Genomic DNA, 111,163 nt, shown 5'->3' with positions numbered 1-111,163 from the left:
TCCAGACACCGGCAAAGCCGGCACCGATGATCAGGATGTTCGATTTCATGGAAGTGCTCCGCAAGGTTGAAGAGGGCTTCGAGGGCGTTGGTGGTGCTGCTCGAATAACTACGACTCTATTGATCGTAGTTTGAATCGGCAAGTGTTTTTTTCTTACGGGTAGCGCTCGACGCACGCTTAAAGCCGGTTGAATGCCTGTGATTAAGGGCTTAAAAGGGGAAGGCAAGGGCTTGAAATGGCGACGGATGGCGCAGGGCAGCTTTGCGCTTAGCCGGTGATCAGCGTAATATTTGCGACGAAGTTGGTCGGAGATAGATATGTCGCTCTACAGTGCTGGCGTCGAATACGGCATCCATTGCCTGCTGTACCTCGTGGATGAACGAGGTGATACCCGTGAGTCCAGCGTGCGCGACCTGGCGGAGCTGCAGGGCGTGCCGCAGGAATACCTGGCCAAGGTCTTCACCAAGCTCGCCCGGGCCAAGCTGGTGGCGGCTACCGAAGGCGTGCGCGGCGGTTTTCGCCTGGCGCGGCCGTCGGACGAAATCACCGTGCTGGATATCGTCAACGCCATCGACGGGCCGAAGAAGATCTTCGATTGTCGCGAAATCCGCGAACGTTGCACCTTGTTCGAAGGTTCAGCGCCGGGTTGGGCGACCGAGGGCACCTGCGCGATACACGCGGTGATGCTGGGGGCGCAGAAGCGCATGGAAGAGGCGTTGGCGCAGCAGACCATCCTCGACCTGGCACGGCGGTTCGGGCGCAAGGCGCCGGCCGAGTTCGGGCAGCAGGTCAATGAGTGGATGTGCGAGCGGCGTGATGGCAAGGGGGCAGGGGACATCCCGGTCAGCCAGATCTGAATCTAACGCGTGCCCGCAAAAGGGCCGGGACAGGTCAACGCCCTTCATGCTGGCGACGATAAGCCCCAGGTTGCACCCCCATGGCCTTGGCAAACGCCCGGGTAAACGCCGCCACCGACTGGTACCCGGCCTGTACCCCCACCTGTTCCACGGTATTGCCCGCCTGCAGCAACCGGCAGGCATGGCGCATGCGCAGCGCCAGCAGCACCTGGCCCGGCGACTGCCCGGCCAGTTCATTGAAACGCTTGAAGAACGCCGAACGCGACAAGCCGGTGCAGGCTGCCATGCTTTCCAGCGTCCAGGCCTGGCCAGGCTGTTCGATCAATTGCTCCAGCAACCCGGCAAACGCCGGCTGGCGGGCGAGGGCGACCAGCCCGCCCAGCGATTGCCCGTCGTGTACCTGCTGGCGCAACACATAGAGAAACAGCAGGTGGGTCAGGCGCTCCAGCATCGTTTGCGAGGGCGAGCGCTGGCACTCCTCCAGAATCAACCCGAACAACGCCCGCGCCGCATGCCCGGCCGGCTCATCGGCACGCAGCACGATCAGGTCGGCCAGCCCCTCGACGATCAGTGACGACAACCCGGCGCGGAAGTCGAAGAACCCGCAGACCAGGCCCACTCCATCGCTCGCCGTGGCATCCAGCGCCTGCATCTGTCGGCGTGGCTGCTCGCAGGCTGCGATCGGGTCCTGGTCGCTGGACAGCCGATAACCCAGGTCGCGCAGCAGGAACACGGCATCGCCGGTTGCCAGGCGCACGGCCTCGGCCTGGCCATCGAGGTGCAGCCAGCAATGGCCCTGCACCACCAGGTGAAAGCTGGCGCGGCCCATGCCCTGGGTGCTGGCATGCCAGCCGCCGCAGTAGCGGCCGACATGGAACAGGCTGGCGTCGAGTTCGAGACTTTCTAATAACCAATCGACAAGATGGCTGGATGAAATCATCTAATGCAAACACTCAGGAGCAAGGAAAGGCGACTGATGAATATGGAGGGTAATTCTTATAACCAACAGACTGTAGCCACACCCATCAAAAGGAGACCACTCCATGACCTCGCGCATTACTCTACACACTCTGCAGAGCGCCCCGGAAGCGGCCCGCCCATTCCTCGAAAACGCCCAGAAGAACTCTGGCTTCATTCCCAACCTGCTCGGCGTGCTGGCTAATGCCCCGGCGGCGCTGGAAACCTACGTCACCGTTTCCGCCCTGAACGGCAAATCCGAGCTGACCCTGGCCGAGCGTGAAGTGGTACAACTGATTGCCGCGACCAAGCACGGTTGCGACTTCTGCGTCGCCGGCCATACCGCCGTGGCCCTGAACAAGGCCAAGCTGCCTGCTGAGGTGGTCGACGCCCTGCGTGCGCGTGGCGAACTGCCGGATGCCCGCTACGAGACCTTGGCCGAATTCGCCCGTGAAGTCATTGCAACCCGCGGCAACGTCGGCGACCCCACCTACCAGGCCTTCCGCGCAGCCGGTTTCACCGAGGGCAACGCCCTGGAGGTGATTCTTGGCGTGAGTCTCGCAACCCTGTGCAACTTTGCTAATGTGTTCGCCCAGACGCCGCTCAACGACGAGCTGAGCAAGTACCGCTGGCAGCCAACTGCGTAATTGACGCCTGGCGCTGGTGGCGCCTGCGATTTCAAAAGGAGTAGGGACATGCTTGATGCTGCATTTCGTCAATGGCTGGATGCCAATGCCGAGGCAATCGACCAGGGCCAATGCGACCCGCAGCTGGTGCTGGCGCACATCGCCGAATCGCAACTGCTGCGCGTCGGCGTCGCCCCGGCACTGGGTGGCAGCGGGGGCGCGGTCACCCATGCCGTCGAAGCCATCGCCGCCATCGCCAGCCGTTCACTGGCCGCCGCCTTCGTCTGCTGGGGCCAGCGAGCGTTCATCGAATACCTGCTGCAAAGTCCCAACCAGGCCTTGCGCGAGCGCTTGCTGCCCAGCCTGCTGACTGGAGAGCTGGCCGGTGCCACCGGTTTGTCCAACGCCATGAAGTTCCTCTCCGGGATCGAGGCCTTGCAGGTGCGTGGCCGCCCCGAGGCGGCGGGCTGGGCACTGGATGGCCGCCTGCACTGGGTGACCAACCTGCGCAAGAGCGGCTTCGTCGTGGCGGCGGCCATCGAGGACGACGCCGGCGGCTCGCCTTTCGTGGCGGCGATTCCCTCCGACAGCCAGGGCCTGGAGCGCTCCGATGACCTGGAGCTGATGGGCCTGCAATCGAGCAACACCGCGGCGCTGGCATTCCACCAGGTCGAGCTGGGGCGCGAGTGGCTGCTGCACGAAAACGCCCGCGAGTTCCTGCCCACGGTTCGCCCGGCGTTTCTCGCCTTGCAGTGCGGCATGGCCATCGGCCTGGCGCGGCGGTCGCTGCACGAAGTACACGAACACCTGCACGGGCGCCTGTCGTTCCTCGAAGAACACCGCCAGGTGCTCAAAGAGCGCCTGGAAAACACCGTGGCCGAGCTCAAGCAGGGCCTGCTCGAAGGGCGCTTCCAGGGCCAGCCAGCGGCGTTGTTCAAGCTGCGCATCACCCTTGCCGAAAGCGCTGCCGACGCTGTGCAGCTGGAGCTGCAGGCCAGCGGCGGCAAGGCGTACCTGGATGAGTTCGGTGCCGGCTTCGCCCGCCGCTGGCGCGAGTCGGCGTTCGTGCCGATCGTCACCCCAAGCCTGGTGCAACTGCGCGCCGAGCTGCATCGCCAGGCCGCCAGCGCATGAGCCAAGCGTTACTCGAAGCCCGCGAGATCAGCCTGGGCTACCCGCGCGAGGGCGGCTGGCAGGACGTGCTGGCACGCTTCGACCTGCAACTGGCGCCAGGGGAGGTGGTGACCATCCTCGGCCCCAGTGGCGTCGGCAAGTCCAGCCTGCTGCGGGTGCTGGCCGGCCTGCAGCAACCGCGCGGTGGCCGCGTGACCCTGCATGGCGAGCCGCTGCAAGGGCCGCACCCGCGCCTGGCAGTGGCCTTCCAGGACCCGAGCCTGCTGCCCTGGCTGAGCCTGGAAAAGAACGTTGCCTTCGGCCTGGACTTCGCTCGCCAGCCCAAGCTGGCCGCAGCCGAGCGCCGTGCGCGCATCGACCATGCCATCAGCGCGGTGGGCCTGGCCCATGCGCGCAACCAGTATCCGGCGCAGTTGTCCGGCGGCATGGCCCAGCGCACCGCGCTGGCCCGCTGCCTGGCGCGCCAGCCCGAAGTACTGCTGCTCGACGAGCCGTTCGGTGCCCTCGACGAAGTGACCCGCGCCGACATGCAGCAATTGCTGCTGCAACTGATCGCCACCCACAACACGGCGGCGGTGCTGATTACCCACGATATCGACGAAGCCCTGTTGTTGTCCGACCGGGTGCTGCTACTGGGCAACCACCCGGCGCACATCCTTGGCCAATGGCACATCGACCTGCCGCAACCGCGCACGCACCGGGTCGAAGAGCTGGGCGCACTGCGAATCGAGATCCTGAAAACCCTTCGGCGGGCAAGCCGCACGGCTGAACCTTCCCCTACCTCGTTGCCTTCGGAGCCTGCACATGTGCATGGATGACTGCTGTTCCGCCACTTCGCGTCGTGATTTCCTCAAGCTCAGCGCCATGCTCACCGCCGCCGGGGCCGTGCCGCTGCTGTCCAGCCTGCAGGCCCGCGCCGCCACCGAGCCCGACGCGCCGGTACGCATCGGCTACCTGCCGATCACCGACGCCACGCCGTTGCTGGTGGCGCACAACAACGGCCTGTTCGAGGCCGAAGGCATCAAGGCCGAGCGCCCGGTGCTGCTGCGCAGCTGGGCGCAGGTGATCGAGGCGTTCATCTCGGGCCAGGTCAACGTCATTCACCTGCTGTCGCCGATGACCGTGTGGGCCCGTTATGGCAGCAAGGTGCCGGCCAAGGTGGTGGCCTGGAACCATGTCGGCGGTTCCGGCCTGACCGTGGCGCCCGACATCACCGACATGAAGCAGCTGGGCGGCAAGACCGTGGCCATCCCGTTCTGGTACTCGATCCACAACGTGGTGCTGCAGCAGATGCTCAACGACAACGGCCTTACCCCAGTGTCGAAGCCCGCCAATGCCCAGCTGGCGGCCAACGAAGTCAACCTGCTGGTGCTGCCGCCGTCGGACATGCCGCCGGCCCTGGCCAGCAAGCGCATCGCCGGCTACATCGTCGCCGAACCGTTCAACGCCCTGGCCGAGAACCTCAAGGTCGGCCGCGTGCAGCGCTTTACCGGCGATGTCTGGCGCAACCACGCCTGCTGCGTGGTATTCATGCACGAGCATGACCTGAACAACCGCCCGGAATGGTCGCAGAAGGTGGTCAACGCCATCGTCAAGGCCCAGCAATGGACCCGCGACCACCGTGCCGAAGCGGCGGCGCTGCTGTCCAAGGCAGGCCCCAACAAGTACACCCCGCATGAGCCGGCAGTGCTGACCAAGGTGCTGGCCCCGGCGGCCGAAGACCGTGCCAGCTACATCGCCAGTGGTGCGATTCAGCATCAGCAGTGGGATGAAAAGCGCATCGACTTCCAGCCCTACCCATACCCCAGCTACACCGAGGAACTGGTCAAGCGCCTGAAGCACACCCTGATCGAGGGCGAAAGCGGCTTCCTCGCCAACCTGGACCCAGCGCAAACGGCCCGCGACCTGGTCGACGACCGCTTCGTGCGCAACGCCATTGCGGCAGTCGGTGGCCCTTCGGTGTTCGGCATCGCCGAGAACTTCCAGCGTAGCGAGGAGTTCGCGGTCTGATGCGCAAGCACGTCGTCCATGCCGGCCTGGGTTTGGCCGGCCTGCTGGGGTTGCTGTTGCTGTGGTGGCTGGGGGTGCGGTTGTTCGGCGAGGCCGACGGCCTGTCGGCGCGCTTCTCGCCCCAGGCGACTCTGGCCAGCCTGGTCGAGCTGCTCGGCCAGGGCGAGGTCTACGGGCATGTCTGGGTCAGCCTCAAGCGCATTCTGGTCGGCTTGCTGCTGGCGCTGCTGATTGGCGTGCCGCTGGGGCTGCTGGTCGGCAGCTACCGGCATCTGGAGGCGGCGACCACGCCAGCGTTCCAGTTCCTGCGGATGATCTCGCCACTGTCGTGGATGCCGGTGGTGGTGATGCTGATGGGTGTGGGCGACCAGCCGATCTACTTCCTGCTGGCCTTCGCCGCACTGTGGCCGATCCTGCTCAACACCGCCGCGGGCGTGCGCCAGCTCGACCCTCGCTGGCTGCAGCTGAGCCGCAGCCTTAGTGCCACGCGTTGGGAAACCTTGTGCAACGTGATCCTCCCAGGGGTGATCGGCCATGTACTGACCGGCGTGCGCCTGGCCATCGGCATCCTGTGGATCGTGCTGGTGCCGTGCGAGATGCTCGGGGTGAGTGCGGGGCTGGGGTATTTCATTCTCGATACCCGCGATCGCCTGGCGTACTCGGAGCTGATGGCGATGGTGCTACTGATCGGCGTGCTGGGGTTCATGCTCGATGCCCTGGCCCGCGGGCTGCATCGGCGTTGGGTGCATGCCTGACCGGTCACTGTTGCTTCTTCGCGGGCAAGCCCACTCCTACAGGACGGTGCGCACCTGTAGGAGCGGGCTTGCCCCGCGAAGAGGCCGCAGGATCAATGCACCGACTTGCGCTCCCGCACACAGGCCTTAGCCTGGGCGGTCAACTCATCCAGCCATTCATCGCGCTGCTGCTCGGCATCGAGCATGGCATCCTCACCCTGCTGATTGAGCAGGTAGGTGTGAATCTGCAGCACTTCGGCGGTCTGGTAGATCGGCTCAATGTCCAGCCGACCGATCAGCGCACCGCTGGCCTGGCCGGTGCTGCTCATCAACACCTGCGGCCCGCTGGCGGCGACCACCTGCATGCCCATGCTCTCGAACCAGGGCACCTGATGGGCAAAGGCATTCAGCTCGACGCTGGCATAGCGCGCCTGCGCATCACCCAGCAGGGCACGGGCAACGCCTTGGCGGCGGTGGTTGGGCGCCACGGCCAGAAACGCCAGGGCGCAGGCCTGGGGGTTGTCCTGGGCCGGCAAGGTCAGGGCGAAACCGAGCAACTGGTCCGGGGCTTCGGCATCCAGGGCCAGGGTCAGCTGCACGGCCAGACCGCGGGTGCCGTCCATGGCCTGCAGGTACTGGTGCACCTCCATGCCGACACCGTACTGGTACAGCGGATAGAGCGGGTTTTCGGCACGAATGGCGACGCTGCTCAGGTCGCCGACGTTGTGGATCACCAGCTCGCGGATCTGGTTCTGGAAGGATTCGGGCGGCACGCTGTCGAGGCGGCTCAGGATGAACATCGGTGGACGGGCTCCGGCTGCGGTTGGCTCACCCCGCGCCGGGTTGGCGCGGGGTGCACAGTCTAAACCCTTTTTAGCCGCGCATCGCGGCGAGCATCAGGTCGAGGTTCTGCACCGCCGCGCCCGAGGCCCCTTTGCCGAGGTTGTCGAACACCGCCGTCAGCACCACCTGGCCGTGCTCGGGGTTGGCGTACAGCGCCAGGCGCAGGTCGTTGCTGTCGTTCAGCGCCTCAGGGTCGAGCGGAGTGGCCGGACCCTGCTGGTGCAGGGGCATCACCTGCACATGGCGGGCGCCCTGGTAGTGCTGTTCCAGGCAAGCCTGCAACTGTTTCGCGTTGGGCTGGCCAGGCAACAGGCGCAGTTGCAGCGGGATGCTCAGGACGATGCCCTGGCGATAGGCCGCGTAACCCGGCAGGAACATCGGCCGTGCCGACAGGCCGGCGTGCAGCTGGATTTCCGGTACGTGTTTGTGCGCCAGTTCCAGGCCATACAGCTGCAAGGTCGGAGCATGTTCAGCGCCCGGCGCCTCGTGTCGCTCGACGGCTGCGCGGCCACCGCCGGAATAGCCAGAGATGGCATGGATGCTCAGCGGGTAGTCGGCGGGTAGCAGGCCGGCCTTGACCAGGGGGCGCAGCAGGGTAATGGCGCCAGTGGGGTAGCAGCCAGGGTTGCTCACACGCTTGGCCTGGGCGATACGCTCGGCCTGTTGGCCGTCCAGTTCTGGCAGGCCATAGACCCAGCCCGGTGTGGTGCGGTGCGCGGAGCTGGCGTCGATCACCCGCACGGCGGGGTTTTCGATGGCCGCCACGGCTTCGCGGGCGGCGTCGTCGGGCAGGCACAGCAAGGCGATGTCGGCGCTGTTGATGGCGTCGGCGCGGCGTTGCGGGTCCTTGCGCTCGGCTTCGGGCAGGGTCAGCAGGCGCAGGTCGGTGCGGCCTTGCAGGCGGGCGTGGATCTGCAGGCCGGTGGTGCCTTGGTCGCCGTCGATGAAGACAACTGGGGTATGCATGGTCGGGAGTCCGGTCAGGGGAGGGGATGGCCTATGCTCGCCTGTGGCCTTGCGAAAGAAAATTTGAATATCATGATGCTGACGTTCAGTTTTCATGAATCAAGGATCGCCGCCCATGCGCGAAATCAGCCTCGACCGCCTGCGCACCCTGGTGGTGATCGCCAATCTCGGTTCCTTTGCCGAAGCCGCCCGCCAGCTCAACCTGGCGCCACCCACCATCAGCCTGCACGTGGCCGAGCTGGAGGCGCGGGTCGGAGCGCCGCTGCTGACCCGCAACCGCAACCAGGTGCGCCCCACGACCATCGGTGAGACCTTGCTGGCACGTGCTCGTCGCTTGCTGGCCGATGCCGACCTGGCCCTTGACGAGGTGCGTCGTCAGGTCGAGGGGCTGACCGGGCGGGTGCGCCTGGGCGCCTCCACGGGGGCCATTGCCCATCTCCTGCCCAGGGCCCTCGAGCATTTGCGGGTGGCGCACCCGGGCATCGACGTGCAGGTTCAGGTGCTGACTTCCCAGGCTTCCTTGGCGCGTTTGCGCGAAGGCACCCTGGATATCGGCCTGGTGGCGCTGCCGCAGGTGGCCGGTAAGGGTGTCAGGCTCACGCCCTGGCGGCGTGACCCGATCCTGGCGTATGTGCCGGCCGACTGGCAGCCGCCCGCCAAGGTCACCCCCGCCTGGCTGGCGCAGCGTGCCTTGATCCTCAATGACAACAGCACCCAGTTGTCGCGGGTGACGGGTGAGTGGTTCGCGGCTGCAGGCTTGTATCCCGAGCCACGCATCGAGCTGAACTACAATGATGCAATCAAGAGCCTGGTGGGCGCCGGCTATGGTGCGACGCTGTTGCCGCAGGAGGGTGAGGCCGCCGAACTGGACCGGCGCATTGCGCGCCGGCCGCTGCGGCCTGGTTTGTGGCGCCAGTTGGGGATCGCCTGCCGGGAGGGGCAGGTAGAGCGGGCCACAGGGTTCGTGCTGGAGGCGCTGGAGCGCTTGCGCCAGTAGCGGTAGCAAGACTTGCGCGGTACCTGTGGCAGCCGCGCTTGCCGACGAAAGGGGCGCAGAGCGCCCCCAGGGTTCAGCCCCGCTCTCGCAGGCGAACCGCCGTCACGCTCTCGCCGCCGACCCCCCAGTTGTCCGTCGGCACTTCCTCGATCACCACGAAGGTACTGGCCGGTGGCTTGCCCAGCACCTGTTCAAGCAACTGCGTGGTGCCCTCGATCAGCTGGCGCTTGTGTTGCTGGGTCACCCCTTCATCGGTCACCCGGATATGGACGTAAGGCATGGCTGCTCGCTCCTCGGTTCAGTGCCAGGTGCCGGCGGTGCTACCACCGTCCACGGGCAGGATTAGCCGCTGACGAAGCGCGCATCGGTCAGGTAGGTGTCACCCCGGCGGCGGTGAGCCGCAGCGTGGCGCGCCTGGAGGAGCGCCTGGGCGTGCGGACCACGCGGCAGATGCGCCTGTCCGACGCCGGCCAGGCCTATTACCAGCAATGTCGACAGGCGCTCGGGCAGCTGGTCGAGGCGGAGCGTCAGGCGACTGGTGGCCAGGCCGTGCCCAGTGGCCGCCTGCGCATCAGCGCGCCCACCCCTTATGCGCATCACCGTCTGTTGCCGTTGCTACCGGCGTTCCGTCAACGCTATCCGCAGGTGCAGGTGGACGTGCATGTCAGCAATCGCAACGTCGACTTTGCCGAAGAGCCCTTCGACCTCGCTATCCGTGGCCGCGAGCCAGCCGATTCGCGGCTGGTGGCGCGGCGTCTGGAGGATGCCGAATTGGTGGTGGTGGCGACGCCGGGCTACCTGGCCCGCATGGGAGCGCCGCAGGTACCGCAGGAGCTGGCCGGGCATGAGTGCATCCAGTTCGAACTGGCCAGCAACGGCCGCCGTTCGCCCTGGCGTTTTCGCATCGAAGGCCGCGAGGTTGAAATGGATACCGAAGGTGGTTTCACCTGCCTGGGCGACTTTCTGGCGACCGCGACGCTGGTGCGTCATGGGGGTGGCCTGATGCAGGCCTACCGCTTCACCGTGCAGGATGCACTGGAAAGTGGCGAACTGGTCGAGGTACTGGGTGCATACGGCGGCACCTCGCGTCCCTTCATGCTGATCTATCCCCAGGCTCGGCACATGCCATTGCGGGTACGGGCCTTCATCGACTTCCTGTTTGCCGAAGGGGCACGACCACCGAGCTGAACCGACACAGGGGGCGATCGCCGACTATGCTTTCCGCTGCGTCGAGCCAAATGTCCCTCGACGATCATTCCGATTGCCCAGGAGAACGCTCCATGAAATCCATGAAATTCGTGCCTCTACTGGTGATTGCCTCTGTGTTGAGCTTTACCGCCCACGCAGACCCTAAAAGCAACTGCGCGGCCAAGATCAATGACCTGGAAAGTATCCATAAAGCCGATGGCCCGGGGCTGCATGGTGGCATGGCACACGACTACAAAGAGCACCTGAAAACAGCCAAGGACGCGCAGGCGAAGGGGGACTACACCCAATGCCAGGCCTCGGCTGACCAAGCCAAGACCATCTACAACAAGGCCCGCAACAAATAGTGTTACACGGCTGTACGGCTTCTTCGCGGCGATGCCCGTGAAGAGGCCGGTACAGGCAAACCCATCCAGGCTGCCAGCTTTCAGCCCCACGAAGTCCCCACCGGATCGAGCATCAGAACCAGCGGTCGTTCTTCTTCCGCCCACGGGTCAGCGCCGGCAGGATCAGCCCCGCCAGCAGGCCGGCGCCAGCAATGCTGCCGCCATACACCATGTAACGCATCATCACCTGCTTGTTCTCGTCGCCCAGGCGTGCCTGGGTATCGCGCAGGTTCGACTGGCTCTGGTCGAGCTGTTCGTTGAGCGCCTGGTTGCGGGCTTCCAGTTCATCGATCAGCTTCTTGCGCGAGTCGAGTGTTTCCTGCATGCCCTGTACGCGGTTCTTCCAGCTGTCATCAATGGTCTTGAGCTGCCCGGACAGCTCCGCCACCTGGGCGTCGAGCTGCGGCAGGCGCTCGTTCTGGCCCGGTACCGACTGCAGGTCGCTGGTGAGGATCCACACCAGGTCGCCATTTTGCCCACGCACCTGGCTGTAGTTGCCCTGGCTGCCGATCAGGGTGAGTTTCTGCCCGGACTTGAGCGTGCCGACGATGCGGTGGCCATCGGTCGGGCCACTGCGCACATAGGTGCTCAAACTGTCGCTGACCCAGCGCGCATCGCTGGCCGGCTCTTCGGCATGCGCGGGGATGGCAAGAGCCACCAGGGCGGCGAGCAGGCTGCCGCGCAGGGCAGGGAGGGCAAGGGAGGCTGGGCGGGATTCAGGCATGTTGGGTCTTCGCTGCAACAGGAAAAATAGGCCCGGTAACTCTAGATCAGCGACGGGGCCGGCGAACCGGTCGGTGAATTGACCGTCAGGGACAGACCGCATTTTTGTAGGCAGGTTCACTGCTGAATGTAGGAAATACCTACAGAATGTTGCAAATGCCGGGCTAGAGGCGCTGCGCGCCCATGACACGATTGTAATGCTGCGATCACCTTGGCGTTATCCGCCAGGCCCCACTCTCCGACTCCGCCGACTCAACAAAAAACGTCCCCAAGGAGCTTCGGATGATCCGAACCGCACCCCTGTCCCTGGCTGCATGCCTGGCGCTGTCTGGCGTCAGTGCAACGGCAAGCGCCGCTGAAGAAGCAGCCGAAGGTTTCATCGAGGGCAGCACGCTCAACGTGCTCAACCGCAACTTCTACTTCAACCGCGACAACCGCGACGGGCCCGCCCCGGTGCACAACGCTACCAAGCCGGCCAGCAACGGTTATTCCGAAGCCTGGGCGCACGCCATCATCGCCCGTTACCAATCCGGCTTCACCCAAGGCACGGTGGGTTTCGGTCTGGACGCCTTCGCCATGCTCGGTCTCAAGCTGGACACCGGCGGGGGGCGCAACGGCGGGCGCAGTTCGTTCGATGTGCTGCCGGTGGACCACGACGGCCAGGCGCGTGACGAGTACACCAAGCTTGGCGGTGCCGCCAAGGTGCGATTGTTCGATACCGTGCTCAAGGTGGGCGATGTGTTCCCGGCCAACCCGGTGGTGGCCGCGGGCGATTCGCGCCTGTTGCCGGAGAGCTTTCGCGGCGTGACCGTGGAGAACACCAGCCTCAAGGACTTGACCCTGCAGGCCGGCCGCTTGCACGCGATGAGCCAGCCGGTCTCCAGCGACATGCGCGAGAACTTCGTGACTTTCTACGGCGGCCCGGTGGACTCGCCCTGGATCGCCTACGGCGGTGGCGACTACGACCTCAACGAGCACATCAGCGTCAGCCTGTTCAGCAGCCGGCTCAAGGATGTGTGGAACCAGTACTACGCCGGTACCAGTGCCAGTTGGCCGCTCGGTGAAAACGTCGCACTGATCGGTGGCCTGAACTACTACAAGGCCGTCGATGAAGGCCAGCAGCGCCTGGGCGCGTTCGACAACGATATCTGGAGTGTGAAAGTCGGGGTGCGCTTCGGCGCGCATACCGTGGCGCTGAGCCACCAGCGCAACAACGGTGACGATGACTTCGACTACCTGCGCCAGTCCGATTCGATCTTCCTCGACAACTCGATCCAGTACAGCGACTTCAACTCGCCAAAGGAGCGCTCGTGGATGCTGCGCTATGACCTGGACATGGCGGCCTATGGGGTACCGGGGCTGTCGTTCATGACCCGTTACGCCAGAGGCTCCGACGCGGATTACTCGAACGCCAACGCCTTCTACATGCGCCGTGACGCGGACGGCAATCCGTTGACCGACCAGAAGCGCTGGGAGCGGGATGTCGAGGTCAAGTATGTGGTGCAGAGCGGCGCGGCCAAGGACCTGTCATTGCGCGTGCGCCAGGCGACCACTCGGGCCACGGCGTTCGAGTCGGACTTGGACGAAGTGCGGCTGATCGTCGAGTACCCGCTGTCGGTGTTGTGAATTCACCTTTGGAAGCGTTCAAGCTCCTTTGGTCAAGGTGGATGGTTTGGCGCCCCGGTCGGGGCGCCTTTTTTGATTTTTGCCCCATGCCCAACCTTGCTATCCTCGCCGGCACTCACCCCAGCGAGCCGAGCATGCCAAGACCGAAGAAGCACGACCTCACCACCGCAGACAGCAAGGCGGTGATCATCGATGCCGCGTTGCAGGTCATCCGCCAGGAAGGTGCCGGCTGCGCGACCTACCGGCGTATCGCCGCTGAGGCTGGCGTTTCGCCCGGCACCATGACCTACCACTTCGCCAACATCAACGAAATCGTCGCGGCGGCCTTCGTGAAAATGAGCAACGGCATTGCCGACCAGTACTTCCGCCAGCTCGGCGAGGCCCGTAATACGGCTCACGCCCGCGAGCTGGTCGCCGACCTGATCTGTGGTGACCTGTGGAAGGCCTCGGGGCAGATGTTGCTGATCTTCGAGTTGTACACCTTTGTTTCGCGCAATCCTGAGTACACCTACGTGATGGATGACTGGATGGCCCGGTCGCGTCAGGCCCTGCAGATTCACTTCGACGAGAAGACCGCGCGTGCGCTGGATGCGCTGATCGAAGGCTTCACCATCCACAATGCCCTGAGCAAGACCACGGTCAGCCGGGCCGACATACTGGCGTTGATCGAGGCGATTGCGTGAAGGCAGCGCTGCCATCGACAGCCGCAAGAGCAAGAGCGTATCCATGACTGGGTTGAGGTGGGTCATTCCAATGAGATGCCTTTTCCCCTATTGTCGAGCTTCCCATCCCAAACGATCGGCAGTCCCATGGAGAAAGTCATCGTCATCACTGGTGCCAGCCGTGGCATTGGTGCCGCCACCGCCCTGCAAGCCGCCCGCGAGGGTTACCGCATCTGCATCAACTACCACGCCGACGACCAGGCTGCCGAGAGCATCCTCGCCCAAGTCCGCGCCCTAGGCGCCGAAGCCATCACCGTGCGCGCCGACGCCAGTGTCGAAGACGAGGTGATCCAGCTGTTCCACCGCGTCGATCAGGAACTCGGCCCGGTGACCGCACTGGTCAACAACGCCGGCACCATCGGCCAGCAAAGCCGTGTCGAGGACATGTCCGAGTTCCGCCTGCTCAAGATGATGAAGACCAACGTCGTCGGCCCCATGCTCTGCGCCAAGCACGCGCTGCTGCGCATGGCCCGCCGCCACGGCGGGCAGGGCGGGGCGATCGTCAATGTGTCCTCGGTCGCGGCGCGCCTGGGGTCACCCAACGAGTACGTCGACTACGCCGCCTCCAAAGGCGCGCTGGATACCTTCACCATCGGCCTGGCCAAGGAAGTGGCGGGCGAGGGCGTGCGGGTCAACGGCGTGCGACCGGGGTACATCCATACCGGTTTTCATGCCCTGTCCGGCGACCCCGACCGCGTGAGCAAGCTCGAAGCCGGCCTGCCCATGGGCCGCGGGGGCCGTGCCGAGGAAGTGGCCGAGGCGATCCTCTGGCTGCTGTCGGACAAGGCCTCGTACTCCACTGGCAGCTTCATCGATCTGGGCGGCGGGCGCTGAAGGCTACCCGTCAGGGCAGCTCATCCGCCAGCAGCAGACGCACCCGTTCGGCCAGTGCCTCAAGCTCGAAAGGCTTGGTCAGCACGCTGGTGCCCTGCAGCAACTGGCCGTCGCTGAGCGCCGCACTTTCGTCGTAGCCGGTAATGAACAGCACTTTAAGGTCCGGGTACAGTTGCCGGCAACGCTCCGCCACCTGGCGGCCATTGGGGCCGTCAGGCAGGCCGATATCGCTCAGCAGCAGGTCCGGCTGTTCGCACTGCTGCAGGTGCGCCAGCGCGGCAGTGCCATTCTCGAAGGCCTCGACCTGGTAGCCCAGTTCTTCCAGCACCTCACCGAGCACCAGGCGTAGCGCTGTCTGGTCCTCCACCAGCACGATGCGTTGCCCGCCCGAACTGCCGGCCAACGCCTTATGCCCAGACGGGCGGGGGGCCACAACAGGTTGCTCGTGGTGGCGCGGCAGGTACAGCTCGACCCGCGTGCCCTCGCCGGGGGTGGAATGCAAGCGCAGTTGGCCGCCCGACTGGCGCACGAAACCGTAGGTCATCGATAACCCCAGTCCGGTGCCCTGGCCCATCGGCTTGGTGGAGAAGAACGGGTCGATGGCCCGGGCCGCCACGGCGGCGCTCATGCCACAACCGTTGTCGGCCACGCTCAGGCGCACATAGTCCCCGGCGGCCAGTTCGAGCGGGCGCGCCTGCTCGCTGTCGAGCGTGATGTTGTCGCCCTGGATATCGATGGTGCCGCCACCCGGCATCGCGTCGCGCGCGTTGATGCACAGGTTGAGCAGGGCGCTTTCCAGTTGCGGTGGGTCGATGAAGGTTGGCCACAGCCGTGCGACGAAGCGGCTGCGCAAGGTAATCGACGGGCCGATGCTGCGACGTATCAGCTCTTCTATGCCGTTGACCAGCGCCGAGACCTCGGTCGAGCACGGTTGCAGTGTCTGCTGGCGGGAGAAGGCCAGCAGCCGGTGCACCAGCGATGAAGCCCGTTGCGCCGAGCCGCTGGACAGTTCGAGCAGCGGTTCCAGCTCTGCGTAGCGCTGCTGGCCGAGGCGCTGTTGCATCAGCTCCTGAGCGTTGATGATGCCGCCCAGAAGGTTGTTGAAGTCGTGGGCGATGCCGCCGCTGAGCTGGCCCACGGCCTCCATCTTCTGCGCCTGGCGCAACGCCTGCTCGGCCTTGGCCAGGCGTTGCTGTTCCTGGACCCGCTCGGTGATGTCATAGGCGAACAGGTAGGCGCCTTGCACGCTGTCGTCGTGGTCGCGCAAGGCGTTGAAACGCAGTTCGTAATGGCGAGGCCCGAAAGCCCCGATCTCGATGAACTGTTCACCTGCCAGCGCCCGTTGCCACATCGGCATTATCAGCTCACGGTCTGCTGGGTGGCCTTCCACGAATGCTGGCATGTACTCACCGACTTCGGGGGTGCGGCCGTACAAGGCATGAAAGTCGTGCTTGGCCTGGCGGTTGACGGCGAGCCAACGCAGGTTCGTATCAATCACATGCACGTTGACCACGCTATGTTCGACCAGCTCAGCAAACAGGCGGCGCTCGGCCAAGGCTGCACTGACCCGCTGTTCAAGCTGTTCGTTGAGCTGCTGCAGGGCCTGCTCGGCCTTGCGCCGCTCGGTAACGTCCTTGAACAGCACCGCGACCTGGCGGCGCTCCGCCGGCTCCACGCGGAAGGTAGTCACCGCCAGCACATGGCCCGTGGCGACCAGCTCCTGTTCAAACTGTAGCGGCTCGCCAGTGCGCAATACCGCACCGTAGCGGGCGACCCAGTCGTTCGCCTCGTCGGGCACCATCTCGCGCAGCTTCTGCCCGACCACATTGGGGATGCCGGCGTGCTTGGCGTAGGCAGCGTTGGCGATGACATGCACGTAATCGCTGAGCGGGCCATGGGGGCCGTCGAAAAACTCGATGATGCAGAAGCCTTCGTCCATGGTGTCGAACAGAAATCGATAGATGTTCTGGTCCTGATCGGCGTGTTGCAGCAGCTGGGTCTCCAGCTGCGCGTTACGCTGACGCAGGGTTTCGATTTCCTGACGCAGGGCGAGCAGGTCGCGGTGGGGCATGGCGACGTCCGACAGAAATGAAGGGTCAGACTTTACCTGCCCGCACGGCGAGCGCATAGCGCGCTACAGCGGCAATCGGCGGTTTTCCAGCAACTGGGCGACGTGCTGATTGAGGGCTGCCAGTTCGAACGGTTTGTACAACACGGCGCAATGCCTGTCAGGGCTGACGTCGACCCGGTTGCTGGCATAGCCGGTGATGTACAGCACCGCGACGCTGCCGGGGCGCTTCTGGCAGGCGGCTGCTACCTGGTAGCCATCGATGCCGCCCGGAAGACCGATATCGGTGATCAGTAGGTCTGGGTGCAAGCCTGCCTGCAGGGCCTCCAGTGCCCCGCGGCCATCGCTGAAGGCATGCACACGGTGCCCTTGTTCCTCGAGTACCTCGCAGATCAGCAGCCGCAGGATGTCCTGGTCTTCCACCAGCATGACTACCTGAGGCGCTGCGCGGGACTGTTGGCTTGGCGTCTGTGGTTGCGCGCACGCGTGCTCGACAGCGTCGCAGGAGGTCCGTGGCAAGTAGAGGTGGATGCAGGCCCCTTGCCCCGGTTCGCTGGCGATGCGCAACTGCCCACCGGACTGGCGCACGAAACCATACACGATCGACAGCCCAAGTCCTGAGCCCTGGCCCAATGGTTTGGTGGTGAAAAAGGGTTCGCATGCCCTTTGCAGCACATCGGCCGGCATGCCGATGCCGTTGTCGCAGACACTGAGGTGCAGGTAGGCGCCGCTGGTAAGGTCCAGCGCGCGTGCCTGCAGCTCATCGAGTTGGGCGTTCTCACTGGCGATACGCAATGTCCCCCCCAGTGGCATGGCGTCGCGGGCATTGATGCACAGGTTGAGCAGTGCGCTTTCCAGTTGGTGCGGATCGATCTGCACCAGCCACTGGCCGCTCTGGGTCTGGTCGATGAAGGTGATGCGCGCATCGAGCGAACTGGCGATCAGCTCGCCCATGCCGGCCACCAGCTGCTGCACGTCCACCGCCTGGGGCACCAGCGTCTGCTGACGCGAGAAGGCCAGCAGGCGCTGCACCAGCGCAGCGGCCCGTTGGGCATTGTGCCGTGCGACGCCCAGCAACCGGGCGGTGTCGTGGTGGCGCTGTTCGGCCTGGCGTTGCTCGGCCATTTCCAGGGCGCCGAAGATGCTGCCGAGCAGGTTGTTGAAGTCGTGGGCGATACCGCCGGTCAACTGGCCGACCGCTTCCATCTTCTGCGATTGGCGCAGGGCCTCTTCGATCTTGCGCACGCGCTCCTGCTCGGCGACCCGTTCGCTGATGTCGTAGGCGAACAGGTAACCGCCCTGGATCCGCTGCTGGGCGTCGCGCAATGTGTTGTAGCTGATTTCGTAATGGCGCAGGGCGTCGGGCGGGCCAAGGGCGATGGTGCCGGTGAACGCTTCGCCGGCCAGCACGCGCGGCCATACCGGCTCCAGCCATTTCACGATGTCGGGCTGGTTGGCAATGAACTGCGGAACGTAGTCACCCACCTGCGGCACGAAGCCACGCAGGCGCTTGAAGGACTCCTGCGCGGTGCGGTTGATCGCCAGCAGACGGAAGTTGCGATCTGCCGCGAACACGTTGGCCTGGCTGTGGTCGACCAGTTCGCCGAGCAGCTTGCTGTTGGCCTGGGCCCGGTCGATGCGTTCCTGCAATTGTTGTGTGGAAGGCGTCGAGTCGTCAGGCAGCATGGGGGCGATCCGGCGGGTGGGTCGCCCAACTATAGCCGCACTTTTTCGGGCCTTCCTTCAGAACGAGCGAATGATGCGCCCCAGGGTTTCCATGGCGCGTTCGGCGGCGTCGTTCCACGGTGTGCCGTAGTTCAGGCGAATGCAGTTGCCGAAGCGCCGGGTCGGCGAAAAGATCGGCCCCGGTGCGATGCTGATGCCTTGGGCGAGGGCCATGTGGAACAGTTTCAGGGCGTCCATCTGCTCGGGCAGTTCCAGCCACAGGAAGTAGCCGCCGGAGGGCTGGCTGACGCGGGTCTGCGCCGGGAAATGGCGGGCGATGGCTGCCAGCATGTTGGCCTGCTGACCCTCCAGGGCGTAGCGCAGCTTGCGCAGGTGGCGGTCGTAGCCGCCGTGCTGCAGGTAGTCGGCAATGGCCGCCTGGGCCGGCATCGAGGCACACAGCGAGGTCATCAGTTTCAGCCGCTCGATCTTCTGCGCGAAGCGCCCGGCGGCCACCCAGCCGATGCGGTATCCCGGTGCCAGGCTCTTGGCGAACGAGCCGCAGTGCATCACCAGCCCTTGGGTGTCGAAGGCCTTGGCCGGTTTCGGCGCCTGTTGCGAGTAGTACAGCTCGGCGTAGACATCGTCCTCGATCAACGGCACCTGGTGGCGGCGCAGCAGCTCGACCAGGGCCTGTTTCTTCGCTTCGGGCATGCTCGCGCCCACAGGGTTCTGGAAGTTGGTCATGCACCACACGGCCTTGACCGGGTGCTTGTCCAGGGTCTGGGCCAGCACCGCCAGGTCCATGCCCTCGCGCGGGTGCACCGGGATCTCCACGGCCTTGAGCTTGAGCCGCTCCAGCACCTGCAGGCAGGCATAGAAGGCCGGCGCTTCGATGGCCACCAGATCGCCGGGTTCGGTAACCGCCTGCAGGCACAGGTTCAGGGCTTCCAGCGCGCCATTGGTGATCAGCAGCTCTTCCATCGGCAGCATCAGCCCACCGACCATGTAGCGCAGAGCGATCTGCCGGCGCAGTTGCGGGTTGCCCGGTGACAGGTCGGTGACCACCATGCGCGGGTCCATGGCCCGGCTGGCACTGGCCAGCGAGCGCGACAGGCGCTGTAGCGGAAACAGTTCAGGGCTGGGGAAGGCCGAACCGAACGGCACGGTGCTCGGGTCCTTGATCGAGTCGAGGATGGAAAACACCAGGCCGCTGACGTCCACCTCGGTCGATTCGCTCAGTGGCTCCAGCGCCTGGGGTTCGCTGAACTGGCGGGGGGCGTGGGCGTTGACGAAGTAGCCCGAGCGCGGCCGTGCGCGGATCAGCCCGCGGCGTTCGAGCAGGTAGTAGGCCTGGAATACCGTGGATGGGCTGACACCGTGGGTCTGGCTGGCATAGCGTACCGAAGGCACGCGCTGGCCTGGGCCGAGCACCCCGGAGCGGATCAGTTCGGCAATGTCGTCGGCGAAGCGTTCGTAGCGTTTCATGGGGGCTCGGCGGGCAAGGTGAACAAGCAGTGTAAGGGATCAGCGGTTCAGTGGCGCCACGAAGCGGCTGCGGGCCACGCTGCGCACGGCGGGCTGGTCGCTGTCGCGGATTTCGAAGGCCAGCTCCTGTGAGCTGCTGGCCGGTCGCTCGGCCAGCAGCGCCACCGACACCGGTAGCTCGCTCATTTCGCCGGCCGGGATGCTGAAGTCGGTGGTTCCGTGCAGTTCAAAGCCCTCGGCATCGAGCAGGCGCAGGTGGTAACGCTGGGGCTGCGCGGTCTTGTTGATGACTTTGAGCAGGTAGATGTTCTCGATCTGGCCCTGGGCGTTCTCGCGGAACAGGCCGCGGTCCTTGATCACGTCCAGCGACACCATCGGGCGCAACTGCAGGGCCATCACCAGGGCGCCGATCATCAGCACCAGGGCAGCGACGTAGCCCAGCAGGCGCGGGCGCAGCCAGTGGGTGGTGCCGCCTTGCAGGCTGTGTTCGGACTTGTAGCCAATCAGGCCGCGGGGGTAACCCATCTTGTCCATGACGTTGTCGCAGGCATCGATACAGGCGGCGCAACCGATGCAGGCCATCTGCAGGCCGTCGCGGATATCGATGCCGGTCGGGCAGACCTGCACGCACAGGGTGCAGTCGATGCAGTCACCCAGGCTCTGGGCGCGGGCGTCACTGCCTTTCTTGCGCGGGCCGCGGGATTCGCCACGGCGTGGGTCGTAGGCCACGGCCAGGGTGTCCTTGTCGAACATCACGCTCTGGAAGCGCGCATACGGGCACATGTGCAGGCACACCGCCTCGCGCAGCAATCCGGCATTGATATAGGTGGCCGCGGTGAAGAACAGCACCCAGAACAGTGCCACGCCGCCCAGCTGCAGGCTGAACAGTTCATGGGCCAGCGGGCGGATCGGCGTGAAGTAGCCGACGAAGGTCAGACCGGTGAGTACGCCGATGGCCAGCCACAGGCTGTGCTTGAGCGTGCGCCGGGCCAGCTTGTTCAGGCTCCACGGTGCGGCGGCAAGCTTGATGCGCTGGTTGCGGTCGCCTTCGGTGACCTTCTCGCACCACATGAACAGCCAGGTCCAGGTGCTTTGCGGGCAGCTGTAGCCGCACCACACCCGGCCAGCGTAGACGGTGATGGCGAACAGGCCGAAGGCACAGATGATCAGCAGCGCCGAGAGCAGGATGAAGTCCTGCGGCCAGAAGGTGGCGCCGAAGATGTGAAACTTGCTGTCGGCCAAGTCCCACAGCACGGCCTGGCGACCGTTCCAGTCGAGCCAGGCGGTGCCGAAGAACAGCACGAAAAGCGCGCCAGCGAAGGCAATTCGCAGCGAGCGGTACAGGCCGCTGAAGCTGCGGGTGTGGATGCCATGGCTGGCAATCTGGATGGCATGGATTCTGTCGGTCATGGCGTCGGTGCTCTTACGGCCTCGATCAGGCACGAGCACTATGGCCCCCGAACTGTTTTCAGCACAGGCTCAGGTTGGTCGATAAAAACCGTATCAGATTGCCGCCAAATGTTGCCGATGGCTTAGATAACGGAGCCTGGCGTGCTGGCCTTCAGGTGTCTGCGACTATCTACCGCACCGATCACTGTCAGCGCGTCGGCTTCGGCTTCGGTGATCGGGAAGCGCTCGCCGGCGAGGATGGCTACTGACATGTGCAGCTGTTCGTCGGTGATGATCTCGACTTCCTGGCCTTTGCCTTCGATGCGCAGTTTGTCGCCGATGAGGGTGCAGCGTTGGGTGCTTTCTTCGATCTCGATGGGCATGGTCGGGTCCTCCGGGGGCGGTTACAGGTTGTGACCGCGGATGGTGGATGGTTGCTGCATCGGAGTGCCGGGAGGGCACTTTGCGTGTAGTGCAGGGGTCAACTCTCTTAGGCGCCTGTGCTGGCCCTTTCGCGGGACAAGCCCGCTCCTACAGGCTTCGTGCAAGGGCTGCTCTTTGCGGAAAACTGTAGGAGCGGGCTTGTCCCGCGAAGAGGCCAGTGCAGGCAATGCACCACTGCAACCTGGTACCCGAGAGATGGAATTCATCTGGCAAACCATCCAGGCCGAGTTCGCCGACATCACCGATGAGCGCGAGGTCGTGCGGATTCTCGTGCGCCTGCTGATGGCCGCCGTGCTCGGCGCCGTACTGGGCTTTGAACGCGAACACAAAGGCAAGTCTGCAGGTGTGCGCACGCACATGCTGGTATCGCTGGGCGCGGCACTGTTCGTGCTGGCGCCGAGCATGGCCGGTGCCGATGAGCAGGCCTTGAGCCGGGTGATCCAAGGTATCGTCGCCGGCATCGGTTTTCTCGGGGCGGGCACGATTCTCAAGGGCAACGGCCAGGACACCAGCCACGTCAAAGGCCTGACTACCGCTGCGGGGCTGTGGATGACGGCGGCAATCGGTACTGCTGCGGGCATGGGGCGAGAGGCCACGGCGCTGATCAGCACGGTGCTGGCGCTGTTGGTATTGGGCACGATGCCGCTGCTGGTGGAGAAGGTCGAGGGGCAGGATGAAGAGAAGCAAAAAGAGGAGGAGGGCAGGAAGCACTGAGGGGAGCCGAAGCTCCCCTCATAAGCGTTGTTGCCTGCTCTTTTCTTATTATTGAGGCCGGCCTTTTGTTGTTTTTGTAGGCTAGCCTGGGTGTCACGTGCGACCCCCAACCGGGGTCAAGAGCAAACGTATTTTTTTGAGCGCTGACCTACTTTCATCCTGTGGATCCGAGCCTGACTGCCGCTACCTTCAGGTAGTTTTATTGTTCTGTGTCAGTCCGCGGGGCGAACCCCTGAAAAGCCTGTCGACTCCAAAAAAATCTGCTTGCTGCGCCTCTGCCGTGTTGTTCTTGTTATGTCAGAGCCGTTACATGTTGTTTTTATTGGTTATCGCGTTTTTCTTGTTGTTGTACCAAACATATAGCAGGTGCCGTGCCAACTTTTGAAAATCCTTTAAAATCAATGCTTTGTGTGAAATCGGCATAATCGAGCGACCTGAAAATCTGTCGATTTGTTTCCCTGTTACCCGATTTTTTGCTGAAAACTGTGGGGGCGGTAACACTCACCCACACTCATGTGACACCTGCATGAAACTCATTGTGCGCTGCGCGCACGTGCCACCCGCGAGCCGTTGGCCCGGCCCAGCACAGCGCTGATGCGCTGCCCGGCGGCGATCAGCCGGTCGAGGTCGATACCGGTCTCGATACCCAGCCCCTGCAGCAGGTACAGCACATCCTCGGTGGCGATGTTGCCGGTAGCGCCCTTGGCATAAGGGCAGCCACCCAGGCCGGCGACCGAGCTGTCGAACACGCTGATGCCTTCGAGCAGGCTGGCATACACGTTGGCCAGGGCTTGGCCATAGGTATCGTGGAAGTGACCGGCCAGTTGCGCGCGGGGCACCACGGCCGACACCACCTCGAACAGCCGACGGGTGTCACCGGCCGTGCCGGTGCCGATGGTGTCACCCAGCGATACCTCGTAGCAGCCCATCGCGTGCAGGGCCCTGGCCACCGGTGCTACCTGCTCGGCACTGACCTTGCCTTCATAGGGGCAACCCAGCACACAGGACACGTAACCGCGCACCCGCACGCCATGGCTGCGCGCGGCCTCCATGATCGGTTCGAAGCGCTGCAGGCTTTCGCTGATCGAGCAGTTGATGTTGCGCTGGGAGAAGGCCTCGGAAGCGGCGGCGAACACTGCCACTTCCTTCACCCCCGCTGCCAGGGCGTCCTCGAAACCGCGCAGGTTGGGGGCCAGGGCGGCATAGGTAACACCGGCTCGCTGGTGGATGCCGGCGAACACCTCGGCGGAGCCCGCCATCTGCGGCACCCATTTGGGCGAAACGAAGCTGCCGACCTCGATGTAGCTCAGCCCGGCGTCGGTCAGGTCGTCAACCAGGCGCACCTTGTCGGCGACGCTGATGGGCTGGGCTTCGTTCTGCAGGCCGTCACGGGGGCCGACTTCGACCAGGCGGACTGTTGCGGGCATGGGCATGGTGGGGTTCCTGTCAGCGTTTGTCGTTGTTGTTCAGAGTGGCAGCCAGGGCCTGTTCGCAGCGCTCCTGGGCGGTGTCCAGCTCAAGCTGCATCTGGTGGATGTCGAGCATCTGCTGTTCAAGCTGGGCGCGACGCTCGGCGATCTTCGCCAGCATGCTGTGCAGCTGCTTGAGGTTGCCGCTGCTGGGGTCGTACAGCTCGATCAGCTCACGGCATTCGGCCAGCGAGAAGCCGATGCGCTTGCCGCGCAGGATGAGCTTCAGGCTGACCTTGTCACGGGCCGAATAGATGCGCTCCAGCCCACGCCGCTCGGGGCTCAGCAGGCCCTGCTCCTCATAGAAGCGGATGGCGCGGGTGGTGATGTCCAGTTCGCGGGAGAGGTCGGAGATGCTGTAGGTCTGGCTGCTCATGCTCGGGCTCGGCGTGGGGTATGCCAGTATCCTGAGGGCAGGTTGACGTTTACGTCAAGCGGATCAGTCCGGCTGCACCGCACGCCGGTAGCCATTGGGCGTCTGCCCGCTCAGGCGCTTGAAGAAGCGGGCGAAGTAGGTCGGGTCGCTGAAGCCCAGGCTGTCCGACAGCTGGCCGATGCTCATGCGCGTATAGATGAGGTTGCGCCGTGCCTCCAGCAGCAGGCGCTGGTGGATGACCTGCAACGCGGTCTGCCCGCTCAGCGCCCGGCACAGCTGGTTGAGCTGCAGGCTGGGGATGTTCAGACGCGCAGCGAAGTCCTCGACCGAGAGGTGTTCGCGGTAATGCGCCTCGACCAGCCGCAGGTACTGGCCGAGCAGCTGCCGGTCACGCTCGTCGCGGGTGCGCGGGGCCTGCCCCAGTTGCTGGCGGCGGCTGATCCACACCATCAGCGCGGTCACCAGCGCTTCGAGCATGGCCGCCCGTGCAGGAGCGTTGCCCTGGTATTCCTGCTGCAAGGTTTCGATCAGGCCGCGCAGTTGGATGCGGTCCTTGCCCAGCAGGTAACACGCCGCTTTCGCCAGCACTCCCAGCGGCGCGCCAAGGCGCTGCTCCAGGTCGGCCACCAGCGCGGTGCCGAAGGTCAGCACATTGCCCTGGATATCGGCGCTGAAGCGAAAGCCGTGCACGGTCAGGGGGGGCACCACCTGTATCGCAGCCTCGAGGATGGTGCTGCGCACGCCTTCGATTTCCACCTGGGCCTTGCCGCGCTGCACATACAGCAGCTGGAACAGCTCGGCGTGCTGGTGCGGCTTGATCTCCCAGTGGTGCAGGCGGCTGCGTGCCGGGATCGACTCGCAATGCAGCAGGTCGGTGCCGGGCCAGTGCTGGTTTTCGCCATACAACTGGAACAGCGGAACGCCGGGGAGGGTGGATCTCATGTCGTGATCGCCTGTCCGTTAATCGAACGTTTTTTGTAAAAGTGCATTTTTTGCATCGGATAACACACTTATTTGGCGGTTACAGCCAGTAAAAATGCAAGGGTTCACCCTCTTGATGAGATAAAAACAATGAACACTCAGGTTGCAATCATTGGTGCCGGTCCGTCCGGCCTGCTGCTCGGCCAGTTGCTGCACAAGGCCGGTATCGACACCGTCATCCTCGAACGCCAGACCCCCGAATACGTACTCGCCCGCATTCGCGCCGGGGTGCTCGAGCAAGGCACCGTCGACCTGTTGCGCGAAGCCGGCGTCGCCGAGCGCATGGACCGTGAAGGGCTGGTGCACGAGGGTGTCGAACTGCTGGTTGCAGGCCGTCGCCAACGCCTGGACCTGAAGGGCCTTACCGGCGGCAAGACGGTGATGGTCTACGGCCAGACCGAAGTCACCCGCGACCTGATGCAGGCCCGCGAAGCCAGCGGCGCGCCGATCATCTACTCCGCCAGCAACGTGCAGCCGCACGAACTCAAGGGCGAACGGCCCTACGTGACCTTTGACAAGGACGGCCAGACCCACCGCCTGGACTGCGACTACATCGCCGGCTGCGATGGCTTCCACGGCGTATCGCGCAAGAGCATCCCCGATGGCGTGCTCAAGGAGTACGAGCGGGTCTACCCGTTCGGCTGGCTGGGCATGCTGTCCGATACCCCGCCGGTGAACCACGAACTGATCTACGCCCACCACGAACGGGGTTTCTCACTGTGCAGCCAGCGCTCGCAGACGCGCAGCCGCTATTACCTGCAGGTGCCGCTGGAAGAGCGGGTGGAAGACTGGTCCGACGAGCGCTTCTGGAACGAGCTCAAGGCGCGCCTGCCCGCAGACGTGGCGCAGCAGCTGGTCACCGGGCCCGCGCTGGAAAAGAGCATCGCGCCACTGCGCAGCCTGGTGGTCGAGCCGATGCAGTACGGCCACCTGTTCCTGGTCGGTGATGCCGCGCACATCGTCCCGCCAACGGGCGCCAAGGGCCTGAACCTGGCGGCTTCCGACGTCAACTACCTGTACCGGATCCTGGTCAAGGTGTACCGCGAGGGGCGTACCGACCTGCTGGAGCAGTATTCGCCGCTGGCCCTGCGTCGGGTCTGGAAGGGCGAGCGCTTCAGCTGGTTCATGACCCAGCTGTTGCATGACTTCGGCGAGCACAAGGATGCCTGGGACCAGAAGATGCAAGAGGCCGACCGCGAGTACTTCCTGACCTCGAAGGCCGGGCTGGTGAACATCGCCGAGAACTATGTGGGGTTGCCGTACGAAGAGGTGGCCTGATCCGACATTTGGTGCAAGGCGCAATCCCTGTGGGAGCGGGTTTACCCGCGAATGCGGCGGTGAATCCACTACAGGATTCGCGGGTGAACCCACTCCCACAGGTACTGTGCAGGCCTCAGTGGCTGAGCAGCTGTACCATTTCCTGATACCCCCGCTGGCGCGCATGCGCCAGCGCGGTCACCCCGTCCTTGTCGGCAATCTGCCGATCCGCCCCCGCTGCCAGCAGGCGCCGGACGATCTCCACATGGCGCGGCCCACCATCGCCGAGGATCACCGCTTCGAGCAGCGCGGTCCAGTGCAGGCGGTTCAGGTGATTCACGTCCACCCCCGCATCGATCAGCATCTGCACGGTGTCCACATGCCCGCGCTCGGCCGCCGGAATCAGCGCGGTGCCGCCGTAGCGGTTAGTGCTCTTGAGGTCGGCACCATGGCTCAGCGTCAGCTTCAGGATTTCATTCAAGCCACGCGCCCCGGCATACAGGTACGGGCTGTCGTTGATGTTGTCCTTGGCGTTCACATCCGCACCGGCCTCGATCAGTGCTTCCGCTGCTGCAACCTGGTTCTCATGGGTGGCCACCAGCAAGGCAGTGCGCCCCTGGCCATCGCGGCTGTCCAGGCCTGCGCCTTGCTTTAGCAGCTGTTGCAGGTAGGTGACGTCATTGTGTGCGGCGGCATTGTGCAACTGCTTGTCCATGGCGGTGGTCTCGCCGTGGGCTGCAAGGCTGGTACCAAGGGCGAGGACCAGGACGGCAAGGGTTAAACGCATGGCGAGGGCTCCTGAATGACTTGCCCGTATCCTAGAGAAGTCCTACCGGCTTGGAGATAGAAATGCGCATGACCCATAGTGAACGGCTCAATAGTTAAAGACGGGATGCACGACGATGAGGGTTTTCACTACGCTGATCACCACCTTGTGCCTGGCAACGGCCAGTGGCGTTGTCTGGGCCGACCAGGTGCTGCCCACGCCACCGGAGCTGGAGTCCGGCTACCGCAGTGGCCTGCAGCCGGTGCACGCCAGCCGGCACATGGTGGCGGCCGCCAACCCGCTGGCCAGCGAGGCCGGGCGGACGATGTTGCGTGCCGGTGGCAGCGCCATCGATGCGGCGATCGCCATGCAGATGGTGCTGACCTTGGTCGAGCCGCAATCCAGTGGCATTGGAGGCGGCGCGTTCATTCTGTACTGGGATGGTCAGCGCGTGCAGACCTTCGACGGCCGTGAAACCGCACCGGCAGGGGTGACGGAAGCATTGTTCCTGCAAGCGGATGGTTCGCCCATGCCGTTTCGCGCAGCGCAGATCGGCGGGCGCTCGGTGGGGGTGCCAGGCGTGTTGCGGGCGCTGAAACTGGCCCATGATCAGCACGGCAAACTGCCGTGGAAGGACTTGTTCGCGCCGGCCATCGCCCTGGCGCGCAACGGTTTTGCGGTTTCCGAACGGCTGCACACGTTGGTGGCCGGTGACCCCTTCATTGCCAGCTCGCCGGCCATGGCGAAGTACTTTCTGGATGACCGGGGCAAACCGCTGGCCGTCGGCACTATCCTGCGCAATCCGGCGCTTGCGCAGACCTTCGAGCGCATTGCAGAGCAGGGCGTCGATGCTTTCTACAGGGGTGAGATTGCCCAAGCCATGGTGGCTGAAGTGCGTCAACACGCCAATGCCGGGCAGTTGTCGCTCGAAGATTTGCAGGGTTACCAGGCCAAGGAGCGCGAACCGGTCTGCGGCCCGTACAAGGCCTGGACCATTTGCGGCATGCCGCCGCCGTCGTCCGGTGGGGTGACCGTGTTGCAGACCCTGGGCATTCTCGACGCCTTGAAGCGCAGCTCGGCGAAGCGTGACCTGGCCGACCTGCCGCCGCGCCAGGTGACCTCCGTGGCGGGGCTCGAACCCGCGCCGCAGGCCGTGCACCTGGTAGCCGAAGCCGAGCGCCTGGCCTACGCCGACCGCGCCCAGTACCTGGCCGACAGCGACTACGTGCCGGTGCCGGTCAAGTCGTTGCTCGACCCGGCCTACCTTGCCGAGCGCGCCAAGCGGGTCGGCGAGTACAGCATGAAGCACGCCCGCCCGGGCACCCCGCAGGATGCCAACCTGGCCCTGGCGCCCGACCGCTCGCCGCTGCGGATTTCCACCTCGCACCTGTCTGCCGTCGATGACAGTGGCCAGGCCCTGTCCATGACCACGTCGGTGGAATCGGCATTCGGTTCGCACCTGATGGTCGGCGGCTTTTTGCTGAACAACCACCTGACAGACTTTTCCTTCCTGCCTGCGGAAAACGGCAAGCCGGTGGCCAACCGGGTGCAGCCCGGCAAGCGGCCGTTGTCGGCGATGGCGCCAACCCTGGTGTTCTCGCGCGCCTCGGGCGAGCTGGTGGCGAGCCTCGGCTCCCCAGGCGGCTCGCAGATCATCGGCTACGTGAACAAGGCGTTGATCGGCCTGCTGGACTGGCATCTCGACCCGCAACAGGCGGCCAACCTGCCCAATTTCGGCAGCCGTAACGCCGGGACCGAAGTGGAAGCCGGTCTGGCCAGCCCAGCGCTGATCCGCCAGCTGGCCGCGTGGGGCCACGAGGTCACGCCGATGACCATGACCAGCGGCACGCAGATCATCCAGCGCACTGCCGAGGGTTGGGCCGGTGGCGCCGACCCGCGGCGCGAGGGGGTAGCGCTCGGCGACTAGCGCGTTGCCGGGCCTGGAGTGACGTGGTAGAAGTCAGTCTTGTCATTCAGTAGATGAATACCAAGATGTCCATCAGCGTTAAATCGAATAGAGCCCTGTTCGACCTCGACCTGTTGCGCGCCATCGTCGTGGTGGCCGATTGCGGCAGCTTCACCACGGCCGCCGCGCGCCTGCACTCGACCCAGTCGACCATCAGCCAGAAGGTGCGCCGCCTCGAAGACATGGTCGGCCATCGCCTTCTGGTACGCGGCAACCGCGACGTATTGCCGACCGACGCCGGCCAGACCTTGCTCGGTTATGCCCGGCACATGCTGGCGCTGAATGACCAGATGCTCGAAGCCCTGGCCGGGGCCATGGTCGGGGTCACCGTGCGCCTGGGCGTGCCTGAGGATTTCGTCGGCGGGCGCACCACCAATGCGCTGTCGGCGTTCAGCCGCCTGCACCCGCAGGTCAAGTTGGAAGTCACCAGTGGCCTGTGCCGCGACCTCAGCCAGGCCTACGACAACGGCGAGCTCGACCTGGTGCTGCTCAAGCAGCGGCGCAACAGCCGCGAAGGTGTGGCGTGCTGGCCCGAGCGCCTGCAGTGGATCGACAGTGCGCGCCTGCCGGCGTTCGAGCTCGACCCGATTCCGCTGGTGACCTTCCCGCCACGGGGGCTGTACCGCGAAGACATGATCAGTGCCATCGAAGGCATGGGCCGGCGCTGGCGCATCAGCTTCACCAGTTCCAGCCTCAGTGGCATCCAGGCGGCGGTGGCCGACGGCATGGGCATCAGCCTGCTGCCACCGCGGGCGGCGACCGCTGAGCACCGGGTGCTGGGGCAGACGCAGGGGTTGCCGGAGGTGGACAGCTACGAGATCGTCATCGTGCACAAGCCGACGGCGGACGTGATGGTCAAGGATCTGGCCGGAGTGATGAGTCAGCTGTTGGCTGGCGGAGGGATCTGATTCTACTTTCAAGGCTTGCACAATCCCTTGTAGGAGCGGGCTTGTCCCGCGAACACCGGCGAAGCCGGTGCCAGACTATGCGGTTCATGGCACCGGCTTCGCCGGTGTTCGCGGGACAAGCCCGCTCCTGCACGTATCTCTTCAGCCCTGGCGTCAGGGCATACCCAACCACTCCGGCAGCGCCAGCGAGATGAATGGCACATAGGTCACCAGCACCAGGAACAGCAGCAGGATCGACAGCCACGGCAGCGCCGCGCGAATCGTCTGCCCCAGGGTCAGCCCGGTCACCGCCGAGGTGACGAACAGGTTCAGCCCCACTGGCGGGTGCACCAGGCCGATCTCCATGTTCACCACCATCACGATGCCCAGATGAATCGGGTCGATGCCCAGCTTCATGGCGATCGGGAAGAAAATCGGCGCGAGGATCAGGATGATCGCCGACGGCTCCATGAAGCTGCCGGCCACCAGCAGCACGATGTTGACCATGATCAGGAAACCGATCGGCGTCAGTCCTTCGGACATCACCCACTGTGTGATCTGCTGGGGGATCTGCTCGGTGGTCAGCACGTGGGCGAAAAGCATGGCGTTGGCGATGATGAACAGCAGCATGATGGTCAGCCGGCCCGACTCCAGCAGCACTTTCGGGCAGTCACGCAGGCGCATGTCCTTGTACACGAACAGCGCGATGAACGCCGAGTACACCGCCGCCACCGCCGCCGCTTCGGTGGGGGTGAACATGCCGCTGTAGATGCCGCCGAGGATGATCACCAGCAGCAACAGGCCCCAGAACGCGCGCCGGGCGGTACTCAGCCATTCGGCGAAAGTGGCGCGTGGTTGTGCGGGCAGCTTCTTGATGCGGGCGACGATGTAGATCGTCACCATCAGGAATACGCCGAGCAGGATGCCCGGCACCACGCCGGCCATGAACAGCTTGCCGACCGAGGTCTCGGTGGCCGCCGAGTACACCACCATGACGATCGACGGCGGGATCAGGATGCCCAGGGTGCCGGCGTTGCAGATGATCCCTGCGCCGAACTCGCGTGGGTAGCCGGAGCGCACCATGCCGGCCACGGCAATCGAGCCGACGGCGGCTACGGTGGCCGGCGACGAACCCGACAGCGCGGCGAACAGCATGCACGCCAGCACTGCGGCAATCGCCAGGCCGCCGCGAATATGCCCGACACAGGCATTGGCGAAGTCGATCAGGCGCTGGGCCACGCCACCGGTGGTCATGAACGCGCCCGACAGCAGGAAGAAGGGGATGGCCAGGAAGGTGTAGCTGTCGGAGGTCTCGAACAGCTTGATCGCCAGCGAGCTGAGCGAGTCCTGGCTGAACATCAGGATCGACAGCGCCCCCGACAGGCCCAGCGAGATGGCGATGGGCACGCCGAGAAACATGAATACGAACAGCAGCAGGAACAGGCAGATAACCGTCATCAGTGGTGCTCCTCACCGGGGTTGGCCAGCTTGCTGGCTTCGGCGGCCTCGTCGGCGAGGCCCAGGCTGTACTGGCGGTGGGTGAACAGGCGGTAGAGGATTTCCAGGTAGCGGATGATCACCAGGGCGAAACCGAACGGTACGATCAGCGCGATATGGCCGACCTTGATGCCGTAGCGGTCGAGGTCCTCGGCACCGATGCCAGCCACCAGCACCGCGCTCACCCACTTGATGCTGGCTACCAGGAACAGCCCGGCATAGGCCAGGCAGCAGGCGCAGGCGATCATCGCCAGCACCCGTTGCACAGGCTTCGGCGTGCGCCGCACCAGCACATCGACGCCGAGGTGGCCGGCGGTGCGCACGCCATAAGAGATTCCGAAAAAAATCAGCCAGCCGAACAGCGCCTTGGTCAGGGCGATGCTCCAGGTCATTTCCTGGGCGTAGGCCATCAGGTGATCGCCGATGCTCAGCAGGGCGTCACTGGCGAATGCCCAGTGATCACTAAGGGTGTAGAACATTGTGTAGAGGTTGTTCAGCGCTACGTAGAGGAAGGTCACCAAGGTCATGGCCGCCAGGAGAAAGGCGATCATGCCTTCCTCGAAGTGCTCCCAGACACGCCTGAGCAATTGCATAGGAATTCTCCAGACAGAGAGAGGGCAGGCCACCCGTGGAGCGGGTGGCCGGGGAAGGGCACAGGCGGGGTCAGGACGGTTTGTTGGCGTCGTCGGCGGCCTTGATCAGGTCGGCGCCGATCTGCTCGGAGAACTTCTCCCACACCGGGCGCATCGACTCACGCCATTGCTGGCGTTGCTCGGCGGTGAGCGGATCGATCTCACTGGTCTTGGCGTCGATGATCTTCTGCCGCGACGACTGGTTGAGCGCCTCGGCCTGCTTGTTCACCTCGACGGTGACCTCGTCCATGATCGTCTGCAGCTCGCCGCGCACGTCTTCAGGCAGGCCGTTCCAGAACTTGGCGTTGGTGATCACCATGTAGTCGATCAGGCCGTGGTTGGTCTCGGTGAAGAACGGCTGCACCTCGTTGACCTTCTGGCTTTCGTAGTTCGACCAGGTGTTCTCGGTGCCGTTGACGGTGCCGGTCTGCAGGCCCTGGTAGACCTCGGCGAAGCTCATCTTGCGCGGGTTGGCGCGGATTGCCTTGAACTGCTCCTCGAGTACGCTGGAGGCCTGCACGCGGAACTTCAGGCCGCGGGCGTCCTTGGGCAGGATCACCTTCTTGTTCGCCGACAGTTGCTTGAGGCCGTTGTGCCAGTAGGCCAGGCCACGGATACCCTTGTCTTCCATCGATGTCAGCAGCGCCTTGCCTTGCGGGCCTTGCTGGAAGCGGTCGACGGCGGCCAGGTCGTTGAACAGGAACGGCAGGTCGAAGATCTGCACCTGCTTGTTGTAGTGCTCGAACTTGGCCAGCGATGGCGCCAGCATCTGTACGTCGCCGAGCAGCAGGGCTTCCATTTCCTTGCCGTCGCCGAACAGCGAGGAGTTGGGGTAGACCTCGACCTTGACCTTGTCCTTGAGCTGCGGGTCGGCGGCGACCAGCTTCTGGAACATCAGCGCGCCCTGGCCCTTGGGCGTGCTGTCGGCCACCACGTGGGCGAACTTGATGACGATCGGGTCGGCGGCCTGGGCCAGGCCGGCCATGGACACTGCGGCGGCGCAGAACAGCGCCTGGGTCAGCTTCAACATCGGTGTCACCTCTGATTTATTGTTGTAGGAGGAGTGGGGGTAAAGATGGACCAACGGGCTGCGTGTGGAGAATTAGCATTTGTATAAGGCGGCGTTCGGCTGAGGTGAACGCGGTCTTCTTGTGCCGGCCTCTTCGCGGGACAAGCCCGCTCCTACAAGGGGTCACCTCATTCCTGTAGGAGCGGGCTTGTCCCGCGAAGAGGCCGGCATGATCAGTCGAGATTTCCAGCCAGCAACCGCTGCGCCCGCAACACCACCGGCGCATCGACCATCTGCCCCTCCAGCTGGAAGGCCCCGGCGCCATTGGCCGCGTCACTCGCCGCCAGCACCCGCCGCGCCCACGCCAGTTCCTCGGCACTCGGCGCCAGCGCTGCATGAATCACTGCCACCTGCTGCGGATGTATGCACAACGCCCCGCCATACCCCATGTCATAGGCATGCCGTATGGCCCGCTGCAGCCCCTCGGCATCGGCGATGGCCGGGAACACCCCATCCAGCGGTGGCGCCAGATCGGCCCCCCGCGAATGCAGCTGCACCGCCATGCGCGCCTGGTCGAGAAACTGCCGGGCCGCCTCGCTCTCGGTGTTCAAGCCCAGGTCCAGCGCCAGGTCGAGGCTGCCAAACGACAGGCGCTCGACGCCTTCAGCCGCGGCAATCTGCGCCAATGCCAGCAGGCCCTTGGCACTCTCGATGATTGGCCACACGGGCTTGCCGCCGTGCCAGGCCACCGCGACCTGAGTAGCGTTCTCCACCTTGGGCAACAGCAGCCCGGCGACCCCCGGCTGCTGCGCGCAGAAGGCCACGTCGGTGGCGTGTTGCGGGTGCTGTGGCGCGTTGACCCGCACCCATACCGAGGCCTGCGGCGTGGCCTGGAGAAACGCCGCCAGGTTGTCGCGGGCCTGCTGCTTCAGCGCCTCCTCGACGGCATCCTCGAAGTCGACGATCACCACATCGGCACCCGCCGCCAGGGCCTTGGCGAAACGTTCGGGCCGGCTGCCAGGCACGAACAGGGCGGAGCGCACCACGCTCATATAACGCCTCCTGCGGCCAGGCTGGCGCGCTGTTCGGCGCTCAGGCCCAGTTCAGCGAGGATGCCCACAGTGTGCTGCCCCAGCGCCGGCACGGCGTCCATGCGTGGGGTGAAGGCGGCATTGCGCCCCGGAGGCAGCAGCGACGGCAACTTGCCGGCCGGGCTGTCGACTTCACGCCAGCTATCGCGGGCCTGCAGCTGCGGGTGCTGCCACACGCCGTGCATGTCGTTGACCCGGGCGTTGGCGATCTGGGCGTCATCCAGGCGCGCCACCACCTCGTCCAGCGACAGGGCGGCAAAGCGCTCGACGATGATCTGGCGCAGCACCTCGCGGTTTTCCGAGCGCTTGAAGTTGGCGCTGAAGCGGTCGTCGCTGGCCAACGCCGGGTCGAGCAGGACCTTTTCGCAGAACAACGCCCATTCCCGTTCGTTCTGCAGGCCGAGCATGATCGTGCCGCCACCGCCGGTGGGGAACGGCCCGTACGGGTAGATGGTCGAGTGCGAGGAGCCCGCGCGCGGTGGGGGCGGCGCGCCGTTGTAGGCGTAGTACATCGGGTAGCCCATCCACTCCACCAGGCTTTCCAGCATCGACACGTCGATGCGGCTGCCCAGGCCGGTCTTGTCGCGCAGCAGCAGCGCCGACAGCACGCCGGTATAGGCATACATGCCAGCGGCGATGTCGGCGATCGAGCAGCCGGCCTTGGCCATTTCCTCGTCGCTGGGGCCGCCGGTCACCGAGAGGAAGCCGCCCTCGCTCTGGATCAGCAGGTCGTAGGCCTTCTTCTTTTCATACGGGCCGCCTGCGCCGTAGCCGGAAATGTCGCAGACGATCAGGCGCGGAAAGCGCTGGTGCAAGGCGTCGAACGACAGGCCCATGCGCGCGGCGGCGCCGGGTGCGAGGTTTTGCACGAGCACGTCGGCCTTGGCCAGCAGGGCGTCGAGGATACCGTCGGCGGCCTGCTGCTTGAGGTCGAGGGTGAGGCTTTCCTTGGAGCGGTTGGTCCACACGAAGTGCGAGGCCAGGCCGTCGACGCGCTGGTCATAGCCACGGGCGAAGTCGCCGCTGCCGGGCCGTTCGACCTTGATCACACGGGCGCCCAGGTCGGCCAGCTGGCGGGTGCAGAAGGGCGCGGCGATGGCATGTTCCAGGCTGACGACGGTGATACCGTCCAGCGGGCGGGGTGCAGTTTGAGTCATGGGGTCACCTGTTCGTCATCAGTGCAATGCGGCCAGCGAGCGCGCATCGCGCAGCTGCCAGACCTGCTCGATCAGGGCCTGGCCCTGGGCCGGGCTGCGGGCGCCGGAATAGGCCAGCAGGCGCTGGAACTTGGCTTCCAGCTCCGGGCGCGAGAGGGTGTTGCCGGGGTCGCCCTTGGGTTCGTCGATGGCGGCGCTGAAGTGGCGGCCATCGCTGCAGGTGACCTCGACACGGCCCAGCCAGCGGGCGGGGTAGGCAGCATCCACTTCAGGGTCCAGCTGCATCTCGACCTTGTCGCGGAAACTGGCAACCCGTGGGTCGGTAAGCGCCAGGTCGCGGAATTCGATGAGTTGCGCGCTGCCATGCACGGCGATCAGGCCGAGTACGGTGCCCATGGAGAACTTGGCCTGGTGCACGGTGGTTGGCGTGGTTACCCGCCCGAGCACGTCGATGGCGCCCTGGTGCACGCGGGTGACCACCTTGGCAATCTGCTCATGTTTCAGGCCTTCGCGTTGCATCAGCTGCAGCAGCGCATCGGCGGCGGGGTGGGTATGGCGGCACGAGGCGTGGAACTTGAACGAGGTTTCCGCCAGCGCCCAGCGGCTGCCCAGGCGGTCGCTCAGGCGTGCTGGGTCGGCATCGCTGGACATGCCGGCAGCCAGGCCCTGGTCCCCTTCGAGAATATTGCGCGCGCCGCTCAGGCCATCGGCGGTCAGGTAGGCGGCGAGCAGGCCGTCGGCGGCAGCCTTGGCGGTGTGCAGTTGCTTGGAGTCGGCAGCATCGCGCAGGAATTCCCAAAGCCCGGCGGCCTGGGTGCCGGCGCTGCCGAGCAGGTTGATGAACTGTTCCTTGTCGAAGCCCAGCAGCTTGCCCACGCCCACGGCAGCGGCCAGGGTGCCGACGGTAGCGGTGGTGTGGAAGATGCGGTAGTGCGAACGGCCGAGGAACTCACCGATGCGGATGCCCGCCTCGTAGCCGGCGACGCTGGCCAGCAGCAGGTCCTGGCCGGAATTGCCGAGGTCCTGGGCCGCTGCCAGCACGGCGGAGAACACCACCGTGGCCGGGTGCAGCACCGAGCTGTTGTGCAGGTCGTCCTGCTCGACCAGGTGCGAGGCGGCGCCGTTGACCAGCGCGGCGAAGTAGGGCGATGAGCTGCGCCCGCTGGTCAGCACGCGGGCGCTGCCTTGGGCGGGGCCCATGCGGTCGGCGTAACGCTCGAACAGTGGGATCGGGTGCGCCCCCTGGCTGGCCAGGGCCGAGCCGAGCCAGTCGAGGAACAGGTCTTCGGTGCGGTCGAGCACGTGGCCAGGGATCTGTGCGTAATGCAGGTCGGCGAGGAAGCCCGCCAGGGCTTGGGTAGCTTGCATGCTCAGGCCCTCAGAAGCTGCGTGGCAGCTCGAGCAGGTGCTCGGCCACGTAGGACAGGATCAGGTTGGTGGAGATCGGCGCCACCTGGTACAGGCGTGTTTCGCGGAACTTGCGCTCGACGTCGTATTCGCAGGCAAAGCCAAAGCCGCCGTGGGTCTGCAGGCAGGCGTTGGCCGCCTCCCACGAGGCTTTCGCCGCCAGGTACTTGGCCATGTTGGCGCTGGCCCCGGCGTTCTGCCCGCTGTCGTACTCGGCGCAGGCGCGCCAGCGCATCAGGTCGGCGGCCTCGATCTCGATATGGGCTTCGGCGATGGGGAACTGCACGCCCTGGTTCTGCCCGATCGGGCGGCCGAACACCACGCGGTCACGGGCGTAGGCGCTGGCCTTTTCGACGAACCAGCGGCCATCACCGATGCACTCGGCGGCGATCAGCGTGCGCTCGGCGTTGAGGCCGTCGAGGATGTAGCGAAAGCCCTTGCCTTCCTCACCGATCAGGCTGTTGGCCGGCAGTTCGAGGTTGTCGAAGAACAGCTCGTTGGTCTCATGGTTGACCATGTTGGCGATGGGTTGCACGGTCAGGCCGTTGCCGATGGCTTCACGCAGGTCGACCAGGAAGATCGACATGCCCTCGGACTTCTTCTTCACCGCCGGCAAGGGGGTAGTGCGTGCCAGCAGGATCATCAGGTCCGAGTGCTGGATGCGCGAAATCCACACCTTCTGGCCATTGATCACGTACTTGTCACCCTGGCGCACGGCGGTGGTCTTGATCCTGGTGGTGTCGGTGCCGGTGGTGGGCTCGGTCACGCCCATCGACTGCAGGCGCAGTTCGCCGCTGGCAAGCTTGGGCAGGTAGTGGCGCTTCTGTTCCTCGCTGCCGTGGCGCAGCAGGGTGAACATGTTGTACATCTGCCCGTGCACGGTGCCGGAGTTGCCACCGCAGGCGTTCACCTCTTCGAGGATCACCGAGGCCTCGGCCAGGCCCAGGCCCGAGCCGCCGTACGCTTCGGGGATCATGGCCGACAGCCAGCCGGCATCGGTCATGGCCTTGACGAATGCTTCCGGGAAGCTCTTTTCTTCATCGATCTTGCGCCAGTAGCTGGCGTCGAACTCGGCGCACAAGGCGCGCACGCCTTCGCGGATGGCGTTGAGGTCATCGCTGTCGTACGTATGCATGGGGTGTTCCCTGTCTGGTATCAGTCGAAAAGCACGTCGGCGCTCTGCGCCACGCCAGCGGCATTGCCGGCCCACAGCCGGGCCTGGCCTGGCGCGCTGATGCGCCCGGCCACTTCGAACGGAGTCGGCACGGTCAGCGGGCGCACGCCGCGGTAGGCGAAGTGGCGCACCTGCTTGTCGGGGTTGGCGCGGATGAATGCGCGCAGGTTCAAGGTGGCAATCATCGGGCCGTGCACGACCAGGCCGGCGTAGCCTTCGGTCTCGGTGACATAGGGGAAGTCGTAATGGATGCGGTGGCCGTTGAAGGTCACCGCGGAGTAACGGAACAGCAGGGTCGGCGTTGGGGTGACCGCCTCGCTCCAGTCGGCCGGCGCGTCGGCGGGGGCGCTGTCGAGCTTGGGCGGGTTGGGCTCGCGGTAGACGATGTCCTGCTCTTCGCGCACGCACAGCTGGCCGTGTTGCGAGTAGTCGTGACGCACCGTGACGAACAGCAGCGCGCCGGTGCGGCCGTGCTTTTCCTCGATGTGCAGGATGGTCGACAGGCGATGGGCTTCGGCGCCGACCTTGAGCGGCGCGATGAACTCTACCCGGCCACCGGCCCACATGCGGTTACGGTTGTCGGCCGGGGGCAGGAAGCCGCCGCGTGCCGGGTGGCCGTCCGTGCCCAGCTGCGACTCGGCCACCGGCTCCTGGAAGAAGCACCACATCCACAGCGGTGGCAGCGGTTGGCCGGCGGCAGGAGCGGCTTCGCCGAAGGTGGCGGCGATGCGTTTGATCAGGTTGCGGCTGAGCTCATCGACGGCCTCTTCCGTGCGGCCGATCCAGGCGCTGTAGTCGATGGGCGGGTGGGAAGCAGTCATAACCATGGGCCTCTGCATTTGTTGTTATGGGCCGATCATGCGAGGCGCCCGGCATTCTGTGAATTTGCATTTGTGTAAGGCAGCGTTCAGGTATGCTGAACGCCATCGCCACGACCGGACCTCCCCATGCATTTCGACCTGGCAGACCTGCGGCTTTTCATTCATATCGGCGAATCGCCGAGCCTGACCCAGGGTGCGCGGCGGGCGTTCCTTTCGCCGGCCGCCGCCAGTGCGCGGATCAAGGCCCTCGAAGCCCAGCTCGACACGCGACTGCTGTACCGCGACAGCCGAGGCGTCGAGCTGACCCCGGCGGGGCATAAGCTGCTCATGCATGCCCGTTTGATCATGCGCCAGGTCGATTACCTGAAAGCCGAGTTCACGCAGTTCGGCACCGACCTGGCCGGGCATATCCGCATCTTCGCCAACACCACTGCGGTCACCGAGTTCCTGCCCGAAGTGCTGGCCGGTTTCATGGCCAAGCGTCCCGGCGTGACCGTCGACCTGCAGGAGCGCCTGTCGCGGGACATCGTGCGCGGCGTGCTCGATGGCAGCAGCGACATGGGCATCATCGCAGGGCCGGTGGAGGCCAGCGGCTTGCAGGTGATGCATTTCAGCACCGACCGCCTGGTGCTGATCGTGCCGGCCGGCCACGAGCTGGCAGGGCGCAAGAAGGTGACCTTGAAACAGACCTTGGACTTCCAGCATATCGGCTTGCACGATGGCAGCACCTTGCTGAGCTTCCTGCGTGACCATGTCGAGCGCATGGGCCTGAACCTGTCGCTGCGGATCCAGCTGTCGAGTTTCGAAGCCATCTGCCGGCTGGTGGAGGCGGGGGTGGGCATTGGCATCATCCCCGAGTCGGCGGCGCTGCGGCACAGCCAGACCATGGAACTGGTGACCATCAGCCTGGATGAGCCGTGGGCGGTGCGCGAGCGGAGCATCCTGGTGCGGGAGCTGGATGCGCTGCCGGGGACGGTGCGGGCGTTGATTGCGACGTTGATGCCAGAAGCTTGATGTCAGCGGCGCTAGCCGCTTCTTGCTCTTGATCTTGCTCTTGCTCTGCTTTTGCTTTGGCTTCTAAGCGCGCGATAGTCCAGGCGACGCAAATTGCGACTTCAGGAGGCCGAACGCAGGCGTCTGGAGGGCCAGGGTGCGCAGCACCCCTTCGGCGTAGCCGAAGGCGCGAGATGTAGACTTGCGCAGCAAGTCGTAGGCCGCGCGGGCCCGGAAGGCGCCGGAGTGAGGGAACCCCGGAGCGCAGCGCAGGGGCCGGATGATGGGAGCCGGGGTTTTTGGTTACTTTTTGCCCAGTCAAAAAGTGACCCGCCGTAAGGGCGGAAAGGTGACTCAGCGCCACCTTGGCAAATGAATGTTGATCTGATTCAAATGCCCATTTTTCCAAAAAGCCAAAAGCCAAAAGCCAAAAGCCAAAAGCCAAAAGCCAAAAGCCAAAAGCCAAAAGCCAAAAGCTCGACTGCGGTGGTTTTAATTCAGTCGAGTACATTCATTTGCGATGGCGACGCACAGTCACCTTTCCGCCCTTACGGCGGGTCACTTTTTGTCAAACGCGACAAAAAGTAACCAAAAAACGCTGGCTCCCATCATCCGGCCCCTGCGCTGCGCTCCGGGGTCCCCTCGCTCCGGCGCCTTCCGGGCCCGCGCGGCCTACGACTTGCTGCGCAAGTCTACATCTCGCGCCTTCGGCTGCGCCGAAGGGGTGCTGCGCACCCTGGCCCTCCAGACGCCTGCGCTCGGCCTCCTGAAGTCGCATTCGGCGTTTGCTGAGCTATCGCGCACTTAGAAGCAACAGCAACAGCAACAGCAACAGCAACAGCAACAGCAACAGCAACAGCAACAGCAACAGCAACAGCAACAGCAAACAGCAAACAGCAAACAGCAAACAGCAAACAGCAAACAGCAAACAGCGTTAGCTAACGTGGTTACTGGCTTGAGTCTCTCCCTGCAGGCGATTGCGCTCCTGCAGCGATGAGGCCAGCACGTAGGCGACAGCCACCAGCGTCAGCACCGGCAGCATCGCCAGGCGCAGGCCGAAATGCTCGCCGATGAAGCCCAGCAGCTGCGGGCCGACCAGGAAGGCCAGGTAGCCGGCCGTGGCCGCCAGGCGGACCCGCTGATCGCCGTCCGCGCCACTCTCGCCCGCCGCCGAGATGGCTAGCGGAAAGCCCAGCGAAGCACCGATGCCCCAGAGCACCACGGCAGCAGCGGCCACCCACTGCACGTCGCAGAACACCACCAGCGCCAGGCTCAGCGTGCCGATCAGCGCGCTGGCACGCAGGGTGAAGGTGCGGCCGAAGCGGCGTATCACCGGCGCCCCGGCAAAACGCCCGAGGGTCATGCCGATGGTGAAGACCAGGTAGATCAAGGTGCCGGTGGTTGGTGCAAAACCGTGGCCATCGATCATCAGCAGCGGCAGCCAGTCGTTGGCCGCACCTTCCGCCAGGGCCATGGCCAGCACCACCAGGCAGATCAGCAGCAAGCGGCGGTCCTTCAGCAAGGTCGCCCAGTGCAACGTATTACCGTCGCTGTCCTGTCGTTCGTCAGCCGCTTCGCTGGCCCGGGGCGCGTGCCCGATCAGCGCCAGGGTGGCGATCGCCGACAGGCCGGCGATGGCCAGCAGATGCATATCCAGCGGCACTTCGAAAGCGGTCATGGCCATGCCGACCAAGGCGCCGAGCAGAGTACCGAGGCTGAAGAACCCGTGCAGCGTGGTCATGATCGGTGCATCGATGGCACGTTCCACCGCTGCGCCTTCGATATTGGCCGCGATATCCGCCCAGCCCATGCCCAGGCCAAACACCAGCAAGCCGGCAAATGCACACCAGGCACTGTTCAGCTCACTGCTCGCCGCCAGCACGCACAGCCCGCCCGAAAGGCCCAGCAGGCCCAGGCGAAGCGTGTGGTTGGCACCCTGGCGGGCAATCATGCGGCCGGCGCTGAGGATGCCCAGCATGGCCCCCGAAGAAAACCCGAACAGGATCATGCCCATTTGCTCTGTGGAGGCCTGCAGGCCGTCGCGCAGGGCAGGGGTGCGGGTAACCCAGGTGGCCAGGGTCAGCCCAGGGAGTAGGAACAGCAAGTAGAGCGCTTGGCGGGACCAGTGGGTGTGGGTGGCAGGCATTCAAGGCTCGCTGGGTTTATCGTACGGATGTACGGTAAAATCGTACGGGCGTACGAGGCGCGGGTCAATGCCTGCTTGCGCTGTCTGTTAGGTCGCCACCAAGGTCCTGGCCAGGCAGTCCTTGCAATTGACGACGGTTTCCCGAGGCCCGGGCTGCACGTGTACCAGGTTCGACCCGCACATGGCGCAGAACAGCGTGCAGCCATGGGTATCTGCATGCCCAGGCAGTTCTGCGATGTAGTCGCTGACCTTGCGGCACAGGCCATGGTCATGCTGTTGCAACAGCACGTCGAACAGCGCCTGGCTGAAGCCTGAGCGCGGCGCATGAGTGTCGTAGCGCGATGCCGTGAACTGCCAGTGCTCCCGAATCGCGCGTTCGCTCAGCGACAGCAGGCTCCCGGGAATGGTGTTGGCGGCGTGGAGTTTGTTGACCTGGGCGCGAGCCACGAATGACAGGGCCCCACGGATGGCGGTGTTGGTCAGTGACCAGATGTGCCGAACGGGGTGTGCGTCAAGCAGCTGCTCTGCGACTTCGGCGGCTTTCTTCCTGGCCTCGAAGGGCAGGCCGTGTTCCGCGCTGCGGGTGGCGATGTAGGCACAGACTTCTTCATTGCAAAGCTGCTTGATGGCCGTGACGAGCTCGTCATGCCAGTGTGGCTGTGGGCCACTGGACACTGCCTTGTGCAGCGCGCGATACAGGGGGCCAAGGTCGGCCCGCTGCGGTTCATCCAGGCAGACATTGGCGATCCAGCGGACTTTGTTCTGCCAGGCTTTTGGCGTTGGGTCGTCGCTGAAGGCATCCAGCGGCGAATCGGGGTCGACCAGCAGGACCTGATCTTCGTGCAGTGCCAGCAACATGGCCGAATCCATGCTCGGCGAAGGGCTGATGCGTGCGTCTGCGAGGGACTTTTCCGCAGCCTGGATACAACCCTTTTGCGCATCCATGCGTATTTCGAGCACGGCCAGCAACTGCAACTGGCGGGTGATCGACAGCGTGTGCAATGGCACTGGCAGGCGCTTCGCCAATGACCAGTGCTCGTTGATGCGTTGGCGCCGCTCCACGGCCTTTGCCTGCCTGGCCCGTTCACGCGCCGCCAGGCAGGGCTGACAGGCGCAATCGCGTTTCCATGGGTTGCGCCCAGGGAAGTAATGGCGGTGCGCGCAGTTCGGGCAGTAGGCGAGATTGTCGTTCCAGCTGTTGGCCGAGCGGCTTTTGCGCCGCTCGTACAGGCTGATTTCGCAGTAAGGGCACTCGAGCTCGGCGCAAGGCACCGGGGGAAAGGCCTTGATCAGGCTGCTGGGGGCAATGTCGATAGCGTAGCGTTGGAGCAGAACCGCGATCCTTTCACCGCCGATGTATTCGCTGTACAGCGCCTCGATCTGCTCGGCGCTGAGATGCTGCAACTTTGATTTGAAGTTCGACAAACCCGTATCTCCCTGCGAATAGTCGCTTGTGAGGTTTGTCGGCAATGATGCAATGCTGCGGCGTCAGTGGGTTGCGGGAAGCTTCTGCGAATTAAGTAGGAATTTTCTTCTTCCTGGGCCAACCCCTTGTCAGCCAAGGCTCAATAGCAGGGCTGAAGGGCTAGACTCAAGGCTTTCTGTTCTATCCAGGAGCCTTGCCATGACTGCCAAGAACACGATTTGCCTGTGGTTCGACAAGGATGCCGAAGAAGCGGCGAATTTCTATGCCAGGACCTTCCCCGACAGCAAGGTCATCGCGGTGCACCCGGCCCCCGGCGATTACCCTTCGGGCAAGGCTGGTGAAGTGATCACCGTCGAGTTCAGCGTGATGGGCATTCCCTGCGTGGGGCTCAACGGTGGCGACACGTTCAAGCATTGCGAGGCGTTTTCGTTCCAGGTCAGCACCGAGGACCAGGCCGAAACCGACCGGCTCTGGCACGCCATCGTCAGCAACGGTGGCAGCGAGAGCGTTTGCGGCTGGTGCAAGGACAAGTGGGGCATCTCCTGGCAGATCACCCCGCGCATCCTCATCGAAGCCATCGCCAACCCCGACAAGGCCGCCGCCAAGCGGGCGTTTGACGCCATGATGAACATGGGCAAGATCGACGTGGCGAAAATCGAGGCGGCGTTGAAAGGCTAGTGCTGCCTACCCTTGGTCTTCGGCCTCTTCATGCAGCGACCAGTCGAACTGCTCGATCAACCAGTCGCGCAGCTTGCAGCAACTGGCGTCACGGCTCTTGGCTTCGCTGAGGCTAAGGTAATGGCGGGTGTCGCGGTGCACCAGGGTGTCGCTTACCGGCCGCACCAGCAGGCCCTGCTCCACCAGCGGCGCGACCAGGTAATGCCAGCCCAGGGCCACGCCCTGATGGTGCTGCGCCAGCTGCATCAGCAGGCTGTAGTCGTTGGCGTTGAACAGTTGCGGGGCGTCCGCATCACGCCGGTCGAGGTCGATGTCCTGATAGGCGAACCAGACTTTCCAGTCCACGTGTTCGGCCACCTGCGAGCGGCCGAACGGGCTGAGGTTGAGCAGGGCGCTGTTGCGCAGGCCGTCCAGCGTGCGGATCTCGGGGTGTTGTTCCAGGTACTGCGGGGTGCACACCGGGTAGATCACGTCGCAGACCAGCGGCTGACTGAAGTAACCCTGGCCGCTCTTGGCCATCTTGCAGATGATGATGTCCGGATTGACGCCGTTCTCCAGGGTCAGGAAGTTCTGCGTCGTCACGATGTTCAGGTCGATCTCGGGGTAGGCCGCGAACAATGCCGGCAACTTCGGCCCGAGCCAGAAGTTGGCGAATGCCGGTGAGCAGCACAGGGTGACGCGCTGCTTGGGCGACTCGCTGTGGCGGATACGGTCGGCCGCCAGGGCAATGTTGGTGAACGACAGCTGCACGGCGTCGTAGAAGATCGAACCGGCCGGGGTCAGCTCGACCGCACGCCCGGCGCGGTTGAACAGTTCGGCCCCCAGGTGTTCCTCAAGGTCGCGGATCTGCCGGCTGATCGCCGCCTGGGTCACACACAGCGCTTCGGCCGCGCGGGTGAAGTTCTGGTAACGGGCGGCGGCGACGAAGGCCTTGACCGCGCGCAGCGAGGGCATCTTGATCAAGGTCTGATCGGGTTCTGTGTGCTTGACCATACGTTTTGGTAATCAATTAGCCCCAGAAAATGTCGATTCTTAGCGGCAAAACACTGGCAATAGACTGTGATCAGGCAGCAGCGATGACGCTTTGTTATTCGTTTCAGAGACTAACCGAACGAATCCCTGCATAGAAGTCCCACGCGGGAGAACAACAATAATGCAGCACACCGATGTATTGGACCTGATCAGGCAACGCAAACCTCAACATGGCTTGCCGGGTGCCGCCTATAGCGATGCGGACCTGTACCGGCAGGATCTTGAACAAATCTGGCACCGCGAGTGGATCTTTGCCGGGCATACCTTCGAACTGGAAAAGCCCGGCCAGTACATCACCCTGCAGGTCGGTGACTACCCGGTGGCCGTGGTTCGTGGCAGTGATGGCCAGGTACGCGCCTTCCACAATGCCTGCCGTCACCGTGGTTCCAAGGTATGCACCGAGGCCAAGGGCAAGGTCGCCAAGCTGGTGTGCCCGTACCACAAATGGACCTTGGAACTCGATGGCCGCCTGCTGTTCGCCGGCAACATGGGCCCTGACTTCAATACCGCCGAGCACGGCCTGATGCCGGCCCACTGTGAAGTGGTGCACAGCTACATCTACGTGTGCGTGGCCAAGGTCGCGCCGGACTTCGAGCCGTTTCGCAGCGCCGTGTCGCCCTTCATCGGCCCGCACTATCTGGAAGACTGCAAGGTCGCCTTCGAGGCCAACCTGGTGGAGCAGGGCAACTGGAAGCTGGTGTTCGAGAACAACCGCGAGTGCTACCACTGCGACGGTACCCACCCCGAGCTGCTCAACTCGTTCGTCGAGAACGTGTCGGTGCAGGGCATTGGCGGTGAGGAGGACCCGGAACTGGCCGCGCACTGGAACGTCTGCGAAGCCAACGGCATGGCCAGCCGCCTGGTCATGGACCCCGGTGGCCAGTACCGCATGACCCGTATCCCGCTCAACAACGGTGCCACCAGCTATACCATGGACGGCAAGCCGGCCGTGGCCCGCCGCCTGGACCGCAGTGGCGTGGCCAACATCGGCGCGCTGCTGTACTTCAACTACCCCTCGACCTGGAACCACTTTCTCGGCGACCACGCCCTGAGCTTCCGCGTGTTGCCGCAGGGGCCGGGGCAGACCTTGGTGACCACCAAGTGGCTGGTGCCCAAGGACGCCCAGGAAGGCGTGGACTATGACCTCGAGCGCCTGACCAAGGTGTGGATGGCCACCAACGACCAGGATCGCCGGCTGGTAGAGGGCACTCAGGTCGGTGTGACCTCGCCGGCCTACCAGCCAGGCCCTTATTCGGGGCTGGTGGAGAACGGCGACTGCCAGTTCGTCGACTGGTATTGCGAGTTGATGACCCGGCGCCTGAGCGAGGATTCGCCGCGCCTCGCATGACGCTATGGGCCAGCGCCGCTTTCGGGCATTGTCCTGACGACTTTGAGGGCGCTGGCCTGCCCGCAATCGCACATCATCAATACCGCTGTTTCCACACAATAAAACCAGGGAAAACCGCACGCCATGATGACCTCACCGTTCTCGATCCCCGCCCAGGCCCGCCGTATCGACCCGTCCCGCCAGCGCGCCGCCGCGCTCAAGGCCGATGGTTCGATCGACGACAACGACCGCACTGAAATCGGCCCGACCCCGCTGGCCTTCGCCGAATGGGCCAGCCTCGGCCTGCAGGCGCCGCACCTGCCGAGCATGCGTGAGTACCGCCTGCAACGCATCCGCGAGCAGCTCATCGCCCGCGACCTGGGCGGCATCCTGCTGTTCGACCCGCTGAACATCCGCTACGCCACCGACACCACCAACATGCAACTGTGGACCACCCACAACCCGGCCCGCGCCTGTTTCGTCGCCGCCAGCGGCCATGTGGTGCTGTGGGACTTCCATGGCTGCGATCACCTTTCCGCGCACCTGCCGCTGGTCAGCGAGCTGCGCAGCGGTGCGTCGTTCTTCTATTTCGAAACGGGTGACCGCACCGAGGAACATGCCAGGCGTTTCTGCGCCCAGGTCGATGAGTTGCTGCGCACCCATGCCGGCAACAACCGCCGCCTGGCCGTGGACCGCATCGAGGTCGCCGGCCTGCGCGCCCTCGATGCGCTGGGCGTGCAGGTGCACAACGGCCAGGAAGTGACCGAATTCGCCCGCCTGATCAAGGGGCCGGACGAAATCCTCGCCATGCGTTGCGCGGTGGCATCCTGCGAAGCTTCGATCGCCGAAATGCGCCAGGCCATGCGTGCCGGGGCCACCGAGAACGATGTCTGGGCCGCGCTGCATGCAGGCAACATCCGCCGTGGCGGCGAGTGGATCGAAACCCGCATCCTCAGCTCCGGCCCGCGCACCAACCCTTGGTATCAGGAGTCCGGTCCGCGGGTGCTCAGCGACGGTGACCTGCTGTCGTTCGACACCGACCTGATCGGTGTGTATGGCTTCTGCGTGGACATGTCACGCAGCTGGATCTGCGGTGATGTCGAGCCCACCGCCGAGCAGAAGCGCCTGTACCGCATCGCCCACGAACACATCCACGTCAACGCCGAGATGGTCAAGCCTGGCGTGCGCTTCACCGAACTGACCCGCAACGGCCATCGTCTGCCGGAAAGCTGCCGCGCGCAGCGCTATGGCGTGATGTTCCATGGCGTGGGGTTGTGCGATGAGTACCCGAGCATTCGCTACCCTGAAGACCTTGAGTCCTATGGTTATGAAGGCGAACTGCAGCCGGGCATGGCGCTGTGTGTCGAGGCCTATGTCGGCGAGGTGGGCGGGCGTGACGGGATCAAGCTGGAGAACCAGTTGCTGGTGACCGAGAGCGGGTTCGAGCTGTTGACCCATTATCCGTTCGAGGACAGCTTCCTGCGCGATTAGCAGGGGTGCATGCCTTGAGGTTTTCGTTGCCTGGGCAATCGAGCGCCGCCCGCGCGGCGCATCGCGAGCTACGCTCGCTCCTACGTTTGTTTCGGGCCAATTATTCCTGTGGATTTTGCGCGCGAACGCCTTGGCGCATGGCGCGATATCGCGTCGTACAAACAAGGCAGTCGCGCGCGCCTGGCACAGGCGTTACTGGCCCGAGACAAACGTAGGAGCGAGCGTAGCTCGCGATGCGCCGCGCGGGCGGCGCTCGATTGCCGCCCTTATGAAAAATTCACGGTGTACGCGTCAGGCGTATGATCTGCCGCGCACAGAAGGCCCCGGTCAGAATCACCCCGAACAACCGCAATGTCTGCATCGCCAGCACCAACCCGACATCGGCATGGGTCTCGACGGCGATGATCGCCATGGCATCCAGCCCACCCGGGCTGGTCGCCAGATACATCGACAGAAAATCCGTGCCCATTGCCAGGGCCAGCACGTAGGCACACGCGGCGCACAACACAATCAACGCCACCGCCCCGGCAATCATGGTCGGCAGGCGCTTCCACACATAACGCACGGTCTGCCGGTCGAAACGCAGGCCGATGTAGCAGCCAATGGCGCCATAGGCAACCGCCAGTAAAGGCTCGGGCAAGCTGATGGTCAGCAGACCACTGAGTTGCAGGGCGCCGCCGAGCAGCAGCGGTGTCAGCAAGGCCCCGGCAGGCAAGCGGCTGCCGAGGGTAATACCCACCAGCACCACGCCCAGGCTGAGAAGGCTGTCGATCAGGTGCGGGCCTTCCAGCGCCGCCGGTGCATGGGCCGCCGCGCCTGCGCCTGGTGTGGCGCCGAGCAGGTGGCTGACCAGCGAGCCGATCATCACCACGCATACCACACGCACATATTGCATGGTCGCCACCACGCGGCCGTCGGCGCCATTTTCCTCGGCCATCGACACCATTGCCGAAGCCGCCCCTGGCGCGGTACCCCAGGCGGCAGTGCTGCCGGGGATGCCACCGAAGCGTACCGTGCCGAGGCCGACCAACGCGCTGAGCACCACCGTGATGACGGTGGCGACCAGCATCAGGTGCCAGGACTGGGCCATCGACACCAGCACCGCCCAGGTCACCGAGTGGGCGACCAGCAGGCCGACGCAGCCCTGACCAAAGCGAAACATCTGGCGGTGCAGGTGCAGTTGTGCGCCTGAGACGCCGAAGACGATGGCCACCAGCATGGGGCCGAGGAACAACCCGGCCGGCACGGCCAGGGCATGCAGCCACTGGCCGAAGGCACCGGCGCAGATCAGCAGGGCGAGCCATTGGAACAGGGATCTGGAAGAAGCGGGTAGGGCGGTCTGCAACGTCGATACTCCTTGCGCAGCGATAACGCGGGGCTGGCAGCGCCAGCGGAGAAAATTATCGACGGCGCAATCGATCAAGTCTATTTTCTACTTTCGATGAATCCATAACTGAAATTCATGAATCATGGACCTGCGTGACCTCACCTATTTCGAAACCATCGCCGAGCTGGGCCACCTGGGCCGGGCGGCGGAGAAGCTCAACCGCAGCCAGCCGGCGTTGAGCAAGAGCATTCAGCGCCTGGAAGAATCCCTGGGTACCCGGTTGTTCCAGCGCGATGGCCGGCGCATCAAGCTCACCGATGTCGGCAAGCTGCTGCTGGCGCGGGGCAAGCAGTTGCAACTGAACATCGCCGAGACCGAGCGCGAGGTGCGTGACTTCGCCAGCGGGCTGGTCGGCAACATCCGCCTGGGCTGCGCGGCGAGCATGGCCGACCACCTGCTGCCGCACCTGACCGCAGCGTTGCTGGAACGGGCACCGGAGGTGACCTTGAAGCTGTCCATCGCCCAGGACGATGTGCTCAAGGAATCCCTGCGCGCCGGGCGCCTTGATGTGATCATCTCACCGCAGATCGCCATGGACCGCGAGTTCACCACCTATCCCATCCTCGAAGATGAAGCGATCGTGGTGGCCAGTGCCGAGCACCCGATCTTCGCCGGCCCCATCACCCTGCAGCGCCTCTGCCAGTACCGCTGGGTGCTGGCGGGGCCGACGGTGACCGCCCGGCGCTGGATCGACAACGTGTTCATCGCCCACCAGTTGCCCGCGCCGCAGGTGCAGATCGAAACCAACGCCATCTCGCTGCTGCCGCGCCTGATTGCGCGTACTCAACTGCTCAGCTTCGCCGCCCGGGAAACCCTCGAGCATGGCTTGGGCATGTCCTGGCTGCGCGAGGTGCCGCTGAAGCAGACCACCATGCGCCGTACCGTGGCCGTGTCGGTGCGCACGGACGGCTACCTGTCGCCAGCGGCAGGGGCGTTGGTGACGCTGCTCAAGGAAAAGGGCAGCAGCTTTTTCGAACGTGGCTAGCTCAAAGGCTCGCTTACGGCCTGCTGGGCGATCAGCGCCAGACAGCGCTGCACCATCGGGCTGCTGTCGCCCTTGCGCCGGCTGAGGATGATCGGGCTGACCGCGCTGCGGTCCAGGAGGCTGGCGTACTCGATATCAGTGCGGTGCTGCTGTTGCACCGACTCCGGCACCAGGGTCACGCCCAGCCCGACGGCGACCAGGCCGATGGCAGTCTGCAGCTCGTTGGCCCACTGGCTGACCTTGAGGCTCATGCCGTGGTGGGCGAACAGCGCGAGGATGTGGTCGGCGTAGCTCGGCCGGGGGTTGGCCGGGTAGAGGATGAACGCTTCCCTGGCCAGCTGTTCGAGGGTCAGCGGCGCGCCAGCCAGGGCATGGCCCTTGGGCAATACCGCCACCAGCGGGTCTTCGCGCAGCACTTGCTGCTGGATCGCCGGGTCGTCGATGCGGATGCGGCCGAAGGCGATGTCGATGCGCCCACTTTTCAGCGCTTCCACCTGCTGCAGGGTGGTCATCTCGCTCAGGCCCAGTTCCAGCTCGCTGTCCTTGCGCAGTTCGCGGATCAGCTCCGGCAATACCGTGTACAACGTGGAGGGGGCGAAACCGATGCCCAGCCACTGGCGCTGGCCCTGGCCGATGCGCCGGGTGTTGTCGCTGATGTTCTCCAGCTGCTGCAGCAAGGTGCAGGTCTGCTCGTAGAAGAAGCGCCCGGCCTCGGTCAGGCGTAGCGGGCGCTCGCGCAGCACCAGCACGGTCCCGAGCTGTTCTTCAAGCTGGCTGATCTGCCGGCTCAGCGGCGGCTGAGCGATGTGCAGCAGTTCGGCGGCGCGGGTGAAGTTCAGGGTTTCGGCCAGGACCTTGAAGTAGCGAAGGTGGCGCAGCTCCATCAGACCTCCTGGGTATGGTGGGAGATTCATTTGATATTGGACGGCTCTCAGGGTCTCGCGCAATGCTTGAATAATCAAGTAAATGTAGTATCGGGTCTGCAGCCTGCGGCCTGATTTGACGGGACCTTCGAACCATGACAAACGCCCTGATCGAGCGCATCGACGCGATCATCGTCGACCTGCCGACCATCCGCCCGCACAAGCTGGCGATGCACACCATGCAGCAGCAGACCCTGGTGGTGCTGCGCCTGCGCTGCAGCGACGGCGTCGAAGGCATCGGCGAGGCCACCACCATTGGCGGCCTGGCCTACGGCTACGAGAGCCCAGAAGGCATCAAGGCCAACATCGACGCGCACCTGGCGCCGGCGCTGATCGGCTTGCCCGCAGACAACATCAACGCCGCCATGCTCAAGCTCGACAAGCTGGCCAAGGGCAACACCTTCGCCAAGTCCGGCATCGAAAGCGCCTTGCTCGACGCCCAGGGCAAGCGCCTCGGCCTGCCGGTCAGCGAACTGCTGGGCGGCCGTGTGCGTGACAGCCTGGAAGTGGCCTGGACCCTGGCCAGCGGCGACACCGCCCGCGACATCGCCGAAGCCGAGCACATGCTTCAGATCCGCCGGCACCGGGTGTTCAAGCTGAAGATCGGCGCCAACCCGCTGGAGCAGGACTTGAAGCACGTGGTGGCGATCAAGCGCGAACTGGGTGAGCGCGCCAGCGTGCGGGTCGACGTCAACCAGTACTGGGACGAATCGCAAGCCATCCGTGCCTGCCGGGTGCTCGGCGACAACGGCATCGACCTGATCGAACAGCCGATCGCACGCATCAACCGCGGCGGCCAGGTGCGCCTGAACCAGCGCAGCCCGGCGCCGATCATGGCCGACGAATCCATCGAGAGCGTCGAGGATGCCTTCAGCCTGGCCGCCGATGGCGCGGCCAGCATCTTCGCCCTGAAGATCGCCAAGAACGGCGGCCCGCGTGCCGTGCTGCGCACCGCGCAGATCGCCGAAGCGGCCGGTATCGCCCTGTACGGCGGGACCATGCTCGAAGGCTCGATCGGCACCCTGGCCTCGGCCCATGCCTTCCTCACCCTGCGCCAGCTGACCTGGGGCACCGAACTGTTCGGGCCGCTGCTGCTGACCGAAGAGATCGTCAACGAGCCACCGCAGTACCACGACTTCCAGCTGCACGTGCCCCGCACGCCAGGCCTGGGCCTGACCCTGGACGAGCAACGCCTGGCGCGCTTCGCCCGCCGCTGAAGGAGCACACAAAACCTCTGTAGGAGCGGCGGTGCGGCGATCCGACTTGCCCCGCGAACACGGGCGAAGCCCGTGCCATCCACCGCGTCGCCTGCTTCGCGGGGCAAGCCCGCTCCTACAGGGACTGCACAAGCTTTTAGAGCTCATGTAAGACAGGAGAAGACAACATGCTGTTCCACGTGAAGATGACCGTGAAACTGCCGGTCGACATGGACCCGGCCAAGGCCGCGCAACTGAAGGCCGACGAGAAGGAGCTGGCCCAGCGCCTGCAGCGCGAGGGCACCTGGCGCCACCTGTGGCGCATTGCCGGGCACTACGCCAACTACAGCGTGTTCGACGTGCCCAGCGTCGAGGCGCTGCACGACACGCTGATGCAGCTGCCGCTGTTCCCGTACATGGACATCGAGGTCGACGGCCTGTGCCGCCACCCGTCGTCGATCCACAGTGACGACCGCTGATTCATCCTTGAACCACGACTACCTGACAAGAACAATTCGAGGTAAGCAGAAATGACCGTGAAGATCTCCCACACCGCCGATATCCAGGCCTTCTTCGAGCAAGTGGCCGGCCTTGGCCAGGCCGAAGGCAACCCGCGCTTCAAGCAGATCATGCTTCGCGTACTGCAGGACACCGCGCGCCTGATCGAAGACCTGGAGGTCAGCGAGGACGAGTTCTGGCATGCCGTCGCCTACCTCAACCGCCTCGGCGGGCGCAACGAGGCGGGCCTGCTGGCGGCAGGCCTGGGCATCGAGCACTTCCTCGACCTGCTGCAGGACGCCAAGGACGCCGAAGCCGGTTTGACCGGCGGCACCCCGCGCACCATCGAAGGCCCGCTGTACGTGGCCGGTGCACCGCTGTCCGAGGGTGAAGCGCGCATGGACGATGGCACCGACCCCGGCGTGGTGATGTTCCTCCAGGGCCAGGTGTTCGATACCGACGGCCAGCCGCTGGCCGGCGCCACCGTCGACCTGTGGCACGCCAACACCCAGGGCACCTACTCGTACTTCGATGCGACCCAGTCCGACTACAACCTGCGCCGGCGCATCGTCACCGATGCCGAAGGCCGCTACCGGGCCCGTTCCATCGTGCCGTCCGGTTATGGCTGCGACCCGCAGGGCCCGACCCAGGAATGCCTGAACCTGCTCGGCCGCCACGGCCAGCGCCCGGCACACGTGCACTTCTTCATCTCGGCGCCGGGTCACCGTCACCTGACCACGCAGATCAACTTCGCCGGCGACAAGTACCTGTGGGACGACTTCGCTTACGCCACCCGCGACGGCCTGATCGGCGACCTTCGGTTTGTCGACGATGCCGCTGCGGCGCGTGACCGTGGCGTGCAGGGCGAGCGCTTTGCCGAGCTGTCGTTCGACTTCCAGCTGCAGGCCGCCAAGGCGCCAGAAGCCGAGGAACGCAGCCACCGGCCACGGGCGCTGCAAAACATCTGAGCACTTGCGGGAGCGGCGGTGCGGCGATCCGACATGCCCGCTCCCGCAGACCTCCATTCCAATAACAATAAAGGTCCTTGGTCATGCGTAATCCCGCCCTGCGTGCGCTCGCCTGTTACTGACAGGTCACTGCCTTGTAATCCCTTTCCAGGCTGTCCCTTCAGGAATTCGCGAGCATGAATACCCTCACTCAAGAGCAACACCTCAAGCAGCACAACAAACGCTATTTCTATGAATGGTATGTGGTCATCCTGTGCATGGTGGCCTACATCTTCTCGTTCGTTGACCGGCAGATTCTGGCCCTGATGATCGAGCCGATCAAAGCCGACCTGCAGCTGAGCGACACCCAGTTCAGCCTGCTGCACGGCCTGGCCTTCTCGCTGTTCTATGCCTTCATGGGCATGCCCATCGCCTACCTGGCCGACCGTTTCTCGCGCCCGCGCATCATCGCCGTGGGGGTGATCTTCTGGAGCTTCGCCACCGCCGCCTGCGGCCTGAGCAAGAACTTCACCCAGATGTTCCTGGCGCGCATCGGCGTGGGTGTCGGCGAAGCGGCGCTGTCGCCGTCGGCCTACTCGATGTTCAGCGATATGTTCCCCAAGGAAAAGCTCGGCCGTGCCGTGGGCATCTACTCGATCGGTTCGTTCGTCGGCGGCGGCATCGCCTTCCTGGTCGGCGGCTACGTGATCACCTTGCTCAAGGACGCGCAGACCATCGAGGTGGCCTTCCTCGGCGCGATGAAGGCCTGGCAGCTGGCGTTCTTCATCGTCGGCCTGCCCGGGGTGATCGTCGGCCTGCTGGTCTGGCTGACCGTGCGCAACCCGCAGCGCAAGGGCGCGCAGCTGGATGCCGACGGTAATGTCCGCAAGGTCCGGCTCAGCGATGGCCTGCGCTTCATCGGCCGTCACCGGGCGACCTTCGGCTGCCATTACCTGGGCTTCTCGTTCTACGCCATGGCGCTGTTCTGCATGATGAGCTGGACCCCGGCGCTGTACATCCGCAAGTTCGGCATGAGCCCCGAACAGGCCGGCTTCATGCTTGGCACCATCCTGCTGCTGGCCAACACCACCGGCGTGGTGTTTGGCGGCTGGCTCACCGACCACCTGGCCAAGCGCGGGCGCAGCGATGCGGCCATGCGCACCGGGGTGATCGGCGCGGTGGGCATGATCGTACCGGCGGTGCTGTATTCCCAGGTCGACCAGCTGTGGCTGTCGGTGACCTTGCTGGTGCCGGCGATGTTCTTTGCCTCGTTCCCGATGCCGGCCTCTACCGCGGCCATGCAGATCCTCTCGCCCAACCAGGTGCGCGCCCAGGTGTCGGCGGTGTTCCTGCTGATCAGCAACCTGCTCGGGCTGGGCCTGGGCACCACGCTGGTGGCGTTGATCACCGACCGCTACTTCGGCGCCCCGGCCGCGGTCGGTTCGTCGATGTCGATCGTCAGCTTCGGTGCCTCGCTGCTGGCCATCGTGCTGCTGGCCAAGGGCTGCAAGTGCTTCCGTGACAGCATGCGCCGCGAACACCCCGCCGAGGCCTGAGATGCTGGCGGACATCCAGCTGCTGGAGCGCTTTCCGCTGTTTCACTCGCAGGATGTGGCAGAGATGCAGGTGCAGCTCGCCCGCTATCTCTGCCCGCATCGGCTGCGAGTGCTGGACGATGCGGCGCCGCAGTTGCAGGTCAACGGCGTGGAGTTTGCCGGCGTGCGTCTGCTGCAGTTGCACTACGACGCACCGGTGGAAGTCAGCCTTGAGGGCACTGGGGCGCAGTACCTGTTCCGCACCACCTTGCAGGGACAGTGCGAAGTCAGCCACGGCCAGGCGCATGCGGCCGTGGCGGCAGGCGGGCTGAGCGTCAGTTCGCCATTCGCCAGCAGCCGCATCGTCACCGGCGGCGCCTGCCGCAATGCGGTGCTGAGCATGCCCCGCCAGGCACTGGAGCTGCATCTGCAGCAGCTGCTGGGGCGCAGCCTGGGGCAGCCGCTGGCGTTCGATGTACCGCTCGCCGCCGACCACCCAGGCGTGCATGCGCTGGGCCTGACCCTGGATTACCTGTGCCGGCTGTTCGCCCTGCAACTGAGCCTGGCGCCATTGCGCCAGGGCCTTGCCGATCACCTGGTGCAACTGCTGCTGACCCAGTTGCCGCACAATTATTCCGCCGCGCTGCTGCAACCGGCAGGCACCCCGCTGCCCAGCCATGTGCGCCGGGCGCGCGAGCATATCGAGGCCAATCTGGACCAACCGCTGGCGCTGGCGACCTTGTGCGCGCTCAGCGGCGTTTCGGTGCGCACGCTGCAGAACGGCTTTCGCCAGTTCATCGGGCAGACGCCGGTCGAGTACATCCGCGACCGGCGCCTGCAGGCGGTGCACCATGCGCTGCAGAAGGGCGAGGGCAGCGTGACCGAGGTGATGCTGCGTTTCGGCATCAACAGCCCGGCGCATTTCACCCAGCAGTACCGGCAGCGCTTCGGTTGCCGACCCTCCGACACGCTCAGGGGCCGAAAGCTGCGCAATCGGTAGCTTGCCTGCGCGATCCGCAGCGCCGGGCAAACGCGTGCTGGCTAGCATCGGCCTACCTTACACACGCGGAGTTCCACCCATGCAAATCACTGTTCTTGGCGGCGGCCACGGCTGCTATGCAGCGGCCGTCGAGATGGCCGAGCGCGGCCATGCCACGCGCCTGTGGCGCCGTGACGCTACGGCCCTGAAAACCCTGCAGGCGATTGGCAGCCTCACCGTGCGCGATTATCGCGGCACCCGCCAATTGGCCCTTGGCGACAGCCTGCACCTGGTCAGCGACCTGGCCGAAGCGCTGCAGGGCGCGGACCTTGTCATCATCCCCTTGCCATCGACCAGTCACGCGGCGCTTGCCGCTGAAGTCGCGCCATTGCTCAGCGCCGGCCAGGTAGTGTTCCTGCCGCCCGGCACCTTTGGCAGCTATGTATTCGCCAAGGCCATGCGTGACTGCGGCAACCACGCCGAGGTGGCCTTTGCCGAAACCGGTACCTTGCCCTACCTGGTGCGCAAGCATGGCGCCGATCAGCTGGTGATCAGCGCCTACGCCACGCGCCTGCCGACCGGCGTGCTGCCCAGCCGCCTTTCGGTCCATGCCTTCAGCGTGCTGCGCGAGGCCTACCCCAGCGTCGAACCGATCGAAGATGCCCTGAGTGGCGCATTGATGAATGCCGGGCCGGTCATTCACCCGCCGCTGATCCTGATGAATGCAGGGCCCTTGGAGCACTTCGAGTCGTGGGACATCCACAACGAAGGCACCCAGCCGTCGATCCGCCGGGTGACCAATGCGCTGGATGCCGAACGCATGCGCGTGCGCGAGGCGCTGGGCTACCCGGCGCCGCACTTCCCCTTGGCTGACCACTACAATACCGACCAGGGCGATGAGTGGATGTACGGCCGCGGCGCCCATGGCAAGCTCACCGACAGTGGTGACTGGCGCGAAAAGATCGACCTGCAGCAGCACCGCTACATGCTCGAAGATACCCGCCTGGGCCTGTCGCTGCTGGTCTCGGTCGGGCGCTGGGCCGGCGTGCCGACCCCCGTGGCGCAGGGCTTGCTGGCGTTGGCCTCGGCAGTGACCGGGCGTGACCTGTATGGTGAAGGCCGCACCCTGGAAAGCCTCGGCCTGGCGGGGCTCGACCGCGAGCAGATGGCGGCCTTGCTGCGTGACGGTGTCGCGCCATGAGCGGGCCATTGCAGCACATCGCCGTGGTCGGTGCCGGGCGGATGGGCGAGGGCATCGCCCTGGCCTTCGCCCAGGCCGGCGTCCAGGTCAGCCTGATCGACCTGAAGGCCCGGCAGGCGCAAGCCCAGGCCAGCTACTTCGAGGTTGTCAGGCGTAACCTTACCGTCGAGGCGCGGAGCCTGGTTGACCTCGAAATGATCGGTGCGCAGCAGGCCGAGCGGCTGTTGTCGCGGGTTCAACTGCTGACACGGGAGGAGGGCGGCCGGGCGCTGCAGGGTTGCCGGCTGGTGTTCGAGGCGGTGCCTGAGGTGCTCGAGGCCAAGCGCGAGGCGTTTGCCTGGATCGACCGGCAGGTGGCGGCTGACGCGATCATCGCCTCGACCACTTCGACCTTCCTGGTGACCGAGCTGGCCGCCATGGTCAGCGCGCCCGGGCGCATGGTCAACGCCCACTGGCTCAACCCGGCGCACCTGATGCCGCTGGTGGAAGTCTCGCGCAGTGCCACAACCAGCGAACGGGTGGTCGCTGAGCTGCTGGCCACCCTGCAGGCCATCGGCAAGGTGCCGGTGCTGTGCAACGCCACCCCCGGCTTCATCGTGCCGCGCCTGCAGGCGCTGGTGATGAACGAGGCGGCGCGCATGGTCGAGGAGGGGGTCGCCAGCGCCGAGCAGATCGACCTGGCCGTGCGTACTGGCTTTGGCCTGCGCTTCTCGGTACTGGGCCTGCTGGAGTTCATCGACTGGGGCGGCGGCGACATCCTGCACCACGCTTCAAGCTACCTCAGCCGCCACCTGGGCGAGCGCTACCAGGCGCCGGCGTCGGTGCTGGACAACATGGCCAGCGGGCGCAACGGCCTGCGCAATGGCGTGGGGTTCTATGACTACCGCGAGACCGACATCGACGCTTACCGCCATGGGCGCCTGGCGAACCTGGTGCAGCGCCTGCACCAGGCCGGGCTGGCGCCGCGCTTTGCCTCAGGCCTTGAAGCGCTCGATCAGCCCTTGCTGCTCTGACGCCAGGTCGTTCAACTGCTGGCTGATGCCCGCCGAGCGCTCGGCCTGGCCGGACAGCGAGGCGGTGACATCGCGCACCGCCTCGACGTTGCGGTTGACCTCTTCGGCCACGCTGCTCTGCTGCTCGGCGGCGCAGGCGATCTGCACGTTCATGTCGGTGATCACGCTGACCGCCTGGCGAATCTGCGCCAGTGCCTGCAGGGCCTGGCGCGCCTGTTCGGCATTGGCCTGGGCCTGCTGGTAACTGTGCTGCATGGCGCCAGTCACCTCATGGGTGCCGTTGCGCAGGTTGTCGATGATCGCGCCAATCTCTTCCACCGAGGCCTGGGTGCGCTGGGCCAGGCCGCGTACCTCGTCGGCGACCACGGCAAAGCCGCGACCGGCGTCACCGGCACGGGCGGCCTCGATCGCTGCATTCAGCGCCAGCAGGTTGGTCTGCCGGGCAATCGACAGGATCACCTCCATCACCGCGCCGATCTGCTCGCTGCTCGCGGCCAGTGCCTGCAGGCGCTGCATGCCCTCGCTCATGCCGCTGGCCAGGGCCTGGATGCCCTGGGTGGTGCTCTCGATCACCTGCACGCCGGCGCCGGTGGCCTGGTCGGCATGGCGCGCTGCCTCGGCGGCTTGCGCGGCGCTGTGGGCCGCTGCCTGGGCAGTGGCGGACATTTCGTGCAGGGCAGTGGCCATCTGCTCGATCTCGCGGAACTGCTGCTGCATGCCCGCGCTGGTCTGGCTGGCGATGCGCGCCGACTGGTCGGCGGTGTCGCGGGTATCGCGCACACCGCCCTGGACCTGGGCGATCACCGGTTGCAGGCGCTCCAGGAAGCGGTCGAAGGCGCGGCTCAAGCGGCCCAGTTCATCCTTGCCAGAGTAGGCCAGGCGGCGGGTCAGGTCACCTTCACCTTCGGCAATGTCTTCGAGCAGGTAGGCGACTTGCAGCAGTGGGCGGCTGACGCTGCGCGCGGTCAGCCACATCATCGCCACGCCCAGCAGGGCAATGCCCAGGCCCAGGCCGATCTGCAGGGCCAGGCTGTGCAGGCGCTGGGTGCGCATCTGTTCCTGCAACGCGGTCACCGGCGCGCCGAGCACGTCCTTGCCGACGCTGACCAGCACGGCCCACGGGCTGGCTTCTGGCAGGGGCTGGATCGGCACCAGCATGCGCATGTGTCCGGCATCCTCGAAGGCCTGCATATGGCCTGCGGCTGCGGCATCGAGCATGGCGGCGGCCTGTTCGGAGTGGCGTGCCTTGAACAGCGTACCGAGGCGTTCGGGGTGGCTGCTGTCACCGGCCAGCAGCCCGGCCGTGCTGACGATGGCGATATCGCCCTGGCCGTCGTACAGCGCTGTGGCGGCTTTCTCGGCGTCGCGCTGCAGGGTCGCGAGGTCGATGTCCAGGCCGATCACCGCCACCACACGGCCCTGGTCGATCAGGGGCAGGGTCAGGCTGGTGACCAGCCGCGCGGTGCCACTGGAGCTGTCGACGTAGGGTTCGAGCAGGCAGGGCTTGGCGCTGGCACGCGAGCAGCTGAAAAACGCATTGAACGGTGCGCCGCTGGGGCCGGGCGAGGTGTCGGCGAGCAGTTTCTCGTCGCCAGGTACGGGCTGCAGCTGGCCGGGGCCAGGTTGTAGCCAGTACAGGGCGAAGCGGCCCTGGTCGTTGCTGCCAAGGTCCAAGCGGCCGGGGAAGTCGCCATCGTGGCCGTCCAGGGCGTTGGGCTCGAAGGTGATGAACAGCCCCAGCAGTTCCGGGCGCCCGGCCAGGGCATCGCGCAGCACCTGGGTGAGGTCGCGGCGCAGCTCGGCCGGGGGCAGGCCTGCATTCTGGCGCAGGTGCATGACCTGGCGACCCACGCCTTCGGCGAAGGTGTAGGCGCGATTGAAGCCCTGCTGAATCTGCAGCGCCTGGGCCTGACCCTCGGCACGCAGGTTGCTGCGTGCGGCGGCCAGCAGCATGTCGCTGGCGCTGCTGCCGACCTGGTCTTCGCTGCTCTGGCGCTGGGCCAGGGCCAGGGCGGTGAGGAGCACGACGACGCCAGCCAGGCACAGGCTGGCGAGCAGGGTGATTTTGTTGTGGATGCTCAAGGCGTTGGTCATGTTGTTGTTTTCCGCGACGCGAGTTGGGCTCGCGGCAGGCTACCGGGGCGTGGCGCACGGCGGAATGGCTGGGGAGTGGATTGGCAGGGAGGGGCAAGAGGTTGGCACGGGTGGGCAATGGAGGTGGGGTTGAGACTGCCCATCGACAGGTTTTCAGCGTCTGTGAGATCGAGCGCCGCCCGGGCGGCGCTCGATCTCACAGGCGCTGCCATACTCAAGACATAAAAAAGCCCGGACCCTCCCCGCACGGAAAGGCCCAGGCAAAGGAGCAAAACTGTGGCTTGGTGCTAATTACCAGAACTTCCAGGTGTAGGAAGTGATGAAACGGTACTCGGTGTATTCGTTGCCGTACATCTGCTGGGTCCGCATGTTCTTCAGGTCGAACGACAGGTCCTTGAGCGGGCCGCTCTGGACCACGTAGCTGAGCATGATGTCGCGCTCGCTTTCCTGGTCGCGAGCAAGGCCCGGGCCGCGATCGACGTCGGTGCCCTTGATGTAGCGGGTAAACAGCTTGAGGCCGGGGATGCCCATGGCCACGAAGTTGTAGCCGTAGCGCACCGACCAGCTGCGCTCGTCCGGGCGGATGAAGGGGATGCTCGCCCAGTTCGGCAGCCACAGCTGCGGCACATAGCCGTTCAGGGTCGGGAACACCGTGTCGCCGGTCATGCGCTGGTAGCTGGCGCCGATCATGTGGCCGCTCTTTTCCAGGGTCACCAGGCCGAAGTAGGCGCGGTTGTCCACCGGGCCGCTGCGCGCGGCGCCGTCTTCGCGGTTGTTGAAGTAACCGACATCGGTTTTCAGCTGGTAGCCGTCGGCGAACTTCAGGGTGTGCTTGATGCCGCCATAGTCCTGCTTGTAGATGTCGTTGAGCACGCCGTGGAAGTAGCTGCCCTGCAGGTCCGGGGTGAAGTTGTAGGTGGCGCCGGCGAAGTCCAGGCCATCGCTGTCCAGGCTGTCGTTGGTGCCATAACGGTACAGGCGCTCGTGATTGGACGAATCGCGGGTGACGATCGACCAGAAGCGCCCGCCGACCAGGGTCAGGTTGTCGATGTCGCGGGACTCGATCACTGCACCTTGGTAAATGGTGTCGAGCTGGCGGCTGGGGTCGTTGGAGGCGACTGGGTAGAACGGCTTCTGGTCGCCGATCTTCACCTGGGTCTTGGCGTACTTGAGTTTCAGTGTCGCGCCGCCACGGCTGTAATCATCGGTGGTCTGCTGGCGGTGCTGGCTGAACGGCAGCGAGCCATCGTTGCCGGTGGAGTCCAGGCGCAAGGCATATTGGCCATTGAGATCAAGGCCGACGGCCAGCGGGGTATCGGTATAGCCCGACTCGAACTGCAGGTCGAAGCCCTGCGACCAGTTGCCGACCTTGGACACCGGTGCACTGGAGTTGGTGAAATTACGGTTCAGGTAGAGGTTACGGAAGTTCAGCGACAGGTGGCTGTCATCCACCACGTCGGCGTAGCTGGTCAGGGGTAACACGGTGCCCACACACAAGCACAACGTTTTCGCACGCAACGGCCATTTGAGTTCCATGGGGTAATCCTGGAAAGCGTAATCCTGGAAATGTGATCAGTACAAGGTCTCGGCAGTCGTTCAACCGGGCAGAGGCGCTCTGCAGGCCTGTGGCCCGCTTGCCTGTCACGTATTGTTTTTGTTGTTTTTAGATATCCAGCACCGGGCGCTTGCTGCGCGCCCGGGAACAGCACAGGGTGAGTGCATGACCTCAGAGGATGTAGCCGATGCCGGCGAGGGCATCGTCGCTGTTGATCAGGCTGATCACCTTGCGGTGGATCTTGAAGCCGCCTTCGGCGCGGACCAGGGTGTAGGTTAGGTCGGCGCTGTAGTGCTTGAGGCTTTCCTTGCGGAACTCACGGATGTTCTGTGCGGCGCGCACGGTCACATTCACGCCATCGTCGCCAAGCACCCGGAAGCGCGAGATCGTGCGCACAGTGCGTGGCTGCGGGCTGGTGGAAATCGACTCGCCACCGATCAGCCGCTGCACGCGCAGGCCGCGCATGTGGTGGTCGTCGTAGGCGTAGTTGAGGGTGTTCTCGTAGTCGGTTTCTTTCGGGTTGATCGGGATGATGTAGGTCCCTTTCTCCGTCCACAGGCTCATCCAGGTGTCGTATTCACCGTGGTCGAGCATGTCGCCTTCCTGCCAGATGAACGCGGTGACTTCGTTGAGCAGATTCAGGTTCATCATTGGGCCTCCGCCGCCATCATCTTCTTCCACTGCTGGTACGCCGCACGCATGCCGGTTTCGGCACTCACATCGGAGACCAGGCCGTCTTCACTGGGCTTCTCGCCCGGCAGGCCGCGGTTGAGCATGATCCACAGGTTCTCGCCGGCATTGGCGCCTTTCTGCACCCGTTCCCAGGCCTCGGAATCGTCCGGGGTACCGAAGCCCATCGGGCCCTGGAAATGCTCGTGCAGACGCAGGCGATAGCGGTTGGCTGCGGCCGGGCCGCCGTCCATGGTGATCACCGAGTGGTGGATTTCCGTTTCGGTCACCGAGATCGGCTGCAGCACGCGGAAGAACGCCATCGAGCAGGCGACGTTGGGGAACAGGTTGAGGTTGAAGCCCGAGCCACCGACGGCGCGGACGATACGGCGGACCTGCTGCTCCTCGATGCCCTCGTCTCGCAATTCGGCCGCCAACGACTCGAAGCGCTCGGGGATCGGCTTGTCGAGGTCGGCTTCCAGGTCGACCAGTTCGGGGATCATCACCATCACGCTGTGGCCGTTGCCCAGGTCCTCGACGTAGCCAGGGCCTTTGACGAAATCGAACAGCTCCAGGGTCTGCTCATCGACCGAAGACAGGAAGCTCTTGTGCACCAGCGGGAAGTGGTAGGCGTCGGTGGTGTTTTCCAGCTGGATCTTCCAGTTGCCGGGGAAGCGGAAACGGTGCTCGCCCGGGACCTTGATGCCGTAACCGGCGCCCTGTTTCATGAACAGGTCCATCCACTTCTTCGCCGCACCGAGGAAGTCTTCCAGCGGCTCGATGTCGTCCTTGAAGGTGGCGAACACCATGCCGGCGTAGCTTTCGGTGCGCAGGCTGACCAGCGGCAGTTCGGCCTTGTCGATGCAGTCGCCGTAGCTTTCCGGGTGCGGGATGCCGCGCAGCGAACCATCGAGGGCGTAGCCCCAGCCGTGGTACGGGCAGACGAAGCTGTTGGTCTTGCCCTTCTTGTGTTCGCACACCGTGGCGCCACGGTGGCGGCAGCGGTTGAGCAGCACGTTGATGCCTTTCTTGCGGTCACGCACCACGATCACCGGCTGCTTGCCGACGTAGGTGGTCTTGTAGCTGCCGGCCTCCGGCACTTCGCTCTCGTGGGCGACCCAGATCCAGGTGCTGTGGAAGATCTTTTCCAGCTCGGCGTCGAACAGTGCCGGGTCGGTGTACAGGGAGGTGTGGACACGGTCGGGCTGCACCAGCTCGGCCGGGTCGACCGTCAGGTTGACGGCGGGGATCAGGTTGCTCACGGGGTCACCTATGGGGGGCGATTTCTTATGTGGGCAACGTAAAGGGCAGGGTGGAGGGGCTCAATGACAGCGGTGGGCAATGTCGTTGCGTTTTGCGCAACAACTCCAGCGCTGCCGCGATTCCCCTGTGGGAGCCGCGCTTGCCGGCGATGGGCCGCAAAGCGGCCCCCGGATCTCCGAGGCTTCAACAAAACCTGCAGGAAACAGGCGAGGGCTTCGCCCTCGATCGCCGGCAAGCGCGGCTCCCACAAGGGTATCGCGCCAGCTTCCGGTCAGGCGTTAGCCGCCATGCGCACCGCCCTGGCCATCTCTGTCGCCAGCTCGCGGCTCAACCCATCCAGCGTGCGCCCGCGGCGGGTGACGATCTGGATGTCGGTCGCATTCATCGCCGGGCAATCGATCGCCAGTGCCTTGAACGTGCCGTTCTTGAGCTCGTCGATGATTGGCAGTTCGGCCAGCAAGGTGGCGCCCAGGCCGGAGCGGACGAAGTCGAGAATCACCGCCAGCGAGTTGGAAGTGAGCGTGGGCACGATGGCGAATGGCTGGTCCTTGCACGCCGCATCCGCCAGCTCGCGCACGCGAAAGTCGGCACCCGGCAGTACCAGCGATTCACGCGCCACTTCTTCCAGGCTGACCGTGGTCCGCGCGGCCAGGCGGCTGTCGCGGTGCACGATCATGCGCAGCGGCTGGGCCAGGCTGTACAGGCGGGTCAGGCGGGCGGTGGCGCTGGGGGCGAAGATCACGCCCAGGTGCGCCTCGTCGGCCAGCACCCGGCGCTGCACTTCCAGCGAGGGTGCACTGATGATCTCGGCCTTGTGCGCGCCATGGGCATGCAGAAAACCCTGCAGCGAATTGATCGCCCGGGCACCCAGCAGGCCTTCGCCAATGGCGATCACTGTCGACGCCTGCTGCTGGCCGCGCAGCTGATCCAGGCGATTGACCAGCTGGGTGTGCTGGCGGATGCGCTCGACGTAGTAGTCGACGGCCGCCTCGCCGGCAGCCGTCAGGCTGATGCGGTGGGTGCCGGGGCGGACCAGTTCGATGTCCAGTTCCTCTTCCAGCCGGGCGATCTGCCGGCTGACCGATGAGGTGGCGACGCCCAATGCTTCGGCGGCGGCGCGCATGGAGCCCTTGTCGTGGCTCAGGTGCAGATAGCGCAGGCGATGGTCCTGCAAGTCGATGTGGCGGGTGGGCATGGCCTCGACCTCGGGGTAATCACGGCAGGCATTGGCGTGTCCCCATCGATCCTGGCGGGGCGCTTGCTGTTGTTTTTATGGGTTGTGGCGCTCCTTGCCTGGCCATCCTACACCAGCTTTTTTCTCTCCGGAATCATGTGAAAAGTCGACTAAAAATTTTTCGACATATCACCGTGCATGGTTAGTTTTTTTCGTCGATTTCTCGTGGCCTTCAATTGCTATAAAAATTGATATTAATCAATTAGATAAGTGATTTTGTGTCGATTTACAGGGTCCTCAATGAGGCGGAAACGATGATTTTTAGCGTGAAAATTCAATTGACAATTCACGTAATCAGCCGCAAATTTTTGTCACCGGCACCCAAAACAAGAGAGACAGAACCATGCCGCCCGACCCAGCCTTTGCCCCCCTGCGTGGCCGCTGCTCGCCCTTGCCGAGCCTGGCCATTTCGCCGCCTGCCAAACAACACAAAAACCGCGCCTGAGACGGAGAATGTCCATGGATTCGCTTTGCCTGCGTGCCGCGCCTGTGTCGGCGCTCGCCTCTGGCCCTGCCTTCGAGGCCTTGCTTGACGGGGTGCGTGATCGTGCCCGCCTGGGTGAGTTCGATCGCCAGCGCCACATTTCCCGCGACGTGATCGATGCCTTCAAGGCCCACGGCGTATACCGCGCCCTGGTACCGAAACGCTTTGGCGGGCTGGAGTGCTCGCCGGGTGCCTTCTGCGAAATGATCGAGCGTATTTCCCATGCCGACGGCTCGGCCGGCTGGGTTGCCAGCTTCGGCATGAGCCCGGTGTACCTGGCGGCGCTGCCGCTGGAAACCATCGCCGAGATCTACGGCAACAGCCCCGACACCGTGTTCGCCGGTGGCATCTTCCCGCCACAACCGGCCGAGATCGTTTCTGGCGGCTTCAAGGTCAACGGCCGCTGGAAGTACTCCAGCGGCTCCATGGGCGCCGACATCGTCGGTGTCGGCATCGCCCCGCGCAACGGCGACAAGCTCGACCTGCCGCGCCTGGCGGTGCTGCCGCGCAGCCAGGCGCGCATCGAGGAAACCTGGGACACCGTCGGCCTGCTCGGCACCGGCAGCCACGACCTGCTGGTCGAGGATGTGGTGGTTGGCGAGCAGTGGACCTTCGTCCGCGGTGGCAAGCCGAACCTCGACGAGCCGTTCTTCCGCTACCCGTCGCTGTCATTCGCCACCCAGGTGCTTTCGGTGGTCGGCTTAGGCATTGCCCGCGCCGCGCTGGACGAGCTGTCGGGCATGGCCAGCGGGCGTATCTCGGTCACCGGCGCCCCGGCGCTGGCCGACCGCCCACTGGCCCAGGTCGACGTGGCCAAGGCCGAGGCGGCGCTGCGTTCGGCGCGGGCGTTCTTCTACGAGTCCATCGAGCAGGCCTGGGAACACGTGCTGGCCGGCGACCCGGTACCGGTCGAGGTCACCAACCTGCTGCGCCTGTCCTCCACCCATGCCGCGCGCGTGGCCGCCGAAGTGGCGCGCAGCGCGCAGATGCTCTCGGGCATGACCGGCATCTACAACGAAAGCCCGCTGGCCCGCTGCGTCAACGATGCGCAAGTGGTCACCCAGCACGCCTTCATGGGCGACGTCACCTACCAGAACGCCGGGGCGATGTTCTTCGGCAAACAGCCCCTGCCGGGCTACCTGTAACTTTCGGGATTACTGACATGAGCGATAAGAAAGCCTTGCGCGTGCTGTTCTGCATGGGCATCAACCAGAACTTCTTCGACGCCCCGCGTGAGGAGCAACTGCAGGTGTGGGCCGCGTTCAGCGCGATGTGGAACGGCATCCACGACCTGGCCGGAGTCGACGTACTGGGCAACATGGATGACGACCAGAGCATGGTCGGCCCGTCCGACGGCTTCCCCTGGACCACCTACCTGCTGGCCGACGTGCCGGACATCGAGACCGTGCACGCCGCCTGCAACCTGTTCCGCACCACCGCAGTGGGCGAGGGGCCGTACAAGCTGTGGCGCTATGCCAAGGTCGAGGCCCGTGTCGGCCGCGAACTGATCATCCAGCGCGCCTGATTCGAGGACTATGCCGTGACCAACCTGATTCCTGCCGTCAACCTGACGGTCGACCCGGCCGAGCTGGTGCAGCCCGACCGCGTCCACACCTCCCTGTACACCGACCCGGCGCTGTTCGACGCCGAGCTGGAAAAGATCTTCCACAGCACCTGGATCTGGGTCGCCCACGAAAGCGAAGTCCCGGAGGCCGGCAGCTACAAGACCACCTACGTCGGCAAGCAGCCGGTGATCGTGGTGCGTGACCGCAAGAAAGGCATCAACGTGCTGCTCAACCGCTGCCGCCACCGTGGCGCCACGGTGTGCGAGCACAAGAAGGGCAAGACCAACAGCTTCGTCTGCCCGTACCACGGCTGGGGCTACGCCCTCGATGGTTCGCTGCGCGGCATCCCGCACCCGGAAAGCTACGGTGACTGCATCGACAAGGCCGAACTGCCGCTGGTCAGCCTGCGCACCGAAAGCTACGCCGGCATGGTGTTCGCCACCTTCAAGGACGACATCGAGCCGCTGGAAGACTTCCTCGGTGCGGCGAAGAAGTGGATGGACCTGTTCATGAAACAGGGCGCCGGCTATGGCATCAAGGTCCCGGGCGAGCACCGTTTCCGCTTCCCCGGCAACTGGAAGATCCAGCTGGAAAACACCACCGATGCTTACCACTTCCCGCTGGTGCACAAGAGCTTCCTGTCGTCGGTCGATGAGCAGACCCTGGAGCTGTTCGATTTCGTCAAAGGCCCCGGTTATGTCGAAGACCTGGGCAATGGCCACAGCGTGATGGTGATGATCCCCGAGCTGGTGGATCTCGAGGCTGACCTGGACAAGCCGATCCCCGAGCGCTTCGAGTCGTTGGCGGCCGAACTGCGTGACGAGGGCATCGAGGAGCAGCAGGTCCGCCGCATTGTCCGCGCTGTCGGCGGTTCCGGCTTCAACCTCAACCTGTTCCCCAACGTCGCCTGCTCGATGGCGTTCTTCCGCGTGCTGCAGCCGATCTCGGTCACCGAAACGGAAATCCACCACTCGGTGATCACCATGGACGGCGGCCCGGCGGCAGCCAACCGCTACCGCCTGCGCCTGCACGAACACTTCCAGGGCCCGATGGGCTTCGGTACCCCGGACGATTCCGAGGCCTGGGAGCGCGTGCAGAAAGGCGCCAATGCCGGCGAGAACCTGTGGATCATGCTCAACCGCGGCCTGCCGGGCGAGAAGCCTAGCGCCGATGGTTTGATCTCCGATGTCAGCGCCGAAACCGGCATGCGTGCGGCCTACCAGCAGTGGAAGAAGATGATGGCGGTGGAGGCCCAATGATGAACCTGAATCTGCTCAACGAAGTCACTGCTTTCATCTGGCAGGAAGGCGACATGCTCGACCACGGTGAATACGACACCTGGCTGAGCCTGTGGGCCGAGAAAGGGACCTACATCATCCCGATCAACCCGAAAGAAACCGACTACGAGAACACCCTCAACTACGCCTACGACGACCACCACATGCGTGGCCTGCGCGTGCAGCGGCTGATCGGTGGCGAGTCGATTTCCACCAGCCCGCAGCCGCGCACCGTGCGCACCATTTCGCGGATCCGCGTGCTCGACGATGACGGCGTCAACGTCACCGTGCGCGCCGCGCAGAATATCCGTGAGTTCCGCAAGGAAAGCCTCAAGCACTACAGCGCCGACCTGACCTACACCCTGGTCCGCGCCGAAGGCGGCTTCAAGATCCACCGCAAGGTGATCAGCCTGATCAACAGTGACGATGCCCTCGCCGGCATCGGCTACATCCTCTGAGGTGCATGCCATGAACCAAGTCGCATTGGTAACCGGTGCCGGCCAGGGACTCGGCCAGCGCTTCTGTGCCCGGCTGCTCGCCGCAGGCTTCGACGTGGTGGTCTCGGACCGTGACCTGGCGCTGGCCCAGGCCACCGCCAAGCAGCTGGGTGGCCGCACCCTGGCAGTCAAGCTCGACGTCGGCAGCAAGGCCGACTTCGAACAGGCGTTGGCCCAGGTGCTGGAGCATTTCGGCGCCCTGCACGTGGTAGTCAACAATGCCGCCGTGACCAAGACCACACCGCTGATGCAGATCAGCCCCGAAGAGTTCGACGCCGTGGTTGGCCTCAACCTGCGCAGCGTGTTTCTCGGCTGCCAGGTGCTTGGCGCGCACCTGGCCGAAGCCGGCTACGGGCGGATCATCAACATGGCCTCGCTGGCCGGGCAGAACGGCGGCACCGCCACCGGCGCGCACTACGCGGCGAGCAAGGGTGCGATCGTCACCCTGACCAAGATCTTCGCCAAGGAATTCGCGGCCCGTGGCGTCACCGTCAATGCCATCGCCCCTGGCCCGATCGACTCGCCTGCGGTACACGCCGCAGTGCCGGCCGAGCGCATGCAGGGCCTGCTGGCGAACATCCCGGTGCAGCGCCTGGGCGATGCGGATTTTCTGGGCGACCTGATCGTGCAACTGGCGCGGCCCGAGGCCTACTTCACCACCGGGGCGACCTGGGACGTGAACGGCGGCCTGTTCATGCGTTGATATTTTCCGGGGCGCCCACGCGCCCCTCTGTTAGGCGGGATACCGGCCATGAATGAACAACTGTTGAACGTAGTCGTGCGCAAGCGCGAGATCCAAGGGGCCGACGTGGTCGTGCTCGACCTGGGCCGGGCCGATGGCGCGGCGCTGCCGGCCTTCGAGGCGGGCGCGCATGTGGACATCCACGTCGCCCCGGGCCTGGTGCGCCAGTATTCGCTGTGCAGCGACCCGGCCGATGCCTCGCTGTATCGCCTGGGCGTATTGAAAGACCCGGCCTCCCGCGGTGGCTCGGTGAGCGTGCACGACACCCTGCTGGAAGGGCAGGAGGTGCAGATCAGCACTCCGCGCAACCTGTTCCCGCTGGCAGCCGACGCCCGTCGCTCGATCCTGCTGGGTGGCGGCATCGGCATCACGCCGATGATCGCCATGGCCCATGCGCTGCATCAGCAGGGCGCCGAGTTCGAACTGCATTACTGCGGGCGCTCGCGCAGCCGCAGCGCCTTTCTCGATGCCCTCGCCAGCGCACCGTTCGCCGCCCGGGTGTTCACCCACTTCGACGACGAGGATGCGGCCCAGCGCCTGAACCTGGCGGATGTGCTCGGCAGCGGCACGCCCGGCACCCACATGTACACCTGCGGCCCGTCTGGCTTCATGGACTGGGTGATCGCCGGCGCGCGCCAGCAAGGCTACAGCGAAGAGCACATTCACAAGGAGTATTTCCAGGTCGAGGTCGACGCCAGCGGCGCCAGCTTCGAAGTGGTCGCCGCACGCAGCAACAAGACCGTGCAGGTCGCCGAGGGCCAGAGCATTCTCGACGCCCTGGCGCAGGTGGGGATCAAGATCGACATCTCGTGCGAGCAGGGCGTATGTGGCACTTGCATGTGCGAAGTGCTCGAAGGCGAGCCGGACCACCGCGATGTTTATCTGACCGATGAAGAAAAGGCCGCGAACGACCAGATCCTGGTGTGCTGCTCGCGGGCCAAGTCGAACAAGCTGGTGCTGGATATCTGAGGAGCATGACCATGGTAGACGTATCGCAATTTCGCAACGCAATGGCGCTGCTCGGTGGCGCCGTATCGGTCATCACCACCGATGGCCCCGCCGGCCGCTTCGGCTTCACCGCCTCGGCAGTGTGCAGCGTGACCGACTCACCGCCCACCTTGCTGGTGTGCATGAACCGCTCCTCGTATTCCAACGAGCAGTTCAAGGCCAATGGTGCGCTGTGCGTGAACGTGCTGGCAGGTACTCATCAGGAACTGTCGGGGGCGTTTGCCAACCGCAACCTGAACATGGACGAGCGTTTTGCCGTTACTGACTGGACAGTGCTGGAGAGTGGCGCACCGGTGATGCAGGAAGCCCTGGTGAACTTCGACTGCCGGATTGCCCAGGTGCATGAGGTGGGTTCGCACAGCATCTTCTACTGCGAAATCCAGGACATCCGCCACGGCGGCGCCGATGACGGGCTGGTGTATTTCAACCGGGCCTATCACCGGGTCTGCGAGTCTTCAAAGGCTTGCTGAACGCGGTCGTTGTGGGAGCGGCCTTGCGTCGCGATAGGGCCGCAAAGCGGCCCCGGCTATCTCGAGGTGCTACAAGGTCTCAAGATTGTGGAACACCACTTCCAGCATCTTGTTCAACCGCTGCACCTGCGCCTCGGTCAGCCCCTTGAAGCTGCGCTGGAACAGTTCGCGAGTCACGTCCTGCATGCGTTCGATGTTCTGCAGGCCGACTTCGGTGATGCGCACCTGGGTCACGCGCCCGTCTTCAGGGCTGGGCGCGGTGTCGACCAGGCCATCTTCCTTCATGCGGTAGACGATCTTGGTGATGGTCGACAGCTTGGCGATGGCGTGGGTGGAGATCTCGGAAATGCTCGATTCACCGTTCTCGTTGAGGATCCACAGCACGCGCCAGCGCGGCACGTCGAGGTCGACCTTCTTCAGCAGACGTTCCATGTTCTGGGTATAGCGGCCGTGCACACGGGCCAGCCAGTAGAAGGGGAAATCTTCCTTGCGAAATTCATCGCTGGCCGGGTCGTGATGGCTGTGGCCTTTGTTTTTCGAAGTGCTCATCGATTCACTACTTGTGCGGAAATAGTCGCGACATCATAGACCTTTCCGCGCATTTGACCACCGCAACTGTGCCAGGAATTACGGGAATGTTCAGTTGACATTTCCAGTAATTGGCACGCATGTTCCTGGCTGGGCCACAGTCCGGCATCCATTCTTGAAAGGGCTCCACGAAAATGACAATCATAGTAGAAACCCTTGACCTGGGCGGCAGCGGCCCCCGGGTCGTGGTCAAGGACACCATCGACGTCGCCGGTACCGCGACCCGCGCCAGCAGCCAAGCGCTGGAGCACGCCCCGCTGGCCGAACGGCATGCCGAGGTGGTCAGCCAGCTGCTGGCCAACGGTGCGCGGTTGACCGGCAAGGTCAGCCTGCATGAACTGGCGTTCGGCACCACCGGCATCAACCACTACACCGGCACGGCGGCCAACCCACGCTTCCCCGGGCGCATTCCGGGTGGCTCGTCCAGCGGTTCGGCGGCAGCGGTGGCTGCGGGCCTGGCCGACTTCAGTCTGGGCACCGACACCGGTGGCTCGGTGCGTGTACCGGCCTGCTGCTGCGGCGTGTTCGGCCTCAAGCCGACCTTTGGCCGGGTCAGCCGCAAAGGCGTGATGCCGGCACACACCAGCCTCGACTGCGTCGGCCCGTTTGCCGCGAGCCTGCCAATGCTGGTGCGGGCGATGACCATGATCGACCCGACCTTCACCCCGGCGCAGGTCCCGGCCAGGGCCCGTATCGGCGTGCTGCGGGTCACCGCCGAGGCGGCGATCCACAAGGTGGTGCAGGGCGCCCTGACGGCCAGTGGCCTGGCGCTGGGCAATGTCGAGCTCAAGCATTTCGGCGCGGCCTACGAGGCCGGCATGGTGGTGATCAACCGCGAAACCTTCGCCGGCTGCGGCCACCTGCTGGAAACCGGCAAGGTCGGTGCCGATATCGCCGGGCGCCTGGCAGCGGCGGGGCAGACCAGCGACACCGCGCTGGCCGAAGCCGAAGAAGTGCGTCGGCGCTTCACCGCCGAAGTCGACCAGGCCCTGGCCAGCTACGATGTGCTGGCGCTGCCGACCATGCCCGACTTCCCGCTGCGTCTGGAAGACGCCGCCGACACCCGCGCGGTGCTGGGCATGACCTCGCTGGTGCGGCCATTCAACCTGTCCGGGCACCCGGCCCTGAGCATTCCGCTGGGCAGCGAAGCCGGCCTGCCGGTCGGCCTGCAACTGGTGGCGGCCAAGGGCGCCGACGAGAAGCTGCTGGCGGTGGCCGAGCGCTTGCTGCTGAACCTGTACTGAGGTGGTGATGACCGATATCCATGAACTGCAGGCCCGCCTGCAACGCTTCGAAGACCAGCAGGCCATTCGCGTGTGCATCAACCGCTACATGGAACTGTGCGACCAGCTCGACGCCAGCACCCCGCTGGACGAGCTGGCCGAGCTGTTCACCCGCGAGGCCCTGTGGGAAGGCAAGGGCGCCAAGTATGCCGCGAGCTTTGGCGGCTATCGGGGGCGTGAGGCGATCCGGGCTATGTTCGCCACCTACATGAAGACGCCGGCGCACTTCGCCTTGAACGTGCACTTCCTGACCAGCGAGGTCATCGAGGTGGAGGGCGGGCAGGGGCTGGGGCGATGGGTAATGCTGCAGACCAGCACCTTTGCCGATGGTGCCTCGCACTTGAATGCGGCGCGCCTGACGGTGCGCTTTACGCAGGAAGAAGGGCAGTGGCGGATGGCGCATTTCCAGACCGAGAACCTGTTCAGCCGGCCGGTGACGGCCTGGAACAGTGAGGCGCCGTTGCCGGTGCCTGAGCGGTAATCCTTGCCACTGGGGCCGCTTGCCGGCGATGGGCTGCAAAGCAGCCCCGGCTTTCCTTCAGAAAGTACTGACGAACACCACCTGGCTATACAGGTTGCGGTTGTCATTGCCCAGCTGCGTCCCGCCTTGCTCGGCACTGCGATCCGGTTGGTACAGGCCCACCAGCGGCACGATCATCAGATGCTCATTGATCGTCCATTCCGCATACACATCCACTTCATGCCCGTCAGCATTGCCCAGGCTGCGGTCGATGGTGTCGAACTTGAACCCCAGCACCCCGATGTTGAGCGACGGGGTCGGGCTCACCGTCAGCCCCACTTTCTGAATGCGCGCATTGCTGTTGAACGGCCCGGCATAGTTGCCGGCCACTTCACCCTGGAACCAGGTGCCCAGGCCGCGGCCCAGCCCGTAGAACAAGGTGTCATAGCCTTCGGAGAAGCGGCTGTAGCGGTAGCTGATGTTCGGTTGCCACGCCACGTCGGCGAAGGTCCAGCCGGCTTCCAGGTACCAGGCATCCTCGGTGGCGGTGTGCGGTTTGTCCTGCTTGGCGTACTCGCCGGACAGGAACAGGTTCTCCACCCCGGCATTGCCCTGGCCGCGCAGGCTGTAGGTCTTCATGCCGTCGCGTTCCAGTTGCTGGGGCGAGGCGTATTCCTCGTCGACGTGGGTGGTGTCGATGTAGGTCAGGCCGACCGTGCCGGCATCGGCTACGTGCTCCAGGGTGGCAACGTGCATTTCGGTCTTGGCCTGGGCGCGGTTGTCCGACTGCAGCCACATCAGGTCGCTGCGCCAGCCCTGCTTGCCGCCCAGGCGCAGCACGGCGGTCTTGTCGAAGCTCTTGCGCGCCGCCAGGTAGTAGGCGCCGCCGCGGTTGAACTGGCCATCGGCCAGGCCGTGGCCCACGTTGAGCGAGTCGCCCTGGATCAGGAAACCGTCACCGACCGCGACCATCTGCTTGCCGAACGACAGGTCGATGCCGTCCTCGCCCAGCGCCGGCACCAGGTTGCCGGACTTCCAGCCCAGGTAGGCATCCTCGATCTTGGTGGTGCGTTCGCTGCCGTCACTGAAGCCGGCGGCGTCGCCATCGCCCCAGGTGCCGGAGCTGAGCAGGGCGAAGGCGCCGTACAGCGAGCCGCTGCCACCCAGGCGCTGATCGCCGCTCAGGCCGTACTTGATGTAGCCCTCGCGCCACGAAGTGGAGCCGGGCTGGTCGCGGGCTATGGCGTAGCTTTCTTCACTGTGGAACACACCGAACACGGCCTCCACGTTGGCATTGAGGTGGCGCTCGTCATCGCCGTAGAGCTCCAGGGCCGATGCCTCCAGCGAGACCCCGGCGAGGACTGCGGCCAGGGTGAGGCGGAAAGGGCGGTGGTGCATGGTCTGGCTTCCTTTGTTATGGGTTTGGCAGAAGTTCCGAAGACATGCCAAGGATCATGCAGCAAGCCCGCGAGCCGGCTTTTGTGCTGGCTGCCAGTTGCCTTTGGCGCTGTGCCAAGCTGATGGCCGGGCTGAAACGCCGAAGGCCCCGTTGCGGGGCCTTCGTGGGTTTGCTCAGCGTGTCAGTTGGCGTGGCGCTTGCGGTACTCGCCGGGGGTCATGCCGAAGCGGCCCTTGAACGCGGTGCTGAAATAGCTCGAGTCGGAAAAGCCCCAGGCATAGCCCAGCGACGAGACTTTCTGGTCCATGGCCGGGTTGCGCAGGCTTTCGGCGCAGAAGTCCAGACGGCGGTTGCGGATGTACTGGGCGATGACCAGCTCGTGCTTGGCGAAGATGCGGTACAGGCTGCGCATCGAGATGCCCACTTCGCGGGCGATGAACTCGGGGCAGAGGCTTTCGCAGGTGATGTTCTGGTCGATCAGTGCCATGGCCTTGCGGAACATGCGCTCGTGGCTGCCCGGGATGGCGTCCTGGGCAATGGCGGGGCGCAACACGGTGATCAGGGCATCGAGCACTGCCTGGCTTTCGTGGTTGGCCAGGTGTTGGGTGCGGCCGGCTTCGAGCATCATCAGCCGGGCGATGCTGGCCAGGGGCGTGGTGGCCTCGATACGCCTGGCGCAGGCCACGCCGACGCCACGGGTGCCGCTCTGCACCTGGCTGCGCGGCAGGATCAGCGACAGCTGGCGCGAGCGCTGGTGGAAGTGCATGTCCAGCGGGGTGCTGGCATCGATCAGGGTCAGGTCGCCGGCCTGCAGTTCGATGCACGCGTCCTGGTGCTCGATGCGCGAAGTGCCGGCCATCTGCAGCACGGCGTAGTAGTGGTCGGCACTGCTCGCGCGGATTTCCCGCTGGCCACGGAACAGGTTGACCTGGGTCATGTCGACGATACTCATGGAGATCTGGCCGACCTGGCACTTTTCCAGCTGGCCGATGAAGCCGGGGTCGAGCTTGCGGCCGTTGAAATGGCCGCAGGCTTCATTGACCTGGCTCAGCCAGGCCTGGAAGTGGTCGTCGGAAACGCGGCTTGCAGGGGTCATGGATGCCTCACGCAGTAGAACTTGACGCGGATCGCTCGGGCGAACTCTTGGTCTTCGGGCTTGCATTACAAATCACTTGAATATTCAAGCAAAAAGCAGGCCTGAAGACCTTCGCAATCATCCGGTATGCGAGGTAAGGCATTGATATAAATGAGGTAATTAGCGCGTTTTGGCAGGTTTGGGCGCACCCGTCATGCGGCAATCGCCGTGATAGCGCTTCGAAATGTAGCAATGTGAGACAGCAGTGTTTCCACTTGCGCCTCAGGTGTGCGGCACCGCCTTGGCCGCCGGCGTGCCGGCATATTGGGGCTTCAGATGGCCCTGCTCATCGAGCAGGTAGGCATCCATAACTTCGCGCACCACCGGCCCGGCAACGCGGCCGCCGGCCTCGCCGTTCTCGATCATCACCGCCACCACCATGCTCGGGTGGTCGGCCGGGGCGAAACCGACGAACAGAGCGTTGTCGCGGTGCCGCTCGAGGGTCTTGTTGCGGTTGTAGCGCTCACCTTGCTTGATCGCCACCACCTGCGCCGTGCCGCTCTTGCCGGCGATGCGGTACTGTGAGCCCGCCGCGGCGGCGCGGGCGATGCCGCGCGGGTCGTGCATGACCATCTGCATGCCGACGTTGACCTGGTCCCAGGCGTGCTTGTCGCGCAGCACGATGTCTGGCATCGGGTTGGGGTCGACCGGGGTTTCGCCACCCACGGTCATGGCCAGGTGCGGGCGATGCCACACGCCCTTGCTGGCCAGCAGGCTGGTGGCCTGGGCCAGCTGCAGCGGGGTGACCTGCATGTAGCCCTGGCCAATGCCGAGGATCAGCGTCTCGCCCGGGAACCAGGCCTGGCGGCGGGTAGCGCGCTTCCACGCTTGCGAAGGCATCAGCCCGGGTGCTTCCTCGAACATGTCCAGCGAGACCTTCTGGCCCAGGCCGAATTCGGCCATGTAGTCGTGCAGGCGGTCGATGCCGAGCTTGTGCGCCAGGTCGTAGAAGTAGGTGTCGTTGGAACGCATGATGGCGGTGTACATGTCCACCCAGCCATCGCCGCTGTGGTTCCAGTTGCGGTACTTGTGGTCGTAGTTGGGCAGCTCGTAGTAGCCCGGGTCGAACACCCGGCTGCCTGGGGTGATCACGCCACTGTCGAGGCCGGCGATGGCCACTTCCGGCTTGACCGTCGAGCCGGGTGCATACAGGCCGCGCAGCACGCGGTTGAACAGCGGCCGGTCGATCGAGTCGCGCAGTGCGGCGTACTGCTTGAAGCTGATGCCTTTGACGAACAGGTTGGGGTCGAAGCTCGGGTTGCTGACCATCGCCAGCACGTCGCCGTTGGCCGGGTCGAGTACCACCACCGAGCCACGGCGGTCGCCCAGGGCCTTTTCGGCGGCCACTTGCAGGTGCGAGTCGATGCTGAGGACGATGTCCTTGCCGGGGATCGGGTCCTTGTGGTTGAGCACGCGCATCACCCGGCCCTGGGCATTGGTTTCGACTTCTTCGTAGCCGACGTGGCCGTGCAGCTGGGCTTCGTAGAAGTGCTCGATGCCGGTCTTGCCGATGGACTGGGTGCCACGGTACTCGGTGCTGTCGAGGGTCTTGGCTTCTTTTTCGTTGATGCGCCCGACGTAGCCGACCGAGTGGGCGAAGTGTTCGGCCAGCGGGTATTCGCGGATGAACTGGGGTTCGACGTCCAGGCCGGGCAGGCGGAACTGGTTGACTGCGATCAGGGCGATCTGTTCTTCGGTAAGGCCGACCATCAGGGTCACTGGCTCGAACGGTTTGCGGCCGCGGCGCAGGTCCTTGTCGAACTGTTTGCGGTCGTCTTCTCCGAGGCTGAGGATTTCGGCCAGGCTGTCGAGCACCTTGGCCGAGTCACCGGCGCGCTCGCGGGTCATGGTCAGGTCGAAGCTGGGCTTGTTGTCGGCCAGCACCACGCCGTTGCGGTCGTAGATCAGCCCGCGCTCGGGGGCGATGGGCAGGATGTGCACACGGTTGTTATCCGACACTGCGCTCTGTTGGTCGTGCTGCAGCACCTGGAGCACGTAGAGCCGGCCCACGAGGACGGCGCACAGGCTGAACACCAGGGCGGCGCAGGCCAGCAGCCGGCGGTTGACCAGGTGTTTTTCCTTTTCGTGGTCCTTGAGGGGGATCGGTTGCGGCATGAGGGCTCTGTGTAGGGGCGGGCTTGTCCCGCGAATGGGCCGCCTTGCGGCCCCAGGGCCGGCGATGCTACGCAACCCGGTCCTGAGCCTCAAGGCGTGCACGACTGGGTCATCCGCCAGGATCGCCCATGCCCCCCATCATCAGGGCGTTGACGGCTTACATGAAGATTTGTTCATGCTCCCCTTGCACGATGCCAGCATCCATTTCAGCTCTTGCTCTTGCTCTGCTTTTGCTTCTGAGCGCGCGATAGTCCAGGCGACGCAAATTGCGACTTCAGGAGGCCGAACGCAGGCGTCTGGAGGGCCAGGGTGCGCAGCACCCCTTCGGCGTAGCCGAAGGCGCGAGATGTAGACTTGCGTAGCAAGTCGTAGGCCGCGCGGGCCCGGAAGGCGCCGGAGTGAGGGGACCCCGGAGCGCAGCGTAGGGGCCGGATGATGGGAGCGGGGGTTTTTGCCTACTTTTTGCCCAGTCAAAAAGTAGGTCGCCGTAAAGGCGAAAAGGTGATTCAGCGCCACCTTGGCAAACGAGTGTTGACCTGATTTGAAGGCCCATTTCTTCAAAAGCTCAAACGCTCAAAAGCTCAAAAGCTCAAAAGCTCAAAAGCTCAAAAGCTCAAAAGCTCAAAAGCTCAAAAGCTCAAAAGCTCAAAAGCTCAGAAGCGAATGCGGTGGTTTTGATTTCTTTAAGTGCATTCATTGGCGATGGCGACGCACAGTCACCTTTCCGCCCTTACGGCGGGTCACTTTTTGTCAAACGCGACAAAAAGTAACCAAAAAACGCTGGCTCCCATCATCCGGCCCCTGCGCTGCGCTCCGGGGTCCCCTCGCTCCGGCGCCTTCCGGGCCCGCGCGGCCTACGACTTGCTGCGCAAGTCTACATCTCGCGCCTTCGGCTGCGCCGAAGGGGTGCTGCGCACCCTGGCCCTCCAGACGCCTGCGCTCGGCCTCCTGAAGTCGCATTCTGCGTTGCCTGAACTATCGCGCGCTTAGAAGCAAAAGCAAAAGCAGAGCAAAAACAGTCAGTTGCAGAATGCGCGATGGGTCATTCGCCGCTGACGAGCTGGTGGGCCAGCCGGTTGTGGCGTTCCAGTACCCGCGGCAGGTCGATGGTAGTGATACGGCCATCCTGCACCACCACGCGGCCATTGATCACGCTGGTATCGACGTGGGTCGGGGTGCAGAACACCAGGGCCGCCAATGGGTCATGCAGGGCGCCGGCATAGGCCACGTGGCCCAGGTCGAAAGCGACGAAGTCGGCGATCATGCCCGGCGCCAGGGCGCCGATGTCGTTGCGGTTGAGCACCTTGGCACCGCCCAGGGTGGCGATTTCCAGGGCTTCGCGGGCGGTCATCGCGTCCGGGCCAAAGCCCACGCGCTGCAGCAGCAAGGCCTGGCGCACCTCGCCGATCATGCTGGCGCCGTCGTTGGAGGCCGAGCCGTCGACACCCAGCCCCACCGGCACACCGTGGTCGCGCATCTTGCGGATCGGCGCGATGCCCGAGGCCAGGCGCATGTTCGAGCAGGGGCAGTGGGCGACGCCGGTGCCGGTGCGAGCGAACAGCTCGATGCCGTGCTGGTCGAGCTGCACACAGTGGGCGTGCCACACGTCGTGGCCAACCCAGCCGAGGTCTTCGGCGTATTCGGCCGGGGTCATGCCAAACTTCTCGCGGCTGTAGGCGATGTCGTTGACGTTCTCCGCCAGGTGGGTGTGCAGCGACACGCCGTAGTTGCGCGCCAGCACGGCGGCTTCGCGCATCAGATCGCGGCTGACCGAGAACGGCGAGCAGGGCGCCACCACCACGCGCAGCATCGAACCATGGCTGGCGTCGTGGTAGTCCTCGATCAGGCGCTGCGACTCCTTGAGGATGTCACTTTCCTTCTCCACCACCGAATCAGGCGGCAGGCCACCCTGGCTGCGGCCCACGCTCATGCTGCCGCGGGCGGCATGGAAGCGCATGCCGATCTCGCCGGCAGCATGGATGCTGTCGTCGAGCTTGCAGCCGTTGGGGTAGATGTACAGGTGGTCGCTGGACGTGGTGCAGCCCGACAGGATCAGCTCGGCCATGGCCGTCTGGGTCGAAACCGAGATCATTTCCGGAGTCAGCCGCGCCCAGATCGGGTACAGGTTGGTCAGCCAGTTGAACAGCTCACCGTCCTGGGCCGCCGGCACCACGCGGGTGAGGCTCTGGTACATGTGGTGGTGGGTGTTGACCAGGCCTGGGATGACCACCTTGCCGGCCATGTCGAGGATCACGTCGGCGTGCTGCGGCAGCGTATCGCTGGGGCCGACCTGCTTGATCACATTGTCTTCGATGTACAGGCCGCCGCCTCTGATCTCGCGGCGTTCGCCGTCCATGGTGACCAACAGTGCGGCGTTCTTGACCAGGAGGGTCTTGGGGGTGTGTTGCAGGGAAGCTTGCATGGCTTGTGCCTGGCGCAATACGCAGCGACGTTGGCCGATGTCGTAGGCGCACAGGCATGCATGTAAGCAAAGTTTGAATTTCTTGTATACAGGAAAATGCCGGGGCCCGCAGGCCCCGGTTGGCTTCAGCCCGCTTGCACGGGTGCTTTGCTGGTACCTTTGCGCAGGCCCATGACGCCCCAGGCGAGGCCCAGCACGGCAGCGATCACCGACCCCGACAGCACGCCGAGCTTGGCTGCGCCCAGCGAGGCCGGGTCGCTGTAGGCCAGGTTGGCAATGAAGATCGACATGGTGAAGCCGATGCCGGCCAGCAGGCCGATCAGGGTGATGCCGCGCCAGTTGACCTGGGCCGGCAGGCTGCACCAGCCCAGGCGCACCATCAGCCAGCTGACGCTGATAATGCCCAGCGGCTTGCCAACCACCAGGGCCACGGCCACGGCCGTCATTACCCAGTGTGGCCCCGAAGCGGACAGGTCGATGCCCGACAGGCCCACGCCGGCGTTGGCCAGGGCGAACAGCGGCATGATCGCGTAGGCCACCCAAGGGTGCAGGGCTCCGCCCACACGGGTAACCGGGGCTACCAGCTCACGTTGCGCAAGGCGCAGGCGCTTGAGCGGGTCGATCAGGTCGCCGGTGTCCGACTCGGGCGTCTTGGCTCGGCCCAGCAGGTCGTGGGTGAACCGCGAAATCGCATCCACCGGCCGCTCGCCCAGGGGCATGGTGACCACCGGGGTCATCAGGCCGAGGATCACGCCGGCGAGGGTTGGGTGTGCACCGGTCATCAGCATGCCGACCCAGGTGATGGCGCCTGGGATGACATAGGCCCAGGCCGAGCCAACGCCGATCTTCTGCAGCCCGACCACCAGCAGCAGGCCGATGGCGGCCACGCCGAAGCCGCTGTAGTCGAGGCCACCGGAATAGAAGATGGCGATGATCAGCACGGCGATGATGTCATCGATGATTGCCAGCGCCAGCAGGAACACGCGGATGTTGGACGGAATCGACTTGCCCAGCAGCGCCAGCACGCCGACCGCGAAGGCGATGTCAGTCGCGGTCGGCACTGCCCAGCCTTGCTGCTCGGCCGGCGCATGGCCGAAGGCCAGGTAGATCAGTGCGGGAACGGCGACGCCACCCACCGCTGCGGCCATGGGCAGCGTGGCCTGGCGCAGGCTGGACAGGGCACCTTCGTGGATTTCGCGACGGATCTCCATGCCCACCACCAGGAAGAAGATGGTCATCAGGCCATCGTTGATCCAGAAGTGCAGGGACTGGGTGAAGCTCAGCGAACCGATGCCGAAGCTGATCGGGGTATGCCAGAGGGCCTCGTAGCTGGCAGCGGCCGGGGAGTTGGCCCAGATCAGGGCAGCAACGGCGGTGATCAGCAGGACGATGCCGCTGACCGCTTCGATGTGCAGGAAACGCTCGAAATTGGCGAAGGCGCGTTGGGCCAGGCGCTGGGCACGGGTCAATGTAGTTTTTTGCATAGGCGCAAGAACTCCCGCTGGCGGCCCGACCGGCGTTGTTCATTTAACCTGCTTCACTGCACGTTGCAGCTAGCACCCGGGGGGAAGTCTACCGGGTGGTGGTGCTTAGGCCAAGTCGGTGGCGTTGAAATCGATAATATCGCTGTGCCACTATCAGCCCGCTTTGCTGGTCGTGCATGGCACCCGCCCGGCATCATCGTTCTGGCTGTTTACACTGTTGAAATCCCCACTCAGAGGGTGCATGGAATGGAGCAGCCAGCCGTGAGCAATGCCGGACGTGGGGTCCCACTGCAGCTGCTGGTGGCGATGGCCATCATGCTCGGCATGCTGCTGCTCGGCGCCGGCCTGGCCTGGCAGGGCTACCGCGGTATCAGCCAGGCGCTGGTGGCCGCTGCGGGCGATACCGCGCAGCAAGTCGGCAAGACCATCGACGAACGGGCCCGGCGCCTGGTCGATCCCGCACAGAGCAGCATCCGCCTGCTGGCCTTCAACCCTGTCGCCAACAACCTGCCGCAGCGCCTGGAACGCTTGCCGCAGCTGGTCGAAAGCCTGAATGCCAACAAGATGTTGAGCGCCGCCTATATCGGATACCCCAACGGCGAGTTCCTGCTGGTGCGCCGCTTGCGCGACCCGCAGTTGCTGGAGCGCTTTGCCGCGCCTGCGGGCACTCACTACCTGGTGCAGAGCGTCAGCCTGGGCGAGGGTGGGGCGATGTCGGGGGAATGGCGCTTCTATGACCAGGCCCTGAGCCTGCTCAAGACCCAAGCCATGCCGGACTATCACTACGATCCACGCACACGGCCGTGGTTCGCCGATGCCTCCGTGCAAGCCGGCACCGTACTGACCCACCCCTACGTGTTCTTCACCACCCGCGAGATCGGCATGACCCTGGCCCAGCGCAGCGTCGACGGCGCGGCGGTGCTCGGCATGGATGTCTCGGTCAACGACCTGGCCAGCGAAACCCGCGACCTGCGCATGACCCCGGGCACCGAAATCGCCGTGGTCGACGACCAAGGTAATGTGGTGGCGTACCCGGACCTGCAGCGGGCAATCGTGCACGAAGGCGAATCGGTGCGTTTGTCACGTGTTGCCGAACTGGGTATCCCCAGCTTGCAGCAGCTCTACAGCCATCTGCCCCAAGGTCCTCGACCAGTGGCCTATGAGGTGGATGGTGCAACCTGGTACGGCATGCGCGTGCAGCTGACCAACCTCGCCGGACAGGACCTGCAGGTGCTGATCGCGGTACCGGCGCAGGAACTGCTGGCAAGCGCACGCCAGGTGTTGTTCAGGCAGATGCTGTGGACGGCCATGCTGATGGCCGTGCTGCTTCTGCTCGGCGGGTTGCTCGGCCAGCGCATCGGCCGCCCGCTGCATCAATTGGCCGAGCAGGTACGTGGATTGGCCGACTTCGATTTCAGTCGCGAAGTGGGGGTGGCGTCGCGGGTGTCCGAGGTGAAAGAGCTGAGCCGGGTGCTGAGCCGCATGTCCGGTACCATCCGCAGTTTCCAGGCGATGACCCTCATACTCAGCCGCGAGACTCAATTGGAACGCATGCTCGACGGTGTGCTGACGCATCTGGTGGAGGCTGCGGGGGTCAGCGCAGGCGCGGTGTACCTGTTCGAGGAAGACCGTGCCCGCCTGCGCCTGGCGGCTGCGTGCCGAGGCGATGGCTACCCCGAGGCGCTGGCAGTCGGTGAGGGCGATCATCGCGACCTGGCTGCGGCAGTTACCCAGGGCCTGGCACTGGGCGGGCGCAGTCTTGCAGTGGAGCTCAAAGACCGTAGTCACGACCTGCTCGGCATTCTCGTCCTGGCATTGAAGGGCGAGCCTGCTGAAGTCGGCGAGCCGTTCCGCCGCTTCGTCGAAGAATTGTCCGGTGCCGCCGCCGTGGCCATCGAGACGCGCCAGCTGGTCGAAGCCCAGAAGCGCCTGCTGGAGTCGATGATCAAGCTGCTGGCCGATGCCATCGATGCCAAGAGCCCTTACACCGGGGGCCATTGCGAGCGCGTGCCGCAGTTGGCGCAGATGCTGCTGGACAGGGCCGTGCAGGCCGACAGCGGCCCGTATGCCGATTTCAGCATGACCGAGGCCGAGCGCTACGAATTCCACATTGCCGCCTGGCTGCATGATTGCGGCAAGGTCACCAGCCCTGAGTACGTGGTAGACAAGGCGACCAAGCTGGAGACCCTGTACAACCGCATCCATGAAATCCGCATGCGTTTCGAAGTGCTCTGGCGCGATGGCGAACTGGCCTATTGGCAAGGTTTGGCAGCGGGGCAGGACAAACAGGTGCTGCAACGCTGGCTGGAACAGTACCGTGCCGAGTTGCAGGATGAGTTCGCCTTTGTCGCCAAGGCCAATATCGGCGGCGAGTTCATGCAGGATGAGGATGTCGAGCGCCTGCAGCGCATCGGCCAGCGCCGCTGGCTGCGCTATTTCGACAACCGCCTGGGCATTTCCCGCGATGAGGAGCAGCGCCATGCCGGTGCCGCACCAGCGCCCTTGCCGGTGGCTGAGCCGCTGCTGGCCGACCGCCCGGACCACCAGGTGCCCTGGGGGCCGCGCAAGCCGCCGGTGGCCAAGGACGACCCGCGCAACGTCTGGGGCTTCGACATGCGCCTGCCGGCCAATGCCAGCAACCACGGCGAACTGTATAACCTGGCGATCCGCCGTGGCACGTTGAACGACGAAGAGCGCTTCAAGATCAACGAACACATCGTGCAGACCATCATCATGCTCAGCTCGCTGCCATTCCCGCGCCAGATGCGGCGGGTGCCGGACATCGCCGGCAACCACCACGAGCGGATGGACGGCGGCGGCTACCCGCGGCGCTTGGGCAGGGATGACCTGAGCATCGCCGAGCGGGTGATGGCCATTGCCGATATCTTCGAGGCGCTGACCGCCGCCGACCGTCCGTACAAGGCGGCGAAGAGCTTGTCCGAGTCGGTGAAGATTTTGGTGTTCATGGCCCGCGACCAGCACGTCGATGGGCAGCTGCTACGGCTGTTCCTCAGCAGTGGGGTGTACCTGGAGTACGCCCGGCGGTTCCTGCGCAGCGAGCAGATCGATGAAGTGGATGTGGCGTACTGGCTGGCGCAGTTCTAGAGAACCAGGCTACCAGGCCAGGATCGCGGCCAGCTCGACTGCGCACAGCGCAGTTACGCAAACCGCAAGCAGCAGGTTCACCGTGATGCCCGAAGCGATGGTCTCGGCCTGCAGGCCGGTCACATGGCGCTGGTAGCTGCGCCGCAAACACAGCCAAGCGGCGCCGGCGGCCAGCAAGCAGAGCACCGCCGGTGTCACCGCCAGCCAGCGATGGTGGGGTACCCAGCGCAGAAAGAAGCAGCTGCACACGACCAGCGCGAGGATGGTCCGCCGCCATGCCAGCAAGGTGCGCTCCGGCTGCAAGCCGTCATCGGTGTGGGCCAGTTGCGGGTCAGGCATGGAAGAACACCGCATAGGCAAAGAACGCCATCACCAGCGACACGCCAATCGACAGCGCCGGGGCGATCAGCGGGAACGGCAGCGGGCGCTTCTGGCGCATGGCCCGTTCCACGTTGAGCCAGCGAACGAAGGCCGGCAGGCTCAGCAGCAGCGCCAGGCTGATCAACGCCAGTGCCAGCAGGCGGCGGGTGCCGGCACTGAAGATCTCGGCGGTGAACATGTCCACGGCAATGCCGCTGGCCAGCAGCGCCAGTGCGGTCCTGATCCAGGCCAGGAAGGTGCGCTCGTTGGCCAGGGTGAAGCGTGGGTCCGGTTCTTGGCCGTCGGCGAGGAGTTTGCTGGCCAGCCAGCCGCGTGAGGGCTCGGTGTTCTTGTTCAAGGGCAGTCGTCCTCCTCGGGTAAGGTCGGTGGGCAGTCGGCTGGCTCAGTGTGAGTGGCAAACCCTGCCAATGTCCATGGTTCGCCACTCGCTGGCGCTATTCGTACTCCGTTACGCCGCAGATATGCCGCCCGGCGACATAGCCGAAGGTCAGCGCCGGCCCGAGGTTGATGCCGCCGGACGGATACCAGCCGCCGAACACGCTGGCCATGTCGGTGCCGGCCGCGTACAGGCCGCTGATCGGCTGGCCGGCGTCGTTCAGCACGCGGGCGTGGCCATCGGTGCGCAGCCCGGCGAAGGTGCCGAAGCAGCCGGGCTGCACCTTCACCGCATAGAACGGCCCTTGCTCGATGGGCGCCACGCAGGGGTTCGGCCCCTGGTGCAGCGGGTCGCCCTGTTTGCGGTTGAACGGTGTCGAGCCACGGCCGAAGGCCGGGTCCTGGCCTTGGCGGGCATGCTGGTTGAATTCAGCGACCGTGGCACTCAGCCCTATGGGGTCGATGCCGCACACCTGGGCCAGTTGCTCCAGGGTGGTGCCGCGTTTCAGGTAGCCGCTGCGCAGGTATGGCCCCACCGGCAGGGGCGCCGGGCGCGCATGGCCGAGGCCGAAGCGGCGCAGGAAGCGGTGGTCGCAGATCAGCCAGGAGCAGACTTCCTCGCCCTGCGGCACGGCGGCGACCATGGCGGACACATAGTCGTAATAGCCGTGCGCCTCGTTGACGAAGCGCTTGCCGCTGGCAAGCACGCCGATGATGCCCGGCTTGCCGCGTTCGATGATGTGCGGGAAGTGGCCTATGCTGCCGTCGCGGTGCGGCACCTTGGACACCGGCGCCCAGGCCACCGGCGACTTCAGGTCAGTGGCCACCACGCCTCCGGCCGATTCGCCCAGGCGCAGGCCGTCCCCGGAGCAGGAGGGCGGGGGCAGGGCGAGGTTGTCGTGGCCGCTGCTATCACGCGGGAACAGTTGCCGGCGCCGTTCCGGGTCATTGGGGAATCCGCCTGCGGCCAGCACCACCGCCTTGGCGCGGATTGTCCGTTCGCCATGCGCGGTTGCCAGCACGGCCCCCTGCACCTTGCCGTCTTCGATTAGCAGGCCCTTGGCTGCGGTCGACTCGATCATCCGTACACCCAGGTCATCCGCCGACTTGGCTAGCCGTGCCACCAGCGCCACCCCGTTTACCAGGTGCATTGCCCGGCCATGGCGGGCCAGGTGGTAGAGGTGACGGGCGAAGCGTTTGCACACGTGCAGCAAGGCGCGCGGCGAGCGGGTCATGTTGAGGAAGGCGGCCAGGTCGGCACCGGCCATGATCGGCATGCCCATGAACGAGGTCTCGCGCATCGTCTTGCGCAGTCGCGGCAGCAGTGCGCCGAGCTGGCGGGCATCGTAGGGCGCGGCAATCACCTGGTGGCCACCGAGGGCGGCGCCGGGCGTGTCGCCGTGCATGTCGGGGATGGCGTTGCCGTCGGCGAACTGCAGGGCCGTGTGCTGTTCGAAGAAAGCAACCATGTGCGGGCAGGCTTCGAGGAAGGCGTCGACACGTTCGGCGTCGTAATGCGTGCCCAGTTCGTTGCGCAGGTAGGTGCGCGGCTGGTCGATGTCCTCGACGATGCCGGCGCGCCGGGCCAGCGGATTGCGTGGCACCCAGGCCCAGCCGCCAGACCAGGCGGTGGCGCCGCCGAGCACCGGGTCTTTCTCCACCAGGATGACCTTCTGCCCGTGCCAGGCGGCCGTGACCGCCGCTGCCAGGCCGGCTGCGCCGGAGCCGATGACCAGTACGTCGCAGTCGCTTGGGAAGGGTTCGGCGGGCATTGCGGTGTCTCCTTCATTATTATTGGAACTAGATTCCACAATATTCATTTCTAGTGGATGGCACTGCAAGGCCGAGGGCCAATTTCTGGTCGATAACCGGACACTTCAATGCAAGCCGGCTGCGGTGGCTATCGACGGCATGGAATCATCTTCTAGAATTCGGCAAATTTTCAGGGATACGTGTCATGGCTGGTAGTCAGATCGAACGCGCCTTCAGTCTTGTAGAAAGCCTCACCGGCGAGCCGCACGGCTTGCCGCTGCAAACCCTGGCCGAGCGCCTGGACATCCCCAAGAGCGCCGCCCACCGCATGCTCACCGAGCTGGTACGCCTGGGCTACGTGCGGCAGAACCGCGACAACAGCCGTTACCAGCTGTCGGCCAAGCTGGTGGCAATGGGCTTTCGCTACCTGTCCAGCAGCGGTGCCGACATCATTCAGCCGATCCTCGATCGCCTGGCCCAGGACAGCGGCGAGCTGGTGCGCCTGGGCGTGATCGAAGGTCACCGGCAGACCTGGATCGCCAAGTCCCAGGGCGCCCGTTCCGGGTTGCGCTACGACCCGGACATGGGGCGTGACGCACCGCTGTTCTACACCGCCTCCGGGCATGCCTGGCTGGCCAGCCTGAGCGATGATGAAGCGCTGCAGATGGTGTTGCGCCAGGGCATTGCCGACCCGGCCCAGTTCGGCCCCAACGCGCCCCGTTCGACAGATGAACTGCTGGCCTACCTGCACCGCGCCCGCGAGCGCGGCTATGCCTGGGTCGAGCAGACGTCGGCCATCGGCACGTCAGCCCTGGCCGCCGTGGTACGGCGCCCGCAGAGTGACGAGGTGATCGGCGTACTCAGTGTTGCCGGCCCCAGCGCCCGCCTGGCGCACGCACGCCTGGCCGAGCTGGCGCCGCTGCTGCTGGCGGCGGCAGAAGAGCTGTCGGCAGCCAGCCGGGCAAGCGAATTGTTCGCCTGAAGGGTATTTCTGGTCGGTAATCGCACAGTCTGTGGGGTGGGGCGTTCTGAAAAGCTGAACTTGGTTCTACATTGTGCAGTGTCGATTCTGGAACATGGTTTCATAATCGACGCCACAATAACGACAAGAGGACAGTGCGTTGAACTCACCCCTGCGAATCGCCCTGATCGGTGCCGGCATCATGGGCCGCCAGCATTACCAGCACCTGCGCCGGCTGCGGCAGGCCCAGCTCTGCGCCGTGGCAGACCCTGGCCCACAAGCCGAGGCGTTTGCCGCCGAATGCGGGGTTGCCTGCTTCGCCAATCACCGGCAGATGCTCGAACAGGCCCAGCCCGATGCGGTGATCGTCGCCAACCCCAATAACCTGCACGTGGCCACCGCCCTGGATTGCGTCGAGGCTGGTGTGCCGGTGCTGGTGGAAAAACCGGTGGGCGTGCACCTCGATGAAGTCCGCGCACTGGTCGAGGCTTCGCGCCGCCGTGGCGTGCCGGTGCTGGTCGGCCATCACCGCCGGCATAACCCGCTGATCTCCAAGGCCCATCAGGTCATCAGCGAAGGCAAGCTGGGCCGGCTGATCAATGTCACCGCGCTGTGGCAGCTGCAAAAGCCCGACAGCTACTTCGAGACGCCCTGGCGCCGCGAGCCGGGGGCGGGCTTTCTGCTCACCAACCTGATCCACGACCTCGACCTGCTGCGCCACCTGTGTGGCGAAGTGGTGCAGGTGCAGGCCTTCACTCGCAACGACGTGCGCGGCTTCGCCAACGAAGACAGCGCGGCGGTGCTGCTGCAGTTCGCCAACGGCGCGCTGGGCAGCCTGACCGGGTCCGACGCGGTGGCTGCGCCGTGGAGCTGGGAGCTGGATTCCGGTGAAAGCCCGATCTACCCGCGCCAGGACGGTCAGCCCTGCTACCTGCTGGCCGGCACGGAGGGGGCGCTGAGCATTCCGCAGCTCAAGCGCTGGCATTACGCCGAGCCCGGTTCTGGCTGGCACACGCCATTGCTGCAGAGCGAGGAAGCCATCCCCGCAGGTGAAGCGCTGACCTTGCAGTTGCAGCACTTTATCCGCGTAGTCCAGGGCACTGAAGCGCCGTTGATCGATGCCGCCGACGGTGGCCGCACCCTGGCCCTGATCGAAGCGATCCGCCAGGCCGCCGAAACGGGCCGGGCCTGTGCGCCAGAACTGATTGCCTGATTTCTCGTCCTTAGGTAAATGACATGACCGACCGAATCTTTTCCCTCGCCGCCCTGACGGTGCTCGAACTGTCCCCGCCAGACATGGTGGAAGCCGCCGTCCGCGCCGGTTACAGCCATGTGGGCCTGCGCCTGGTGCCGGCCACCGAGCAGGAACAGCACTTCCCGCTGGTGGCTGATGCCGACCTGCGCCGGCAGACCCAGGCACGCCTGCGCGACACCGGCATCCAGGTACTCGACCTGGAGATCCTGCGCCTCAAGGCCGACACCTGCGTGGCCGATTTCGAACCGATCCTGGCGGTCGGCGCCGAACTGGGTGGCACCGAGTTGCTGGTGGCTGGCAACGACCCGGATGAAGCGCGCCTGACTGCGCATTTTGCCGAACTGTGCGACCTGGCAGTCGGCTATGGCATCCACCCGCACCTGGAATTCATGCCCTGGACTGACGTGCGTGACCTGCACCAGGCCATGCGCGTGGTGGCCAACGCCGACCGGGCCAACGGCTGCGTGCTGGTCGATGCCTTCCACTTCAATCGCTCGCGCTCCTCGCTGGACGATCTGGCGCAATTGCCAGCGCAGTGCATGCGCTACGCCCAGCTGTGCGACGTCGCAGGCCCGGTGCCCGCCGACATGGACGAAATCCTGCGCCAGGCGCGCAACGAACGGCGCTTCCCGGGGGAGGGCGATGCCGATCTGGTGGGGCTATTGCGGGGTTTGCCGGCGACCGTGCCATTGAGCCTGGAGATCCCCACCCGGCAGCTGATGGAGCAGGGCATCAGCGCTGAACAGCGGGCGCGCATGGCGCTGGAGAAGGCCAAGGCCGTACTTGCCAACGTCTGAGTTCATGGCACGGGTTGCGCCTGTGAGAGCAAGTCGGCTCTCACAGGACTATCTCGAACATGGGACATGCGTCGCACGCCGTACTGACGGCGTCGCCCAGAGCAAGATGGGAACCGTTCATCCCGGCTACCCTGCCACCCTGTCAAAGGCGTAATCCTCGAAAACCAACCACCCGATCCCATGGAAGCACTGTACATGCCTGTCGACTTCAGACCCGCTCAAGCCTCGGACGCGCATGATATTGCGCGCTTCTTTCAACTGACATCGGAGGGCATGGCCGATTACATATGGAGCAAGCTTGCCGCACCTGGCGAAGCGTTGCTGAGTGTCGGTGCGTCTCGCTATGCCAGGGAGCAGGGCGACTTTTCCTACAAGAATTGCCTGATGGCCACTGTCGAAGGGCGCGTCATCGGCATGATGCATAGCTATGCCTTGCGCGAGACCCCTGACAGGCCTGCCGAGGCAGACCCGGTCCTTGCGCCTTATGCCGACATGGAAATACCCGACACTTTGTACATATCCAGCCTGGCCCTGGATGAGGCCTGGCGCAGCCAGGGGTTGGGCGTCCAGTTTCTTCGCCACGCCCAGCAGCGCGCCGAGGACGCTGGCCTGGATGGGCTATGCCTGATCGATTATGCCGAGAACCACGGTGCGCGCCGCTTCTACGAACGTCATGGCTTTCAGATCGTTAAAACCTGCCAGATCGTTGCGCACCCGATGCTGGGCGTAACCGGTGAAGCCTATTTGATGTATCGCCCTAGCCACAACGTACTCGAGAAAAAACCATGAACAAGAAGCTGACCGTGTTCCGCGAACTGGATATCCAACCGGTGCGCGACCTTCCCTTTTTTGAAGAGGTCGTGGAAGGCGACCCTCATACGCTGACGTCCAAGTACTATCACGATGAACAGCAAGGCCGGATTTCCGGAGAATGGGAAGCCAGCACCGGAGCGTGGCGCATCGACTACAAAGTCTGGGAGTTCTGCCATGTCTTGAGCGGACGCTGCGTCATCGAGCTTGAGGGTTGCGCCCCGGTCACACTGGCCGCTGGCGACACGTTCATTATCGAACCGGGCGCCAAAGGCAAATGGACCGTGCTGGAAGACATGAAGAAGAACTTCGTGATCCTCTTGCCCGCGAGCTAGAGGCGGGGCCGCGTTTCATTGAGCGCAATTTCGCGGGTCAGGATCGAGCATTGCGACATGTACCCGCGAAATGCCAGCGCTCACATGGGCTAGCGCTTGGCTCATGAATGCCTAGTCGCTGTCGTCGAACTTGCTTTGACCAAGAGCAAGCGGCATACCGGACAGCGCCGCCTGAATGAATGGCGCTTTTTTTTCCAGGTACTCAGCCATTCCACCCGTATTGCTCGACTCCAACTGAAACTTCAGCACTTCATACTGCTGACGGATCGCGGCATCGCGCCTGAGTAGATCCCTGAACTTCAGCATGTCGATGACCGCAGGGTGGCTCCGCGTGCAAATATGGAGTTTGTGCGTGCGAACCCCATCTACATTGCGCCGGTAGAAATGATGCCCATCCGATAGATCACTACCGCGCACATACCCCAACCCGAGCAGCACGCCGTCCCGCGTCTGCGCATCCCGATGCGCTTCAAGCTCGATGAGCACATCGATCTCGGGCTTCGCCGCCAGCCCTGGTACAGCAGTACTACCAACGTGGTGGATGGCATAGAGTTCATCGCCGAAGGCAGAGGCAATGCGCGGCTTGTCTGCCAGAAAACGCAAGGGCCATGCTGAGTCGTAGGAAGCGATTTTGCTGGTCAGTGCCATGTCCAATCCTTGGCGGCAAACACGAAAGGCGCCGGATTGTCCCTGAAGCCGAGAGCAACCTCAATGACTGCATTTCGCATATTGATATCCGCTCAATGGGTAAGCACCGAGATGAGCCTTCACGTGCTTGCTTACAATCTCAAACGAATGATGAACATCTTCGGCATCGCTGGGCTGATTGAAGCGATCAGGATATGAGTCCAAGCGTTTTATGCGTCCGTATACGGCTGTCTGGGCCGCTGCCGCGGCCCAGACAGCACAGGTCGCGCCTGGTGCCGGACTGAGGTAGATCTGCACTTACATCTGCCGAATTTAAAGGGGGCCCCAGCTTCTTTCGCTACTCGACGTTCTTACTTGCGTTTTCACACAGCCTGGACCCAAAGCTGCCCTTGGCGCCGGGCAGCTACCGCTCCAAAGCGAGTTTTAAAAGCAGTGCCATACGCGGGGGCAATTGTGCACAAATATAACCTCGTCGTATGGCCAACCACTTCCGCGCTTCAGGCATAAAGCAATGCATCGAGCTTTCCCTTGTGATCCAGGATTGCCAAGTCATCAAAGCCGCCGATATGCAAATCCCCCACGAAGATCTGCGGGACGGTTCTACGCCCGGAGCGCTGCAGCATCTCCGCCAGCGCTGCGGAAGACTGCTCTACATCAATCTCTAAAGGAGCAACGCCTTTGGTTGATAGCAATTGCTTGGCACTCACACAGTAAGGGCAGTGTCGGGTGGTGTAAATAGTCACTTGGCTCATGGCGCTTCCCTCCTAACGGGGCGACGGCGGAAAGTCGATATCGGTCGTGGCGACATTGTTCAGGTAGTTTGTCAGGGTCAACAGTGTGACCTGCGCTATCACTTCGACTATCTTGCTGTCGGTGAGACCAACTTCGCGTGCCGCCCCGATCTGTTCATTGCTCAACTGGCCGCGGCTTTCGGTGATCTGATGCGCTAGCGTGGCGATCGCGCTGAGTGTGCCGTTGCGGGCCTGACTGATGGCTTCATCACTCAAGCCAGCCTTGGTAGCGAAGAAGGTATGGGCTGCCAGGCAATAATCGCAACCATTGATTTGCGAGGTGGCGAGGGCAACGACTTCACGCTCGGCGGCGCTGAGTGAACTCTTGCCCAAAGCCTGCGCGAGCCCCAGGTAACCATTGAGTGCGGCCGGCGAGTGCGCCAGCGTCCTGAATGCATTAGGAATGAAGCCCAGGCCTTTCTGAATACCTTCCAAGGCAGTTCGCGAGCCGGCAGGGGCTTGGTCCAGCGAGAGTGCAGTAATACGGGTCATGGTAGTTCTCCTTTGGGATGCTCGATCGATTTGTCGATCGGCTTGATAGCAATGGTAAGGAGATGAGCTTTCCTTTCGGCTTCAGATCGTCGAAGTTATGCAACAGATCGTCTAAACCTGAAGGCGCCATGGACCGACTATCGACATTGCTCAAACACTTCAACTTGCATGCGTCCACGTTTCACCAGGGTGGATTCTGTGGCACCACGCCCGTTTACGGGGAGCACAGTTTCGGCCACGCACATCTGCTGCGTTCAGGACGGCTGACCTTCAGGGACAAGCGCGGCCTGCCCATCGAATTGTCTGAGCCAAGCCTGATCCTGGCAGTGCGCCCGCAGGCACATCAGTTGTTGGCGAGCGAAGCCGATGATACGCAACTGGTATGCGCCACCTTGCATTTTGACGGGGGGGCCAACAATCCACTGACCTTGGCGTTGCCGGATTTCATCATCATGCCGTTGCGCGAATTGCAGGGCCTCGATGGCACTCTCGACTGGCTGTTTGCAGAGGCCTTTGGCGATGAATGCGGCCGCGATGTAATCCTCAATCGGCTGTTCGAACTGATGGTGATTCAGCTGCTTCGGCACCTTATGGCTAGACGGACCATCGCCTCAGGGATGATGGCGGGGTTGGCCCATGCTCAGCTGTCCCGTGCGCTCGTGTGCATTCACGACGAACCTCAGCACAACTGGTCCGTGGCGGAGCTGGCCGATCGCTCCGGCATGTCGCGGGCTAGCTTCGCTGCGCACTTTCGCGAGACGGTGGGTATCACGCCGGCAGATTACTTGGCGAACTGGCGCATCAGCCTGACCCAGAAGCGCCTGCGCGAAGGCCGCCCGATTGCCCTCATTGCAGATGAAGTGGGCTATGAAAGCCCGTCTGCGTTGGCCCGTACTTTTCGGCGGAAGGTGGGTACAAGCCCGAAAGAATGGCTGCTGCAGAATGCGCCATAATGCCTGAACACAGATTGCCGTACTTCGCTGGCCGTTGTTGAAAACCCCGATTGTCGCGCGTGCAGCGCAGAAGGGCTTGTCAGTGTTCCTTTGGCAGCACCTGTCTTTGAACCTTTAACAAACGGTGTTCTGTTCTCAACACGGCCGCGCATAGCGTTTGCGGTATTCCGCAGGGGTAACACCCATGTGACGGACGAAAGCTCGGCGCAACGTGTCTGCGTTAGCAAATCCACACATGGCAGCTACCTGCTTAGGCGCGTCATTTCCAGCCTCCAGCCGTTCGCGAGCAGCATTCACCCTCGTCTGTTCCACCCACGCTGCCGGCGTCATGCCCACATCATTTTGAAAGATCCGGGCGAAATGCCTTGGGCTTACGCCCATTCGCTCTGCCAGGTTCGCAACCCCATGATCCAGAGCCGGATTTGCCGCGACATACCGCTGCAATGCCTGTAGAGCAGAGCGCCCTGTGGGTGAGGTAGATCCATGACGACTGAACTGCATTTGCCCACCGGTTCTTTTGAAATACATGACCAGGTGACCTGCTACGTCCTTCGCAATCTCATCGCCCAAATCCTCCTGAACCAACGTCAGCGCAAGATCCAGTCCAGCCGTTACACCCGCAGCAGTCCTCAAATTTCCGTCATGGACCTGAATGGCATCCGCCTCCACGGTCACTTGTGGGTATCTTTCAGATAGAGGCTGCGCCACAGCCCAGTGGGTAGTAACCCGGCGGCCATCAAGTAGCCCCGCAGCTGCTAGCGCAAATGCGCCAGTGCACACCGAACCGAAGCGCCTGCTCAACGGAGCACGCTGGCGGAGCCAATCCAGAATTCCTGATCGAAGGTACTGATCGGCTGCTTGAGGGGTTCCAGCAATCAGCAAGGTATCAATTGCATCGATCTCCTCTCCAATCCAAGCATCAGGAATTAACCGGGTACCCGAAGAGCTCACCAGCGGTCCAGGTTCACAAGCGAGCAGAAGCAACCGATAGGCTTCATACCCCGCTTGCCGGTTGGCCTCCGCGAAGACGTCCAATGGACCGCAAGCGTCGAGAAGCTGAACCCCTGGCATGCCCAGGATGGCGAGAGTTACTTGAGGGCGCATAACTGCTCCTAAAAGCGATGGCAGGGTGTCCAGGTCCGATACCGGCTGACAATGGCAGAATATGACGCAACAAGTCAATTGATGCCATTTGCGTGGACACTCAGAATGGAGTCCTCACTCACCCTCCCAGGATCTCAACATGACTAACGCTATTGCTGGCATTTACGTGCCCGACAGTTCGATGGCCCGAGAAATCACCGAACTGGTCCGGGACACCGCTTCGCCCCTTCTTTTCCATCATTCGAGCCGCGTCTTTTATTTCGCATCGCTCGCCGGTAAGCGACTGGGCCTGAAGTACGACGACGAGCTCCTCTACGCGGGTTGCATGTTCCATGACATGGGCCTAACCCACCAGCACAGCAGCGATTGCTGCCGTTTCGAGGTCGATGGGGCGAATGCTGCGCGTGATTTTCTGGAAGGTCACGGCGTCAACGAGCGCGACATAGAGCGCGTTTGGACTGCAATTGCACTTCACACCACTCCAGGCATTCCGGGACATATGCACCCGCTCATTGCATTGGTCACCGCTGGTGTAGAGACTGATGTTCTCGGGTTGCACCATGAAGAACTCAGCGCTGACGATCGGGATGCCGTCGTTCTTGCACATCCTCGTGGCGATCGCTTCAAAGAAGCGATTATCCAGACGTTCTACAACGGCATCCGCCACAAGCCGCATACGACATTCGGCAACGTCAAGGCAGATGTGATCGCCGACAAGGAGCCTGGCTTCCAGCCTGGTAACTTCTGCAGCATCATTCGCCAGTCCTGCTGGCCAAGCTAAATGAAAGGGGCCGCATTGCGGCCCCTTCGTTTTGGAATTGGCTGAGGCGAAGCCTTGGCCACTAGGATGAGGCCAGTAACTTGGCTCCCAGCCCAACGAACAAAGCCCCTATAGCGCGATTGAGCAGCACTGCCTTAGCCTGGCTTGTTTTCATTTTCCGTCCCAAGGCCCCAGCAAACCACACAACGCCACTCGCCCAGATACCTGCAGTGACTGCGAAATAAACTCCAAGCACTAGATAGGCCGCGGGCTTATGAACACCCTCAGGATCGACAAATTGAGGGAAGAATGCGAGGTAGAACAGGATCACTTTGGGATTCAGGACGTTTGTGAGGAAGGCCTGAGTGAACAACCTGCGATATGAAAGCGAAGCGTGCAAGCCACCGCCCTCCGCTGAAACCGACGGTTTGCTGAGTATCAGCCTGACGCCCTGATAAGCGAGGTACAAGGCACCGAGAATACGCACAGCATCAAATGCGGCTGGAACCGCCGCGATCAGTGCACTGAATCCTAATGTGCTAGCAATCGTGTGAACCAGACAACCCGCTGTGATACCCAACGCCGAGATGAGGCCAGCCCCCCTGCCATGCGCAAGGGTGCGCCCGACAACATAGGCTGTGTCGGGCCCTGGGGTGGCATGGAGTGCGAGGACAGCGGCGGCAAAAAAGGGAAAATTGATGATGTCCATGGGCGATAGCTTTATTCAGAAATGAAAACGCCACGAACAAGGTTCGTGGCGTTTTAGGGATCAATCAGTTGATCGAGTCGCCCAGCACTTCGACGATCCGGTCAGCGATGTACTGGACGTGCGTCTCCAATGCGAAATGCCCGGTATCCAGCAGCTCGACGACGGCATTCGGGTTGTCCCGCTTGAAGGCTTCGGCTCCTGGTGGAATGAAGAAAGGATCACCCTTGCCCCAGATCGCCAGGGTCGGCACCTTCGTGGTTCGAAAGAACTGCTGGAATTCAGGATACAGCTTCAGGTTGTTCTGATAGTCATAGAACAAGTCGAGCTGAATCTCTTTGTTGCCCGGCCGCTCAAGCAGAAGGGCATCGAGGTAGTAAGACTCAGGGGCAATCTGACTAGGATCACTTACCCCCTCCACATACTGCCAGCGGGTCCCCTCCAGATGCAGAATTGCATCGTTGATGACTTGGCGGCTTTCCGGCAGGCCATCTTCCCAGTACTTACGGATCGGTGCCCAAGCCTCTCCAAGACCTTCCAGGTAAGCATTGCCGTTCTGGGAAATGATCGCACTGACACGCTCCGGATGTGCGAGAGCCAAGCGCAAACCAGTCGGCGCACCGTAGTCGAAGAAGTACATCGCGTAGCGCTTGAGGCCCAGCTTCTCGACGAAATCGCCGATCGTCTTACCGATCGCATCGAAGGTGTATACGTACTCCCGCTCGGCTGGGACTTCGGTGAAGCCGAAGCCAGGCAGATCGGGAGCGATGATCCGATAACGGGATGCCAGCAGAGGGATCAGATCACGGAACTGGTGCGATGAGCTCGGGAAGCCGTGCAAAAGAAGGAGGACAGGAGCGTCAGGAGCACCGGCCTCTCGATAGAAGACACGGACGCCATCAGCTTCGGCGAATTTGAAAGCGACATTGGTGTGCTTGGACTGGGTCATTGCTTTAGCTCCTGTAACTGGTTTGGTTGGTTTTAGCGGTTACGTGGCTTCATTTTGCACAGCTTTTGTAACTAGTCAAATCTTTTTTATCGGTTACAATCACTGTCGACACCCAAAGGAGGCCATATGACCCCGCCTAATCCTGCAGCGAACCTTCCGGCGCCCTACGTGCTGGCAGACCACCCGGCGCTCGACCTTCTCAATACTGTGATGATGGTGGACGGACGAAAGACGGACCTTTTGAACAGTGATGAGCAAGCCTTTACATGGCTGGCTCAAGCTGGTTTTGGTCCGGCATCTTTACCGTCGGCGAAAGGCGGAGTGCTCCTATCGAACCTCCGCACCCTGCGGGATGCGGTTGAAGTCCTTGTTCATGCACGGCGCGAAGAACGCGACGCCGACCCTTCGGTGCTCAACAGTTTCTTGCGTGATGCGGTACCGCAGTTGACATGGGGTGCTCACCAACCAGAGCTGGACCGTTTTCATCACAAAGATGAAGCCAGCCGCCAGCTCGCCAGGTTGGCGTACTCAGCAGCAGAGCTGCTGGCAGAAGGTGATTTCAGTCTTGTCAGGAAATGCGAGAGCCCGGACTGTTCACTCATGTTCTATGACCGAACCAAATCTCATAAGCGACGCTGGTGCAGCATGGCCTTGTGCGGGAACCGTCATAAGGTGGCTGAGTTCCGAAAACGCCGCCAAGGCCAAGCGGGATGAATCAGCTCAGCAGCAGGTCTCGCAACGATTTGAAGGCCGGGGTGTGGTAGCCAGCACGGCAAACCAACTGGGTATCAATCTGCATAATCGGATGCAGCGTCAGGTTCGTCGTGCCGCCAATCAGTTCTAGTACAGAACGCGGCACGATGCCAAAGCACGACCCGGCCGTCACACATGCCAATATCCCGTGATACGACCCTAGTTCCTGCACCTTCAAAGTTCGAAAAGGCCGCCCATTCCCGCTGTTGAACCACTGCTCGGCGATTTGGCGGTATGAACAGCTGGAGGCGAAACCGCCTAGTGTCGTCAACGACACATCATCGGGCCCATTCACTACCGGATGACCTTCAGGCAACACCAATACGAGTTCTTCGGTGAAGACTGGGAGGCTCTCAATTTCAGGCGGGAACGGCTCTGCTTCCCAACGCCCATCCTTAAGGGAAGAGGGTTGTGCGACCAACGCACAATCCACACGCCGCTCCATCACAGCATCAAGCATTCGTCCTGTCGGTCCGGTTGTAACGGTCAACTCCACCTCAGGATGCTCGCGGTGAAAGCAAGCCAGTTTCTGTGGCAGGCGACTGGCAGCAGTACTTTCCATTGTCCCCAGGCGCAGTAGGCCAGCCGGGCGATCGGGATGCATGGACTGCTTCGCTTGTTCTGTGAGCGCAAGAATCTGCTGAGCGTAGACAAGGAACTCCTGGCCCCGCTCGGACAGTTTCATGCGTTTTCCATCACGCAGGAAAAGCTCAACACCCAGTTCGTCCTCAAGCTGCCGGATCCTGGTCGTGACGTTCGACTGCACGCGATTCAGGGCCGCGGCCGCTCGCGTCACGCTTTGCGCTTCCGCTACCGCACGAAAAATTTCCAATACCGCTAGATCCATCAACCACCTCAAATCTCTTGCAGAGAACGTATTGGAAGAAATATTCTCCATGAGAGATAGTAAGTCAAGCTCATGGTAGGGCCTGACGAGATAACAGAGGTAAACGCGATGCCAAACCCGCTGCAGTCGCTTCTTGAGATCGAAATCCCCGTCATCCAGGCCCCCATGGTCGGGGTCTCAACGCCCAAACTGGCCGCAGCGGTTTCCAACGCAGGCGGCCTGGGGTCAATCGGCATTGGAGCCAGTTCGGTAGACCAAGCACGGGAAATGATCCGCGAGACCTTTAGGCTTACGGACAAACCGTTCAACGTGAACGTTTTTTGTCATCGCCCTGCTGAACGGAATGAGGATTTAGAGCAAGGCTGGCTTCGCCGTCTTGCACCACTTTTTGCTGAGTATGAGGCTGTGCCGCCAAGTTCGTTGAGAGAGATCTACACCTCCTTCGTTGAAGATGTACCGATGCTGCAAATGCTCCTGGAAGAGCGGCCTGACGTAGTCAGCTTCCATTTCGGCCTTCCTCCCCAGTCGATGATCAATGCGCTCAATGCAGCAGGTATCGTGACGATGTGCTCAGTCACAAACCTCGAAGAGGCGCAATTGGCTGAGCGCGCTGGCGTGCATGTGCTCATAGCCCAAGGTATCGAGGCCGGGGGCCACAGAGGGGTCTTCGAGCCGGCGAACGATGATGCGATCGGAGTCATGGCATTGGTTCGGTTGCTGACGTCGCGATGCAAGTTACCAGTGGTAGCGGCTGGCGGAATTATGGACGGGGCAGGGATCAAAGCTGCAATGGCGCTCGGCGCCTGCGGTGCTCAGCTCGGCACAGCCTTTATCCTCTGCCCTGAGACATCCGCAAACGCTGTGTACCGGGAAGCAATGAAAAGCCATCGCGCCTATCACACCCAGGTAACCAGTGTGATTTCTGGGCGACCTGCCCGGGGCATGGTCAATCGGAACTTCACGGATATACCTTCGGAGCACGCCTCTATCCCGGCATATCCCGTCACCTACGATGCCAATAAAGCTCTGAATGCCGCAGCAAACGCGCAAAGTAATTTTGATTTCGCGGTGCAATGGGCGGGGCAGGGGGCTCCGCTTGCTAGGGAAATGCCAGCAGCAGCTTTGATCAAGTTGCTAGCGGCTGAAATCAACTGTGAGCATTAAACGAGGAGCGGGTATGTCATCCAAGATTCAGTTGTACGTAGACCATTTGTTCGCTAGTCCCTACTCCATGTCGGTATTTGTTGCCTTGGTGGAAAAAGGTCTGGATTTTGACATCATTAACATCGACATCGACGCTGGTGAGCAGCACAGCGCTGAGTACGCCAAGCTATCGATCACGCGCCGGGTGCCCATGATCATTGATGACGGTTTTGCATTGACTGAATCTTCAGCCATTACCGAGTACTTGGATTACGTTTACCCCGACGGGCCTTTATATCCTCGTGCGCCTCGTGCTAAAGCACGTGCTCGGCAACTTCAGGCATGGATACGCAGTGATTTCATGCCCATTCGTGAAGAGCGCTCCACTGCTGTGATCTTCTACCGACCAACCAACAATCCGCTATCCGAAGACGCCCAACAGGCCGCGCATCGGCTGTTCGAAGCGATCGATCCGCTGATAGAAAATCCAGAGGCCAATCTCTTTGGGGAGTGGAGCATCGTCGATGTTGACCTGGCTCTTCTTCTGAATCGGATGGTCATGAACGGTGACGATGTGCCACCGAAGCTGGCCGCCTATGCGAAAAATCAGTGGAAACGGCCATCGGTAGTTCAATGGACTGCTCAAGCTCGGCCTGATATTGACTGAGCCCGCCTGGTCCTAGCCTTCATGAGTGCTCGCATAGGCATTCATGAGGCAATATTCGGAGACGCCCATGTACAGCCCAGACAGAACCATTCCCCTGACGGCATGGATGGTAGTTGGCCTAGGTTTCCTCGCCTTAGCCCTTTCGTTCTCGGCCAGGGCTGTCATGTCCATCGCGATGCTTGCCGGCCTGGCAGCAGCTTTGATCATCCTATTGAAAGAAGAGAGGGAGCCTGCCGGTACCATTCAGGCTCAGGACGCTTAGTCTTCAGGCACTGAGCAAGACCCCGGCTAATTGCTTCCCTTCATAGCGTTCACTTCCAATTCAAACATGTCAGTACAGGAAAGCCTCTTAGCCTCAGCTACTTCCGCTTGAAAGCATCTCGACGAAACTCGCGTTCGTGAAGGAAACGATCGCTGATCAGCGCTTCCAAGTCCTCGCGTTCCACAGCGTCGCCGCAGTGAGGACAAACGCTGGCCACACCCACATCATGGCCGCAGGCGCGGTGCACGAAATGCACGGCCAGCCCCTCATCCGGGTGCTTGCACCACTTCTCGCCCCAGGCGCGCAGCGCGTAAATCACAGGATAGAAGTCCCAGCCCTTGTCGGTCAGATGATATTCGTAGCGCAGCGGCTTCTCGCTGTAGGGCCGGCGTTCGACCAGGCCATTCGCCTCCAGCGCTTTGAGCCGCGAAGTCAGCATCTGGGGCGTAGCGGTGGTCTGGATCAGCATTTCCTCGAAGCGTGTCGCGCCTATGTACAGCTCACGCAGGACCAAAATGGTCCATTTGTCGCCCACTAGATCCATCGAGCGTGCCACCGGGCACACCGTATCGCTTGTCACGTCCAGCCTCGACATCACGCTGCTTTCTCCGCAGAAACTATTGTTTTCATAGTAACCCAGCGAGATTAACCATGTCGCATGGAATAACGCTCAAAGCCTCATCTCTGTTGACACTATGAATTTCATAGTTAGTATGAGGCCTATGCGGCTTGCGCTGTCGCAGCGCGGCATTTGTCGGTATAGCAAACGTCCCAGAACGCCTCTCTCACCTGGAGCACCATCATGACCCATCCTGTGTATGCCTCGGAGCGGACCGCTCTGCTGCTGGTCGACCCCTACAATGACTTCCTGTCCGATGGCGGCAAGCTTTATCCCATGCTCAGAAGCGTCGCGGACGAGGTTCAACTGCTCGACAACCTGCGCAGGACCGTTGCCGCCGTGCGGGCACAAGCAATTCAGGTGTACTACGTGCCTCATCGGCGCTGGCAGCCCGGCGACTACACCCGCTGGGCTCACCCCAATCCCACCCAACGCCTGATCCAGGAACGTCACACCTTTGCCAAGGGTTCCTGGGGCGGCGAGTGGCATCCCGATTTCGTGCCACAGGAGGGCGACATCATCATCCAGGAACACTGGGGACAAAGTGGGTTCGCCAATACCGACCTCGATTTCCAGCTGAAGCAACGAGGCATCACACACGTAATCGTCGTCGGCCTGCTGGCGAACACCTGCATCGAATCGACGGCACGCTTCGCCATGGAGTTGGGTTATCACGTCACGCTGGTCCGCGATGCGACTGCCGCCTTCAGCAAGGAAATGATGCACGCGGCGCACGAACTGAACGGGCCGACGTTTGCTCACAGCATCGTCGACACCCGCGGGCTCGTGCAGACTTTGCAACTGCAGTGAAGGGGCTGCGTCATGTTTGCCTCTTGCGTATCGCCAATGGGAGTTTCCAGCCGCCTCGTAACGCTGATGGCCCTGTGCTGCGCGCTGGCGGTCTCGACCATCTACTACCACCAGCCGCTTCTGCCCCAGATGGCCGCGTCTTTTGGCCTGGCACCTACACAGGCCGGCCTGATCGGCACCCTGACACAGCTTGGCTATGCGCTAGGCCTGCTGTTCATCGTGCCGCTCGCCGATTGTCGACAGCCCCGCCAACTCGCGCTGCTGGCCATCGCGGGTAATGCCGTTGCCTTACTTCTTTGCGCTGTAGCGCCGACTTTCACGATACTGTGCGTGAGCAGCCTCTTGGTTGGCGTTACGGCGATCACTGCGCAGCTCATCATCCCCTGTGTGTCGAGCTTGGCCACTCCAGCTGAGAGAGGTCGCATCGTCGGGAGCCTACTCAGCGGCCTCTCGGCAGGCCTGTTACTGGCCCGCATGCTCGGGGGCTTCGCCGGTGCACATGCGGGGTGGAGAGTCGTCTTTGTGCTGGCCTCGCTCAGCGATGTCCTACTGCTGTTCATCGTTGCCAAGCGCCTGCCCGCCACCGCGAGTCTGCAGACGATAAGCTACGGGCGGCTCCTGGGTTCGTTAGGCAGCCTGGTCAAACAGGAAAGCGTGCTGCGTTACTGCGCGGCGAGCGGCCTGCTGATGTTCGCTGCATTCAGTGCGCTGTGGGCTTCGCTTGCCGCGCTATTGGCACAACCTCCATACGGACTCGACTCCGCTACCATTGGTCTGTTTGGCCTGGTCGCGTTGTTGGGGATCGTCGCGTCACCTTGTATTGGCACGCTGACCGATCGCCTGGGCAGACACACCATGGTTCTAGCCGGCGCGATGACCCTCGTCCTGGGCTTCGCCTGCATTGGAGCGGGCGGGCAACATCTTGGCTGGCTGATCCTCGGCATGGTGCTGCTCGACCTAGGCAATCGTGCCGGGCTGGTTGCCAACCAGGCACGCGTATTCACCCTGAGGACCGAGGCCAGAAGTCGGCTAAATACCGTATTCATGGGGTCGTATTTTCTGGGGGGAGCGATCGGCGCCGCATTGGGAAATTATGGGGTGCACCAGGCCGGCTGGATCGGCCTTGCCGCGGTTGGCATTCTGCTGTCTTTAGCGGCCACAGTTATCAATGCGCTTGCACCCCGTGAATCGAGCTCGACGATGGGCGAGGTTCGCCCATGAGCGATTAAAAGACGACTCGACAGCGCATCTTTTGCTGGTTTGCTTAGGCTTCCAGCCATGCCGTAAGTTGGCATTCAACTCCCAGGCGGGCGCAACACTCACCCAAGGATTGAGACACCCAATCCGCTTGGATCCCTATCAAGCTCTCATAACTGGGTGAGAATCCTGCGTCGTGTTTCGTTCGCCCCTACTCGAACACGGAATAGGGGACCAACTTTCGTGCTAGAGCGAAGCCCACTCTTCGCGATACTGAACCAGGAAATCTACAAAAGCGCGCACCCTCTGCGGGATATGACGACCGTGAGGGTACAACAACGTGTACGGCCTTGATCGCCCGCTAAACGGTTTCAAGACTTCGACGAGTCGCCCATCAGCGAGCTCTTGTTCCACGATGAATTTGTAGGTTTGGAATAATCCGGCACCGTTCTTGGCAAGTGTCACTCCGCCCAGCACGTCGTCGGAACAGGAATAGCTTCCAGCAGTGAATACCTCACGCTCTCGACCGTCCTCTTGGAACAGCCAAGAGATACGCCGCCCGCTACTCGGAAGCTCAAATTGAATGCATTCATGCTGGTCCAGGTCCTGCAAGGTCTGCGGTGCCCCGACCTTCTGCAGGTAGGCTGGAGACGCTACGACAACCAACTTTGCATCCTCCAGTAACCTCGCAATCATCGTGGAATCAGGCTGAGCTCGTACCCGAATCGCCAGGTCGTACCCTTCTGCAACAAAGTCGATATTTCGATTACCGAGGTGGATATCAACGGTTACATCAGGATATAGCTCACGAAATTTTGGCAGCAAAGGCAGGATGCGGTGGTGCCCATAAGTCGTGGGCAGGCTGATACGAAGGCGGCCTGAAGGCGTTGCTTGAGCGCCCATAACTGCCTGCTGGGCCTCTACCAGTTGCGTGAGCGCCTGGCTGCACTGCTCGAAAAAATCCTTTCCCGCATCGGTCAACCGAATGCTTCGCGTTGTCCTTGCGAACAGCCGTGAGCCCAGCCTTTTTTCCAAGCGAAGGATCGACCTGCTCACTGCGGCCGGAGTAACGCCAGCGAGCTGAGCTGCGGCAGTAAAGCTGCCCGCTTCCGCAGACAGGCAAAACAGCTCAATACTTCCCAACTGCAGATCGTCAAAATGCCGCTTCATAGGATTTATCCGTACAGGGGCTGATAGAAGGCTTGGTGTCGGACTGCGGTAGACAATTGCACCGACTGGAGAACGTTGCTTGACATTTAGACTGCTCGGTCTAATTATCCTTGGATGGACATTTCAATGAAAGCCCCCAGGCGCGGGCGCCCCCCAAAAATCTCGCGTGGCGATCCCGATACTCGGCGTGCATTGATCCGCTGTGGCGTGGAGCTGCTGACCGAGCAAGGATTCAACACTACCGGTATCGAACAGGTTCTCAAGCGGGTCTCCGTACCGAAAGGCTCCTTCTATCACTATTTCGACAGCAAGGATGCCTTCGGGCGTGAGGTCCTCGCTGAATACGGAAATTTCTTTGAGCGCCGCCTGCGCCGGATCCTGCTCAACCCCCATCGAGAACCGTTGGAGCGCATCGAAGATCTGCTGCAGGAGTCGCTCATCGGCATGGAAAAGTACAACTGGCGTCGCGGCTGCCTGGTAGGCAATCTCGGCCAGGAAGTGACTTTGCTGCCCGATGATTTTCGCGATCAGATAGAGAAGATTTTTCGAGTTTGGGAGGCACTACTCAGCCAATGCCTCCAGGAAGCGCAGGCCAACCAATCGATAGCCCAGTCTGTGGAGTGTGAACAACTGGCAGCTTTTTTCTGGATTGGCTGGGAGGGCGCAATCACGCGCGCACGTCTCTGCGAAAGTGGTCACCCACTGTCAATCTTCGTCAGGGGATTTCTCGCCGGCATTGCCCGGTGAGTTTTTATCGTCGATTACTAGACAACCGGTCTAAAAGGAGTCGCTATGTTCAATGCAGTCGTTGTGGAGAACCAAGAAGGCGCTAAGCAGGCCCATTACAGAGAGCTATCCGATGACCAATTGCCAGCCGGCAGTGTCACCGTTGCGGTGTCTCACAGTACGCTGAACTACAAAGATGCCCTTTGCATCACAAGCCGCAGTCCGATCGCCCGGCACTTTCCCATGATTCCGGGAATTGATTTTGTAGGGGTGGTGCAGCGCAGCGAAGACAGCCGCTATCGCGAAGGCGATTCTGTTTTACTCAACGGCTGGGGTGTTGGGGAAAGTCATTGGGGCGGCCTGTCCCAGAAGGCCCGGGTGAGCGCAGATTGGCTGATTCCTCTTCCGCAGGGGATGACACCCCATAACGCCATGGCGATAGGCACCGCGGGTTACACATCCATGCTTAGCCTGATCGCCCTGGAGCGCGCCGGTCTAAAGCCTGATGCAGGGCCTGTTTTGGTAACCGGGGCGAATGGTGGCGTCGGCAGCATTGCCGTAGCGCTGCTGGCCGCCCGAGGGTATGAGGTCATTGCCTCGACCGGCCGGTTAGATGAGGCAGACCACTTGGTCCGGCTGGGCGCGACGGAAGTGATTGATCGAAACACGTTATCTACACCTGGTAAGCCTTTGGGCAAAGAGCGCTGGACAGCGGCAATTGACTCTGTAGGAAGTCACACCCTTGCGAACGTATGTGCTCAGACCAAAGCCGACGGCTGGGTTGCCGCTTGTGGCCTGGCACAGGGCATGGATTTCCCGGCGACAGTAGCACCCTTCATTCTGAGGGGGGTGAGCCTCTTGGGGATCAACAGCGTGACACGTCCATATGCCGAGCGAGTCGAGGCATGGGCTCGACTGAACGCGGAGCTGGATCTGTCGGTTCTGGAGCAGTTAACACGGGAAGTACCGCTTTCAGAAGTCATCCCTGTTGCAGATGACCTTTTGGCTGGAAAGATTCGCGGGCGCCTCGTTGTTGATACCAGCGTTTAATCCATAGCCCAAGCACGCTCGATGCTTTCAAAGAGGCCAGCCCTCCGTGTTGGGGGCTTGATCCGGTTTACTCTGCAAAAGCTTTTGCCGGCATGCTTCATGACATAGCTGTGGGAGATTTCGTCGAGGGGGCAAACCTACTATTCCTGTTTACAGGCGGCGGACCAGGCGTTTATGCCTATCGCAGTGCATTCGATTTCTAAAAAACCAGCCCTCACTTGAAATCTGCTCATCACCGGAACGTGCCGGTGATGAGCATTCTGTCAATCAATGGCCTGCGCTCTGACCGCCATCGACATGCAAGATCTCGCCGGTGACAAACGAAGCGCTGTCCAAGTAGAGAATCGCTTGAACGATGTCGTTGATCTCGCCCATGTGACCGATGGGATGCAGCTTGCCCAGGGCATCGTGAGTTTCGGCGCCATGCATAGGGGTCTTGATGATGCCAGGCGACACGGCGTTAGCGCGGATGCCTCGTTTGGCATACTCAATTGCGATCGATTTGGTGGCAGCGTTGATGCCACCTTTGGTGAGCGATGCCATTACCGAAGGAACGCCGTCGATTGCGTGGTCAACCAGGCTGGTGGTGACGCTGACCACATGCCCGCTACCATTCTTTTCCATTTCCGCGATGGCGAGTTGGGAGATGTAGAAGAAGCCGCTCATATTGGTCGCAACGACTTGCGCATAGTCTTCTTTGGTGTAGCTGGTGAACGGCTTGGCAACAAAAATCCCGGCGTTGTTGACGAGAGTGTCGATGCGCCCGAAGCGGGCAACGGCTTCGCGCACCACTCGTTCCGCTGTGGCCGGATCCGCGATATCACCGGCAACAGTCAGGATATCTGGATCGGTCGATGGTTGAATGGAGCGCGAGGTCGCTACCACTTTGTGGCCGAGGGCTCGGAATCCTTCCACTACACCCGCACCAATGCCTTGAGATGCGCCAGTTACGATGATTACTTTTTGAGAATTGCTCATGATATTTCCTCTACTATGATTAAGTTTTCAGTTAGACGAAGCGGCTTGTGCCGCCTGCCTTAGCACTTGCTCGTAATACTCAACAGGCTGTGAACCTGCGACGACTTGCCGATTGTTCAGTACGATTGCGGGTACAGAGTTGATGCCGCGGTCCAAGTAAAAATTTTCGAGCGCTCGGATTTCGTCGGTGAATTGCCCGCTTTCAAGTACTACCTGCGCTTGCTGGGCGTTCAAACCGACTTTCTGAGCCAACGCCACCAAAGTCTCGTGACTGCTAGGGTTTTGCCCATTCACGAAGTAAGCCTCAATCAGCGCTCGGTGAAGCTCGCTTTGGAACCCTTCATTCGCCGCCCAGAACAACAGGCGATGTGCATCATGGGTATTGAAAAAGTGAGTTCGCCTTTCAAGATTAAACTCAAAGCCGAGCTCGCGCCCTCTTTCAATAATCATCTGATTACGTTCTGCCACCTGATGCGAAGTTCTTCCGTACTTGCGAATCATGTGTTGGATAGCGTCCTCACCCTCAGCGGGCATATCGGGATTGAGCTCAAACGGTTTAAACGTCAACTTGACATCGATTTCGCCGGCTACGTTGGCGATGGCTTGATCCAAAGCAGTCGAGCCAAGCGCACACCAAGGACAGACGACATCAGAAACAAAGTCGATTTTTACTGTGTGTTTCATGGCTTTGACTCCGACAATTGCTTTCTGTACTCGGTTGTCGTAATGCCGGAGTAGCCCCAGTTATCAGTATCGACCTCTTCGATCACGATGTGGGTCAACTTAGGGTCTTTATGAAGTACACGCTCCATAGTTTCGGTGATTTCTTTTATTACCTGAGCCTTTTGCTCTCGGGTAACACCATCACGAGTGATACGGACGCTGATGAATGGCATGGTAAGTTCCTCTATTAAGTGGCATCGAGTAATGAGCTGTTGATGGAGAAACTTTAAGAATCCAGGGTGAATTGATAAATATGCCCTGAGGTAATTCATTTGTGACCTCGTGTATCGAATCACGGGGCACCTGGGTAGGTCTTTTTGGCTGTTACCTGTCTGTGCACAGCTGTGGCAGCCTATAGCTGCCGGTTGTGCTTCGCAGAGAAGAGGGGATGGGATGGATCGTTTGCAAGCAATGCAGGTTTTTGCCCGGGTAGTGGAGACCAACAGCTTCAATAAAGCAGCCGAGGCCTTGGGGATCATGCCATCCTCGGCCACCCGGATAATCAAGAATCTTGAGGATTACCTGGGGGTCCGCTTGCTGAATCGGACGACACGGCAGCTGAGCCTGACAGCGGATGGTGAGCATTACTACCGTCACTGCCGACAGGTGCTGGCTGACATTGATCGTGCGGAATCCACCTTTCCGGGCGGGAATGCCACGCCGCGAGGCAGATTGCGTGTGGATATCTCGAATTCTTTAGGTCGTCTTTTCGTTTTGCCTGCAGTGCGCGAGTACCAGCAGCGATTTCCTGAGGTCGAATTGGTCATCGGTCTGAGTGACCGGACCGTAGACCTGGTACAGGAAGGCATCGATTGCGTGGTCCGAACCGGAGTGCCGCTTGACTCCGCAAGCCTGGTAGCTCGGCAAATTGGCAGTTTCGATTGGGTAACGTGCGCCTCTCCACAATACCTTCAAGCGTATGGCGTACCCAGGTCCTTGGACGACTTGCAGAAGCATCAGTCAGTGGGTTACCTGTCTAGCAGGACCGGGCGATCCATCGAATGGCATTACTTGATCAACGACGAACCGGTCTTCGTGCGGGTTCCTGAAAAGCTAGCGGTAAATGACACAGACAGCTATGTGACATGCGGCCTGGAAGGCCTTGGCCTGATACGGGTGGGCAGCTACATGGTTTGGCGCCATTTGGATTCCGGCAGACTAGTTTCAGTGCTTGAGGGTTACACCGCACCGCCCGTGCCGATCTCAGTGATGTATCACCACAGCAGTTACCACTCACCGACGCTGAGGTCGTTTGTAGACTGGGTAATTGAGCTATTCAAAAACTCAAAATTAGGACTAGGCAATTAACCCATTACACCAGCTTTCTAAATGCAAAGCGTCGAAGCCAAATGAGATTTGATCGAAAGCCATAATTCGCATTTGTGCAATTGTGAAATCGAGTTTCGGCGCAGACATTGTTTACACTTTTAGCCAAAATCGTTAGCTGTCTAGCGGCTTCAAGAGTCGCCAATTGCTCATTCTGAGTGTTTTCAGTTTTAACGAGGTGGCATGATGACTATTGAGACTACTTTCAAAAAGCGTAGGATACTCGTGTTGGGCGCAGGTGAATTGGGGCTAGAGGTTCTGCGCGAGTTATCAGGCCAAGGGGTGGCCATCGGAAAGGCAGATGTCTCGGTAATGCTGAGGACCTCATCCGGCAGTTC

At 63.3% G+C, this 111,163-nt stretch carries 109 protein-coding genes and 2 pseudogenes (2 of these 111 running past the window's edge); 56 read left to right on the top strand and 55 right to left on the bottom strand.

The features are described from left to right. Positions 1-49: the 5' end (the start) of an NAD(P)/FAD-dependent oxidoreductase gene (locus C2H86_RS01275; RefSeq protein ID WP_159411107.1), read on the bottom strand. Its footprint begins 1,154 nt before the window's first position; the window shows 49 of its 1,203 coding nt (coding positions 1-49); its start codon is at positions 47-49; its stop codon lies beyond the left edge, outside the window. 268 nt (positions 50-317) lie between these two features. Between C2H86_RS01275 and C2H86_RS01270 the strand changes: the two genes are divergently transcribed. Then, positions 318-857 carry an RrF2 family transcriptional regulator gene (locus C2H86_RS01270; protein WP_159411106.1) on the top strand — a complete coding sequence of 180 codons (540 nt, stop codon included), beginning with the start codon at positions 318-320 and terminating at the stop codon, positions 855-857. Positions 858-891: 34 nt separating this feature from the next. Here C2H86_RS01270 and C2H86_RS01265 read toward each other — a convergent pair whose 3' ends face one another. After that, positions 892-1,797 carry an AraC family transcriptional regulator gene (locus C2H86_RS01265; protein ID WP_159411105.1) on the bottom strand — a complete coding sequence of 302 codons (906 nt, stop codon included), beginning with the start codon at positions 1,795-1,797 and terminating at the stop codon, positions 892-894. 103 nt (positions 1,798-1,900) lie between these two features. Between C2H86_RS01265 and C2H86_RS01260 the strand changes: the two genes are divergently transcribed. Genes C2H86_RS01260 through C2H86_RS01240 form a run of 5 tightly spaced genes read left to right on the top strand, consistent with a single transcriptional unit; the run spans position 1,901 to position 6,339 of the window. Continuing rightward, positions 1,901-2,461, top strand: coding sequence for a carboxymuconolactone decarboxylase family protein (locus C2H86_RS01260; RefSeq protein ID WP_159411104.1), 561 nt, complete (start codon positions 1,901-1,903; stop codon positions 2,459-2,461). Positions 2,462-2,509: 48 nt separating this feature from the next. Continuing rightward, positions 2,510-3,574 carry an acyl-CoA dehydrogenase family protein gene (locus C2H86_RS01255; RefSeq protein ID WP_159411103.1) on the top strand — a complete coding sequence of 355 codons (1,065 nt, stop codon included), beginning with the start codon at positions 2,510-2,512 and terminating at the stop codon, positions 3,572-3,574. After that, complete coding sequence (locus C2H86_RS01250; RefSeq protein ID WP_159411102.1) at positions 3,571-4,392, top strand: ABC transporter ATP-binding protein; 822 nt, start codon at positions 3,571-3,573, stop codon at positions 4,390-4,392. The genes C2H86_RS01255 and C2H86_RS01250 overlap by 4 nt, the downstream gene beginning before the upstream one ends. Beyond that, positions 4,379-5,584 (top strand): ABC transporter substrate-binding protein, encoded by a 1,206-nt coding sequence (locus tag C2H86_RS01245; RefSeq protein ID WP_159411101.1) that lies wholly within the window; start codon positions 4,379-4,381, stop codon positions 5,582-5,584. The genes C2H86_RS01250 and C2H86_RS01245 overlap by 14 nt, the downstream gene beginning before the upstream one ends. After that, positions 5,584-6,339: an ABC transporter permease gene (locus tag C2H86_RS01240; RefSeq protein ID WP_159411100.1), complete on the top strand. Its 756-nt coding sequence runs from the start codon at positions 5,584-5,586 to the stop codon at positions 6,337-6,339. Before C2H86_RS01245 ends, C2H86_RS01240 begins: the two co-directional genes overlap by 1 nt. 92 nt (positions 6,340-6,431) lie before the next feature. Here the strand turns inward: C2H86_RS01240 and C2H86_RS01235 are convergent, their stop codons facing one another. Together C2H86_RS01235 and argC are read right to left on the bottom strand one after the other, a co-directional pair. After that, positions 6,432-7,118, bottom strand: a complete 687-nt coding sequence (locus C2H86_RS01235) for a GNAT family N-acetyltransferase (protein WP_159411099.1) — start codon at positions 7,116-7,118, stop codon at positions 6,432-6,434. 73 nt (positions 7,119-7,191) lie between these two features. Next, complete coding sequence (argC, locus tag C2H86_RS01230) at positions 7,192-8,127, bottom strand: N-acetyl-gamma-glutamyl-phosphate reductase (RefSeq protein WP_159411098.1); 936 nt, start codon at positions 8,125-8,127, stop codon at positions 7,192-7,194. Positions 8,128-8,242: 115 nt separating this feature from the next. On the opposite strand from argC, the gene C2H86_RS01225 reads away from it, so the two are divergent. Beyond that, positions 8,243-9,124: a LysR family transcriptional regulator gene (locus C2H86_RS01225; protein ID WP_159411097.1), complete on the top strand. Its 882-nt coding sequence runs from the start codon at positions 8,243-8,245 to the stop codon at positions 9,122-9,124. A gap of 73 nt (positions 9,125-9,197) precedes the next feature. Here C2H86_RS01225 and C2H86_RS01220 read toward each other — a convergent pair whose 3' ends face one another. Continuing rightward, the gene (locus tag C2H86_RS01220; protein WP_159411096.1) at positions 9,198-9,404 is read right to left on the bottom strand and encodes a tautomerase family protein; all 207 of its coding nucleotides are present in this window, start codon (positions 9,402-9,404) and stop codon (positions 9,198-9,200) included. A 2-nt stretch (positions 9,405-9,406) separates the two neighbouring features. On the opposite strand from C2H86_RS01220, the gene C2H86_RS01215 reads away from it, so the two are divergent. Further along, positions 9,407-10,312: a LysR family transcriptional regulator gene (locus C2H86_RS01215; RefSeq protein ID WP_159413043.1), complete on the top strand. Its 906-nt coding sequence runs from the start codon at positions 9,407-9,409 to the stop codon at positions 10,310-10,312. A 92-nt stretch (positions 10,313-10,404) separates the two neighbouring features. After that, positions 10,405-10,677, top strand: coding sequence for a hypothetical protein (locus tag C2H86_RS01210; protein WP_159411095.1), 273 nt, complete (start codon positions 10,405-10,407; stop codon positions 10,675-10,677). Between the two features lie 112 nt (positions 10,678-10,789). Here C2H86_RS01210 and C2H86_RS01205 read toward each other — a convergent pair whose 3' ends face one another. Beyond that, positions 10,790-11,440: a TIGR04211 family SH3 domain-containing protein gene (locus tag C2H86_RS01205; protein WP_159411094.1), complete on the bottom strand. Its 651-nt coding sequence runs from the start codon at positions 11,438-11,440 to the stop codon at positions 10,790-10,792. A gap of 281 nt (positions 11,441-11,721) precedes the next feature. Here C2H86_RS01205 and C2H86_RS01200 point away from each other — a divergent pair, with 281 nt between their 5' ends. The 3 genes from C2H86_RS01200 to C2H86_RS01190 all read left to right on the top strand — a co-directional run bounded on the left by C2H86_RS01200 (position 11,722) and on the right by C2H86_RS01190 (position 14,621). Beyond that, positions 11,722-13,065 carry an OprD family porin gene (locus C2H86_RS01200; RefSeq protein ID WP_159411093.1) on the top strand — a complete coding sequence of 448 codons (1,344 nt, stop codon included), beginning with the start codon at positions 11,722-11,724 and terminating at the stop codon, positions 13,063-13,065. Between the two features lie 86 nt (positions 13,066-13,151). Next, positions 13,152-13,748, top strand: coding sequence for a TetR/AcrR family transcriptional regulator (locus tag C2H86_RS01195; protein WP_159411092.1), 597 nt, complete (start codon positions 13,152-13,154; stop codon positions 13,746-13,748). Positions 13,749-13,874: 126 nt separating this feature from the next. Next, positions 13,875-14,621: an SDR family oxidoreductase gene (locus tag C2H86_RS01190; protein ID WP_159411091.1), complete on the top strand. Its 747-nt coding sequence runs from the start codon at positions 13,875-13,877 to the stop codon at positions 14,619-14,621. Between the two features lie 10 nt (positions 14,622-14,631). On the opposite strand, the gene C2H86_RS01185 is transcribed toward C2H86_RS01190, so the two are convergent. From C2H86_RS01185 to C2H86_RS01165, 5 genes are all read right to left on the bottom strand, one after another. Continuing rightward, positions 14,632-16,692, bottom strand: a complete 2,061-nt coding sequence (locus C2H86_RS01185) for a hybrid sensor histidine kinase/response regulator (protein WP_159411090.1) — start codon at positions 16,690-16,692, stop codon at positions 14,632-14,634. A 63-nt stretch (positions 16,693-16,755) separates the two neighbouring features. Then, positions 16,756-18,375: a PAS domain-containing sensor histidine kinase gene (locus tag C2H86_RS01180; RefSeq protein ID WP_159411089.1), complete on the bottom strand. Its 1,620-nt coding sequence runs from the start codon at positions 18,373-18,375 to the stop codon at positions 16,756-16,758. A gap of 57 nt (positions 18,376-18,432) precedes the next feature. Then, complete coding sequence (gene mapR, locus C2H86_RS01175) at positions 18,433-19,842, bottom strand: GntR family transcriptional regulator MpaR (RefSeq protein ID WP_159411088.1); 1,410 nt, start codon at positions 19,840-19,842, stop codon at positions 18,433-18,435. Between the two features lie 39 nt (positions 19,843-19,881). Beyond that, the gene (ccoG, locus tag C2H86_RS01170; RefSeq protein WP_159411087.1) at positions 19,882-21,252 is read right to left on the bottom strand and encodes a cytochrome c oxidase accessory protein CcoG; all 1,371 of its coding nucleotides are present in this window, start codon (positions 21,250-21,252) and stop codon (positions 19,882-19,884) included. A gap of 122 nt (positions 21,253-21,374) precedes the next feature. Further along, entirely contained in the window at positions 21,375-21,614 is a 240-nt protein-coding gene (locus tag C2H86_RS01165; RefSeq protein WP_159411086.1) for a DUF3203 family protein, read from the bottom strand. Between the two features lie 256 nt (positions 21,615-21,870). Between C2H86_RS01165 and C2H86_RS01160 the strand changes: the two genes are divergently transcribed. Next, on the top strand, positions 21,871-22,389 hold the full coding sequence (locus tag C2H86_RS01160; protein ID WP_159413042.1) for an MgtC/SapB family protein: 519 nt from the start codon (positions 21,871-21,873) through the stop codon (positions 22,387-22,389). Positions 22,390-22,922: 533 nt separating this feature from the next. On the opposite strand, the gene C2H86_RS01155 is transcribed toward C2H86_RS01160, so the two are convergent. From C2H86_RS01155 to C2H86_RS01145, 3 genes are all read right to left on the bottom strand, one after another. After that, positions 22,923-23,822 carry a hydroxymethylglutaryl-CoA lyase gene (locus tag C2H86_RS01155; RefSeq protein WP_159411085.1) on the bottom strand — a complete coding sequence of 300 codons (900 nt, stop codon included), beginning with the start codon at positions 23,820-23,822 and terminating at the stop codon, positions 22,923-22,925. A 13-nt stretch (positions 23,823-23,835) separates the two neighbouring features. Then, the gene (locus C2H86_RS01150) at positions 23,836-24,234 is read right to left on the bottom strand and encodes a MerR family transcriptional regulator (protein WP_060513138.1); all 399 of its coding nucleotides are present in this window, start codon (positions 24,232-24,234) and stop codon (positions 23,836-23,838) included. Positions 24,235-24,297: 63 nt separating this feature from the next. Next, the gene (locus tag C2H86_RS01145) at positions 24,298-25,176 is read right to left on the bottom strand and encodes a helix-turn-helix domain-containing protein (RefSeq protein WP_159411084.1); all 879 of its coding nucleotides are present in this window, start codon (positions 25,174-25,176) and stop codon (positions 24,298-24,300) included. Between the two features lie 129 nt (positions 25,177-25,305). Here C2H86_RS01145 and pobA point away from each other — a divergent pair, with 129 nt between their 5' ends. After that, positions 25,306-26,493: a 4-hydroxybenzoate 3-monooxygenase gene (pobA, locus tag C2H86_RS01140; RefSeq protein WP_159411083.1), complete on the top strand. Its 1,188-nt coding sequence runs from the start codon at positions 25,306-25,308 to the stop codon at positions 26,491-26,493. 115 nt (positions 26,494-26,608) lie between these two features. Here pobA and C2H86_RS01135 read toward each other — a convergent pair whose 3' ends face one another. Then, positions 26,609-27,259, bottom strand: a complete 651-nt coding sequence (locus tag C2H86_RS01135; RefSeq protein WP_159411082.1) for an ankyrin repeat domain-containing protein — start codon at positions 27,257-27,259, stop codon at positions 26,609-26,611. 115 nt (positions 27,260-27,374) lie between these two features. Between C2H86_RS01135 and ggt the strand changes: the two genes are divergently transcribed. Then, positions 27,375-29,165, top strand: coding sequence for a gamma-glutamyltransferase (gene ggt / locus C2H86_RS01130; RefSeq protein WP_159411081.1), 1,791 nt, complete (start codon positions 27,375-27,377; stop codon positions 29,163-29,165). 65 nt (positions 29,166-29,230) lie between these two features. Further along, complete coding sequence (locus C2H86_RS01125; RefSeq protein ID WP_159411080.1) at positions 29,231-30,112, top strand: LysR substrate-binding domain-containing protein; 882 nt, start codon at positions 29,231-29,233, stop codon at positions 30,110-30,112. Positions 30,113-30,265: 153 nt separating this feature from the next. Here C2H86_RS01125 and dctM read toward each other — a convergent pair whose 3' ends face one another. The 8 genes from dctM to C2H86_RS01085 all read right to left on the bottom strand — a co-directional run bounded on the left by dctM (position 30,266) and on the right by C2H86_RS01085 (position 38,879). Then, the gene (dctM, locus tag C2H86_RS01120) at positions 30,266-31,549 is read right to left on the bottom strand and encodes a C4-dicarboxylate TRAP transporter large permease protein DctM (RefSeq protein WP_159411079.1); all 1,284 of its coding nucleotides are present in this window, start codon (positions 31,547-31,549) and stop codon (positions 30,266-30,268) included. Next, on the bottom strand, positions 31,549-32,181 hold the full coding sequence (locus C2H86_RS01115; protein WP_159411078.1) for a TRAP transporter small permease: 633 nt from the start codon (positions 32,179-32,181) through the stop codon (positions 31,549-31,551). The genes dctM and C2H86_RS01115 overlap by 1 nt, the downstream gene beginning before the upstream one ends. A gap of 70 nt (positions 32,182-32,251) precedes the next feature. Next, on the bottom strand, positions 32,252-33,250 hold the full coding sequence (locus C2H86_RS01110; RefSeq protein WP_159411077.1) for a TRAP transporter substrate-binding protein: 999 nt from the start codon (positions 33,248-33,250) through the stop codon (positions 32,252-32,254). A gap of 212 nt (positions 33,251-33,462) precedes the next feature. After that, positions 33,463-34,281: an HpcH/HpaI aldolase/citrate lyase family protein gene (locus C2H86_RS01105; protein WP_159411076.1), complete on the bottom strand. Its 819-nt coding sequence runs from the start codon at positions 34,279-34,281 to the stop codon at positions 33,463-33,465. Then, on the bottom strand, positions 34,278-35,477 hold the full coding sequence (locus C2H86_RS01100; protein WP_159411075.1) for a CaiB/BaiF CoA transferase family protein: 1,200 nt from the start codon (positions 35,475-35,477) through the stop codon (positions 34,278-34,280). Before C2H86_RS01100 ends, C2H86_RS01105 begins: the two co-directional genes overlap by 4 nt. Before the next feature lie 18 nt (positions 35,478-35,495). Next, the gene (locus C2H86_RS01095) at positions 35,496-36,845 is read right to left on the bottom strand and encodes an MmgE/PrpD family protein (RefSeq protein WP_159411074.1); all 1,350 of its coding nucleotides are present in this window, start codon (positions 36,843-36,845) and stop codon (positions 35,496-35,498) included. Between the two features lie 10 nt (positions 36,846-36,855). Further along, the gene (locus tag C2H86_RS01090) at positions 36,856-38,019 is read right to left on the bottom strand and encodes an acyl-CoA dehydrogenase family protein (RefSeq protein ID WP_159411073.1); all 1,164 of its coding nucleotides are present in this window, start codon (positions 38,017-38,019) and stop codon (positions 36,856-36,858) included. Between the two features lie 20 nt (positions 38,020-38,039). Further along, entirely contained in the window at positions 38,040-38,879 is an 840-nt protein-coding gene (locus C2H86_RS01085) for an FAS1-like dehydratase domain-containing protein (protein ID WP_159411072.1), read from the bottom strand. A gap of 126 nt (positions 38,880-39,005) precedes the next feature. On the opposite strand from C2H86_RS01085, the gene C2H86_RS01080 reads away from it, so the two are divergent. Continuing rightward, positions 39,006-39,893: a LysR family transcriptional regulator gene (locus C2H86_RS01080; protein WP_159411071.1), complete on the top strand. Its 888-nt coding sequence runs from the start codon at positions 39,006-39,008 to the stop codon at positions 39,891-39,893. Between the two features lie 913 nt (positions 39,894-40,806). On the opposite strand, the gene C2H86_RS01075 is transcribed toward C2H86_RS01080, so the two are convergent. Beyond that, on the bottom strand, positions 40,807-42,018 hold the full coding sequence (locus C2H86_RS01075) for an MFS transporter (protein ID WP_159411070.1): 1,212 nt from the start codon (positions 42,016-42,018) through the stop codon (positions 40,807-40,809). A gap of 87 nt (positions 42,019-42,105) precedes the next feature. Further along, complete coding sequence (locus C2H86_RS01070) at positions 42,106-43,443, bottom strand: hypothetical protein (protein WP_205524590.1); 1,338 nt, start codon at positions 43,441-43,443, stop codon at positions 42,106-42,108. Between the two features lie 199 nt (positions 43,444-43,642). Between C2H86_RS01070 and C2H86_RS01065 the strand changes: the two genes are divergently transcribed. Continuing rightward, positions 43,643-44,122 carry a VOC family protein gene (locus C2H86_RS01065; RefSeq protein ID WP_159411069.1) on the top strand — a complete coding sequence of 160 codons (480 nt, stop codon included), beginning with the start codon at positions 43,643-43,645 and terminating at the stop codon, positions 44,120-44,122. A 6-nt stretch (positions 44,123-44,128) separates the two neighbouring features. On the opposite strand, the gene C2H86_RS01060 is transcribed toward C2H86_RS01065, so the two are convergent. Then, on the bottom strand, positions 44,129-45,115 hold the full coding sequence (locus C2H86_RS01060; protein WP_159411068.1) for a LysR family transcriptional regulator: 987 nt from the start codon (positions 45,113-45,115) through the stop codon (positions 44,129-44,131). A 160-nt stretch (positions 45,116-45,275) separates the two neighbouring features. On the opposite strand from C2H86_RS01060, the gene C2H86_RS01055 reads away from it, so the two are divergent. Continuing rightward, positions 45,276-46,502: an aromatic ring-hydroxylating oxygenase subunit alpha gene (locus C2H86_RS01055; RefSeq protein WP_159411067.1), complete on the top strand. Its 1,227-nt coding sequence runs from the start codon at positions 45,276-45,278 to the stop codon at positions 46,500-46,502. 123 nt (positions 46,503-46,625) lie between these two features. Then, positions 46,626-47,972 carry a dimethylsulfonioproprionate lyase DddP gene (dddP, locus tag C2H86_RS01050; RefSeq protein ID WP_110638209.1) on the top strand — a complete coding sequence of 449 codons (1,347 nt, stop codon included), beginning with the start codon at positions 46,626-46,628 and terminating at the stop codon, positions 47,970-47,972. A gap of 277 nt (positions 47,973-48,249) precedes the next feature. On the opposite strand, the gene C2H86_RS01045 is transcribed toward dddP, so the two are convergent. Further along, entirely contained in the window at positions 48,250-49,317 is a 1,068-nt protein-coding gene (locus C2H86_RS01045) for an AbrB family transcriptional regulator (protein WP_159411066.1), read from the bottom strand. Positions 49,318-49,441: 124 nt separating this feature from the next. On the opposite strand from C2H86_RS01045, the gene C2H86_RS01040 reads away from it, so the two are divergent. After that, positions 49,442-50,344, top strand: a complete 903-nt coding sequence (locus C2H86_RS01040; RefSeq protein WP_159411065.1) for a LysR family transcriptional regulator — start codon at positions 49,442-49,444, stop codon at positions 50,342-50,344. On the opposite strand, the gene C2H86_RS01035 is transcribed toward C2H86_RS01040, so the two are convergent. Then, positions 50,341-51,228 (bottom strand): LysR family transcriptional regulator, encoded by an 888-nt coding sequence (locus C2H86_RS01035; protein ID WP_159411064.1) that lies wholly within the window; start codon positions 51,226-51,228, stop codon positions 50,341-50,343. The genes C2H86_RS01040 and C2H86_RS01035 overlap by 4 nt on opposite strands. Before the next feature lie 134 nt (positions 51,229-51,362). Here C2H86_RS01035 and C2H86_RS01030 point away from each other — a divergent pair, with 134 nt between their 5' ends. The 7 genes from C2H86_RS01030 (at position 51,363) to C2H86_RS01000 (ending at position 58,636) form a co-directional block, all read left to right on the top strand. After that, positions 51,363-52,484 (top strand): muconate cycloisomerase family protein, encoded by a 1,122-nt coding sequence (locus tag C2H86_RS01030; RefSeq protein ID WP_163985930.1) that lies wholly within the window; start codon positions 51,363-51,365, stop codon positions 52,482-52,484. Between the two features lie 167 nt (positions 52,485-52,651). Next, positions 52,652-52,942: a muconolactone Delta-isomerase gene (gene catC / locus C2H86_RS01025; protein WP_003256111.1), complete on the top strand. Its 291-nt coding sequence runs from the start codon at positions 52,652-52,654 to the stop codon at positions 52,940-52,942. A 51-nt stretch (positions 52,943-52,993) separates the two neighbouring features. After that, positions 52,994-53,929: a catechol 1,2-dioxygenase gene (gene catA, locus C2H86_RS01020; protein ID WP_159411062.1), complete on the top strand. Its 936-nt coding sequence runs from the start codon at positions 52,994-52,996 to the stop codon at positions 53,927-53,929. 176 nt (positions 53,930-54,105) lie between these two features. Beyond that, positions 54,106-55,464, top strand: coding sequence for a spinster family MFS transporter (locus C2H86_RS01015; RefSeq protein WP_159411061.1), 1,359 nt, complete (start codon positions 54,106-54,108; stop codon positions 55,462-55,464). A gap of 1 nt (position 55,465) precedes the next feature. Next, positions 55,466-56,443 (top strand): AraC family transcriptional regulator, encoded by a 978-nt coding sequence (locus C2H86_RS01010; RefSeq protein ID WP_159411060.1) that lies wholly within the window; start codon positions 55,466-55,468, stop codon positions 56,441-56,443. Positions 56,444-56,522: 79 nt separating this feature from the next. Then, the gene (locus C2H86_RS01005; protein WP_159411059.1) at positions 56,523-57,623 is read left to right on the top strand and encodes an NAD/NADP-dependent octopine/nopaline dehydrogenase family protein; all 1,101 of its coding nucleotides are present in this window, start codon (positions 56,523-56,525) and stop codon (positions 57,621-57,623) included. Further along, on the top strand, positions 57,620-58,636 hold the full coding sequence (locus C2H86_RS01000) for a 3-hydroxybutyryl-CoA dehydrogenase (protein ID WP_159411058.1): 1,017 nt from the start codon (positions 57,620-57,622) through the stop codon (positions 58,634-58,636). Before C2H86_RS01005 ends, C2H86_RS01000 begins: the two co-directional genes overlap by 4 nt. Here the strand turns inward: C2H86_RS01000 and C2H86_RS28615 are convergent. The 6 genes and pseudogenes from C2H86_RS28615 to C2H86_RS00975 form a co-directional block, all read right to left on the bottom strand. Then, positions 58,598-59,302: a methyl-accepting chemotaxis protein gene (locus C2H86_RS28615; RefSeq protein ID WP_430738608.1), complete on the bottom strand. Its 705-nt coding sequence runs from the start codon at positions 59,300-59,302 to the stop codon at positions 58,598-58,600. The two genes, C2H86_RS01000 and C2H86_RS28615, sit on opposite strands and share 39 nt — an antisense overlap. Before the next feature lie 201 nt (positions 59,303-59,503). Beyond that, positions 59,504-59,611: pseudogene (locus tag C2H86_RS28610) on the bottom strand (hypothetical protein); the annotation flags it as partial. Positions 59,612-61,021: 1,410 nt separating this feature from the next. Then, positions 61,022-62,266: an OprD family outer membrane porin gene (locus C2H86_RS00990; protein ID WP_159411056.1), complete on the bottom strand. Its 1,245-nt coding sequence runs from the start codon at positions 62,264-62,266 to the stop codon at positions 61,022-61,024. 190 nt (positions 62,267-62,456) lie between these two features. Beyond that, positions 62,457-62,933: an aromatic-ring-hydroxylating dioxygenase subunit beta gene (locus C2H86_RS00985; protein ID WP_159413041.1), complete on the bottom strand. Its 477-nt coding sequence runs from the start codon at positions 62,931-62,933 to the stop codon at positions 62,457-62,459. Then, a complete protein-coding gene (locus C2H86_RS00980) occupies positions 62,933-64,216 on the bottom strand; it encodes an aromatic ring-hydroxylating oxygenase subunit alpha (protein WP_159411055.1) in 1,284 nt (427 codons plus the stop codon). The genes C2H86_RS00985 and C2H86_RS00980 overlap by 1 nt, the downstream gene beginning before the upstream one ends. 272 nt (positions 64,217-64,488) lie before the next feature. Next, positions 64,489-65,412: a LysR family transcriptional regulator gene (locus C2H86_RS00975; protein ID WP_159411054.1), complete on the bottom strand. Its 924-nt coding sequence runs from the start codon at positions 65,410-65,412 to the stop codon at positions 64,489-64,491. 498 nt (positions 65,413-65,910) lie between these two features. Here C2H86_RS00975 and iacA point away from each other — a divergent pair, with 498 nt between their 5' ends. The 7 genes from iacA to C2H86_RS00940 are packed head-to-tail and all read left to right on the top strand — an operon-like array spanning position 65,911 to position 71,494. Then, positions 65,911-67,080, top strand: coding sequence for an indole-3-acetate monooxygenase (gene iacA / locus C2H86_RS00970; protein ID WP_110638217.1), 1,170 nt, complete (start codon positions 65,911-65,913; stop codon positions 67,078-67,080). 17 nt (positions 67,081-67,097) lie between these two features. Next, positions 67,098-67,460 carry a hypothetical protein gene (locus tag C2H86_RS00965; RefSeq protein WP_060513271.1) on the top strand — a complete coding sequence of 121 codons (363 nt, stop codon included), beginning with the start codon at positions 67,098-67,100 and terminating at the stop codon, positions 67,458-67,460. A 15-nt stretch (positions 67,461-67,475) separates the two neighbouring features. Continuing rightward, on the top strand, positions 67,476-68,759 hold the full coding sequence (locus tag C2H86_RS00960; protein WP_159411053.1) for an aromatic ring-hydroxylating oxygenase subunit alpha: 1,284 nt from the start codon (positions 67,476-67,478) through the stop codon (positions 68,757-68,759). Next, positions 68,759-69,235: an aromatic-ring-hydroxylating dioxygenase subunit beta gene (locus C2H86_RS00955; protein ID WP_159413040.1), complete on the top strand. Its 477-nt coding sequence runs from the start codon at positions 68,759-68,761 to the stop codon at positions 69,233-69,235. The genes C2H86_RS00960 and C2H86_RS00955 overlap by 1 nt, the downstream gene beginning before the upstream one ends. A gap of 10 nt (positions 69,236-69,245) precedes the next feature. After that, positions 69,246-69,977 (top strand): SDR family NAD(P)-dependent oxidoreductase, encoded by a 732-nt coding sequence (locus C2H86_RS00950; protein WP_159411052.1) that lies wholly within the window; start codon positions 69,246-69,248, stop codon positions 69,975-69,977. 48 nt (positions 69,978-70,025) lie between these two features. After that, positions 70,026-70,985, top strand: coding sequence for a PDR/VanB family oxidoreductase (locus C2H86_RS00945; RefSeq protein ID WP_159411051.1), 960 nt, complete (start codon positions 70,026-70,028; stop codon positions 70,983-70,985). Positions 70,986-70,996: 11 nt separating this feature from the next. Beyond that, positions 70,997-71,494 (top strand): flavin reductase, encoded by a 498-nt coding sequence (locus tag C2H86_RS00940; RefSeq protein ID WP_103446926.1) that lies wholly within the window; start codon positions 70,997-70,999, stop codon positions 71,492-71,494. Between the two features lie 69 nt (positions 71,495-71,563). On the opposite strand, the gene C2H86_RS00935 is transcribed toward C2H86_RS00940, so the two are convergent. Further along, positions 71,564-72,043 (bottom strand): MarR family winged helix-turn-helix transcriptional regulator, encoded by a 480-nt coding sequence (locus C2H86_RS00935; RefSeq protein WP_079228674.1) that lies wholly within the window; start codon positions 72,041-72,043, stop codon positions 71,564-71,566. Positions 72,044-72,216: 173 nt separating this feature from the next. Between C2H86_RS00935 and C2H86_RS00930 the strand changes: the two genes are divergently transcribed. Beyond that, complete coding sequence (locus C2H86_RS00930) at positions 72,217-73,326, top strand: amidase (RefSeq protein ID WP_159411050.1); 1,110 nt, start codon at positions 72,217-72,219, stop codon at positions 73,324-73,326. Positions 73,327-73,333: 7 nt separating this feature from the next. Continuing rightward, on the top strand, positions 73,334-73,846 hold the full coding sequence (locus C2H86_RS00925; protein ID WP_159411049.1) for a nuclear transport factor 2 family protein: 513 nt from the start codon (positions 73,334-73,336) through the stop codon (positions 73,844-73,846). A gap of 57 nt (positions 73,847-73,903) precedes the next feature. On the opposite strand, the gene C2H86_RS00920 is transcribed toward C2H86_RS00925, so the two are convergent. The 5 genes from C2H86_RS00920 to nhaA all read right to left on the bottom strand — a co-directional run bounded on the left by C2H86_RS00920 (position 73,904) and on the right by nhaA (position 82,380). Continuing rightward, complete coding sequence (locus tag C2H86_RS00920; RefSeq protein WP_159411048.1) at positions 73,904-75,223, bottom strand: hypothetical protein; 1,320 nt, start codon at positions 75,221-75,223, stop codon at positions 73,904-73,906. 182 nt (positions 75,224-75,405) lie between these two features. After that, the gene (feaR, locus tag C2H86_RS00915) at positions 75,406-76,320 is read right to left on the bottom strand and encodes a transcriptional regulator FeaR (RefSeq protein WP_159411047.1); all 915 of its coding nucleotides are present in this window, start codon (positions 76,318-76,320) and stop codon (positions 75,406-75,408) included. 261 nt (positions 76,321-76,581) lie between these two features. Beyond that, entirely contained in the window at positions 76,582-78,474 is a 1,893-nt protein-coding gene (gene mrdA / locus C2H86_RS00910; RefSeq protein ID WP_159411046.1) for a penicillin-binding protein 2, read from the bottom strand. A gap of 1,042 nt (positions 78,475-79,516) precedes the next feature. Further along, a complete protein-coding gene (locus C2H86_RS00905) occupies positions 79,517-80,896 on the bottom strand; it encodes an 8-oxoguanine deaminase (protein ID WP_159411045.1) in 1,380 nt (459 codons plus the stop codon). A gap of 125 nt (positions 80,897-81,021) precedes the next feature. Further along, positions 81,022-82,380, bottom strand: coding sequence for a Na+/H+ antiporter NhaA (gene nhaA, locus C2H86_RS00900; RefSeq protein WP_159411044.1), 1,359 nt, complete (start codon positions 82,378-82,380; stop codon positions 81,022-81,024). Positions 82,381-82,626: 246 nt separating this feature from the next. On the opposite strand from nhaA, the gene C2H86_RS00895 reads away from it, so the two are divergent. Next, positions 82,627-85,485, top strand: a complete 2,859-nt coding sequence (locus C2H86_RS00895; RefSeq protein ID WP_159411043.1) for an HD domain-containing phosphohydrolase — start codon at positions 82,627-82,629, stop codon at positions 85,483-85,485. A gap of 9 nt (positions 85,486-85,494) precedes the next feature. On the opposite strand, the gene C2H86_RS00890 is transcribed toward C2H86_RS00895, so the two are convergent. The 3 genes from C2H86_RS00890 to C2H86_RS00880 all read right to left on the bottom strand — a co-directional run bounded on the left by C2H86_RS00890 (position 85,495) and on the right by C2H86_RS00880 (position 88,013). Further along, positions 85,495-85,824, bottom strand: coding sequence for a DUF202 domain-containing protein (locus tag C2H86_RS00890; RefSeq protein WP_159411042.1), 330 nt, complete (start codon positions 85,822-85,824; stop codon positions 85,495-85,497). Then, complete coding sequence (locus tag C2H86_RS00885) at positions 85,817-86,203, bottom strand: YidH family protein (RefSeq protein WP_159411041.1); 387 nt, start codon at positions 86,201-86,203, stop codon at positions 85,817-85,819. The genes C2H86_RS00890 and C2H86_RS00885 overlap by 8 nt, the downstream gene beginning before the upstream one ends. A gap of 97 nt (positions 86,204-86,300) precedes the next feature. After that, positions 86,301-88,013 (bottom strand): FAD-dependent oxidoreductase, encoded by a 1,713-nt coding sequence (locus C2H86_RS00880; RefSeq protein ID WP_159411040.1) that lies wholly within the window; start codon positions 88,011-88,013, stop codon positions 86,301-86,303. Positions 88,014-88,198: 185 nt separating this feature from the next. On the opposite strand from C2H86_RS00880, the gene C2H86_RS00875 reads away from it, so the two are divergent. From C2H86_RS00875 to C2H86_RS00855, 5 genes are all read left to right on the top strand, one after another. Beyond that, entirely contained in the window at positions 88,199-88,975 is a 777-nt protein-coding gene (locus C2H86_RS00875; RefSeq protein WP_159411039.1) for an IclR family transcriptional regulator, read from the top strand. A gap of 139 nt (positions 88,976-89,114) precedes the next feature. Then, positions 89,115-90,167 (top strand): Gfo/Idh/MocA family protein, encoded by a 1,053-nt coding sequence (locus C2H86_RS00870; protein ID WP_159411038.1) that lies wholly within the window; start codon positions 89,115-89,117, stop codon positions 90,165-90,167. Positions 90,168-90,190: 23 nt separating this feature from the next. Beyond that, positions 90,191-91,006: a sugar phosphate isomerase/epimerase family protein gene (locus C2H86_RS00865; RefSeq protein WP_159411037.1), complete on the top strand. Its 816-nt coding sequence runs from the start codon at positions 90,191-90,193 to the stop codon at positions 91,004-91,006. A gap of 195 nt (positions 91,007-91,201) precedes the next feature. Further along, a complete protein-coding gene (locus C2H86_RS00860; protein ID WP_240349672.1) occupies positions 91,202-91,795 on the top strand; it encodes a GNAT family N-acetyltransferase in 594 nt (197 codons plus the stop codon). Next, a complete protein-coding gene (locus C2H86_RS00855) occupies positions 91,792-92,151 on the top strand; it encodes a cupin domain-containing protein (protein ID WP_159411035.1) in 360 nt (119 codons plus the stop codon). The genes C2H86_RS00860 and C2H86_RS00855 overlap by 4 nt, the downstream gene beginning before the upstream one ends. 111 nt (positions 92,152-92,262) lie before the next feature. Here the strand turns inward: C2H86_RS00855 and C2H86_RS00850 are convergent, their stop codons facing one another. Continuing rightward, entirely contained in the window at positions 92,263-92,799 is a 537-nt protein-coding gene (locus tag C2H86_RS00850) for a GrpB family protein (protein WP_159411034.1), read from the bottom strand. Positions 92,800-92,898: 99 nt separating this feature from the next. Here C2H86_RS00850 and C2H86_RS28605 point away from each other — a divergent pair. Next, a pseudogene (locus tag C2H86_RS28605) lies at positions 92,899-92,997 on the top strand (hypothetical protein); the annotation flags it as partial. Between the two features lie 299 nt (positions 92,998-93,296). On the opposite strand, the gene grxC reads toward C2H86_RS28605, so the two are convergent. Both grxC and C2H86_RS00840 read right to left on the bottom strand, forming a co-directional pair. Then, positions 93,297-93,551 (bottom strand): glutaredoxin 3, encoded by a 255-nt coding sequence (grxC, locus tag C2H86_RS00845; RefSeq protein ID WP_159411033.1) that lies wholly within the window; start codon positions 93,549-93,551, stop codon positions 93,297-93,299. Positions 93,552-93,563: 12 nt separating this feature from the next. Beyond that, positions 93,564-94,082: a carboxymuconolactone decarboxylase family protein gene (locus tag C2H86_RS00840; protein WP_159411032.1), complete on the bottom strand. Its 519-nt coding sequence runs from the start codon at positions 94,080-94,082 to the stop codon at positions 93,564-93,566. Between the two features lie 128 nt (positions 94,083-94,210). On the opposite strand from C2H86_RS00840, the gene C2H86_RS00835 reads away from it, so the two are divergent. Continuing rightward, positions 94,211-95,035 (top strand): AraC family transcriptional regulator, encoded by an 825-nt coding sequence (locus C2H86_RS00835; RefSeq protein WP_159411031.1) that lies wholly within the window; start codon positions 94,211-94,213, stop codon positions 95,033-95,035. Between the two features lie 135 nt (positions 95,036-95,170). Here the strand turns inward: C2H86_RS00835 and C2H86_RS00830 are convergent, their stop codons facing one another. Then, positions 95,171-96,139: a GlxA family transcriptional regulator gene (locus C2H86_RS00830; protein WP_240349671.1), complete on the bottom strand. Its 969-nt coding sequence runs from the start codon at positions 96,137-96,139 to the stop codon at positions 95,171-95,173. A 139-nt stretch (positions 96,140-96,278) separates the two neighbouring features. Between C2H86_RS00830 and C2H86_RS00825 the strand changes: the two genes are divergently transcribed. Beyond that, entirely contained in the window at positions 96,279-96,920 is a 642-nt protein-coding gene (locus C2H86_RS00825) for an HD domain-containing protein (protein ID WP_159411030.1), read from the top strand. 61 nt (positions 96,921-96,981) lie between these two features. On the opposite strand, the gene C2H86_RS00820 is transcribed toward C2H86_RS00825, so the two are convergent. Together C2H86_RS00820 and C2H86_RS00815 are read right to left on the bottom strand one after the other, a co-directional pair. Next, entirely contained in the window at positions 96,982-97,608 is a 627-nt protein-coding gene (locus C2H86_RS00820) for a LysE family translocator (RefSeq protein ID WP_159411029.1), read from the bottom strand. A gap of 64 nt (positions 97,609-97,672) precedes the next feature. Beyond that, positions 97,673-98,554 (bottom strand): alpha/beta fold hydrolase, encoded by an 882-nt coding sequence (locus C2H86_RS00815; protein ID WP_003290584.1) that lies wholly within the window; start codon positions 98,552-98,554, stop codon positions 97,673-97,675. Between the two features lie 126 nt (positions 98,555-98,680). On the opposite strand from C2H86_RS00815, the gene C2H86_RS00810 reads away from it, so the two are divergent. Continuing rightward, positions 98,681-99,268: a CGNR zinc finger domain-containing protein gene (locus tag C2H86_RS00810; protein WP_159411028.1), complete on the top strand. Its 588-nt coding sequence runs from the start codon at positions 98,681-98,683 to the stop codon at positions 99,266-99,268. Position 99,269: 1 nt separating this feature from the next. Here C2H86_RS00810 and C2H86_RS00805 read toward each other — a convergent pair whose 3' ends face one another. After that, complete coding sequence (locus tag C2H86_RS00805) at positions 99,270-100,154, bottom strand: LysR family transcriptional regulator (RefSeq protein ID WP_159413038.1); 885 nt, start codon at positions 100,152-100,154, stop codon at positions 99,270-99,272. Between the two features lie 108 nt (positions 100,155-100,262). Between C2H86_RS00805 and C2H86_RS00800 the strand changes: the two genes are divergently transcribed. From C2H86_RS00800 to C2H86_RS00790, 3 genes are all read left to right on the top strand, one after another. Then, the gene (locus tag C2H86_RS00800) at positions 100,263-101,318 is read left to right on the top strand and encodes an NAD(P)H-dependent flavin oxidoreductase (RefSeq protein ID WP_159411027.1); all 1,056 of its coding nucleotides are present in this window, start codon (positions 100,263-100,265) and stop codon (positions 101,316-101,318) included. Between the two features lie 13 nt (positions 101,319-101,331). Continuing rightward, positions 101,332-101,964 (top strand): glutathione transferase, encoded by a 633-nt coding sequence (gene yfcF, locus C2H86_RS00795; protein ID WP_159411026.1) that lies wholly within the window; start codon positions 101,332-101,334, stop codon positions 101,962-101,964. Positions 101,965-102,031: 67 nt separating this feature from the next. Beyond that, a complete protein-coding gene (locus tag C2H86_RS00790) occupies positions 102,032-102,226 on the top strand; it encodes a hypothetical protein (RefSeq protein WP_159411025.1) in 195 nt (64 codons plus the stop codon). A 97-nt stretch (positions 102,227-102,323) separates the two neighbouring features. Here the strand turns inward: C2H86_RS00790 and C2H86_RS00785 are convergent, their stop codons facing one another. Next, positions 102,324-102,821, bottom strand: coding sequence for a winged helix-turn-helix transcriptional regulator (locus C2H86_RS00785; RefSeq protein WP_159411024.1), 498 nt, complete (start codon positions 102,819-102,821; stop codon positions 102,324-102,326). A 207-nt stretch (positions 102,822-103,028) separates the two neighbouring features. Here C2H86_RS00785 and C2H86_RS00780 point away from each other — a divergent pair, with 207 nt between their 5' ends. Together C2H86_RS00780 and C2H86_RS00775 are read left to right on the top strand one after the other, a co-directional pair. Next, on the top strand, positions 103,029-103,655 hold the full coding sequence (locus C2H86_RS00780) for an isochorismatase family cysteine hydrolase (protein ID WP_159411023.1): 627 nt from the start codon (positions 103,029-103,031) through the stop codon (positions 103,653-103,655). Between the two features lie 12 nt (positions 103,656-103,667). Beyond that, complete coding sequence (locus C2H86_RS00775) at positions 103,668-104,876, top strand: MFS transporter (protein ID WP_240349670.1); 1,209 nt, start codon at positions 103,668-103,670, stop codon at positions 104,874-104,876. Between the two features lie 222 nt (positions 104,877-105,098). On the opposite strand, the gene C2H86_RS00770 is transcribed toward C2H86_RS00775, so the two are convergent. Continuing rightward, on the bottom strand, positions 105,099-106,022 hold the full coding sequence (locus C2H86_RS00770; RefSeq protein WP_159411022.1) for a LysR family transcriptional regulator: 924 nt from the start codon (positions 106,020-106,022) through the stop codon (positions 105,099-105,101). Positions 106,023-106,148: 126 nt separating this feature from the next. Here C2H86_RS00770 and C2H86_RS00765 point away from each other — a divergent pair, with 126 nt between their 5' ends. Beyond that, entirely contained in the window at positions 106,149-106,769 is a 621-nt protein-coding gene (locus C2H86_RS00765) for a TetR/AcrR family transcriptional regulator (protein ID WP_205524589.1), read from the top strand. Positions 106,770-106,814: 45 nt separating this feature from the next. After that, positions 106,815-107,798: an MDR family oxidoreductase gene (locus tag C2H86_RS00760; RefSeq protein ID WP_159411021.1), complete on the top strand. Its 984-nt coding sequence runs from the start codon at positions 106,815-106,817 to the stop codon at positions 107,796-107,798. A gap of 267 nt (positions 107,799-108,065) precedes the next feature. Here C2H86_RS00760 and C2H86_RS00755 read toward each other — a convergent pair whose 3' ends face one another. Genes C2H86_RS00755 through C2H86_RS00745 form a run of 3 tightly spaced genes read right to left on the bottom strand, consistent with a single transcriptional unit; the run spans position 108,066 to position 109,672 of the window. After that, on the bottom strand, positions 108,066-108,776 hold the full coding sequence (locus tag C2H86_RS00755; protein WP_159411020.1) for an SDR family NAD(P)-dependent oxidoreductase: 711 nt from the start codon (positions 108,774-108,776) through the stop codon (positions 108,066-108,068). A 27-nt stretch (positions 108,777-108,803) separates the two neighbouring features. Further along, positions 108,804-109,460, bottom strand: a complete 657-nt coding sequence (locus C2H86_RS00750) for a DsbA family oxidoreductase (protein ID WP_159411019.1) — start codon at positions 109,458-109,460, stop codon at positions 108,804-108,806. Continuing rightward, complete coding sequence (locus C2H86_RS00745) at positions 109,457-109,672, bottom strand: tautomerase family protein (RefSeq protein ID WP_046614894.1); 216 nt, start codon at positions 109,670-109,672, stop codon at positions 109,457-109,459. The genes C2H86_RS00750 and C2H86_RS00745 overlap by 4 nt, the downstream gene beginning before the upstream one ends. A gap of 220 nt (positions 109,673-109,892) precedes the next feature. Here C2H86_RS00745 and C2H86_RS00740 point away from each other — a divergent pair, with 220 nt between their 5' ends. Both C2H86_RS00740 and C2H86_RS00735 read left to right on the top strand, forming a co-directional pair. Next, positions 109,893-110,807 (top strand): LysR family transcriptional regulator, encoded by a 915-nt coding sequence (locus C2H86_RS00740; RefSeq protein ID WP_159411018.1) that lies wholly within the window; start codon positions 109,893-109,895, stop codon positions 110,805-110,807. A gap of 204 nt (positions 110,808-111,011) precedes the next feature. Next, on the top strand, positions 111,012-111,163 hold the start of the coding sequence (locus C2H86_RS00735) for an aromatic alcohol reductase (protein ID WP_159413035.1). Its footprint extends 796 nt past the window's final position; 152 of the gene's 948 nt are visible here — the first part of the coding sequence; the start codon lies at positions 111,012-111,014; its stop codon lies beyond the right edge, outside the window.

It is taken from the genome of Pseudomonas putida (assembly GCF_009883635.2).
Lineage (GTDB): Bacteria > Pseudomonadota > Gammaproteobacteria > Pseudomonadales > Pseudomonadaceae > Aquipseudomonas > Aquipseudomonas putida_W.
This window is presented reverse-complemented; position numbering and strand designations above follow the sequence as displayed.

Excerpts from the sequence above, each read along its gene's own strand:
- C2H86_RS01235 (WP_159411099.1), bottom strand. The coding sequence starts at position 7,118 with ATGTTCATCCTGAGCCGCCTCGACAGCGTGCCGCCCGAATCCTTCCAG.
- C2H86_RS01010 (WP_159411060.1), top strand. The coding sequence starts at position 55,466 with ATGCTGGCGGACATCCAGCTGCTGGAGCGCTTTCCGCTGTTTCACTCG.
- C2H86_RS00840 (WP_159411032.1), bottom strand. The coding sequence starts at position 94,082 with ATGACCCGTATTACTGCACTCTCGCTGGACCAAGCCCCTGCCGGCTCG.
- catC (WP_003256111.1), top strand. The coding sequence starts at position 52,652 with ATGCTGTTCCACGTGAAGATGACCGTGAAACTGCCGGTCGACATGGAC.
- C2H86_RS01165 (WP_159411086.1), bottom strand. The coding sequence starts at position 21,614 with ATGCCCATCGAGATCGAAGAAAGCACCCAACGCTGCACCCTCATCGGC.
- C2H86_RS01255 (WP_159411103.1), top strand. The coding sequence starts at position 2,510 with ATGCTTGATGCTGCATTTCGTCAATGGCTGGATGCCAATGCCGAGGCA.
- C2H86_RS01200 (WP_159411093.1), top strand. The coding sequence starts at position 11,722 with ATGATCCGAACCGCACCCCTGTCCCTGGCTGCATGCCTGGCGCTGTCT.
- C2H86_RS01145 (WP_159411084.1), bottom strand. The coding sequence starts at position 25,176 with ATGAGATCCACCCTCCCCGGCGTTCCGCTGTTCCAGTTGTATGGCGAA.
- C2H86_RS01035 (WP_159411064.1), bottom strand. The coding sequence starts at position 51,228 with ATGGAGCTGCGCCACCTTCGCTACTTCAAGGTCCTGGCCGAAACCCTG.
- grxC (WP_159411033.1), bottom strand. The coding sequence starts at position 93,551 with ATGAGCCAAGTGACTATTTACACCACCCGACACTGCCCTTACTGTGTG.
- C2H86_RS01105 (WP_159411076.1), bottom strand. The coding sequence starts at position 34,281 with ATGAGCGTGGTGCGCTCCGCCCTGTTCGTGCCTGGCAGCCGGCCCGAA.
- C2H86_RS01115 (WP_159411078.1), bottom strand. The coding sequence starts at position 32,181 with ATGCAATTGCTCAGGCGTGTCTGGGAGCACTTCGAGGAAGGCATGATC.
- C2H86_RS01080 (WP_159411071.1), top strand. The coding sequence starts at position 39,006 with ATGCATTTCGACCTGGCAGACCTGCGGCTTTTCATTCATATCGGCGAA.
- C2H86_RS00780 (WP_159411023.1), top strand. The coding sequence starts at position 103,029 with ATGACCCATCCTGTGTATGCCTCGGAGCGGACCGCTCTGCTGCTGGTC.
- C2H86_RS01005 (WP_159411059.1), top strand. The coding sequence starts at position 56,523 with ATGCAAATCACTGTTCTTGGCGGCGGCCACGGCTGCTATGCAGCGGCC.
- C2H86_RS01110 (WP_159411077.1), bottom strand. The coding sequence starts at position 33,250 with ATGTTGAAGCTGACCCAGGCGCTGTTCTGCGCCGCCGCAGTGTCCATG.
- C2H86_RS00830 (WP_240349671.1), bottom strand. The coding sequence starts at position 96,139 with ATGCGCCCTCAAGTAACTCTCGCCATCCTGGGCATGCCAGGGGTTCAG.
- C2H86_RS00940 (WP_103446926.1), top strand. The coding sequence starts at position 70,997 with ATGGTAGACGTATCGCAATTTCGCAACGCAATGGCGCTGCTCGGTGGC.
- C2H86_RS01065 (WP_159411069.1), top strand. The coding sequence starts at position 43,643 with ATGACTGCCAAGAACACGATTTGCCTGTGGTTCGACAAGGATGCCGAA.
- C2H86_RS00890 (WP_159411042.1), bottom strand. The coding sequence starts at position 85,824 with ATGCCTGACCCGCAACTGGCCCACACCGATGACGGCTTGCAGCCGGAG.
- C2H86_RS00955 (WP_159413040.1), top strand. The coding sequence starts at position 68,759 with ATGAACCTGAATCTGCTCAACGAAGTCACTGCTTTCATCTGGCAGGAA.
- C2H86_RS01085 (WP_159411072.1), bottom strand. The coding sequence starts at position 38,879 with ATGACTGCTTCCCACCCGCCCATCGACTACAGCGCCTGGATCGGCCGC.
- C2H86_RS00965 (WP_060513271.1), top strand. The coding sequence starts at position 67,098 with ATGAGCGATAAGAAAGCCTTGCGCGTGCTGTTCTGCATGGGCATCAAC.
- C2H86_RS00855 (WP_159411035.1), top strand. The coding sequence starts at position 91,792 with ATGAACAAGAAGCTGACCGTGTTCCGCGAACTGGATATCCAACCGGTG.
- C2H86_RS01250 (WP_159411102.1), top strand. The coding sequence starts at position 3,571 with ATGAGCCAAGCGTTACTCGAAGCCCGCGAGATCAGCCTGGGCTACCCG.
- C2H86_RS00930 (WP_159411050.1), top strand. The coding sequence starts at position 72,217 with ATGACAATCATAGTAGAAACCCTTGACCTGGGCGGCAGCGGCCCCCGG.
- C2H86_RS01240 (WP_159411100.1), top strand. The coding sequence starts at position 5,584 with ATGCGCAAGCACGTCGTCCATGCCGGCCTGGGTTTGGCCGGCCTGCTG.
- C2H86_RS01190 (WP_159411091.1), top strand. The coding sequence starts at position 13,875 with ATGGAGAAAGTCATCGTCATCACTGGTGCCAGCCGTGGCATTGGTGCC.
- C2H86_RS01155 (WP_159411085.1), bottom strand. The coding sequence starts at position 23,822 with ATGCCCATGCCCGCAACAGTCCGCCTGGTCGAAGTCGGCCCCCGTGAC.
- yfcF (WP_159411026.1), top strand. The coding sequence starts at position 101,332 with ATGTCATCCAAGATTCAGTTGTACGTAGACCATTTGTTCGCTAGTCCC.
- C2H86_RS00850 (WP_159411034.1), bottom strand. The coding sequence starts at position 92,799 with ATGGCACTGACCAGCAAAATCGCTTCCTACGACTCAGCATGGCCCTTG.
- C2H86_RS00800 (WP_159411027.1), top strand. The coding sequence starts at position 100,263 with ATGCCAAACCCGCTGCAGTCGCTTCTTGAGATCGAAATCCCCGTCATC.
- C2H86_RS00760 (WP_159411021.1), top strand. The coding sequence starts at position 106,815 with ATGTTCAATGCAGTCGTTGTGGAGAACCAAGAAGGCGCTAAGCAGGCC.
- C2H86_RS01100 (WP_159411075.1), bottom strand. The coding sequence starts at position 35,477 with ATGACTCAAACTGCACCCCGCCCGCTGGACGGTATCACCGTCGTCAGC.
- C2H86_RS00950 (WP_159411052.1), top strand. The coding sequence starts at position 69,246 with ATGAACCAAGTCGCATTGGTAACCGGTGCCGGCCAGGGACTCGGCCAG.
- C2H86_RS01220 (WP_159411096.1), bottom strand. The coding sequence starts at position 9,404 with ATGCCTTACGTCCATATCCGGGTGACCGATGAAGGGGTGACCCAGCAA.
- C2H86_RS00835 (WP_159411031.1), top strand. The coding sequence starts at position 94,211 with ATGGACCGACTATCGACATTGCTCAAACACTTCAACTTGCATGCGTCC.
- C2H86_RS00905 (WP_159411045.1), bottom strand. The coding sequence starts at position 80,896 with ATGCAAGCTTCCCTGCAACACACCCCCAAGACCCTCCTGGTCAAGAAC.
- C2H86_RS01245 (WP_159411101.1), top strand. The coding sequence starts at position 4,379 with ATGTGCATGGATGACTGCTGTTCCGCCACTTCGCGTCGTGATTTCCTC.
- C2H86_RS00865 (WP_159411037.1), top strand. The coding sequence starts at position 90,191 with ATGACCGACCGAATCTTTTCCCTCGCCGCCCTGACGGTGCTCGAACTG.
- C2H86_RS01030 (WP_163985930.1), top strand. The coding sequence starts at position 51,363 with ATGACAAACGCCCTGATCGAGCGCATCGACGCGATCATCGTCGACCTG.
- C2H86_RS01040 (WP_159411065.1), top strand. The coding sequence starts at position 49,442 with ATGGACCTGCGTGACCTCACCTATTTCGAAACCATCGCCGAGCTGGGC.
- C2H86_RS00815 (WP_003290584.1), bottom strand. The coding sequence starts at position 98,554 with ATGACCCAGTCCAAGCACACCAATGTCGCTTTCAAATTCGCCGAAGCT.
- C2H86_RS00945 (WP_159411051.1), top strand. The coding sequence starts at position 70,026 with ATGAATGAACAACTGTTGAACGTAGTCGTGCGCAAGCGCGAGATCCAA.
- C2H86_RS01055 (WP_159411067.1), top strand. The coding sequence starts at position 45,276 with ATGCAGCACACCGATGTATTGGACCTGATCAGGCAACGCAAACCTCAA.
- C2H86_RS00935 (WP_079228674.1), bottom strand. The coding sequence starts at position 72,043 with ATGAGCACTTCGAAAAACAAAGGCCACAGCCATCACGACCCGGCCAGC.
- ggt (WP_159411081.1), top strand. The coding sequence starts at position 27,375 with ATGAGGGTTTTCACTACGCTGATCACCACCTTGTGCCTGGCAACGGCC.
- C2H86_RS00745 (WP_046614894.1), bottom strand. The coding sequence starts at position 109,672 with ATGCCATTCATCAGCGTCCGTATCACTCGTGATGGTGTTACCCGAGAG.
- C2H86_RS00820 (WP_159411029.1), bottom strand. The coding sequence starts at position 97,608 with ATGGACATCATCAATTTTCCCTTTTTTGCCGCCGCTGTCCTCGCACTC.
- C2H86_RS00875 (WP_159411039.1), top strand. The coding sequence starts at position 88,199 with ATGGCTGGTAGTCAGATCGAACGCGCCTTCAGTCTTGTAGAAAGCCTC.
- C2H86_RS00785 (WP_159411024.1), bottom strand. The coding sequence starts at position 102,821 with ATGTCGAGGCTGGACGTGACAAGCGATACGGTGTGCCCGGTGGCACGC.
- C2H86_RS01265 (WP_159411105.1), bottom strand. The coding sequence starts at position 1,797 with ATGATTTCATCCAGCCATCTTGTCGATTGGTTATTAGAAAGTCTCGAA.
- C2H86_RS01260 (WP_159411104.1), top strand. The coding sequence starts at position 1,901 with ATGACCTCGCGCATTACTCTACACACTCTGCAGAGCGCCCCGGAAGCG.
- C2H86_RS00920 (WP_159411048.1), bottom strand. The coding sequence starts at position 75,223 with ATGCACCACCGCCCTTTCCGCCTCACCCTGGCCGCAGTCCTCGCCGGG.
- C2H86_RS00770 (WP_159411022.1), bottom strand. The coding sequence starts at position 106,022 with ATGAAGCGGCATTTTGACGATCTGCAGTTGGGAAGTATTGAGCTGTTT.
- C2H86_RS00755 (WP_159411020.1), bottom strand. The coding sequence starts at position 108,776 with ATGAGCAATTCTCAAAAAGTAATCATCGTAACTGGCGCATCTCAAGGC.
- C2H86_RS01095 (WP_159411074.1), bottom strand. The coding sequence starts at position 36,845 with ATGCAAGCTACCCAAGCCCTGGCGGGCTTCCTCGCCGACCTGCATTAC.
- C2H86_RS00805 (WP_159413038.1), bottom strand. The coding sequence starts at position 100,154 with ATGGATCTAGCGGTATTGGAAATTTTTCGTGCGGTAGCGGAAGCGCAA.
- C2H86_RS01075 (WP_159411070.1), bottom strand. The coding sequence starts at position 42,018 with ATGCCTGCCACCCACACCCACTGGTCCCGCCAAGCGCTCTACTTGCTG.
- C2H86_RS01270 (WP_159411106.1), top strand. The coding sequence starts at position 318 with ATGTCGCTCTACAGTGCTGGCGTCGAATACGGCATCCATTGCCTGCTG.
- mapR (WP_159411088.1), bottom strand. The coding sequence starts at position 19,842 with ATGAAACGCTACGAACGCTTCGCCGACGACATTGCCGAACTGATCCGC.
- C2H86_RS01205 (WP_159411094.1), bottom strand. The coding sequence starts at position 11,440 with ATGCCTGAATCCCGCCCAGCCTCCCTTGCCCTCCCTGCCCTGCGCGGC.
- C2H86_RS00860 (WP_240349672.1), top strand. The coding sequence starts at position 91,202 with ATGCCTGTCGACTTCAGACCCGCTCAAGCCTCGGACGCGCATGATATT.
- pobA (WP_159411083.1), top strand. The coding sequence starts at position 25,306 with ATGAACACTCAGGTTGCAATCATTGGTGCCGGTCCGTCCGGCCTGCTG.
- C2H86_RS01185 (WP_159411090.1), bottom strand. The coding sequence starts at position 16,692 with ATGCCCCACCGCGACCTGCTCGCCCTGCGTCAGGAAATCGAAACCCTG.
- C2H86_RS28615 (WP_430738608.1), bottom strand. The coding sequence starts at position 59,302 with ATGTCCGCCACTGCCCAGGCAGCGGCCCACAGCGCCGCGCAAGCCGCC.
- feaR (WP_159411047.1), bottom strand. The coding sequence starts at position 76,320 with ATGACCCCTGCAAGCCGCGTTTCCGACGACCACTTCCAGGCCTGGCTG.
- C2H86_RS01195 (WP_159411092.1), top strand. The coding sequence starts at position 13,152 with ATGCCCAACCTTGCTATCCTCGCCGGCACTCACCCCAGCGAGCCGAGC.
- C2H86_RS00825 (WP_159411030.1), top strand. The coding sequence starts at position 96,279 with ATGACTAACGCTATTGCTGGCATTTACGTGCCCGACAGTTCGATGGCC.
- C2H86_RS01210 (WP_159411095.1), top strand. The coding sequence starts at position 10,405 with ATGAAATCCATGAAATTCGTGCCTCTACTGGTGATTGCCTCTGTGTTG.
- C2H86_RS01060 (WP_159411068.1), bottom strand. The coding sequence starts at position 45,115 with ATGGTCAAGCACACAGAACCCGATCAGACCTTGATCAAGATGCCCTCG.
- argC (WP_159411098.1), bottom strand. The coding sequence starts at position 8,127 with ATGCATACCCCAGTTGTCTTCATCGACGGCGACCAAGGCACCACCGGC.
- C2H86_RS01180 (WP_159411089.1), bottom strand. The coding sequence starts at position 18,375 with ATGCTGCCTGACGACTCGACGCCTTCCACACAACAATTGCAGGAACGC.
- iacA (WP_110638217.1), top strand. The coding sequence starts at position 65,911 with ATGGATTCGCTTTGCCTGCGTGCCGCGCCTGTGTCGGCGCTCGCCTCT.
- C2H86_RS00880 (WP_159411040.1), bottom strand. The coding sequence starts at position 88,013 with ATGCCCGCCGAACCCTTCCCAAGCGACTGCGACGTACTGGTCATCGGC.
- mrdA (WP_159411046.1), bottom strand. The coding sequence starts at position 78,474 with ATGCCGCAACCGATCCCCCTCAAGGACCACGAAAAGGAAAAACACCTG.
- C2H86_RS01125 (WP_159411080.1), top strand. The coding sequence starts at position 29,231 with ATGTCCATCAGCGTTAAATCGAATAGAGCCCTGTTCGACCTCGACCTG.
- ccoG (WP_159411087.1), bottom strand. The coding sequence starts at position 21,252 with ATGACCGACAGAATCCATGCCATCCAGATTGCCAGCCATGGCATCCAC.
- C2H86_RS01160 (WP_159413042.1), top strand. The coding sequence starts at position 21,871 with ATGGAATTCATCTGGCAAACCATCCAGGCCGAGTTCGCCGACATCACC.
- C2H86_RS00790 (WP_159411025.1), top strand. The coding sequence starts at position 102,032 with ATGTACAGCCCAGACAGAACCATTCCCCTGACGGCATGGATGGTAGTT.
- nhaA (WP_159411044.1), bottom strand. The coding sequence starts at position 82,380 with ATGCAAAAAACTACATTGACCCGTGCCCAGCGCCTGGCCCAACGCGCC.
- catA (WP_159411062.1), top strand. The coding sequence starts at position 52,994 with ATGACCGTGAAGATCTCCCACACCGCCGATATCCAGGCCTTCTTCGAG.
- C2H86_RS00810 (WP_159411028.1), top strand. The coding sequence starts at position 98,681 with ATGACCCCGCCTAATCCTGCAGCGAACCTTCCGGCGCCCTACGTGCTG.
- C2H86_RS00985 (WP_159413041.1), bottom strand. The coding sequence starts at position 62,933 with ATGAACCTGAATCTGCTCAACGAAGTCACCGCGTTCATCTGGCAGGAA.
- C2H86_RS00765 (WP_205524589.1), top strand. The coding sequence starts at position 106,149 with ATGAAAGCCCCCAGGCGCGGGCGCCCCCCAAAAATCTCGCGTGGCGAT.
- C2H86_RS01135 (WP_159411082.1), bottom strand. The coding sequence starts at position 27,259 with ATGCGTTTAACCCTTGCCGTCCTGGTCCTCGCCCTTGGTACCAGCCTT.
- dddP (WP_110638209.1), top strand. The coding sequence starts at position 46,626 with ATGATGACCTCACCGTTCTCGATCCCCGCCCAGGCCCGCCGTATCGAC.
- C2H86_RS00925 (WP_159411049.1), top strand. The coding sequence starts at position 73,334 with ATGACCGATATCCATGAACTGCAGGCCCGCCTGCAACGCTTCGAAGAC.
- C2H86_RS01090 (WP_159411073.1), bottom strand. The coding sequence starts at position 38,019 with ATGCATACGTACGACAGCGATGACCTCAACGCCATCCGCGAAGGCGTG.
- C2H86_RS01000 (WP_159411058.1), top strand. The coding sequence starts at position 57,620 with ATGAGCGGGCCATTGCAGCACATCGCCGTGGTCGGTGCCGGGCGGATG.
- C2H86_RS01015 (WP_159411061.1), top strand. The coding sequence starts at position 54,106 with ATGAATACCCTCACTCAAGAGCAACACCTCAAGCAGCACAACAAACGC.
- C2H86_RS00895 (WP_159411043.1), top strand. The coding sequence starts at position 82,627 with ATGGAGCAGCCAGCCGTGAGCAATGCCGGACGTGGGGTCCCACTGCAG.
- C2H86_RS01150 (WP_060513138.1), bottom strand. The coding sequence starts at position 24,234 with ATGAGCAGCCAGACCTACAGCATCTCCGACCTCTCCCGCGAACTGGAC.
- C2H86_RS00990 (WP_159411056.1), bottom strand. The coding sequence starts at position 62,266 with ATGGAACTCAAATGGCCGTTGCGTGCGAAAACGTTGTGCTTGTGTGTG.
- C2H86_RS00975 (WP_159411054.1), bottom strand. The coding sequence starts at position 65,412 with ATGCCCACCCGCCACATCGACTTGCAGGACCATCGCCTGCGCTATCTG.
- dctM (WP_159411079.1), bottom strand. The coding sequence starts at position 31,549 with ATGACGGTTATCTGCCTGTTCCTGCTGCTGTTCGTATTCATGTTTCTC.
- C2H86_RS00740 (WP_159411018.1), top strand. The coding sequence starts at position 109,893 with ATGGATCGTTTGCAAGCAATGCAGGTTTTTGCCCGGGTAGTGGAGACC.
- C2H86_RS01225 (WP_159411097.1), top strand. The coding sequence starts at position 8,243 with ATGCGCGAAATCAGCCTCGACCGCCTGCGCACCCTGGTGGTGATCGCC.
- C2H86_RS00775 (WP_240349670.1), top strand. The coding sequence starts at position 103,668 with ATGTTTGCCTCTTGCGTATCGCCAATGGGAGTTTCCAGCCGCCTCGTA.
- C2H86_RS00750 (WP_159411019.1), bottom strand. The coding sequence starts at position 109,460 with ATGAAACACACAGTAAAAATCGACTTTGTTTCTGATGTCGTCTGTCCT.